This is a genomic window from Streptomyces sp. NPDC040405 (assembly GCF_055595765.1).
This window is the reverse complement of sequence record NZ_JBVIVI010000013.1, coordinates 113,979-209,629: the sequence shown is the minus strand read 5'-3', so window position 1 is coordinate 209,629 and position 95,651 is coordinate 113,979. Positions and strand designations below refer to the sequence as shown.

Genomic DNA, 95,651 nt, shown 5'->3' with positions numbered 1-95,651 from the left:
ACCGGCACCTGCACCACCTGCCACCGCCCCCTGCCCAGAACAACCCCCACCAGCCCAAACCCAAGAGCCAGACAGACCTAACGGAGTCCTACTAGCGCGGACACCAGCAGCAGCCCCACCGTGCAGCGTTCCCGGCCGCCCGCTACCTCTCGGCGTCCTCGAGCAGCCGCAGCGCAAGCTGCTGGAGCTCCGGGCCCGCCTTCTCCGGGCTACCGGTGTCGTAGGGCGGATCGGGGTCATACTCCACGGCGAGCTGCATCGCCCGGGCGACCTTCTCGTCGGACAGGCGGGCGGCGAGGTGCAGGCCCATGTCGATACCGGCGGAGACCCCCGCCGCGGTGATGATCTTCCCTGCCTCGACGAACCGCCCCGGGGTGTACTCGGCGCCCGCGTCCGCCAGATACGAGCGGGCACCCCAGAAGGTGGTGGCGGGCAGACCGCGCAGCAACCCGGCCGCGCCCAGGATCAGCGACCCCGTGCACACCGAGGTGGTCCACACCGACCGCTGGTGGATGTGGCGTATCCAGTCCAGTACGACCGTGTTCTCCATCGTTGCCTTGGTGCCGCCGCCTCCCGGCACCAGCAGCACATCGGCCCGGTCCACACTGTCGAGGGCGCACTCGGCCTCCAGGGCCAGTTCCCCGGTGTCAGTGACGACCCGACCCGCCTTCTCGGCCACCGTGGTCACCGTCACCCGCGGCACCCGGCACAGCACCTCGTACGGCCCGACCGCGTCGAGCGCGGTGAACCCGTCGTACAGCAGCACCGCCACGCGCAACGGGCCCGCACCGTCCTGGTGGCTTGCCTGGCCACCGGCCTCCGTCGCCACCGTGCGACGGCTGCCGTTGCTCTCTGCCATGAAGGACTCCCTCCCCTGTGATCACCACCGGCTGGGTGCCGGCACAACCAGTAGTCGGACCACTTCACGGTCGAGTTCCCGAGATTGCGGCTTCGGCTCGATGGCCGATCTTCCGGGCGGCGGGGCAGGGAGCGGACGGGCATTCCTAGGTAGTCGTGACGGAACCGGCGGGAGTTCCTCAATGGTGGAAGAGAAAATCTCACAACGGCCCCGCAAGCGCGGGTGTCCGTCATGACCGGCGGGTCATGCCACCATTGCCAGGCCGCGCGGATATATGTGCCGCTTTCTCTTCTCTCCCTGCGTACTGGAGCGGCGATGACCATTTCTCCGGCCGACCGGAATCGGCCGCCTCTCCTCGACATCTCCGTACGCCTTCGGTCTGCCGGGCCGGTCCTCGGATTCGTTGTCCTGCTGGGTGTCCTGTTCGCGTTGTCCTACGTGGTGGGCGGGCTCGCCGGGCCGGTGGCCCCCGGGATGCGCCCCGCCGGCGGCGGCGAGAAACGTACCGGTCCCGCGGAGCACGGCGAGATGGGCGGCATGCACGGCATGGGGGCGCCCGCTCCCGGCCCCGTCCGCCTCGGGGGCCGGTGGTGAGCCCGCAGCCGCCCCCTCCCCCGCTCCCCGATGGCGACTTCCTCACCAGCGTCCTGCTGGTCGGCGGAATGACCTGTGCCGCGTGCGTGGGCCGGGTGGAGAAGAAACTCGGCCGCATGGAGGGAGTGAGCGCCGCGGTGAATCTGGCCACCGGCCACGCGAAGATCGTGCACCCGGCCTCGGTGCCCGTCACCGATCTGGTGGCCACGGTCGAGGCCGCTGGATACACCGCGCGGCTGCCCGAGCCCCGGCCCGCGTCCGGCAGCGCGCCGGACACCGCCCGGACGGACCGGGGCGGCGCAGTGAGCGGCGGCAGCAGCGCGGCCGACGAGGGGAATGACCGGCAGGAACGCCACCGGCTCCTGACCACCGCCGTACTGTCCGTACCCGTGCTGGTGCTGTCGATGGTGCCCGCCTGGCAATTCCGCAACTGGCAGTGGCTGTGCTTCGTGCTGGCCGCACAGGTGGCCGTCTGGGGAGCCTGGCCCTTCCACAGCCGCGCCCTGCGTGGGGCGCGGCACGGTGCCGCGACGATGGACACGCTGGTCTCTCTCGGCGTGACCGCCGCCTTCGCGTGGTCCACCTACGCGCTGTTCTGGGGCGGAGCGGGTGAGCCAGGCATGACGATGCCTTTCTCGCTGCTGCCCTCCGCAAGCGGCGGTGTGGCGCACGTGTATCTCGAAGCGGCCGTCGCGGTGCCCCTGTTCGTGCTCGCAGGGCGATATCTGGAGACCCGGGCACGCCGGGGTGCGGGGTCGGCGCTGCGGTCGCTGGCCGAAGTCGCGGCGAAGGACGTGGCCGTACGGCGGGATGGCACGGAGCGGCGTATCGCGGTGTCCGATCTCAGGATCGGCGACCGGTTCCTCGCCCGGCCGGGAGAGCGGATCGCCACCGACGGCACGGTCGTCGAGGGCAATTCCGCCGTGGACTTCTCCTTGGTCACCGACGAGAGCCACCCGGTCGAGGTCGGGCCCGGATCTTCGGTGATCGGCGGCGCGGTCAACTTCGGTGGTCTGCTGGAGATCCGTGCGGACGCGATCGGTTCCGACACCCAGCTCGCCCGCATCACACAACTGGTGGTGGACGCGCAGACCGGTAAGGCCAGGATCCAGCGCCTCGCCGACGCCATCGCCGCCGTCTTCGTTCCCGCCGTCCTGTCGGTCTCCGTCACGGTGCTCGGCTTCTGGCTCGGCGCGGGGGCCGACGCGCAGGCCGCTGTCACCGCGGCGGTCGCCGTGCTCGTGGTGGCCTGCCCGTGCGCGCTGGGGCTGGCCACGCCCACCGCCCTGCTGGCCGCCACCGGCCGAGGGGCGCAGCTCGGCATTCTGGTCAGCGGGGCACGGGCGCTGGAACGGCTGCGCCGCATCGACACGGTCGTCCTGGACAAGACGGGGACCCTCACCACCGGTCGTATGAGCGTCATCGCCGTCACCGCGTCCACCGGCTGTGATCCGGACGAGGCTCTGAGCCTGGCGGCCGCCGTCGAGGACGGCTCCGAACACCCGCTGGCGCGCGCCATCAAGACCCACGCCGAGCGGCACGGCGACGGGCGCCCGCTGCCCCGGGCGGTCGGCTTCACCGCCACCCCCGGGCACGGGGTGAGCGGCCGGGTGGACGGCCAGGAGGTGTGCGTCACCCGGCCCGGCGAGCTCACGGGCCTGCCCGGCCCCCTGCACCAGGCAGTTCGCACGGCCGAAGCCGCGGGCCACACCGCCGTTCTGATCACGGTCGATGGCACGCCCCGGGCCGTTGTCTCCGTCGGTGACGCGCTGCGGCCGGACGGCTATCGCGCGGTGGACCACCTGCGGCGCCTCGGGCTGCGGCCGGTACTGGCCACCGGCGACCGGGAAGCCACAGCCCGGGCCGTCGCCGCACAGGTGGGCATCACCGAGATCCATGCGGGGGCGCTGCCGGAAGAGAAGGCCGCTCTCGTGGCCACGTTGAAAGAGCACGGCTGCCGGGTGGCGGTCGTCGGTGACGGCGTCAACGACGCCGCCGCCCTCGCCGGAGCCGACTTGGGCATCGCCATGGCCAGTGGCACCGACGCCGCCATCGGCGCCGCCGACATCACGCTCGTCCGCGAGGACATCCAGGCCATCCCCGATGCCGTACGCCTGGCCCGGCGCGCCCTGGCCACGATCCGAATCAACCTGTTCTGGGCCTTCGGCTACAACCTCATCGCGCTGCCACTGGCCGCCGTTGGCCAGCTCAATCCGATGATCGCCGCCGCCGCGATGTCCCTCAGCTCACTGCTGGTCGTCGGTAACAGCCTGCGGCTGCGCGCCTGGAGCCCGGCACTCCCCCACCGGCCGGGACACCGTTCTCGACGGGGGCGGACACACGCCACGTGGGAGGTGACGCCATGACCGCCGTACGACCCCATGGCGACGGCTTGGGCCGTGCCGTGACCGGCCCCCTGCGCGCGGCCGCCGTACCGCTGCTCGCCTGCCTCGTGACGCTGGGCACCCTCGTCGCGTGGACCGCTGCGGGCGAAGCGGGCACTCCCGCGGCCTTGCGCGTCCAGGACGGCCGGGTCCTGACCCCGCAGAATGCCGAGGCCACGGCGGCCTTCTTCACCATCCGCAACACCGGCGGCAGCGATGACCTGCTGACCGGCGTCACGGCACCCACCGGACACCGCGCCATGCTGAGTGAGACCGTCGAGACCGGCAGAGGCGCGCAGAGCATGCGGATGCGTTCCTCCGTCGCCATCCCGGCAGGTGCGTCGCTGCGCATGACGGCCGACGCTCTGGACGTCATGCTCAAGCCGCCGCCCCGCGTCAGCCCCGGTGACCGGGTCGTCTTCACGCTCCATTTCCGCGACAGCCCGCCGATCACCACCGAGGCTCTGGCGGCACGCCCCGGCCAGTGACCAGCGGCCGACTGCCGGGGCCGACGCATCGCACAACGCCCGGAATTCACTCGGTACGCGACCTACGCCGAACGACCCTCCGGGACCGCCTCGACCGTCCTCATACGAGAGCTACGAATGTCACCGCCATCCCCAGTGCCATGGCGCTGTGGCAGGCAAGGCCGAACGCGTCGCGCTCGACCGGCGCCGCGGGGTGCCGTGGGCCGGTGGCGTCGGCGAGCCGGGCGGCGTCGAAGCTGCGCGCCAGCCACCGTACGCCCAGCACGAGCAGCACCCCGGCCAGCAGCCCGGCGGTCAGTCTCGGGCCGGTGTCGGTGAGAGTCATGGTCACGGCGCTGGAGCCACCGGACATGTCCATCCCCGGCATGTCCGCCATGTCATGGGCGCCGCCGTGTCCCGCCATCGAGCCGGATGAGACCATCGCGGCCGCCATCCAGGCCATCGCCCCCATCATCACCATGTGCGGAAGGGCACCCCGCAACGCGCGTGTACGAGAGGCGGAAGCGGGCCGCGCCAGAGCCACCCCCGCGAACCACACCGCGCCCAGCGTGAACAGCGCGACCTGCGGCCCGGCGGGGAGGTCCATCCCCCAGGGCCACACCATCGCCGCCATGGCAAGGGCCATCACCGCGTGCAGCAGGTGTGCGACCCGCTCGACCGCGCCCGGGCTGCCTCCAGCCCGTCCGGGCGCGCCGGCCCGCCACACCGCGGAGAGGGCGGGCACGACGAACAGCAGGGTCAGGACCCAGCGCAGACCCGTCGCGGCGATCATCGGGCCGCCCCCGGCGTCGTCACGGGTTCAGGCCGGTCGGGCTCGGACGACTCACCGTTCCGGAGTATGTGGTCTTCGTCCTCAGGGTCGTTCGGCCGCGTCTGCGGATGTGCGGTCGCGGTCGGCGTGGTCTGCTTGTCGGGCATCGCTGAGCCTTCTCCCAGGCGGCGGCACGGACAGTGGTGAGTGAGGGCGCGCGGCCGCGACAGGGTCCGCGGAATACCGCGGCCCCACCGGGCCGTTCGCTGTGAGATCAGGCGGTTGCGAGGCCCGCGACGCCGTATCCCGCTTCGGTGATGGCGGCGCGCACCTGCGCGTCATCGAGTGTGGCGCCGCGCACCGTGACCTCGTTCGACGGAAGGTCGACGCTGACCTCGCTGACCCCGGAAACCTCGGAGACTTCCTCGGTGATGCTGGCGACGCAGTGTCCGCAGCTCATTCCGGTGACGATGTATCGGATCTCGGTCATGGTGATCGCTCCTGGTGCACGGAGGTGGGCGGGTGCTGCTTTCGATGGGGAATACGTTCGTATGGGTGCCTGTGTTCACCTCAGCCACCGGCACCTCAGGCACCGGCTGTCCGCGTCGGTTTGCCGCGCCGATCGGCCAGGCGGCCGAGGGCAAGGTCGACGAGCAGGAAGGCGGCCAAGGGGATGCCGAGGAGCGGCAGGTAGTAGCCGAGCACCGCGATGGCGACGACCAGCACGGCGAGGACGTACGGCGGCACCTGCCGCCAGGCGCCCCGCGGGATGGGACGGCCGAAGGCCCCGGCGCTGCCACGCTGCCACCACATCCGGTAGCCCCACAGGATCAGGAAGATCAGGGCGAGGGCGAGAACGGCCAGGGCGATCTGGTTGGGCAAACCGAACAGGCTTCCCATGTGGGCGTCGATGCCCCAGCGGGACAGTTTGGCCAGCAGCGGATAGTCGGCGAACCGCACCACGTCGGTCACCTGGCCGGTCGCCGGATCGACGGCCGCGGCGTCCTGCTTCTCCGGCCAGCTGCGCTGGATCTGACTGACGGTGTACGAGTCCCCGGGGCCGGTGGGCGGAACGATCTCCACGGGGTCGCCCAGGCCCTTGGCGCGGGCGGCCTTGAGGACGGTGTCGACGCCGACATCGGCGGACGTGCCGCCGTGTCCGCCCGAGCCACCCATGTCCATGCCCTGCATGGAGCCGTGTCCGGCGTGCTCTCCGCCCGCACTGGAGCTGACGGCCGGAGTGGCCTGGCCGAGGGCGGCACGGAGGTCGGTGACGCTCGCGCCCGCGTACGTGGACCACGTCAGACCGGTGGCGGAGAGGAAGAACAGCCCCAGCGCCGCCCAGACTCCGACCGCGCCGTGGAAGGACATCGCCCTCCTACGGCCCGTGGTGGCACGGTCCGGCAGGGCGACCGCGCGGACCTTCCGCTTCGCCGAGCCCTTGCGGCGTCGCACGATCCACAGCACCAGCCCGCCACCGGTGATCACCCATAGCCAGCTCGCGGCGAGTTCGCTGTAGAGGCGGCCGGTGTCGCCGAGATGCAGATTGCGGTGCAAGTCGTCGATCCACGTACGCAAGGGCAGCGCACCGCTGGTGCCGTACTGCTCCAGCGCGCCGCGCACCTTGCCCGTGTACGGGTCCACGAAGACGGCCAACTTGCGCTCGGGGTCGACACCCTTGACGCCCGAGAGCAGAACGCGCGTCGTCGCGCCCGCCTCGGACGAAGGACGTATCGCGCCGATGTCGCCGTCGGGATGGGCCTTGCGGGCTGCGGCGACCTGCTGGGAGAGGGGCAGTTCGTGCTTGCCGACCGGGACGCGCAGCTCATGGTCGTAGACGAACTTCTCGGCCTGGAGGGAGCCCGCGTAGAGCAGTCCGGTCACGGCGGCCACCAGCAGGAAGGGGGCGACGAGGAATCCCGCGTAGAAGTGCAGTCGCAGGACCAGCGGGCGCAGGGCCGACCAGCCTCGACGGCCACCTCCGGAGTCCGGCTCCGCGGACGCGTCGCCTCGCTGCGAGGTGTCCGGCGACCGCACTCCGTCCTCGGTGTCGGCGGTGACGGGTTCGGCGGACATGGGAACTCCTGGATCGCGGGCGGTGCCGGTCGGCCGGAGCCGTACCAGTCCAGTAGTCGGACCTCCGGAAGGAGAAGTTCCGGAGAGTTTCCGTGACGTGCGTCACGGCACGGGCCCCGGCCGAGGGGATGGGAGGCAGAGAGCCCACACACCGCACAGGTCGGCTGGCAGGCCCGGACAGTTCCCGGCCGGGACAGTCTTGTCCTTGCATGGCAGAGCCTCCGAACGGTGAGCCGTCGGCCGCCCCGGCCCGTAATGGTGTGCGGACCCCAGCCTTTCCGCCAAGCCAGCACAGGGAGTGCCGAAGATGCCGTTGACCGATACCGCCGCGCCGCCGCGACCGGCGCCCGACGAAGCGGAGCCACGCGGCGCCCGGGTGCGCCGCGCGCTGCCGCCTCCCGCGCTGGCCGGATTCCTCGTCCTCCTGGTGGTGTTGATGGCCGCCTCCTACGCCGTGGGGCGGGCCGCCGGGCCGGTGGCGCCCGGTATCCACCGGGGCGTACCGGAGGACGACGGAGGCGGGGGCATGGGCACCCACGGCATGGGACCGCTGAACGACGGCACGTGGGCGGGGGCGCGATGAGCGAGCGCCCGGACGCCACGTCCCCTCCGGCCGACCCCTCCGGCACACCCCCCAACACCACCAACCTGGTGATCGGCGGCATGACGTGCGCGGCCTGCGTGAACCGCGTGGAGAAGAAACTGGCCCGCGTCGAGGGCGTGTCCGCCACCGTGAACCTGGCCACCGGCACCGCACGGGTCTCCCACCCGGACACCGTGACCCTGGACGAGCTCATCGCCACCGTGGAGCGGGCCGGTTACACCGCCGAACTCCCGGCGCCGCCCGCCGGAACCGCGGACGAATCCGAGGCGCCGGATGACGAACAGGCCGGTGACCTCGAACGGCTGATCTTCACAGCGGTGCTGGCGGTCCCCGTGATCGTCATCTCGATGGTTCCCGCCTGGCAGTTCGACCGGTGGCAACAGGTGTGCTTCGCCCTCGCCACACCGGTCGCCACCTGGGGCGCGTGGCCCTTCCACCAACGTGCGCTGCGCGGGCTGCGGCATGCCACGGCCACCATGGACACCCTGGTCTCTCTCGGGGTCGTCGCGTCCTTCGCCTGGTCGGCGTACGCATTGTTCTGGGGCGGTGCGGGCCTGACGGGCATGCGTATGCCCTTCACCCTGCTGCCCTCGGCCGACGACGGTGTACCGCATATCTATCTGGAGGCGGCGGTCGCCGTACCGCTGTTCGTCCTCCTCGGGCGTCACCTGGAGGCGCGGGCCCGGCACCACAGCGGGTCGGCGTTGCGAGCGCTGGCCGAACTCGGCGCCAATGACGTGGAGTTGAGTGAGCGGGATGGCAACCGTCGCATCCCGGTGGCCGAACTCACCACGGGGCAGGAGTTCGTGGTCCGCCCCGGCGAGAAGGTGGCCACGGACGGTGTGGTCGTCGAGGGCGGGTCGGCCCTGGACCTCTCCCTGGTCACCGGCGAGAGCGTGCCCGTGGAGGTGGCGCCGGGAACCGCTGTGGTCGGTGGCGCGGTCAACTCCGGTGGGCTGCTCGTGGTGCGCGCCACGGCGGTCGGCGCCGATACGCAACTGGCTCGCATCACCCGGCTGGTGACCGAGGCGCAGGCGGGCAAGGCCCGGATGCAGCGGCTGGCCGACGCGGTGGCGGGAGTCTTCGTACCGGTGATCGTGGCGATCGCCGCCACCGTGCTCAGCTTCTGGCTGGGCGCCGGGGCGGCTGGCGAGTCGGCCGTCACCACGGCAGTGGCCGTGCTCGTCGTGGCCTGCCCGTGCGCGCTAGGGCTGGCTACTCCGACCGCGTTCCTGGTGGCCAGCGGGCGCGGAGCACAGCTCGGCGTCCTCGTCCGCGGCCCCGAGGCGCTGGAGCGGCTGCGCCGGGTGGACACCGTGGTCTTCGACAAGACCGGCACCCTCACCACCGGCCGCATGACGCTGGCCGAAGCGACCGTGGCGGAGGACGGGCCAGGGACGAAGCAGGTGCTGCGGCTGGCCGCGGCCGTGGAGCAGGGCTCCGAACACCCCATCGGCCGCGCGGTGGTGGCGGCGGCCCGCCGCGGCGACGGGGACGGTGACGGTGACGTACAACTGCCGAAGGTGGCGGAGTTCCGGGCCATCCCCGGCGAAGGGGTATCCGGTCAGGTCGAGGGCCGTGAGGTGCGCGTACGACGCCCCCGTCCGCCGGAGCCCCTGCCGGACGCATTGCGCCGGGCGTACGAGGCCGCCGAGCGCGCCGCGCACACCGCCGTGATCGTGGAGATCGACGACCGGCCCACGGCCCTGCTGGCCGTCGGTGACACCCTGCGGCCCACCAGCCGCCAGGCGGTGCGCGAAGTGCGCGCGCTGGGCATCGAGCCGGTGCTGGTGACCGGCGACGCGGCCGCTCCGGCCCAGGCGATGGCCGGGCAGGCGGGCATCGACACGGTCCACGCCGGAGTGGCTCCGGAGGGCAAGGAGCAGATCGTACGGGCGTTGCGCGCCGAAGGCCGGTGCGTCGCGGTCATCGGCGACGGGGTCAACGACGCCGCCGCGCTGGCCACCGCCGATCTGGGGATGGCCATGGGCGGTGGCACCGACGCCGCGATCGGCGCGGCCGACATCACCCTCGTACGGGACGACATGCTCGCCGTGGTCGACGCCATCCGGCTCACCCGGCGCACGCTGAGCACCATCCGCGCCAATCTGGCCTGGGCCTTCGGCTACAACCTGGTCACCGTCCCGCTGGCCGCGACCGGCTGGCTCAACCCGATGGTCGCGGCGGCGGCCATGTCGGCGAGTTCCGTCCTCGTCGTCGTCAACAGCCTGCGGCTGCGGTCCTACGACCCCGGCAAGCGGCGGACAGCCGCCCCGGCGGATCCCCCCTCGTCACCCGCCACCATCGCTGCCGAGCGCGGCACCGCACGGAAGGATCGCGATGTCCTCAGCGACCGCTGACCACCCCGCGGCGGACGCCGACCGCCCCGCCGCGGACGCCGACCGCCCCGGCCTGGGACGGCGCCTACGAGCGGCGCTGGCCCGGGGGGCACGGGCGGCCCTGATCCCGGTGGGCGCCTGCACGCTGGCGCTGACACTGCTCACGGCCTACACGGCGACCGGCGCGGCGGGGAAACCCGTGCCGAAGATCCGGGTCAGCGTCGGCTGGATCCTCCAGCCCGCCGGGCAGCCGGCCGCCGCGTTCTTCGAGATCCGCAACACCGGGAACATCGACGACACACTGCTCTACGCCGACTCCCCGGAACTCGGCGTCTCCATGCTGCGCAAGCCCGACCGGAAGCAACCGGGCACCGCTCAGCGGGCGCGGCGGGTGGCCGTGCCCGCCCGGAGCACGGTCCAGATGACCGAGGGGGGAATTCACATCGCCGTCCTCGACCCGCCCGCGCTGAGGCCCCTCACGAGGGTCCCGTTCAACTTGTGGTTCGAGGGCCGAGGCCGGGTGGAGACCGTGGCGGTGCTGATGCCCCCGGACGGGAGCTGAGCACAGGGCCGGGCACGGCGGGGTCATGAATCCCGCTGCGGCACACGGCGGAAATCGTCGGTAAATCACCGCTCCTGGACTTCCCGGCCGGGTCCCGGGTACTGGATCTGTGCTGCGGCCCGGGGGTGTACCTGGTGCCGCTGGCGCGGCGCGGTTACACCGTGACCGGAATGGACCTCAGCCCGGTCATGCTGGAGCGGGCGCGGGCCGCCTGCGCCGAGGCCGAAGCGGACGTCCAGCCGGTACGGGCGGACATGCTCGACCACATCGAGCCGGAGGCTGACCGACGTGATAGGCAAGGAGGTGCCGGCCGGCTGGATCGGGCGGCCCCAGTTCGTCGAGCTGGGGGCGGCGCGTACGTAGTGCAGCGCGACACCGTCCTGGACGACTGGTGCAGGCTGCGTACGGACTGGACCCTGGTGCGGGACGGGTCGGCGCGGCAAAGCCCCGCCCATCTCACGCTCGTGCGTACCGTCCGCTCCCACCTGGAGGAAACGGTCGCCGCGCTGACCGGAGTCCGGGGACGCGCCGCCGTACGTACCGCCGCCGTGGCAGCCGCCGAACGCGCCGAGTTCCCCGCGGATCACCTCGACCGCGTGGACCGCACGGTCGACGTGTACGCGGGCCGGATCGTCGAACTGGCCGACGCGGACACGTTCTTCGGCACCGCCGGACCACCCCACCCGTACAGCCACGGCCTCGGCTTCCGGGGCATGCCCCACGCCGCCCCCGACGACCGCCGGACTCGCCTGCCACCATCCGCTCCCCGCTACGGTGCGCCCCACGGCCTCGGCCTCGGAGGACCACCGTGCTTGAACTGCGCGCCATCACCGCCGGGTACGTCACAGGAGCTCCGGTGGTACGCAACGCCCACCTGACCGTCGCACCCCGCGAAGCCGTCGGCCTGGCCCCAGCGGCTGCGGAAAATCCGCCCTCGCCCGCGTCGCGGCGCTGCTGCACCGCTGGCTGATCTGTGCCGAGATATGCCCGCGATGCTCGATGCCTCGACCACCGCCGCGCTCATCGCGGTCGTCGAGGACTACCGCGCCACCACCGGCGCGGGCCTGCTCGCCGTCGGCCACGACCGGGTGCTCATGAACCGCTGGCGCGACCGCAGCGTCCACTGGGACCAACTGGCCGCATTCGCCGAGAAGATGGCGCGCCGCTCCCGTACATTGCCTTCGCCGCCCGACGCGCCCTCCCGAACTTCCCTACGATCCGTTGAGCACGGTTCGGTCCTCCAGCCGCTTCCATCCGGAGTGTCATGCCGCCGCAGGTCTCGAAAGCACTGGGAGGCCGGCGCTGTGCGGTCGGGCGGGAAGGCGGTGCCCGGGAGAGGAACCGGAACCGTTGGGTGCCGTCGCGGCGTGCTTGATCATATGTACGTCGAAGATGATGAGCAGGGGCCAGTGCGGAGGCGTGGCGGCAAACGCTGGTGGGTGATCGGGGGTGGTGCGGCTGTCGTCGCGGTCGTGGTCGCGGTCGGAGCCGTCCTGGCGCGGGCCGGGGCTCAGGACATCGCCGCGCCCGGCACCTGTCATACCTCCGCCCGCGGCACGGCGTCGACCGGCGTCGCGGCGAAGGGCGGCGAGGCGCCCGCCGGTACCGTGCCCGCCGCCGACTTCGACGGCGACGGTCACCCTGACCTGGCCATGGGGTCGCTGGGTGATGTGGAGAACGGCAGTGGCGGCGGCAGCATCGCGGTGGCGTACGGATCGGGCGACGGGACCGGCCTCGGCCGCTGCCAGTACCTCACGCAGAACGACGCCGGGATACCGGGGAAGGGCCGCGACGAGGCGTTCTTCGGGAGCGATGTGATGGCCCGCGACTTCGACGGGGATGGGTACACCGACCTCGCCGCTTCCGTCTTCGACTGGAAACCGGGGGTGATCATCATGTGGGGTTCCCCGGACGGACTGAAGAGTGCTTCCCGGGTGCCGGGGACGGACAGAACCGGAACCCACGTCTCCTGGATGCCCGAACCGATCCTGGAAGAACAGCTCGTCGCCGGTGACTTCGACGGTGATGGGCATGCTGATCTGGTCTTCGGGCTCGGTTCCGGCAAGGGGCTGCTCAAGGGGCCTTTCAAACGCGACGGCGCCCCGGCTGACACCGGCCCGGTTCCCGCCCCACGTCAGCCCGGGAAGGACGTCGATACCGCGCACTACCGCGATCTCGTCGCCGGGGACCTGGACGGCGACGGCGCCGACGACCTCGTGGCCTTCTCCTCCGACGGGCCTCCCGAGGCGTCCTGGTCCGAGAAGCGCTGGCCCGTCAGCTACTTCCGAGGCGGCCGCGGCGGCCTCGCCCAGCCGGACGACGTCGACCTTCCCGACGCGGCGGCCGGGGCGGTGGGTGACGTGGACGGCGACGGCTTCGGGGACCTTGTGCTCAGCCCCCAGGGCGGCGACGCGCCCCACAGCTCGGTGACGGTCGTGTACGGCTCCGAGGCCGGACCGGGGAAGGGGAAGCGGAAGCGCACGGCGGCCCTCGACCGCGACACCCCGGGCGTACCCGGCGAGGAACCCCAGGACGAGGACTCCGCCCTCACCTCCCTGGACGCCGGTGACGTCAACGGCGACGGCTACGCCGATGTGGTGGCGGGCTCGCCCCGGAGCGAGGAGTACGCGAAGCCCGGCCCGGAGCAGGTGCTGCTCCTGCTGGGTGGGCCGGACGGCCTGACTGGTGAGGGAGCCCGCGCCATCGATGCGGGCGACCTCGGCGGTGGCACAAGCGCGCGGGCCGCGTTCGGGATGTCGGTGCGCCTGGTCGACATGGATGGTGACCACCGGTGCGAGCTGGTGGTAGCCGCGCCTGGCGACGACAAGATCGAGAGCTCCGCGTGGTTGCTGCCCGGCACGGCCCGGGGACTGTCGACTGGGGGCGTCACCCGGCTGTACGGGGACAGCTTCCAGCCCGCCGGGGACCTGGACCTCTATATGGGAGGCGGCGGGATCGCCCGCTAGGCGATGGCTTCCCCATCAGTGCCTCGTTGTTCTGGCCATGCTCAGCAGGGGGAATCTCACCGACGATGAAGGGGCGCTGCTGGAGCGGTTGCTGCCCAGGAGCAGCAACCGCGGTAGTGATGAGCTGCTGGTCAGGGTCGGCCAGTGTGAACCAGTCGAGGGCGAGTTCGCCGACCATCGGGTGGCGCAGGACCCTGGCGCCGGCGGTCCGTGCGGACCGGCCCGGAAGCCGTGCGCTGGGCAGGACCCGCAGGCGCACTGGCGAGCCGGTGGGCCGGGCCTTCAGCTATTCGGCTGGGTGGGAGATGCGAGAAACCCCAGTGCCTCGGTGACGAATTCGGCGTGGTTCTGGAAGATGCCTCCGTGTCCTGCATCCGGGTACAGGGGGATGAGCTCGCTGTGGGGCAGGCGCGCGGCCAGGTCGAGGGTGTTCTGGCTCGGTACCATCCGGTCGCTTTCGCCGTTGGCGACCAAGACCGGGTGGGGAATGCGCGACAGGTCAGCCGGTGCCTGAAGGCCCCACCGGTGGATGGCCTTGAGTTGTGCGCGGAATGCGGGCAGCGAGATGGCTTTGTCGCGGTCGTCGGTGCGCTCCTTCAGCCGTTTGAGGAAGGCGCGCCCTGCTCGGCGGCCGCCCTCGGTGCCGGTGAAGAAGAGGTACTGCTTCGGGTCTTGGCGGGTCAGGGCGCCTTTGAGCATGGCGCGGAGGGTCAGTGTGGTGACCTTGTCGATGCCGTGGCCTCCGGCGGGGCCCGTACCCGCGAGGATGATCTTGCGGATCAGAAGCGGTTCTTCGGCGGCGATGACCTGGGCGATGAAGCCGCCCATCGACATGCCGAGCAGATCGACGCGGTCGAAGCCGAGGGCGCGGATGAACAACGCCGCATCGTGGGCCATGTCCTCGACGGTGCGCGGCGTGATGCCGCCTGAGGCGCCGACCCCGCGGTTGTCGAAGGCGATGACCGGGCGTTGTGCGGCGAAGCCGTCGACGACGCGGGGTCCCAGTTGTCGAGGACCGCGGCCAGGTGGTTCAGGAGGATCAGCGGCACCCCGTGCTCGGGGCCGAGCCTGCGGTAGACGAAGGGGACGCCGCGGACGGACACCGAGTGGGTCGGCGCGTCTCGGTACGACGTCAGTGGTCGGGAGAGGGGGCTGAGGGGAGTGCTCATGTCCGGGTCCTTCAGGCGGTGGGGCTGTTGTTCTTTGGTCTCGTCGGCGTGCAAGGGGGCGGGCCGCGGGGCGATGGCCTTGCCGGTGGGGAGACAGCCGCTCATGTCATCGTCACGACGACCTTGCCGGCCTTGGTGCGTCCCTTCTCGACGTACGCCATGGCCTCCCGGGTCTCCTCGAACGGGAAGACACAATCGACGACGGGGCGGATCTTCCCGGCGTCGATGAGCGGGGTGAGTTCGCGCAGCTGGTCGCCGCTGGCCTTCATGAACAGGAATGAGTACGTCACGCCTCGGCGCTTGGCGCGGCGCCGGGTGGTGAAGCTCAGCGCGCTGATCGCCAGGCGGAGGAACGCGTTCGCGCCCAGCTCACGGGCGAAGGCCGCGTCGGGAGGGCCTGCGATGCCGATGACCTTCCCACCGGGTTTGAGTACCCGCAGGGACTTCTCCAGCGTCTCGCCGCCGAGGGTGTCCAGGACGACGTCGTAGCCGTCGAGGACCGTCTCGAAGGCCTGCTCCTTGTAGTCGACGACGATGTCCGCGCCCAGCTGCTTGACCAGGTCGACCTTGGCCGTGCTCGCGGTGGTGGCCACGTGGGCGCCCAGGTGTTTGGCCAGCTGGATGGCGATGGTGCCGACGCCGCCGGAGCCCGCGTGGATGAGGATCTTCTGCCCTGGCCGTACCTGTGCCCGCTCGACCAGCGCCTGCCATGAGGTCAGGGCGGCCAAGGGAAGGGATGCTGCCTCGGTCATGGTGAGCGTGGCAGGTTTGATCGCCACGTCGTCCTGGTGGACGGCGATGAGTTCGGCGAACGTACCGATGCGGTCCTTGTCGGGCCGCGCGTAGACCTCATCGCCCACCGCGAATCCCGTGACGGCCGATCCCACCCGGACGACCACCCCGGCGAGGTCGTTGCCCAGGATGAGCGGGAGACGGTACGGCAGGATCGCCTTGAAGTCCCCGTCGCGGAGCTTGAGGTCAAGCGGGTTGACGCTCGCCGCGTGAACCCGGACCAGGACATCGTCCGCGCCCACCCGTGGGTCGGGCATCTCACCGGCGCGCACCCCGTGGCCGTACCGCTCGACCATGAATGTCCTCATCGTCGTCTCCGTCTCGTTCATGCCTTCGTGTGTCAGGCCACGGTTTGGGCTGGGGCGATGACGCGGCTGGAGTCGCCACCCTGGATGCCGCCCAGGGATGCGGCGATCGCCTCGTGAGGAACGCCGAGCGGCGCCGCGCTGACTTCCGAAAGGCGGGCGAACTGCTCGGGGTTCAGCTGGACGTCGAGGGCGCCCAGGTAGCTGTCGAGCTGGGTGAGGTTGCGCGGCCCGATGATCGGGACGAGTGAGGCCGCGGACCGGGCGGCCCGCTCCCGCACCCAGGCCACCGACACCTGGGCGGGCGTCACGCCGATCTCCTCTGCGATGGCCAGGACCGTGTCGACGACGGCGGTCTTCTGGCCGGTGCTCTCCGTGTGGATGACCGCCCCCAGGTCACTCAGCCGCCCCTCCGCGCTGAGCCGGTACTTTCCGGTGAGCAGTCCGCCGCCGAGCGGTGACCACAAGGCGGCGCCGAGTCCGAGGCTCTCGGCCATCGGCAGCAGCTCGCGGTCGGCGGTCCGCTCCACCAGGCTGTACTCGTTCTGGATGCCCACGATGGGCGACCAGTTCTTCAGGTCCGCGAGGGTCACGGCGCGCGAGACCCGCCAGGCGGGGAAGTTGGACAGGGCGGCGTGATGGATCTTGCCGGAACTCACCAGGTCGTCCAGCCCCCGCAGGATCTCTTCCATGGGGGTGAGCTGGTCGGGGAAGTGCACCCAGAGCAGGTCGATGTAGTCGGTGCCCAGGCGCTTCAGACTGGACTCCACCGAGGCGACCATATTCTTGCGGCTGTTGCCCGTGGCGGAGATGCCCGGCTGAGGAGCGGCTCCGAGAGTGAACTTGGTGGCCAGGACGAAGTGGTCGCGATCGGCAGAGATGAACTTACCCGTCAGCTCTTCCGACTCGCCGAACTGGTAGGTGTCCGCCGTGTCGACGAAAGTGCCCCCGGCTTCGGCGAACCGGTCGAAGATCCGGCGCGCCTCGTCCGGCTCGGCGCCGGCGCCCCAGCCGGTACCGAAGTTCGCCGTGCCGAGCGCGTACTCGGATACGCGCAGCCCAGTGCGGTTTCCGAAGGTCGTGTAACGCATCAGGTGTCCTTACCCAAGAATCGACAGGGGGGTCGGGGAGCGTCTCAGGCCGCGTTCGGCGGAGCGGCCAGGGTCTGCTTGACGTACCGGGTGGTCTCATCGGCGAGGATCTCGGGCAGGCCCGTCTCGATGCCGTGCAGGGCCTGCGCGGCGACCTCGGCGGGGTCGGCCTTCTGATCGGCGGGAACACCCGCGGCCATGTCGGTGTCCATGTATCCGACGTGCAGCGCCGAGACGGTGATGCCGCGAGGTGCCAGCTCCTCCCGGGCCGCGTCGGTCAGCGCCCATGCCGCGGCCTTGGCCGCCGCGTAGGACCCGAGGCCGGCCGGGTGCAGCCAGGACAGCACGGACAGGACGTTGAGCACAGCACCGCCGCCGTTGCCCTCGATGACCGGGGTGAAAGCCCGTGTCACGGCGAGCGGACCGAAGAAGTTCGTCTCCATCTCCAGGCGCACCGCGTCCAGGCCGCCCGCGACCAGCGGCGTGGCGGTGGAGATGCCCGCGTTGTTCACCAGCAGTGTCACATCGGACGCGGTGCGGGCCGCGGCCCGGATCGACTCCTCGTCCGTCACATCCAACCGCAGCGGAGTGACGCCCGGAAGATCCACGGTCTCGGGGCGGCGGGCCGCCGCGTAGACCTTCGCTCCGCGCTCCCCCAGCTGGACGGCCAAGTGACGGCCCAGCCCCCGGTTGGCGCCGGTGACCACCGCGACCGCGTTCTTCAGATCCATGTGTGCTCCCAGCGATGCGGGGCCGGTCCACCGACCCGCACTAATTAGATGATGGAGACAATCTAAAACCTCGCCTAGGATAGATGTCAACCGGCATCCAATCGGGAGGTGGCTGATGGGCCGCGTATCGAAGGCGCAAGCGGAGGAGAACCGCAGGCGGGTCGTGGAAACCGCCTCCCGGCTGTTCCGGGAACAGGGAACCCAGGTCAGCGTCACCGATCTGATGAAGGCGGCCGGCCTGACCCACGGCGGCTTCTACAAGCAGTTCGCTTCGAAAGAAGCGCTCGTGGACGAAGCCACCGCCCACGCGTTCGACGGACTCACCCGGCTCCGCGATGAGGGCCTCGAGCAGCACGGCGGGCAGCGTGACGCGGCCCAGCGGGAGCTGATCGACACCTACCTGTCCATCGAGCACCGCGACAGCACGGCAGATGGGTGTCCCGCTGCCGCGCTCGCCGCCGACATGGCACGCGAACCCGGAGATCGCGAGGCCCGCCGCGTCTACACCGAGGGAGTGGGCGAGTTCGCCGAGTGGCTCGCCACCGAGGACCAGGACGGCATCGTCCGGCTGTGCACCATGCTCGGCGCACTGGTCCTGGCCCGGGCCACCAAGGACTTCCCGCTCTCCGAGGAGATCCTCAGCGCCGCGCACGCAGCCTTGACGACAACCAGCTGATCAGGGATGCGGTGGCGGACGGCAGGCCGCAGGAAATCACCAGCCTGTCGGGGGCCAAGGTCTCATGCCATCGAGAACCTCCCCGACTTCTGCGACGTCGGCGTCCACTCCGCCCTTGCACCGCGAACAGTGCGACCGACTCTGCGGCGGTGAAGGCGATGCTGCCGAGGATGGACCTGCCCAAGGAACTGCTGGAGGTGTTCTCCTGGACCGGCGCCGAACAGGTGCTTCTTCCAGCTCCCCGATCTGCCTGGCGGCCTGCGGCCCTCCGGGACAAGCGCGCGGCCGACGGCCCGTGAGTCCCTTGACTCAGAGGGCGGTATGCGGGGCGAGGAGGCTGGTGCCGCACCAGTTCTGCCGCTGGAGGTGGTCGAGCACGGCTGCCTCCGCCGAACCTGGGTGGCGGCGTATACCGACGATGACGGGTTCGGTCAGGGAAGGCAGGAACGGGCGGGCTAGCTGTTCGAAGCTTTCGGGCACGGCCGATGCCGGAACCACAGTGACGCCCAGGCCCTGGGCTGCCAGTCGCACGGCGGTGGAGATCTGTGACGCTCGGGCCACCGTGGGCGGGCTGATGCCCGCGTCGGCGAGCAGGCGGGCGAGGTATTCGTCGAGCAGGCTGGCGCGGCGGAAGCGCACCCATCCCTGTGTCGCGAGGTCTGCCATGCACAGGGCCCCGTCGCTGGCGAGGAGCGGGTGCCCCTCGGGCAGGACGGCGACGTAGGTCTCCTCGCCCAGGGGGTGGATGTCGAATGTGCAGCCGGTGGGGATGCGGTGGACGAGGACCATGTCGAGCGTTCCCTGGCGGGCCAGCCTTTCCATATCCGCTGGGTCGGGCTCCTCGTGGAGAATGACCTGGAGTTTCGGGTGGCGGTGGCGGAGCCGGCCCAGTGCCAGAGGGAGCTGTCGTGCTCCCAGGCCCATGTGGACGGCGATGATGAGTTCACCGGCCAGTTCCCCGGAGGCGGCACGGGCAGCCAGGACGGCTCTGCGGGACGCGGTGGTCGCGATCTCTGCCTCGGCGAGGAAGGCGCGTCCGGCCATGGTCACTGTGACTCCACCCGGTGTCCGGGTGAACAGCTGCACACCGAGGTGCTTTTCCAGAGCGCCGATCTGCTGCGACAAGGACGGCTGCGTGACGCGCAGACGCTCAGCGGCCGCTGTCATGGAGCCTTCTTCGGCCACAGCCAGAGCGTATTCGTATTGCCGCAGGTTCATCCGTTTCCACTTTCCGGTGGCATAGACAACGCCAATCCCAAGTATGCGCTGACACTATTTGTCTCTATATCTCGCGGATCCTACCGTGGCGCATGTCCGGTGGATCGCCGCCGCCGAAAGCGGTGGCCATCAGGGCGGGAGCCACCCGGACGCTCACCCACATGGACGGGAGTGGCAATCATGGCAAATCAGTCAGGTGTTGGCCGCGGCGACGGAGTATCGCCCAAGAACGCCGATTCGAGACTGGCGGGAAAGGTCGCGCTCGTGACGGGTGCTTCCAAGGGCATCGGGGCGGGCATCGCGCGGGAATTCGCCGCGGCCGGAGCGTCGGTCGTGGTCAACTACGCCTCCAGTGCCGCCGGCGCCGAGCGGGTGGTGCAGGACATCCAGGCGCGAGGGGGGACCGCGATCGCCGTGCAGGGCGACGTGTCGGTGCCCGCGGATGTTGAGCGCCTCTTCGCCAGGACCGTAGACACGTACGGCCGGTTCGACATCCTCGTCAACAATGCCGGTGTCTATCACGCACAGCCGCTGGAGACCGTCACGCAGCAGGAGATCGACCGTCAGCTTTCCGTCAACGTGACCGGACCGATCCGTACGATCCAGGAAGCCCTTAAGTACTTCGGGTCCGACGGCGGGTCGGTCATCAACATCGGATCGCTGGACAGCGCCCGCGCGGTGCCGGGGATGTCGGTGTACGCCGCGACGAAGGGCGCCGTCGATGCCTTGACGCGAGTCCTGGCCGCCGAGCTCGGCCCTCGCGGAATCCGAGTGAACACCCTGGCCCCTGGCGGTGTGGAGACGGAAGGTATCCACGCGGCCGGCTTCATCGGCAGTGACGCCGAGACGGACATGATCGGGCACACCCCCCTGGGCCGTATCGGTCAGCCCAAGGATCTGGCACGGGCGGCGGTCTTCTTCGCCTCCGACGACGCCGCATGGGTCACCGGAGAGCGCCTCACCGCCTCTGGCGGCCTGCGAACCTGACACACCCCGACAACGCCGGAGTCTGCAGACCCGCTCCGCGGGAGGGGCAGTTTCCAGGTGCAGCCCGAGGTGGCCACGAAGATGAAGGCGGCCAGCACCTCGCGGCGTCCCCCGCCGACGACGCCCTCCACCCTGCGGACGAACCGGCGCCGGCGGCACCACTCGCTGAAACGTATTCCGCATCCCGCGCAACATGGACGAGCGCGGCCTGCTGTCCCCCTTCCCACCGCTGACGATGGGCCGCGCCAAGGCGTGGTCCTTCCAGCAGCCGAACAAGGCCGAGGAAAAGCGGCGTTACGTCGATGAGCAGCGCGCTTCGGTACTGCGCGCGCTGGCGGCGTACGCCCCGGACACCATGGCCGTCTTCGACGTCGACTTCGGACACACCGATCCACAGGTGGTGATGCCGTACGACGGTGTCGTGCGAGTGGACGGCCCCGCGCAGCGGACAGCGCGGCTGCCGAGCATCGTGCCGATCAGCTCGGCGGCGAGCGCCTCGGGCGTGCGCCCCAGGAGCCGTGCGGCGTTGGTCTGCCACGCCCGCGCGCGGGCGTGGCAGCGGTCTCCTCGGCGTGGCCGACGAACCCGCTGGCGGGAAAGGGCCTGCGCCACCAGGTCGCCCAGGCCGATGGCCGCGCGACGGCGGCGTCCATGAAGCACGCTCACCACTTCGCGGGGTGCCCCTTGAGCTGCTGCCAGTAGCGCCGGTGCGCGTGCCGGGCCTGGTCGCTCGTCATCCCGGCGGGCAGCTCCTCGTCCAGCGGGTCGGCGAGTTCGGCGATGTCGCGCAGGGCGGCGGCCTGGCAGGCCCGCTTGGTGAACGCGTACTGCTCGACGCAGTCCTCGGGCGTCGTCTCGGCGATGGCGACGGCCCGGTCCAGCAGTTCCCCGGCCGAGGCCAGCTCGTGCACCATGCCCAGCGCGTGGGCCTGCTCCGGGGTGAAGATCTCCCCGAGCAGGCAGGTGCGGGAGGCGACCGGATCGCCCCAGGCGTGGGCGAGCATCCGGACGTAGACGGCGGGCATCGGAATGCCGATCGGCACCTCGTTCAGCCCGAAGCGCGCCGTCCCGTCGGCGACGGCCACCCGGTAGTCGCAGACGGCGGCGGTGATCAGCCCTCCGGCGAACGCGTGGCCGTTCACCGCGGCGACGGTCGGGCGCGGATAGGTGAACAGCCGCAGGTTCGTGGCCCGGTAGTCCTGGAACCAGGACGCGACGGCCGCCGGGGCACCGGCGAAGAGCGGGAAGTGTTCACCGAGGTCGAGTCCGGCGGAGAAACGGGCGCCGGTTCCGGTCAGGACGACCGGGGAGTCGGCGTGGTCGCGTTCGAGCCGGTCGAAGGCGTCGTGGAGGTCGGCGAAGAAGGCGCGGTTCTGCGCGTTGACCGGGTTGGTCGTCATGGTCACGATGGCGACGCGACCGCGCCGCTCGATCGTCCAGCTCATGCTCGCTCCTCCAGCTGTACGGGTACGGAAGCGCCGCCGCCGGTACGGGCCTCCAGCGCGCGCAACACGGCCACCATGTCCTCGCCGCCGTGGCCCTGTTCGACGGTCTCGCCGTAGAGGGCGTGACAGACGTCGAGGAGCGGAGAGGCGAGGTCGGCCTTGCGGGCGGCCTCGGCGATCAGGCGGTTGTTCTTGAGCACGTCCGCGGCCGCCGCCTGGACGGTGAAGTCGCGGACCGGCAGTTTCGCCGCCTTCACACGGGAGACGGCGCTGGCCATCGGCCCCGCGTCCAGGATGTCCCGGAACAGGCTCTGGTCGAGGCCATGCCGGTCGGCGAAGTGGAACGCTTCGGTCAGCCCGGTGACCAGCGTGATCAGGAACAGGTTGACGGAGAACTTCATCAGCAGCGCCCCCGGGACCGCGCCACAGCCGAAGGTCTCCCGGCACAGGGGGGCGAGCAGGGGCCGGACGGCCTCCACGGCCGCGTCGTCCCCCGCCAGCATCCCCACCAGTTCGCCCTGTTCGGCCGGGATACGCGAACCGGAGACCGGGGCCTCGACGTATCTACCGCCCGCGGCCCGGATGTCGTCTCGCAGACTGCCCGAGTGTTCGGGCGAGGTCGTGCCCATGTGGACGACGGTGTGCCCGGCGATCCGCGCGGCGAACTCCGGGGTGCCACGCCCCAGCACCGCGTCGATGGCGGCCTCGTCGGCCAGCATGAGGATCACGGTCCCGGCCCGGTCGAAGACCTCAGCGGGGCTCGCCGCGACCTCGGCTCCGGCGGCGCGCAGGGGTTCACACCGGGCCGGGGTGCGGTTCCAGACGACGAGTGGCGTCCCGGCGCGGGCCAGGTTGAGGGCCATGGGCTGCCCCATGACCCCCAGGCCGACGAAACCGACGTACACGCCGCACCGCCTTCCCGGCTCACGCCGAGCCCGAGCCGTCGTCACCACATCGACTATGACAGCGGTCATAGTAGCCGCCACTATGACGGCGGTCATAGGGTGGTGGTGTCGGCAGGTTCGAGGAAGGTGGGGTCGGGGATGGCGGGGTCCGGACGGGGGCCGCGCGAGCGGATGGTCTTCAGCGCAGCCCAGCTCATCCGGCGCGACGGGGTCGCCTCCACCGGTATGCGCGAGGTCGCCGCCCATGCCGACGCGCCGCGCGGTTCGCTTCAGCACCACTTCCCCGGCGGCAAGGAACAGCTGGTCAACGAAGCGGTGGGCTGGGCGGGCCGGTACGCGGGCAACCGCGTCGCCCGCTTCCTCGCCGCGCTCCCCGAGCCGACGCCCAGCGGGCTGTTCGCCGAGATGGTGCGGCAGTGGACCGACGAGTACGAGACCACCGGCTACGCGGGCGGCTGCCCCGTGGCCGCCGCCACGGTGGACTGCGCGGAGTCCGCCGCCTCCACGCGGGAGGCGGCGGCCGCGGCGTTCGCCGCCTGGACCGGGCCGGTGGCCCGGGCCCTGACCGACATGGGCGTGCCCGAGGAGCGGTCCGGCGCGCTCGCCACGCTCATGATCAGCGCCGTGGAAGGGGCGATCCTCATCGCCCGGGCCGAGCGGGACGTCCGGGCCCTGACGACCGTGACCCGGGAACTCGGCCCCCTCCTCGACGCGGCCGTGAGCGAGGAAGTCTGACCGGACGCCCTACGGAAGCGTGGCCACGAACTTCCCGAGCCGGGCGATCCCCTCCCGGAGTTCGTCGGCCGACGCCGCGTAGGAGAGGCGGACGTGGCTGTCCGCCGTGTGGACGCCGAAGTCCCTGCCCGGAGTCAGGGCGACGTGTGCCGTTTGGAGCGCCCGCTCACAGAACTGCCACGAGGTGAGCCCCGTGCGGCTGACGTCGAAGTAGACGTAGAAGGCACCGTCGGGCGGGACGGGAACCGGCAGTCCGATCCGGGCCAGGCCGTCGAGGACGAGCGCGCGCCGCTCGGCGAACTCGACGCGGCGGCCCTCGCAGACCGCGAGGGACTCGGCGGTGAAGCAGGACAGGGCGGCATGCTGGGCGGGAGCCGACGCGCAGAGGAAGTAGTTCTGCGCCAGGCGTTCCATCGCCGGTACGAGCGTCTCGGGTACGACACACCAGCCCAGTCGCCAGCCGGTCATACCGAAGTACTTCGAGAAGCTGTTGATGACGACGGCGTCGGGGTCGTACGACAGCGCGCTGCGCGGCGACCGGCCCTGTGCGTCATGGTCGCTGAGGTTGAGGTAGATCTCGTCGACGATGCGCCACGCGCCGCGCTCGCGCGCGACGTCGCAGATGGCCGCGAGTTCGTCGGCAGGCACCGAGGTGCCCGTCGGGTTCGAGGGGGTGGCGATCATGATCCCGCGGGTGCGGTCCGTCCAGTGCGAGCGCACCGATGCCGCGTCCAGCTGGAAGCGGGTTCCGGCCGTTGTCGGTACGAGGGTGACCCGGGCGCCGAAGCTCTCGGCGATCTGCCGGTTGCAGGGGTACGACGGATCCGCGATGAGCACCTCGTCGCCGGGATCGACGAGCGCGGCGGTGGCCAGCACCAGGGCGGCCGAGGCCCCCGCCGTCACGACAACCCGGGAAGGAGCGACCTCGACACCGTGCTCGTCCCGGTAGAACCGCGCGATGGCCTGCCTCAGCGCAGGCAGCCCGAGGGCCGCGGTGTAGGGCAGGGGCCGTCCGCCCATGGCCTCGCACATCGCGTCCCGGACGGCCGGGGGCGCGCCGAAGTCCGGTTCGCCGATGCTGAGTTTGACGACGTGATGTCCCTGGGCCTCCAGCGCGGCGGCCTGCTTGCCGAACTCCATGGCGTAGAACGGGGCCACAGCCTGGGCCCGCTGCGAGATCCGTATGTTGCTCATGCCGCGACCTCCGGCTCGATGACGGTCAGAACTGCCAGGACGATGGGCTACGACGGGTTCACCAGCCAGCCAGGCGTTCCACCAGCAGAAATCCGCCGATGACGATCATCATGGCACCGGAGATCGCGACGATCACCACCAGGCCCGCCACGGCGAGCAGGGTGCAACTGGATCTGGGTCAAGATCAGTCCACTTTGTCGTGAGTGGCTCTGGCCCGACGGACCGGCACCCAGTGGGATAGGCATGCGTACGCCGACGTACGGGGCGTACGAGACCCGCTGCAACCGCTACCGAAAGGTCCTCGATGACTACGCCGCGCGCACGCGCGTTCGCACAGGTCGACGTGTTCTCCACAAGCCCCTGCCTCGGCAACCCGGTTGCCGTCGTCCTCGACGGGGCCGACCTGACCGACGAGCAGATGCAGGGCCTGGCGCGCTGGACGAACCTGTCCGAGACCACCTTCGTCCTGCCCCCGACCACCCCGGAGGCGGACTACCGGCTGCGCATCTTCACCCCCGGCAGCGAACTGCCCTTCGCCGGGCACCCCACCCTCGGCTCCGCCCGCGCGTGGCTGGACAACGGCGGCACACCGCGGCACGCCGACCGCATCGTGCAGGAGTGCGCCGCCGGTCTGGTCAGCCTGCGCCCGGGCGACGAGGGCATGCTGTCCTTCGCCGCGCCGCCACGGATCCGCGACGGCGCGATCGACGAAGCGTATCTGCACCAGATCGTCGCCGCGTTCGGCATCGAGCGTGATCGCGTCGTCGCCCACCAGTGGGCCGACAACGGCCCCGGCTGGGCGGTGGTCCAGCTGGCCACGGCCGAAGAGGTCCTCGCTCTCGAACCCGACCTTTCCCTCATCCCGAACGCGATGGTCGGGGCGGTCGGCGCGTACCCCGAGGGGTCCGAGCACGACTTCGAGATGCGTACCTTCGCGCCCCGGACCGGGGTGCCCGAGGACCCCGTATGCGGCAGCATGAACGCCGCGGTCGGCCAATGGTTCACCTCCACCGGCACCGCGGGCCCCGCCTACCGGGTCTCCCAGGGCGCGCGCCTGGGCCGGGCCGGAACGATCGAGATCACCGCCGATCCGGACGGCACCGTCTGGGTCGGCGGCGCCGCCACCGGCTGCATCCGCGGCACCATCACCCTCTGACCTCGATCACCTCTTCGCGTCCCCGCTCCGGTCGCCCCGCTCCCACCGATGGGTCGCTGCGGCGGGTCCGCCCACACGGCGTGGATGCAACCACTCCGGGTCCCCCAGGCGGTGCAGGGCCCTCGCTTCGGATGTCCTCCGGAACAGGGCTTTCACGAGGTAGACGTGGTTGCCTGTGTACGGGCGCTCGTGGTGGGTGTAGTTCACCGACCAGGGTTCGTACGGATGGCGTAGGAGTTCGCCCACTGAGCAGCCGCTGGGGCCGGTATCCATGTGGTGGCTGCCGCCGAGCACGCCCATGGTGCGGGTGGCGTGCCATGCCTTATAGGTGGCTCGGATACGCAGCTCCATGAACTTTGACCACGGGATGGTGAGGGGTGGTTCCGGCGCTCGGGGCTCGTGGTGCTCCATACCCTCGGGGGTGAGGACCAGGCACGAGCCGCCCTCCCGCTTCGGGTCGCCGATGATCCAGCGGTCCCCGACCAGTTCCAGTGGGCCCAGGTGCTCCGTCATGATCCCCCGTTGGTCGTGTGTTCGTCCGAGCGGCGCCGGTCCGCGGGTGTTCCCGCGGGGGCCCCGCACCGCGGGAAGGCGGTCCGAGAGCGACGGCCCGGAAGAAGGCGCCCTCGGCGTCGTGACCGACGACGAGGGCATGGCTGCCCCGGACCAGGCCGGTGTCGTGTGTCCGTACCTCGACGGTGACGGTCGAACCGTCCTCAAGGGCCACGTCCGCCCGCCCGGAGTCGGCACTCACCCGCGGCGTGCGGATGACGCAGGGACGGCCCACGACCTGTGCGCGGACGGGCCCGGCGGGCTGGAGGCGGTGGTTCAGCCGCCGCTGGAGCCTGACCCCCGCCCAGCCCGCCCCCGCCACGGCCGGCAGTACGGCGACGCGCAGCCAGTGCCGGTCGGACAGCGCCTCCCCGGCGAGCGCGACGACCCAGGCCAGCGTGATCCCCGTCACGGCCATGGCGGTGAGTGGAGTGCCGACAGTGCCGGCGCGGACTCCTTTTCCCCCGGGAGTCCCGCCGCCGACGCCGTCTGTGTGCCGCACCAGCCGGTATCCGGCAACGACGAGGAGCGCGACGCCGAACAGGACGGCGAGCAGCCCAGGCGCGATTCGCAACAACTCAGCCACCGCGCCTCCCCCGATTCCCCGTCTCGGTGCGGGCTCATCGTGGCACTGCGGCTCCGAGCCGCGCATTGCCGGAACCCGGCAATCTTTACGCGTTGCTGACGGCCTGGAAACGCCGGAACCGAACGGGCCCGGCGGCACCTACAACGGGCTTCCCGGCCACCCCAGCAGCCGGGCCCCCATGGCCGCCGTCTCCAGGGTGAAGCGCTGCAGCGCATCGCCCGGGTCGTAGCCGGTCAGGTCCTTGATGCGCGCCAGCCGGTAGGAGAGCGTACGGACGCCGATGTTCAGCCGCCGGGCCGCCTCGGCGTTGACATACCCCGCCGCCGCGCACGCGGTGAGCGTCTCCAGAAGCGGCCCGGCCCCGCCCCGGGCCCGTGTGAGCGGACCGAGCACCGTGCGCACCAGGTCGGACATGGCGGCGCGGTCCCGCAGGAGCACCGGAAACACCAAGAGGTCGGCGGCGCGCAGAACAGGGCCGGGCAGCTCCAGACGGTCGGCGAGCTCCAGAGCACTCAGGGCCTCCTCGTAGCTGCGCACCACCCCACCCGCCCCGGGGTGTTCACGGCCGACAGCCACCCGCCGCGCCCCCGCTTGCCCGCTGCCGGGACTCTGCACCCGGCTCACGAAGGCATCCAGGATGGCGCGCTCACGCTCACCGCCGGCCGCGACGCACACCAGTCGCCCGTCCTTCGTGGTCAGCAGCACATCGTGTTCACCGAACCGGGTGATCACTTCCCGCTCGACGCGCCGCACGACCGGATGCACGACGTCATACGGCTCCTCCCCCTCGGCGACGGCCACCGCGTGACTGCGCGCCAGCCGCAGTCCGAACCGCTCCGCCCGCTCGGCCAGCCGCCCCAGGTCGGAGCGCCCGTACAGCAGGTCGTCGACGAACTCCCGGCGCACCGCCTCCTCCTGCCGCACCGCCAGGCGCTGTGCCCGCTCATGCCCCTCGCCGAGGGCGGCGACGGCGGTGTCCACGGCGCCGAGCAACGCGTCGGCCGTGCGGGCCGCCACCGCCGCGTCCGGCGCCCTGACCGCACCGGGCAGCGAACCCCACAGCCTGCGGGTCTCGCCCAGGTACAGCGTGATCAGTTGCCGGAGTGCGTATCCGGCCTCGGCCGCCCGCTCCCCCAGCTCGCGCAGCTCGTCCAGCTCGGGTCGGCGCAGCAGCCGGCCGGTCGCGGATACGTCGGTGAGCATCCGCTCGTAGCCACCGAGGAATTCGGCGGGTATCCGGCTCTGTCTCATCCGTCAGCTCCCCCTGCGGCCCCAGGGCCGCGTGATGTCGGCGTCGCCCGCCAGGGCCTGGGCGACCGCCTCGCCGGTCACTCACCCACCGGAACCCACGGACCACAGGGCGGGTTCCGGGGCGGTGGACTCGCTCATCATTGGAAGGCGATTTCTTCGCATCGGGTGACGCTTCGGCGGATCGAAGCGCGGTCGAGGCCGAGTAGGGCGGTGAGCCACATGCCGTTCTGGACGATGTCGATGTCTGCGGCCCGCTTGTTCGCCTCGGCCCTGGACAATTCCGGCCGGGCGGTACGGATCACATGTGCCAGGGCCTTTCGATAGCGCTTCTGGGCCGCTGTGTTGATCTCTCCGAACACCGGGTGGACCTGGGCGAGCGACCACAGTTGCAGGCGCAGGGAGAGATACTCCGTCGTCAGGAATTCGGCGCGGGCAACACGGTGGAGGACCGCTCGGAGGTTCTCCTCCGGGCTTTTGGCAGGATCCGAGGCGACCATGGCCATGTCCTGTCTCTCAATACGGCGCAAGGCCGCGCAGATGAGCGTGTCCTTGTCGCCGTAGTAGTAGTTGACCAGCCCCAGGGAGACACCGGCTTGCCGCGACACCGCACGCATGCTGACGCCCGAGATTCCCTGCCGCGACAAAAGGGTGAGAACGGCGTCCAGGATCTGCTCCTCCCGGTCGGCCTTCTTCTCATGCTCCGCGGTCGTGTCGCTCGCCCGCACGAGACTAGTCGCTACTGGACCAGACCACGCATGGACCACCCCATGCAGACCCCGCGCGCTTGGCCGACAGTCACAGGACGAACCTGGTTCGAGCACACATTGAACGAGTGTTCAACCTCAGGGGCGGCATGGCGGGGGGCTTCGCCAGACTTTCGACGTAGGTGAACCGGCGTACATGCGGCAACTATTATGCCTGGTCAGAGGGGTCGCTGACCCACGTCAGACACGGCACGACCTCCGACGATCGCCAGCAGAGGTATTGAACGATCAACGTGGTCAGAACCGGCCAAGTGGTCTCGACCGCCTGTCGCACCCTGGTCTCGGCGAGCGGGTCCGGATCGAAGACGGCGACGGCCTTGCCCGCGACCAGGAAGAGCGCGGTCCAGCTCCGGCCGATCACACCACCGCCGAGGCTGGCTACGCGCGTGACCTTGGCCGGACTCGCCGACCGGCTTCACCTGGAGCGGTTCACCGCTACCGAGGACAAACCTGACACGAGCGGTGATTCCGGCTTCCAGGTGGAGCTGCGGGAGTCCGGGGTGACGCTGGCCGTCGCCGCGGACCAGAGCCCCTCGAGGCAGTCCGGACCGTGCGGCCGGACATCGGCTGACCTGTGACTCCGGTGCGCCTCACCCACCTGTGAGGAGTGACCGGCACGCGCACCACGCCACGTGTCGTCGTCATCAGAACATCATCGGAGGCGGGATACATCACACAGCGATCACCTTCTGCGATTTAATAGGACGTCCTAGTATCTCGGGTGTCACCGCTCCACTGCTCCGTCCGGGAAGGCTCCCCCATGCCCGATCTGCATCGCCCCGTGCACCCGGTTCGACTGGTCACCGCCTCCGCTCTCTTCGATGGACACGATGCGTCGATCAACATCATGCGCCGAATCTTCCAGTCCCAGGGCGCGGAGGTCATCCATCTCGGTCACAACCGGTCGGTGCGGGAGGTCGTGGACGCGGCGCTGGAGGAGGACGCGCACGGTGTCGCGGTCTCGTCCTACCAGGGCGGTCACGTGGAGTACTTCGAGTACCTGGTGGAGTCGCTGCGCGCGCAGGGAGCCGAGCACGTCCATGTGGTGGGCGGCGGTGGCGGCGTCATCGTGCCCGAAGAGATCGACCGGCTGCGCGGCAGCGGAGTGACCATCTTCACCCCGGAGGACGGGCAGCGGATGGGCCTCGCCGGGATGATCAACTCCGTGATACGGGACTGCGACTTCAACCTCTGGGACGACAAGCCTGCCGATGTCACCGCCGTACTCGCCGGCGACCGGTTCGCGATCTCCCGCGCCATCACCGGCGCCGAGCTCGGCAAGCTGCCCGCCGACTCCCTCGGACAGCTGCGTGCCGCCGCGGCGGCACGGGTCACGCCGGTGCTCGGTATCACCGGAACCGGCGGCTCGGGCAAATCGTCGCTCACCGACGAGCTGGTGCGCCGGTTCCGCGTCGACCAGCAGGACAAGCTACGGATCGCGCTGATCGCGGTCGACCCGACCCGCCGTCGTGGTGGCGGTGCGCTGCTCGGCGACCGGATCCGGATGAATTCCCTGGACGGCAACCGGATCTTCTTCCGGAGCCTGGCCACCCGCGGCAGCCGTGAGCTGCCGGAGCACCTCGAGGACGTGATCGGTGTGGTGAAGGCCGCCGGTTTCGACCTGGTGATCGTGGAGACACCGGGCATCGGCCAGGGCGACGCGGCGATCGTGCCGTTCGTCGACGCCTCGCTGTATGTGATGACGCCGGAGTTCGGCGCCGCCTCGCAGCTGGAGAAGATCGACATGCTCGACTTCGCCGACGTCGTGTCGATCAACAAGTTCGAGCGGCGCGGCGCCAAGGACGCACTGCGCGACGTGGCTCGCCAACTGGTCCGCAACCGCGAGGCGTTCACCATGCGGCCCGAGGACATGCCGGTATACGGCTCGTCGGCGGCCACGTTCAACGACGACGGTGTCACCGCGCTCTACCAGCACCTGAAGGGCGTCCTGGCCGAGAAGGGACTGCCGCTGTCCGAGGGCACGCTGGCGCCGGTCGACGTGCGGCACTCTTCCCACATCCGGCAGGTGGTTCCCGCGGAGCGGGCGCGCTACCTCGCCGAGATCAGCGAGACGGTCCGCGCCTACCACACCGCGACCGGGGACCTGGCCGAAGCGGCAAGGCGCGTGCAGAGCCTGGAGGCGGTCATGGCCGACCTCGTCGAGGCGGGCTTCGACGCCGGGAACGTGCGGTCGCTGCTCGCGGACGCCCGCGGGAAACTCCCGCACGACGTCACGGAACAGATCGAGAACTGGCCCGCCGTGGTGGCCTCCTACTCCGGCGACGAGCAGGTGGTGAAGGTACGTGACAGGGAGATCCGTACCAAACTCACCCGCGAGTCCCTGTCCGGCAACAAGATCCCCCGGGTCGCCCTGCCCCGCTTCACCGACCATGGAGAGCTGGTGCGGTTCTGGCGCGGGGAGAACCTGCCCGGCCACTTCCCGTTCACCGCCGGGGTGTTCCCCTTCAGGCGCGACAGCGAGGACCCGGCGCGGATGTTCGCCGGAGAGGGCGACCCGTTCCGCACCAACCGGCGCTTCAAGCTGCTGTCCGAGGGCCAGCCGGCCACCCGGCTGTCCACCGCCTTCGACTCCGTCACTCTCTACGGCCGTGACCCGGACGAACGCCCCGACAACTACGGCAAGGTCGGCACATCCGGCGTCTCCGTCGCCACCCTCGACGACATGAAGACCCTCTACCAAGGCTTTGACCTGGTCGACCCCACTACCTCGGTCTCCATGACGATCAACGGACCCGCGCCGACGATCCTCGCGTTCTTCCTCAACACCGCCGTCGACCAGCAGATCGAGCGGTTCCGCGCCGACGAGGGCCGCGACCCCTCGCCCGAGGAGACGGCCGAACTGCGCGCCAGGGCGCTGGCGAACGTCCGGGGCACCGTGCAGGCCGACATCCTCAAGGAGGACCAGGGCCAGAACACCTGCCTGTTCTCCACCGAGTTCTCCCTGCGGATGATGGCCGACATCCAGGAGTGGTTCATCGCGAACAACGTCCGCAACTTCTACTCGGTGTCCATCTCCGGCTATCACATCGCCGAAGCCGGTGCGAACCCCATCAGCCAGCTCGCCTTCACCCTGGCCAACGGCTTCACCTACGTCGAGTCCTACCTCGCCCGGGGGATGCACATCGACAGCTTCTCCCCCAACCTGTCGTTCTTCTTCTCCAACGGCATGGACCCCGAGTACTCCGTCCTCGGCCGGGTCGCCCGCCGCGTCTGGGCCGTGGCGATGAAGGAGAAGTACGGCGCGAACGACCGCAGCCAGAAGCTGAAGTACCACGTCCAGACCTCCGGACGCTCCCTGCACGCCCAGGAGATGGACTTCAACGACATCCGCACCACCCTGCAAGCGCTCATCGCGATCTACGACAACTGCAACAGCCTGCACACCAACGCCTACGACGAGGCCGTCACCACCCCCACCGAGGACTCGGTCCGCCGGGCTCTGGCCATCCAGCTGATCATCAACCGGGAGTGGGGCCTGGCGATGAACGAGAACCCCCTGCAGGGGTCGTTCATCATCGACGAACTCACCGACCTGGTGGAGGAGGCCGTACTGACGGAGTTCGAGCGCATCAGCGAGCGCGGCGGCGTGCTCGGCGCCATGGAGACCGGCTACCAGCGCGGCCGTATCCAGGACGAGTCCATGCTCTACGAGCAGCGCAAGCACGACGGCACCCTGCCCATCATCGGCGTCAACACCTTCCGCGCCCCGCACGCGGACACCGCCGAGCCCGATGCCATCGAACTGGCGCGCGCCACCGAGGAGGAGAAGGAATCCCAGCTGAGGCGAGTACGGGACTTCCAGGCCCGCCACCACGAGACGGCCCATGCCGCCCTGGCCGCCCTCAAGGACGCGGCAGTGAATGACCGCAACGTCTTCGCCGTCCTCATGGACGCTGCCCGAGTCTGCTCCCTGCAGCAGATCACCGACGCCTTCTTCGAGGTCGGCGGCCAGTACCGCCGCAACGTCTGACCCCACCAGCGGCAGTCACGCCACATCCCCTTCGGAGAGGACCTCAGATGGACCCCCTTACCCGTCTCGGTGTCGTGGGCTGCGGCCTCATGGGCTCCGGCATCGCCGAAGTCGCCGCCCGCAGCGGCCTCGACGTCCGCGTGGCCGAAGCCACGTCCGGCGCCATCGAGGCCGGCCGCCGCCGCATCACCGCCTCCCTCGACCGCGGTGTGAAGCGCGGCAAGATCACCGAGGAGCAGCGGGACCAAGCCCTGGCCGGGCTCTCCTTCACCCACGACCTGAACGATATGGCGGACCGTCAGTTCGTCGTCGAGGCCGTGGCCGAGAACCACGACATCAAGACCCAGGTTCTGCGCGCCCTGGACAAGGCGGTCGAGGACTCGGCCGCCGTCCTGGCGACCAACACCTCCTCCATCCCCATCGTCGACCTCGCCGTCGCCACCGAGCGCCCCGGTCAGGTCATCGGCATGCACTTCTTCAACCCCGTCCCCGTGCAGCGTCTCGTCGAGATCATCCCTGCCCTCACCACCAGTCAGGAGACCGTGCGGCGCACCCGCGACTTCGCCGAGCGGCTGGGCAAACAGGCCATCCAGGCAGTCGACCGCTCCGGCTTCGTCGTCAACGCGCTGCTCGTGCCCTACCTGCTCAGCGCGGTCCGTATGGTGGAATCCGGCGCCGCCCGTCCCGATGACATCGACCAGGGCATGGAACTCGGCTGCGCCCATCCCATGGGCCCGCTCCGTCTGCTCGACCTCATCGGCCTCGACACCGCCCAGGCCATCGCGGAATCGATGTACACGGAGTTCAAGGAACCCCTGTACGCGCCCCCCAGCTTGCTGCGCCGCATGGTCACGGCCGGCCACCTCGGCCGCAAGAGCGGGCGCGGCTTCTACACCTACGACGGCTGAGCCCAGCCCTGAGGTGCGCTCCTCCGGTCGATCAGCTCTGCTCGAAGTGACTGGGCCTGCCGCCCTGCTGGATCAGGCGGCCCAGTCGGGCGGCCTCGTTCCGGGGCATGAGGGTCCAGGTGCCGTCGGTACGGTGCAGGGCCGCCGAGTGCCAGGGGGTGGTCCAGGCGTCGGGGGCGTCGAGGAGGCGGATGCCGAATTTGGGGGCGCCGATGGGCTGGGGGTGGATGGACAGGCGGACGGCGCGGGGGTGGTGCCGGGCGATCAGGTCGCCCCAGGCGCGGCTGCGCTGGATGACTCCGTACGCGCGGTCGCGGCAGTCGCGTTGCAGGGCGGAGCGGGTGCCCGCGTGGTCGGCGGTGTCCTCGAAGAGGAAGCGGGTGACGCCCCGGTAGAGGGCGAGTGCGTGGTCGTCGGCGCGGATCTCGGCGCGCAGGGCCTCCAGCGTGGGGGCATGGCGCGCGTGGACATGAGCGCGTTTCGTGTCGTACGGGAGGTCGCCGAGGACGTCGCGCAGGTCGAAGACGGACAGTCTGCTGAGGCTCCGTTGCTCTATGACGACGCGTAGTTCGTCGGCGTAGGCATCGATGTGCTCGTCGAGGACGTGGATGAGGTCGCCGAACACGTGGCCGTCGGAGCAGATGATCAGGCGGGCACCGGGCGGGTAGATCCGTTCGATCTCGGTACACAAGGTGTTCAGGAAGGTGAGGGAGAGACGTTCCCCCTGGTCGGGGAGGTGGCCGAGAACCTTGGACGGGTTGGGGGACTTGCAGGGGAAGCCAGGCAGGGTGAAGACGACGGGATTGCCCTCACGCACATGTTCGGCGATGCGTCGCATCTGGTGAGGGAACATCTCCGCGGCGGTGGGGGCCCGGTCGGTCGTGCGGTGATGGGGCAGGAGCAGGTTGAGGACCGCCGTGCTGATGTCGGTGGCGGGGGCGGTGGTCGGCATGGTCGTCGATGACATGTCGTTCTCCTGAGGTACGGGGGCATGGCGACATGGCGTCATGGCGAGGGAGAGCCAGGCGCCGCCTGTGAGCGGCGTTCGTCAGCCGGAAGCCGGTGTCAGAGGCGTCGGTCGTAGCCGACGGGGAGGTGGTTGGTGCCCCGGCCGAGGACCGCGGGGATCCATTCGATGTCCTCGTCCGCGAGGGCCAGGTGCAGTCCTGGCAGACGGGCGAGAAGAGCGCCCAGGGCGATCTGGAGTCCGGCGCGGGCGAGGGCGGCACCGGGGCAGAAGTGGATGCCGTGGCCGAAGGCGAGGTGGGGATTGGGGCTTCGGTCCAGATCGAGGGTGTCGGGGTCGGGAAAGCGCCGGGGGTCGCGGTTGGCGGCGCACAGGGAGACGATCACCGAGTCGCCGGCCGGGACGCGCGTGCCGTGGAGGTCGTCGTCCTCGGCGAGGAAGCGCCAGGTGGTGAGTTCGAAGGCGCTGTCGTAGCGGAGGAGTTCCTCGACGGCGCGCGGCAGGAGCGCGGGGTCCGCGCGCAGCCGGGCCAGCTGTCCCGGGTGGCGGAACAGGGCGATCAGAGCGGTGGTGATCTGGTTGGTGACCGGTTCCTGGCCCGCCACGAGGAGCTGGAAGATCATGGAGTCCAGCTCTTCCCGCGACAGTTCGCGGCGGTCGTGTGCGGCCACCAGACGGCTGAGCAGGTCGTCGTCCCCGTGTTGTCGCTGGTGGGCGACGACGTCGGCGATGTAGCCCTGCAGGCCGTGCAGGCGAGCCTCGTACACCGGCCGTCCGGGGTCGGTGGGGCCGACCGGCTGCACGACCTTGCCCCAGTCGCGGTCGAAGCGGGCCGCCAGCTCCGGTGGGAGGCCGATGGCTTCGGCGAGGACCTGGAACGGGAAGTGGGCCGCGAAGCCGGTGACGAGGTCGGCGGGACCGGTCTCGGGCAGGGCGTCGATGAGCGCGTCGGCCAGTTCCCCGAAACGGGGGCGGAGCTGTTCGACGCGGCGCGGGGTGAAGGCGTCGGTGACGAAGCTCCGCATGCGGGTGTGTTTCGGCGGGTCCTGATGGAGGAGGTGGACCTGGAGCTGGGAGTGCTGCGGCTCCGGCATGATCGAGGCTCGGGCACGCCAGCGGTCGTTGCCCCGGTCGTGGTGCTTGCCCAGGCGGTCGTCGTTCAGCGCGGAGTGGGCGGCGTCGTAGCCGGTGACCAGCCAGGCGTGCACGCCGCTGGGGAAGAGCACGCGGTGGACGGGACCGGCTTCGCGCATCCGCTCGTACAGGGGGTAGGGGTCGCTCTTGTAGGGACAGCCCATGAGCGGGACCGGGTCGGGAACGGAGTCCGGCCGGGCCTTCGGTCCGACGGCTCCGACATCCGGGAGAGGTTCCTGAAGGGTCATGCGATGCCTCCTCAGAGGGCGAGTTCGGGCTGGTAGTGGTCCAGCCACAGGGCGAGGTCGACGACCCGTTCCAGGCGAAGGCGGTGGCCCCACTCCAGGTGGTCGGGCGGGGTGTCGAGGCAGGGTTTGACGCGGGTCTCGTCGGCGAGGGCACGGACCTGTGCGGTGGCCAGGGCGTCGCGGGCCATGTTCTGCAGGCCACGGTTGTAGTCGGGGTGGTGGGTGGCCGGGTAGTGGTTCTTGGGGCGGCACAGCACCGATTCGGGGGCCAGTCCGCTGCCCGTCGCGCGCAGCAGGCTCTTCTCCCGGCCGTCGAAGCTCTTCAGCTCCCAGGGGGTGGCGAAGGCGTACTCGACGAGGCGGTGGTCGCAGTACGGGACGCGCACCTCCAGGCCCTGCGCCATGCTCAACCGGTCCTTCCGGTGCAGGAGCTGTCGCAGCCAGCGGGTCAGGGACAGGTGCTGCATCTCGCGCTGCCGGTGCTCGGTGGGCGTCTCGCCGTCCAGGTGCGGTACGGCGGCCAGCGCACCGCGGTACGTATCGTCGCGGAACTCGCCGATGCGCAGGTCCAGTTCCGGGTTCAGGGGCATGGCCGCCTCGTCCCCCGTGACCAGCAGCCAGGGGAAGGTGTCCGCCGCCAGGGCCTTGGGGTTGTGGAACCAGGGGTAGCCGCCGAAGACCTCGTCGGCGGCCTCGCCGGACAGCGCGACGGTGGAGTGTTTCCGGATCTCGCCGAAGAGCAGGTACAGCGAGGTGTCCATGTCGCCGACGCCGATCGGCGAGTCGCGGGCCACGACGACGGCCTTGCGGTGTTCGGGATCGAGCAGGGTACGCGGGTCGAGGACGACGAGGCTGTGGTCGGTGCCGATGAAGGCCCCCGCCTCGGCGGCGTAGGGGGTGTCGTGGCCGGTGCGCAGGACGTCTCCGGTGAAAAGCTCGGCCTGGTCGCTGTAGTCGACGGCGTACGAGCGGATGCGGGCGTGCGGTCCCTCCCGCTCACGGAGTTCGTCGGCGAGCAGAGCGGTCAGGACGGTGGAGTCGAGCCCGCCCGAGAGCAGACCGCACAGCGGGACGTCGGCCTCCAGCTGGCTCCGGCCCGCTGCGCCGACCAGTTCACGGATCCGCTCCACCGTCGCTTCCCGGTCGTCGGTGTGGGGCACTGCCTCCAGCTGCCAGTAACGGCGCTCCCTGATGCCGTCGCGGTCCAGGACGAGCAGCCCGCCGGGCTCGACCTCCCGGACGCCGGACCACACCGTCGGGCCGGTGTTGAACAGCAGGCTGTACTCCTCCCGTAGCCCGTCCGCGTCCACCCGGGGCCGTATCTCCGGGTGGGCGAACAGCGCCTTGGGCTCGGAGGCGAAGGCCAATCCGCCGTCGACGCGCGCCCAGTACAGGGGCTTGACGCCGAGGCGGTCCCGCACCAGCACCAGCCGCTGGGCGCGTTCGTCCCAGATGGCGAAGGCGAACATGCCGGCCAGGTGCTCGGCCACGTCCTCGCCCCATTCGGCGTAGGCGCGCAGCACCACCTCGGTGTCGCTGCGAGTGCGGAAGGCATGCCCTCGGCCGCGCAGCTCGGCCCGCAACTCGTGGTGGTTGTAGACCTCGCCGCTGTAGCTGAGCACGACGGTCGGGTCCTTCGGCCGGTCGGTCATCGGCTGAGCGCCTCCGGCCAGGTCGATGACGGCCAGACGGCGGTGGCCGATGGCGGCGCGCTCACCGAGCCAGACACCGCCCGCGTCGGGACCGCGTGGGGTGAGGGTGCCGGTCATGGCCTCGATGACCGGGGCCTGGGTGCGGGCATCGCCATGGAAGGACGCCCAGCCGGTGATTCCGCACATGGGGAGAGCTCCTGGGTTCAGGGACGGGCGGCGGGGGCCGCGCCGGTGGTTTCGTCGGGCACGGCGGCCGGCCGTGGGCCGGGCAGGGCGAGCAGGGGGATGGCGAGACAGGCGGCGACGGCGGCCAGGGCGAGCCCGGCGTGTACGCCACCGCCGGGCCCGGCAAGACCCCGGACCGCGGTCGCCAGGGCGGGCCCGAGGGCGAAGCCGAGGCTCCGGGCGAATTGCACCGTGGATCCGACGGTGGCGGTCCGGTCCGCCGGAGCGGCGCCCATGACCAGGGCTTGCGTGGGACCGCCGCCCAGCCCCATGCCGACTCCGGCCAGTGCCAGCCGCCAGGCCACCTCCCACGGTGACCAGCCGCTGCCCAGCGGGACGAGCAGGAGCAGGCCGACCGCGGTGAGCACGGCACCGGTGACCGCGACCCGCCGGGCACCGGCGGGGGTCCCTCCTGCGCGAGCGGAACCGCGAGCTCGGGGGAGGTCGGCGAGGCGTCCGCCGAGTGGTCCGGCAACGCCCATGCCGAGTGGGAAAGCCAGGACGGTCAGGCCGGTCGTGGTGGCGCTGACGCCGTCGTCACGCTGGAGGTGCAGGGCGACGACGTAGTGCATGGCGGCGAATCCGCTCGCCAGTGCCAGCACCGCCCCATGCGCCCGCAGCAGTCCCGGGACCCGCAGCACATCCGCCACCGGATGGCCGCCCGGACCGCGCAACCACCACCACAGCGGCGGAACAGCGGCGACGACGAGCACCAGCCACCCGGAATCGTCCGACGCCAGGGTCAGCGTCAGCAGCAGCGCCGCCACGCCCGTGGCCACCAGCAGCGCGTCCAGCATTGACCGGCCGTCGGGCGGACGCGGACGGCCGTCCCGCGGCATCGCCCGCCACACCACGGCCATCGCGAGCAGGCAGAAAGGGATCTTGACGAGGAAGACGTAGCGCCAGCCCAAGTGGTCCAGCAGCAGACCGCCCACGGCCGGCCCCGTCACCGCCCCCAACGGGCCCAGGGTCGCGGGCACGCTCATCGCCCGCCCCCGCAGCTCCGGCCGTACCGAACGCATCGCGAGCACCGGCATCAGCACGAACAGCACGGCACCGAAGGCGCCCTGGGCGAGGCGGGCGGCGATCAGCCAGGCCGCCCATGGCCCTACGGCCGCCAGCGCGCTGAACAGGCCGAAACCCGCGGTCGCGGCCAGCACGACGGAGCGCGTCCCCCCGCCGTCCAGCCACCGCCCGACAGGCAGCAGGAAGGCCACGAGGGACAGTTGGTACCCCAGCACCGCCCACTGGGCGGTCGCGGCGGAAACGTTCAGCCCGTCGGCGATGTCCGCGAGGGCCACGTTGACGATGTTCATGTCGAGCATCGCCACGAATGCCAGCACGCCCGCCGCGGCCACCAGCATCCAGCGGTCATTCCCCACGGATATATGACCGTGGCGTGCCGAGTCGGAACCGTCGTGTGTCACTCTTCTATCCCTCACTGTCGGCCTGTCCCCGAGGCCACGACCGCCTCGGCGTCGGCCGGGGCCCGGTGGTCGAAGGCGATCAGCGGATCCCCGGTCAGCGGGTGGTCGATCACGGTCGCCCGTACGCCGAACACCTCGGCCATCAGCTCGGGCGTGAGGACGTCGCGCGGTCGGCCGGAGGCCACGACGGCCCCGGCGTGCAGGATGTGCAGCCGGTCGCACACGGACGCGGCCGCGTTCAGGTCGTGCAGCGACACCAGTGTCGTGCGGCGATGGGCGCGCAGCAGGGTGAGCAGCTCGACCTGGTGGCGGATGTCGAGGTGGTTGGTCGGCTCGTCCAGCACCAGGACGTCCGGGTCCTGGGCGAACGCCCTTGCCAGCAGGACACGTTGGCGCTCGCCACCGGACAGGGCCGTGAACCGGCGCCCGGCATGTCCGTCCATGCCGACGTCGGAAAGGGTCTTCGCGACGATGTCCCGGTCGGTGGCGTCCTCCCCGGCGAAGGCTCGTTTGTAGGGCGTGCGCCCCATGGCGACGACCTCGCGTACGGTCAGCTCGAAGTCGCTCCCCCGCTCCTGGGGCAGGGCCGCCACGTGCCGGGCCGACTGGGCCGGAGACACCTCACTCAGGTCTCTGCCGTCCAGCAGGACCTGCCCGGCGGTGGGCTTGAGGTGCCGGTAGACGGTGCGCAGGAGGGTGGACTTGCCACTTCCGTTCGGGCCGACCAGGCCCGTGATCTCGCCTTCGGCCGCCACCAGGTGCGCACCGGCCACGACCGTACGGCCCGCGTAGGCGACGTGCAGGTTCTTGATGTCGATCCTCAACTGCCGCTCCCCAGGCGCCGGTCCAGTAGGTACAGCAGGGCCGGGGCCCCGATGAGGGAGGTGACCACGCCGACCGGCAGCTCCTGGTTGTCCATGGCCGTACGGCAGACGATGTCGACCACGACCAGCAGCAGGGCGCCGAACAGCGCGGAGACGGGCAGGAGCCGTCGGTGGTCACCGCCGAGGACCAGGCGGCAGACGTGCGGCACCATCAGCGCGACGAAGGCGATCGCGCCGGACACCGCGACGAGGACGCCGGTCAGCACGCTGGTCACGGTGAACAGTTCACGGCGCAGCCGGGTGACGTCGACGCCGAGTCCGGCCGCTGTCTCATCGCCCATCAGCAGCGCGTTCAGGCCCCGGGCCCGCGCCTGAAGCCACAGCAGGGCCACCGGAACCGCCACCGCGGGTACCGCGAGCAGTTCCCAGTTCGCCCCGCTGAGGCTGCCCATGAGCCAGAACAGCACGCTGTGGGTCTGCTGCTCGTCCCCGGCCTGCAGCACGAGATAGCTGGTGAAGCCGGACAGGAACTGACCGATCGCGACCCCGGCCAGCACCAGCCCCAGCGGGGCGAAGCCCCCGCCGCGCCGGGCCACCGCCCATACGAGCGCGAAAGTGGCCAGGGCTCCGGCGAAGGCCGCGCCGGACAGGCCCAGGCCCAGCGCCCCGCCCGCACCGAGGCCGAGCACGATCGCGGCCACCGCCCCGAGGGAGGCGCCGTTGGAGATGCCCAGCAGGTAGGGGTCGGCGAGCGGGTTGCGCACCAGGGCCTGCACGGCCGTACCGACGAGGCCGAGCCCGGCGCCGACGAGTGCGGCCAGCAGGGCGCGTGGCACACGTAGTTGCCACACGATCAGGTCGTTCGTACCCGGGCGCGGCGCCTCTCCGGACAACCGCCGTCCCACCACACCCCACACCTCGCCGGGCGGGATGGATGTCGATCCCCAGGCGACGGCCGCCGTCAGCGCCGCCAGCAGTGTCACACCGAGGGCGAGCGCCACCGGTCCGGCGGGCAGACTGCGCGTGCCCGGAGCGGTGTTCGTGGCTTTGCCGTCCAGCAGGGTAGAAGCCACCGCTAGCCGACCTTGCCGGGGTAGAGGGTCTTGGCGATCTCCTCGACCGTGTTGGCGTTCTCGACCCCGGCGATGGTGGTCTGCTCGGAGCCGATGCGTACGAAGTGGCCTTCCTCGACGGCCTTCAGCCCCTTGGTGGCCGAGTTGGACCTGAGCCACTTCTCCGCCTCGCCGAACGCCTTCTCGTTCGCCGCCTCGCTGCCCCGGTTGCGGACGCCGAGCTGGATCCAGTCCGGGTTTTTGGCGATCACGTCCTCCCAGCCGACCTGCTTGTAGTCCCCGTCGCAGTCGGCGAAGGCGTTGCGGGCCCCGGCCAAGGTGATCACGGCATGGGCGACCTGGCGATTGCAGACGACGGTGGGCTGCTTGGTGCCCGCGTCGTAGTCGAAGAAGAAGTACGTCGGCCGCTTGCTCTCCGCCGCACCACCGACCGCCTTCTGGACGGCGTCCACCTTCGCCCTCATCCCATCGACGAGCTTCTTCGCCTTCGCACCCGTGCCGGTGACCGCCCCGAGGGAGGTGATGTCGGCCTCGACCGCGGACAGATTGCCGAGCGGCTTCTTGCGCGTGGAGGCGCAAGCGGTGGACTTCAGGTAGGTGTGCTCGATACCGGCCGCCTTGAACTCCTCCTCGGTCGGCGCGTCGCCCATGCCTCCGCCGCCCATGCTTCCCATGGAGGCGAAGGTGTCGATGTACAGGTCGGCGCCGGAGCCGAGCAGTTTCTCCTTGGGAATGACGGCCTGGCCGAGCACCTTGACCTGCTGCGCCTCCGTGTCGAGCGCGCCGGGCAGAGTGCCCTTGCCGGGCGGGAATCCGGTGCCGATCACCTTGTCGCCGACGCCGAGACGGAGCAGCAGTTCCAGGCTGGAGGCGTTGCTGGTGACGATCTTCTTCGGGGCGGCCGAGAACGTGGTCTTGGCACCCATGCAGTCGGTGACCGTCACCGGGTAGCCACCGGAGTCGGAGTTTCCGGCCTTCCCCGCGCTCTCGTCCGCCGTGTCCTCGCCACCGCCGCACCCCGCCACCAGCAGGCCGCCCAACACCACGGCCGCCGTACCGCCCCACACACGAGAACGCATCGCACAACTCCTCGAATTCACTCGGCACGCGGGCGAGCATCCGTCACCCGTCCCAGTAGTCGCGGCGAACCCCGCTTAAGTTCCCGGCCAGTTGCCAGGTGAGCCCCCTGCCGACCCGAGCCGTTTCCGCTAAGCCAGCAGAGGAGGGGGTGTCCGGCCACGTCGAGGGTCACCGCGTGCGCCGCCCGCGTCCGTCGGAGCGTCTGCCGGACGCGCTGCGCGAGGCGCGGGATACGGCCGAGCGTGCCGCGCACACCGCCGTGTGTGGCCTTAACGGAAGGAAGAACGATGTCCTCAGCGACCGATGACCGCACCCCACGGCGGCGCCGTCCGGTCCGGGGCTGCTGACGGCGATGACCGGCCTGGGCTCAGCGGAGGACCGCCATCAGATCGATCTCGAGCAGGACGTTCGCCAGATCGGCGCCGACCGTGGTGCGGGCCGGGTACGGCGGGGTGAGGTGACGTTCGTAGACGGAGTTGAAGTCGTCGAAGTCCCGGTTGAGGTGCTGAAGATGGACGGTCGCACGCACCACGTCCGAGAAGTCCAGCCCATGCGCGTTCAGCACCGAGGCCAGGTTGCGCATCGTCTGCTCGGTCTGCTCCTTGATCGTTCGGCCTGCGACGCGGCCGGTGACGGGATCGTGGGGCCCCAGGCCGGACGTGTGCAGAAAGCCGCCCGCCACGATGGCCTGCGAGTAGGCGGCTACCGGCTGAGGAGCGGCTTGAGTATTGATGACCTGACGTCTGTCCACGTGGGTGGCCTCCTTCGCCGGGTGCTGCGGGGTCGGTTGGGGGCTTCTGCGGCTTGAGCGGCCGGAGCCGTTGGGGACGGCGACGCTCGCCGTGCCCGCCCTGGCGCCGAGCGCGCGTGATACTTCGCGAGCGGCATCACGGACGAGTGCGCCCAGCGACGAGGCCGACATGCTCCGCGCGCCGCCCGCCACCGGGCCGGACAGACCGATGGCCGCGACGGGGGCATGGTCGTGGTTGGAGAGGGCGGCGTCCACGCTGAGCATGCCCGATCCGGCACTTCCGTCCTCGACGGCGAAACCGTGGCGCCTTGCCGCGTCGACCGCCGCGCGCAGTTCCTCGGCCGCCGCCTCGTTCGCCGGATCACTCGCCACCGCCAGCCGCGCCGCCTTTTCGGCCCGTGCCACCTCGGCGTCGTCGAGTCGGGCCAGCAGCGCCCACCCGGCCGTGCCGGTGTGCAGGGGATGACGCGCGCCCAATCGGGGCCGTACGAGCATGGGGCCGCTGCCCTCCACCGCGTCGACCAGGACGATCTCGTCGGCTTCGCGGATGCTCAGCCGCGCGGTATGGCCGGTTTGCGCGGCCAGGTTCACCAGCGCGCCCCGGGCGACTTCCCGCAGGTCCAGCCGTTCCAGATAGGCGCCTCCGAGATAGGCGGCGTGGGAACCGAGCCGGTAGCGGGATCGCTCCGCGTCGCGCAGCACCAGCCCGTTGTCGGTCAGCGGGGCCAGCAGGCGCAGCAAGGTGCTCTTGTGCAGACCCAGGCCCTGCGCGATGTCCTTGAGGGACACGCCCGCCGGATCGGGGTGGTCAGCGATGTAGTCCAGCACCGTCAGCGCGCGCCGCAGCGACGAAGAGCGGTTGCGCGCCGCCGTCCCCTGAGGGTCGTTCCCCCCTGTGTCCGTCACCCCGCACGGTCTCCCTTCTCCGTTTCGTGGCTTCCGCGCTGCCGGTTGCTTCCCGTGCAACGACTCTTGACCATGCCGATCCTGCCTCCTAGCGTCAGCCAAATGCAACGCCATCTTTTGCAATGCAGTACCGATGAGACATTGCTGGCCGAACTGATCGCCATCCCCAGCGTCAACCCCCGCGAGCAGGCCGTGGCGGCGGAGACTCCGCTCGCGGAATTCGTCGCGGATTACTGTCGCCGCCTGGGCATGACCGCCCGGCTGGACGAGGTCGCCGACGGCCGCTGCAACGTCGTCGCCACCATGCCGGGGCGCCGCACCGACGAGTGGCTTCTGCTGGAGACGCATCTGGATACCGTCGAGACCGAAGGGATGGCCCTCGACCCCTTCACCGCGCATGTCCACGACGGCCGCCTGTACGGGCGCGGCGCCTGCGACGCGAAGGGGCCACTGGCCGCCTTCCTCTCGGCGCTCGCCCGTATCGCCGCCTCCGGGCGCCCGCCCGAGCGCACGGTCGTGCTGGCGGGTGTCATCGACGAGGAGCACCGCTACCGAGGCGTGACCCACCTCCTCGGCCCGGAAGGAGGGACGGACACCACGGACGACGGCGGCGAGCGATCCGCCGCACGCTGCGCCGGTGCCGTCGTCGGCGAACCGACCAGCCTCGCCCTCGTGGTGGCACACAAGGGAGTCATGCGCTGCCGCATCGTCGCCACCGGCCCCGGCGGGCACAGTTCCCTCCCGGAAGGGCGGGTCAACCCGGTCGAGACGGTCGCCGAGGTGGTCCGCCATCTGCGGGAGGAGGTCGCCCCTCGACTGGCCCGACAGCAGCGGCCGCTGGTCGGCCCGCCCACTCTGGTCACCACGCAGATTTCCGGCGGCTCAGGACCCAACGTCCTGCCCGAGCGCTGCGAGATCACCATCGACCGTCGCACCGTGGGCGGCGAGGAGCCCACGCAGGTGTGGCGGGAGCTGAAGGACGAGCTGGAGAACCGCTTCCCCGGCCTTGTGGAGGTGGCACCGCCGCACGTCGTCGACTACGCGCTCCCCGCGCAGGACGAGGGAGTCGGCGCCGCTTTCTCCGCGGAGGTCGGCCGTGCCCTGGCCGCGCATGGCCTCGACCCGACGGGCATCGGAGTCGGACACGGCACCGACGCCAGCAAGATCTGCCGGGCCGGAATACCCTCCGTCGTCTTCGGCCCCGGCTCCATGACGGAAGCCCACACTCCCCGGGAGTTCATCGAACTCCGCCAACTGGCCACGGCGACCGACGTACTGGTCACGCTGCTCACCACCGGCTCGGGCCGCGCCCCGGGCAGCGACGGTGGCTGACGCACCCCGCGGCGCCCCCGGTCCGGCCCACCCAGTGAAAACCACGCCGGATGCGCCCGCCGGACCCCAGGAAGGATCGCCACCAGTGTCCACCTCCCCCTCCCCCACCCTGTCCAAGGGAGCCGCCCGGCGCCCCGACGGCGACCGGCCCCCCACACTGCGTACCCGCTGGGCCGTTCTCGCCGCCGACTTCATGGTGCTCGGCCTCAACTACGCCGACCGGGCAGCCATCGGCGTCGCCGCGCCGTACATCATCAAGGAATACGGCTTCTCCGAGACGGCGTTCGGCTGGATCCTCAGCATCTTCGCCGTTTCGTACGCACCCTTCGGGCTCATAGGCGGCTGGGCCGCCGACCGTTTCGGCCCCCGCAAGGCCATGGGCTGGGCGGCTCTCGCCTGGTCCGCCTTCACCGCCGCCACGGCGGCGGGTGCCGGATTCATCAGCTTCATGATCATCCGGATTCTCTTCGGCGCCGCCGAAGGCCCCCAGGCGACCGTCACCGCCAAGCTGATGAACACCTGGTTCCCACGGCGGGAGCTCGGCACGGCCATCGGCGTCGCCAATGCCGCCACTCCCCTCGGCGGAGCCGTCGGAACCCCCATCGTGGTCGCCATCATCGAGGCGACGAACGGCAACTGGCGTGCGCCCTTCATCATCTTCGGCATCGTCGGCGTGCTCTGCGCAGTCGGCTGGTTCGGCGTCGTACGGGACACCCCTGAGCAGCACCCCTGGATGAAACCCGCGGAACTGCGCGAGATCCGCGGCCCGGAGCGCGAAGCAGCGGCGACGGGCAAGGGCAGCACCGGTACCGAAGCGGCAGGGAACGAGGAAGAGCCGTCGGCCCTGCCGGGTGTGTGGACTTACGTCGCCCGGCCCGTCATCTGGGCCACGGCCCTGGCCTACTTCGGCTACGCGTGGATTCTCAACGTCTTCCTGACCTGGTTTCCCACCTATATGGTCAGCGAGCGCGGCATCGATCTGGACCACCTGGCCATCGCCGGTGCCATCCCATGGGTCGGCGGCTGCATCGGCATGATCGCGGGCGGCATCACCACGGACTGGCTCGTACGCCGCCTGGGCGCCGCCGCCACCGTACGCCGCTGGACGATCGTGATCTGCCTGATCCTCGCGGCGGCGCTCTTCGGTGGCATCTCGTTCGTCGGAAGCGCCGTCGAGGCCGTGGCGCTCATGACGGTCATCATCTTCCTGCTCTATTTCACGGGTGCGCAGTACTGGACGGTGGTCGCCGAGGAGGTCCCCGGGCCGCGCTACGGGACCGTCGCGGGCGTCGTGCAGTTCATCGCCGGGTGCGCCGGATTCCTCGCCCCACTCATCACCGGAGCCGTGGTCGACCACGCACACTCGTGGACGACAGCGTTCACGACCGCGGTCGTCATCGCCATCGCCGGGGCACTGCTGCTGGCCATGGCCGGACGCAGCAGGACGGCACACGGCTCCGCGGGGGCCGGGGGGTCATGACCCGACGGCGGAGCGTTCGCGGGCGGTGGGGTGGGGCTGTCACAGGTTGACCATGTGTCCCGCGAGGCCGTGCACGGCCTCCTTGACCGCCTCGCTGAGCGTGGGGTGGGCGTGGATGTTGCGGGCGACCTCGTGGACCGTCAGGTCCCATTGCTGGGCGAGGGTGAGTTCCGGGAGCAGTTCGGTGACCTCGGGGCCGATGAGGTGGCCGCCGAGGAGTTCGCCGTGGCGTCCGTCGCTGATGAGCTTCACGAAGCCGCTGGGGTCGCCCAGTCCGTGGGCCTTGCCGTTGGCGGTGAACGGGAAGGTGGCGACCTTGACGTCGAAGCCGCGCTCGCGGGCCTGGGCCTCGGTCCAGCCGAAGCTGGCGATCTGCGGCTGGCAGAAGGTGGCCCGCGGGATCATCACATAGTCGAGTTCCATGGTCTCCGCGTCGGCGATGGTCTCCGCCGCGACGATGCCCATCGCCTCGGCGGCGTGGGCGAGCATCAGCTTGGCGGTCACGTCGCCGACCGCGAAGATGTGCGGCACGCTGGTGCGGCACCGGCTGTCGACGTCGATGGCGCCCCGGTCGGTCAGCCGGACCCCGGCGCGGTCCAGCCCGTAGCCCTGCACCCGCGGCCGGAAGCCGATCGCCTGGAGCACCCGCCCGGCCTGCAGGGTCTGGCGCTGGCCGCCGGTGGTCACCATGACCTTGGCGGCGGGGCCCGCGTCGTTGATCGCCTCGACCCGGGTGGAGGTGAGGATGTTGATGCCGAGCCTGCGGTAGCGGCGGGTCAGTTCGGCGGAGACGTCCTCGTCCTCCAGGGGGACGATCCGGTCCAGGAACTCCACGAGCGTCACCTGCACCCCGTAGCTGTGCAGGATGTACGCGAACTCGACGCCGATGGCGCCCGCACCCGCGATCAGGACGCTGCCGGGCAGGTCCGGCGCGAGAATCTGCTCCTCGTAGGTGACCACCCGCTCGCTGAGCGAGGTGCCGGGCAGCAGATTGGCGGTGGCGCCGGTCGCGATGACGCAGTGGTCGAAGGAGACGGCCTCCACCCGGCCGTCGGCGAGCGTGACCCGCAGCGTGTGGGGGTCGGTGAAGGTCCCCCGCCCGTCGTACTGCGTGATCTGGTTCTTCTTCATCAGGTAGTGGATGCCTTTGACCCGGCCGTCCGCCACCTTCCGGCTGCGCTCGTAGGCCACCCGGTAGTCCAGGCTCAGCTCGCCGTTCACCCGGATGCCGAAGGTCTCCGCCTCATGGGTGAGCAGATGGGCCAGCTCGGCGTTGCGCAGCAGGGCCTTGGACGGGATGCAGCCGACGTTCAGGCAGACGCCGCCCCAGAACCGCTCCTCGACGACGGCCGTGCGCAGGCCCAGCTGCGCGGCGCGGATCGCCGCCACATAGCCGCCCGACCCCGCCCCCAGGACCACGACGTCAAAATGTGCGCTCATGCGTCGCACCTTAGACATTAGAGTCGGGGTATGGCTTCAGACGAGGGGTCCGTTCGGGTCGACAGCTGGATCTGGTCCGTGCGGCTGACAAAGACGCGTTCAGCCGCCGCCTCGGCCTGCCGGGCCGGGCACGTGCGCGTCAACGGGGAACGCGTCAAGCCCGCCCATGCGGTGCGGGCGGGTGACGAGGTGCGGCTGCGCCACGCGGGGCGGGACCGGGTCGTGGTGGTGTCGCGGATCGTGCGCAAGCGGGTCGGGGCGCCCGTGGCGGTCGAGTGCTACGTGGACAACAGCCCTCCGCCGCCACCGCGGGAGCAGGCCGTGCCCATCGCGCTGCGCGACCGCGGCGCGGGCCGCCCGACCAAGCGCGACCGGCGGGACATGGAGCGGCTGCGCGGACTGTGACACCGGGGGCTGTCACTCCACGCCGATCCGTACCGGGCCGCCGTGCGCGTCGGCCCGGGCGATCCAGTCGGCGGACAGATGGAGCGGGCGGCCCGGGGCCACCGTGCGCCGGACGCGCTGCCGGTGCAGCGTACGGCCGTCCTGGCGGACCACGAGCACCGGCCGGGTGAGGAACGCGGCGCTGCGCAGGAGGAAGCGGCCGTACGGCGGGGGCGGGCCGTACGGGGCGATCCGGCCGGGCGCCACCCAGTGCAGGGGCGCGTCGGTCCGGACCGGCAGCGGGGCCTGTGGCCACGGCTCACCGGCCAGATGGCGCAGGACCGGACCGGCGGCGAACCGGCCGTCCAGCGCGGCGGTGGCGGCCGTTTCGACGGGGTGCAGCAGGTTGCCCACGGCGAAGACCCCGGGTTCGCGGGTGCGGAACCCGGCGTCGGTCTCCGGCCCCCGGGTGCCGGGGTCGAGGGGGATTCCGGCGCTGCGGGCCAGTTCGTGGTCCGGGATCCAGTCGCCGGTGAACACCACCGTGTCGCAGTCGATGGTCGCGGTCCGGCCGTCCCGGTGCCCCACGCGCACACCCGTCAGCCGGCCGCGGCCGGTCAGCCCGGTCACGGTGGTCTCGGTGAGCAGCGGAACGCTGTGGCGCAGCCGGGCGCCGATGCGGCTGGCCGGGTGGGCCTGGTGGCGGGGCAGGCCGGTGACCATGGCGGCGACCTCGACCCCGGCGCGGCGGAGGGTGTCGACGGCGGAGTAGCCGACGCGTTCGGCGCCCACGACGACCGCCCGGCGGCCGACGCTCTGGTGGTGCACATGGACGGCCTGCTGCAGCTGCCCGGTGGTGTAGACGCCCGCGGGCCGGGTGCCGGGCACCAGTCGCGCGCTGCGCGGGCGTTCGCGGGCGCCGGTGGCGAGGACCACGGCCCGGGCGGTGACGCGCTCCAGCCCGGTCGGCGCGGTGAGGTCCACGGTGCGCGGTCCGGCCCATCCGGTGGCGGTGACGCCGGTGCGCAGGCTGACCCCGGCGCTCAGCGCGGCGGCGATGTGGCGGCGGGCGTACTTCGGGCCGCTGAGCATCCGGTGCAGATCGCGCAGGCCGAATCCGGTGTGGTGGCAGTGGCGGGGGATGCCACCGGCGTGCTGCTCGCGGTCGATGACCTCGACGCTGTCCACTCCGGCCTCGGCCAGCCGGGTGGCGGCGTCGAGTCCGGCGGGTCCGGCGCCGATGACCAGGACGTCCACCGTGCGAGGGGTGCGGTCGGCGGTGGTCATCGGCGGGCCTCCGTAGGTGCGGCCGCTGGGGTGGCGCGGGCCTCGTCGAACTGGGCGCGTACGGCGGCTCCGCAGAAGAAGCCCTGGCAGCGGCCGCTCAGCGCGCGGGTGCGGCGCCGCAGTCCGTCGAGGGAACCCGGTGGCACGGTGGCCCGCAGGGCGTCGCGGATCTCGCCGCGGGTGACGCGCTCGCAGTGGCACACGACGGTGCCGTAGGCGGGGTCGTCGGCGATGAGGTCGGCGCGCTGGTAGGGGCGCGGGAACGCCTCGCCGATGTTCGGCATCCGGGGTGGTTCGAGTTCCCGCACGGGGCCCGGGTCGAGGCCGCAGCGGGTGAGCAGGTCCCGGACGTGTGCGGCGATGGCCATCGAGGCGGTCAGCCCGGTGGAGCGGATGCCGCCCACGGCCACGTAAGCCTGCTCGGGGTGGGCGCGGATCTGGAAGTCGGCGTGTTCGGTGGCGGCGCGCAGCCCCGCGTAGACCGCGGTGACCTCCTCGTCCAGCAGCTCGGGCATGATGCGGACGCCCTTGTCGCGGAGCAGGGACAGCCCGGCGGCCGAGGAGCCGGTGGCCTGCTTGTCGTCGAGATCCTCGGCGGTGGGGCCGAGCATGACGTTGCCGTAGACGGTCGGCGACACCAGCACGCCCTTGCCGAGTGCCGTGGGGACCGGCAGCAGGATGTGGCCGACGAGGTCGCGGGCGAACTTGTCGAAGACGATGAGCTGGCCGCGCCGCGGGGTGACGCTGAACTCGGTGTGGCCGAGCCGCCGGTCGATCTCGTCCGAGTGCAGTCCGGCGGCGTTGACCAGATAGCGGGCGCGCAGCGGGCCGCGGCTGGTGGCGATTTCGTGGTGGCCGCCGGTGGTGATGGCTCCGGCGGTGCAGTTGAGGTGCAGGTCGACTCCGGCGCGTACCGCCTGGGTGGCGTAGGCGAGGGTGGTCGTCCAGGGGCAGATGATGGACTCGCCGGGGACTTCGAGGGCGCCGAGGGCACCGGGCCCCAGATGCGGTTCGCGCGCGTACACCTCGTCCGCGGTGAGGATCCGGGTGTCGTGGCAGTCGTTGCGTCCGGCCTTCTCCGCGAGGGCGGGCAGCGCGGCGAGCTGTTCGGAGTCCCAGGCGACGAGGAGGGCGCCGAGCGGTTCCACCGGGATGCCCGCCTCGGCAGCGTAGGTGTTCAGCCGCCGGTAGCCCTCGCGCACCAGTTGGGCTTCCAGGGTGCCGGGGGTGGCGTCGAAACCGGTGTGCAGGATCGCGGTGTTGGCCTTGGAGGTGCCGTCGCCGACGTCGTCGGCGGCCTCCACGAGGGCGATGCGCGGCCGGTACGCGGCGAGTTCGCGGGCGATGGCGGTGCCGACCACCCCGGCGCCGATGATCGCCACGTCGTAGACCTCGCCGGGAAGGTCACCCGTGGTCGTTACGGTCATGCTGGGTTCCTCGGCTCCTGGTGCGGTTGCTCAGTGGCGGATGCTCAGTGGCGGTTCAGCAGCGCGGCCACGGCCGACCGGAAACCGGCCCGGCGCTCGGCGGCCTCGTCCGCGCCGATCCGCGGTGTGTAGACGGCGGCCGGTTTCCACTCCGGGACGGCGCCGGCGAGCGGCAGGCCGGGGTCGAGGCCCAGCCGGGCGACGGCGCCCACGCCGAGGGCGGTGACATCGGGCAGGGCGGACACTTCGACGGGCAGTTGCAGCAGGTCGGCCTGGGCCTGCATGAGCAGCGCGGAGCGGGTGAGGCCGCCGTCGGCCCGGAGGACGGTGAGCGGTGCGCCCAGGTCGTCGGCGGCGGCGTCGGCGATCTCGGCCACCTGGGCGGCGATGCCCTCGCACAGGGCGCGCACCAGATGGCCGGGGGTGGTGTCGAGGCCGAGGCCGGTCACCGAACCGCGGAGGTCGCCGCGCCACCACGGGGCGGCGAGTCCGGCGAGCGCCGGTACGAAGGTCACTCCCCCGGTGTCCGGCACGGAGCCGCCCACCGGGTCGAGGTCCTGGGGCCCGCCGATCACGCCCATGCCGGTGAGCCAGCGCACGGCGGAGGCGGCGGTGTACACCTGACCGTCGAGGCAGTAGCTGGTGTTCCCGCCGAGCCGCCAGGCCACGCAGCTCACCAGGCCGCTGGTGCCGCGGCGGGGCCGGGCTCCGGTCTGGGCGAGCAGGAACGCGCCGGTGCCGTAGGTGCATTTGGCGGTGCCGGGCTCGGTGACGCTCTGGGCCAGCAGGGCGGCCTGCTGGTCGACGAGGAGGCCGGTGAGCGGGATCTCGCCGCCGAAGGCGGTGGTGGTGCCCACCATGGTGTCCGCGTCGACGACCCGGGGCAGCTGTTCGGCCGTCAGGCCGTAGATGTCCAGGGCCTCCGGGGACCATACGACGCCGTCGAGGTCGAGCAGCCCGGTGCGCCCGGCGGTGGCCGCGTCGGTGACGAACGCTCCGGTGAGCTGGTGGATCAGCCAGACGTCGCTGGTGGTGACGACGCCCTCGCGGGTCCGGTGGCGGCGCAGCCAGGCCATCTTGGGCGCCGCGAAGTACGGGTCGAGGGGCAGCCCGGTGAGTTCGCGCAGGGTGTCGGCGTGTTCCGCGAGGTCCGCGCACACCGTCTCCGCCCGCCGGTCCTGCCACACCAGGGCGTCGGTCAGCGGGGCGCCGGTCGCGGGGTCCCACACCAGCACCGTCTCGCCCTGGTTGGCGAGGCCGACCGCCACGACCGGCTCACCGGCCCGCGCGAGGGCCTGGCGTCCGGCGTCGAGGACCGACGCGAGGAGTTCGGCGGGATCGGCCTCGACCAGCCCGCCGGCGAGGTGGCGCGGGTGTACGGCCACTTCAGCGGAGCCGAGCACACCGCGCTCCGGGCAGAGGACCAGCGCCTTGGTGCCCGAGGTGCCTTGGTCGACGGCGAGCACCGCTCCGGTAGCGGGAACGGCCGGTGTGCGGTGGGGGCGCTCTGCTGGCAGCATGTCCGGTTCTTCGGTGGGATCGTTCGGTGGCGGCGGGAGATCTTGGCTGAAAGCGTGGTGCAGCGACGAGGCCGCGTCAAGAGCGCATGTCCGGTGTCCGCTTGGTGGACACCGCCCCTGGTCCCGGCGCCGGATCTCGCGGTTCCCGGGCCGGATGCGGCCCCTGGCCCCCTTGAGTCATGACGGGTTGCCTATAGGATCCCGGCATCCACTCGTCATGCCCTGGAATCCGTCGCGCCCGGTACATCACGCTCCGTCCGAAAGTCATCCGATGCCCGAGGAAGTGTTCCGCCCCGTCTACCACCCGGCGGGTTACGACAGCGGACTGCGCATCGCGCTGCAGGACGTGCGCACGGGCCGTTGGATATCGATGCGCGAGCTGCTGGCCGGGACACCGACGTGGGCCCAGTGGACGCAGCGCACCCAGGTGCTGGCCGCGGTGGCGGCCGGGTCCAACGTGGTGGAGGCGTGGCGGGCCGAGGAGCCGCACAGCGTCGCCGCGCTGGTGATGTACACCCGGGTGCTGGTGGAGCGGGCGGTGCGGGCCCATCGCGAGGGGCACCAGCGCACCCGCGAGCTGTGGCGGGAGGCGTGGGAGTCCTGCCAGCTGGCCGCGCACAACTCCCCGGCGGACCCGGTCCCCTGGGTGTGTCTGCTGGCGCTCGCTCAGCTCGACAAGGAGCAGCGGCTGCCGGAGCACCGGGCGGAACCGCCGGGGCCGTTGCTGTTCCCCGGACCGTGGGGCCTGCTGGCGGAGGCCGACCGGCGCGATCCGTACAACCGCGAGGCGTACCACCGGATGCTGCAGTTCGTGTACGCGCGGCGGGCGGGCGGTTCGCTGGCCGAGGCGGTCAACTTCGTGCAGTGGGTGGTCTCGGGGCCGCCCGAGGGATCCCCGCTGCATGTGCTGCCGCTGTTCGTCCACGTCGAGCGGTACCGCGAGGAGCGGGGCTACGAGAAGGCCCTGGACCTGCATTGGGCCACCGAGGACGCGGCGCGGGACGCCGACAGGGCACTGCGCCTCTGGTTCGACCACACGGACCGGGAATCCAGCTCGCTGCTGGACCTCAATCATCTGGCGCACGCCCTGTGGGGCGCGCTGCAATTCCCCGAAGCAGCCCGGGTATTCGAGGCGCTCGGGCCGTATTTCACTCCACTCCCCTGGGCCTATCGCACGCCCGACGCGAATGACCGTCATCAGGCCGAGGACATGTTTCTGCGCGCCAGGGTCCGCTGTCTCTCGGGCGCGCGCGGAAACAGACCCGGCTCCGGCGGCTGAGCCGTCCGTTCACCCCCGCGTTTCCCGCCTGTTTTCCCTGACCTCTGCTGACCGTCCCCGTTCCCCTCCCGGAGGTACGTTCATGTCCACGCCCTGGTCGCGTTCCGTTCCCACACCCCAGCAGGACGAAGAACAGAGACTGCGCGAGCTGGGATATCAGCCGGTACTGGCCCGCCGCATGGGGAGCTTCGGCAATTTCGCCATCAGCTTCTCGGTCATCTCCATTCTGTCCGGCTGCATGACCCTGTACGGGTTCGGGCTGGACACCGGCGGCCCCTCGGTGATGCTGTGGGGCTGGGCCGGTGTCGGTCTGTTCGTACTGTGCGTGGGTCTGGCGCTGGCGGAGGTCACCAGCGCGTACCCGACCTCCGGTGCCCTCTACTACATGGCCGACCGGCTCGGCGGCCGCGCCTGGGGCTGGTACACCGGCTGGCTCAATCTGCTGGGCCTGCTGGGCGCGATCGCCGGTATCGATTACGGCGCGGCCCAGTTCACCGGCGCGCTCCTCAATCTCCAGTGGGGTTTTGAACCCACCCCGCGCTCGACCATGGTCATCTTCGTCTGCATTCTTTTGCTGCATGCCACACTGAACTTGTTCGGAGTGCGTCTGGTCAGTCTGCTCAACTCGATCAGCGTGTGGTGGCACTTGGTGGGAGTCGGGATCATCGTCGGGGCGCTGGCGATCATTCCGTCCCATCATCAGTCGCCCGAATTCGTCTTCACCGAGTTCGTCAACAACACCGGCTGGTCGAATCCCCTCTATGTCACCGCCATCGGTCTGCTGCTGGCCCAGTACACATTTTCCGGGTACGACGCCTCGGCGCATCTCTCCGAGGAGACGTCCAACGCCTCCGTGTCCGCCGCCCGTGGCATCGTGCGCGCCATCTGGGTGTCCTGGGTGGCCGGGTTCGTGCTGCTGGCGGGGCTGACGTTCGCCATCCAGGACTACGCCGGTACGCAGAAGAGCGCCACCGGGGTGCCGCCCGCGCAGATCCTCATCGACGCCCTCGGCACCGGCGGCGCCACGGCCATGCTGCTCATCGTCATCGCCGCGCAGCTGTTCTGCGGGAACGCCGAGGTGGCGGCGGCCAGCCGGATGGTGTTCGCGTTCAGCCGGGACGGCGCGCTGCCGGGCTCCCGGCTCTGGCGGCGGGTCAGCACCCGCACCCAGACCCCGGTGCTCGCGGTGTGGCTGTCGGTCACGGTGGCGTGTCTGCTGGCCCTGCCGTCCCTGTACTCGGAGACCGCGTACGGCGCGGTGACAGCCATCAACGTCATCGGCATCACCCCGGCCTACGCGATCCCCATCTTCCTGCGGCTGCGCGCCGGGGACCGATTCCAACGAGGGCCGTGGCATCTCGGCCGCTGGAGCAAGCCGATCGGCTGGATCGCGGTGGTGTGGGTGGCAGTGGTGACGGTGCTGTTCTGCCTGCCGCAGTCCAACCCGGTGACGGTCGATTCGATGAACTACGCGTCGATCGCGCTGGCCGCGGTGCTCATCCTGGCCACCATCTGGTGGTTCGTCGCCCGCCGTTCGTACAACACGCCCTCCGCCTACGGTTCCGCCCGCGAGGAGGCGGAGATCGCCGAGGGCATCGTCTGAACCGCGGGGCTGCGGGGCCGGGTACGCAGATACGTTTCTGCGCACCCGGCCCCGCAGTCGTGCCCGGCCCTGCAGTCGTGCGCGTTCACTAGTCCCCGCGCAGCAGCGACGAGACGGGGGGACGCTCGCGCTTCGCGCCGTACGCGAGGAAGTACGCCGGGGCCCGCTTGAGCCACGGCGCCTTCGTCAGCACCTCCGCCAGCCGCAGCGGCTTCCGGCCGTCGCCGAGCGGTGACCGCCCCGCGAGCAGCGGCGCGATGACCCGTGCGTGGGCGATCCGCTGGAGCGCCTGGGTGCCCGCGGCGGTGGGCCAGCGGCGGCGCTGAACGGCGCGCACGTCGTGGAGGCCCACGGTGCCCTCGCGCAGCGGTCCGGCCAGATGCCGGGCGGCGGCGACGGCGTCCTCGACGGCCAGGTTGATGCCGATGCCGAAGACGGGCGACATGGCGTGCGCCGCGTCGCCGATGCACAGCAGCCCGGGCAGGTGCCAGCGGTGCAGCCGGTCCAGCCGTACGTCCAGCAGCTTCACCTCGTCCCAGGAGCGCAGCTCCGGCTCGCGGTCGCCCATCCACGGGGTGGCGTCCGCGAACGCGGCCAGAAAGCGGTCCAGACCGTCGGCGCGCCGGGTGGCGTCGGCGCCCTTGGGGATCAGCACGGCGCACTGCCAGTAGTCGCCGCGGTCGATCATGGCGGTCAGGAAGCGGTCGCCGACGTTGCCCACCAGCCCCCTCGGGTCGTCCTCGTGCCGCGGCAGCCGGAACCACCAGGCGTCCATCGGGCAGGAGAACTCCCGCAGTCCCAGCTCCGGCAGCCGACGGGCCAGCGAGCCACGGCCGTCGCAGGCCACGGTGAGGGTGGCCCGCAGCTCACCGCTGTCGCCGTCGGCGGTGCGGTAGCGCACCCCGGTGATCCGGCCGCCCTCCTGGAGGAAGGAGGTGGCCTCGGTGTTCATCCGCAGCCGGAACGACGGCTCCTTACCCGCCTCGTCCGCCAGCAGGTTCAGCAGATCCCACTGCGGCACCATCGCGACGTAGTTGTACGGGCCCGGCAGCGCGCTCAGATCGCCGACGGTGAACAGTTCGCCGTCCACGCCGATCGGCAGCTGGACGGAGTGGACATGACGCTGCGGCAGCGCGGCGAACCGCTCGGCCAGGCCCAGCTCCTCCAGCAGGGCCAGGGTGCTGGGGTGCACGGTGTCCCCGCGGAAGTCGCGCAGGAAGTCGCCGTGTTTCTCCAGGACGGTGACGTCCACGCCCGCCCGGGCCAGCAGCAGCCCGAGGACCATCCCGGCGGGACCCCCGCCCACCACGCAACATGTGGTCCGCTCCATCGATGTGCTCCCTTCGGGGTGCTTCCGGGGCCGTTCCGTATCGATTCCCTCCGGACGCCCGGTGCCGGGCGCGGCAGTCGGGTGAACGTCACGGCCCCGCGATCGCCGGATGGCGAACGGCTTGAGTCTTCCCGGACTTCCGTCCGTATTCCCCGCTGAATGGCGTGGGGCACAAGGAGGTCTGTATGGCAGCCGAAACCGATCCCGACCGGACGGGCGGGCGTCACGTGATCGAGCCGACCGCGATCTTCCGTCCGGGAGCGGAGTCCGGCGAGGATCTGGACGGGCCGGTGGAGGAATGGATGGAGGACCTGCATCTGTTCCGGCCCCCGGGCGAGACGGACGAAGCGCTCCCTCCGGAGGCGCACCGGCTCGCCGAGGACGAAACACAGGAGATCCATGACCGCGTCCCGGCGTCCGACTCCTGGGCCTCGGTGGACCCGCCGCCCGAACCCGCCGCCCCGACGCCCGCGACGGTACGGCGCCACCCCCGCACCGCCGTACTGATCGTCGCCGGGGTCGGGCTGGGCGTCGCCCTCGCGCTCGTTCTGCTCCTCCCGGGCGGCGCTGCCATCAGCGTCGCCTCACCGGGCGGCGGCCCCACGGCCTCGGACGCCGGCCGCTCGCCGACCGCGTCCGCCGCCCCCACCACGGCGGTCCCGGCGCCGCCGGGGAGCGGGGCCGGGGTGCTGAGCCCGGGAGACAGCGGTCCGCAGGTCTCCGAGCTCCAGACGCGGCTGCTGAAGATTCCCGACGTCTATCGGGACGGACAGGTCAACGGCCGGTACGACCAGAGCCTCACCGAGGCCGTGGCCCGCTTCCAGCTGTGGTACGGGATCCGCGGGGACGAGGACGGGGTGTACGGCGACGACACGCGGCGCGATCTGGAGTCCCGCACCGGCACCCTCACCTGACGGGCGGGCGGCGCGATGGGGCGGCGCACGGGGTGGCTAGCGGCTCGCGCCGAAGACCTGCGTCCAGTAGGTCCCGGCGCGGCTGCCCGTGGCGTAGCCGACGCCTATGTGCGTGAAGTCGGGCTTGAGGATGTTGGCTCGGTGGCCGGGGCTGTTCATCCAGCCCTGGACCACCTCCGCCGGGCCGCGCTGCCCGCACGCGATGTTCTCGCCGATGCCGGGGTGGGTGGCCCCGGCGGTGGCGGCCCGGTCCCAGGGCTGACGGCCCTCCGGGCTGGTGTGGTCGTAGAAGTCGCGGGCGACCATGTCGTCGCTGTGCGCCTGCGCGGCCACCGTCAGCCGCGGGTCGGGGGCCAGCGGCGCCAGCCGGGCGGCGGCACGCTCGGCGTTGGTCAGCGCGATCACCTCGGACGCGAGGCGGCGCAGCCCGTCCGCGGTGAAGGGCCGCGCCCACACCGCCGTCCAGAACACGCCCCCGGCGCCGGATGCCCGGCCGATGCCCACATGGGCGACCGCCGGGTCCCGGAACGGGCCGCGGCGCTCCTCGCCGGACAGGCAGTAGTCCACGAACGCGTCCGGGGTGCGCGGCCCGGAGACGAGGTGCTCGGCGACCGTGAGCGGGGCGTAGCCGCTGGCCGCGATGCGGTGGAAGAGCGACGTCCCGTCAGGGCTCTCCGCGCCGAGCGCACCGTGGGCGGCCATGGCCGCCGCGTGGGCCTCGGCGGCCCGGGTGAGCCGCGGGTCGAGGGTCACGGGCGGTACGCCGTGCCGTGACCGGGCGGCGTTGACGATGCCGAGGACCCCGTCGCCGCCGTCGCCGCTGGGCGCTGGCATGGGCGGCGGGGGCTCGACCGAATGGCTCGCGGTGCCGTCGTCCGCGACATCGACGCCGAAGTCACGCGCGACCCCGGCCAGCCCGTCCGCGTACCCCTGACCGATCGCCCGCACCTTCCACCCGGTGCCGCGCCGGTAGATCTCGGCGAGCAGCAGCACCGTCTCGGCCCCGGGGCGCGGCGGGGCGAACCGGGCCAGCGGAGCGGCGCCGCTTCCTGCGACGGTGACGCTCATGACGGGCGCGGGCAACCGGCCGAGCGGGATGCCGGGGTCGGCGGGGCTGACGACGACGGTGACCCGGCTGGCGCCGGGGCGCAGCCGCTCGGGCCGCACGGTGACGGTGTCTCCGTCGACCCGGGTGCCGGGGGCGGTGGGCTGGTTGAAGAAGACGAAGTCGCCGTCGCCCGTGACCTTTCCGTCGTCGCCGGTGATCAGCACGGACAGGTCGAAGGGGCCCGGGACGCGGATGGTCAGCGTGCCGTCCGGCAGCGGCTGGTTGCCGCCGGGCACCAACTCGGCCATGAGTCCCCTCCTCGCGCACCGCGGGTCCACCAGGCCAACGGCCCACCCCCGGCCGGGGTTCCCGGCCACGGCTCTTCCGGACGGGCTGAAGGCAGGGAGCGTTCAGCGAGTTGATGGGCATGGAGACCTACGAACGTGTCCAGGACGCCACCGCGGCCGAGTCACTTGTGTTCGTGGACGGATCCGCCGCGATGTCGGGGCGGCGTAGGCGTCACTGGCACTCCTCGGCGTAGCGGGCCAGCCCTTGCGCCATGCCCTGCATGAACTTCTGGAGGTAGCGCGGCATGACCCAGCCCAACAGCCAGCTCGTCTCGTACTCGCCGTACCAGTGGATGACCGTGCCTGAGCTCGCTGTCGGCTTCAGCTCGATGCGCGCGTGATAGTTGTGCATCGACGAGTTGAACGCGTCTTCGTAGGCCAAAAGGCGCTGCTCGACCTTCTGGGTCAGCCTCTCCCCGGTCACGGTGCGTCCCGTTCGGAAAGCCCGGACGGCACCGACGCCGTCGTCGCCGCCGGGGTCGAGGTCGACCGACCGTGTCGTATCCAGGCTGTCCACCTTGGACCACAGCGGCCAGCTTGCGGCATCGACCAGCAGCTTCCAGACGATCTCCGGCGAGGCGGAGGTGGTCACTGTGACATCGTATGTGTGCATGTAGAGGGCTCCTGTGAGTGGATGCGGTCGGTCAAGCACCTGGAGAAGGTGGATCAGCGGCCGGTCGTGCCGTCGATGAGTTCGCGGAGGATGTCCGCGTGGCCCGCGTGTCGGCCGGTCTCCTCGATCATGTGCGTGAGTGCCCAGCGGATGCTGGGAGCGGGGCGGCCCGACCGCGGTCGAGGAACCGGTGCGCCCAGATCGGTGCACCCATCGAGAACGGCGTTGGCGCGCTCGACCGCACCTCGGTAGCGGGCGACGACATCGGCCTTGCTGTCCGCCGGTGCGGCCTGGAACGTCGCCTGCCAGTCGGTGACCTCGTCCCCGAGGAACATCGAGCGCTCGACGAAGGTCAGATGGTTGAGCAGGCCGAGCAGGTTCGTACCCGACGGCACCGCGGCTGTTCGCACCTGCGGCTCGGGGGCGCCGTCGGCCTTCGCGGCGATCGAGGTCCGTAGGTAGTCGAGGAATCCACGCAGAACCTCGATCTCGCTGCCTCCGGTCCTGGGCGGTGGAGTGTCGCCGTGGCGGTTGCGGCGCGTGGTGCTGGGCAACAGTGGTCGCCTTCCTTCGTCAGGGGCGGCGTCGTGGTCCGAGGGCCAACGCGTCACCGGGCGGCAGTTGTGCCGTCATGAAGCTCAGTCTTGCCAGGCACTCCACGACCTGGCACGGAATCTTGCGGTTACGGCAAGATGATCTGATGGATCGCAAGACGGACGACGACGTGCTCGACGCGGTGGGACCGCGGCTTCGTGCGCTGCGCCGTGACCGCGGCCTCACCCTCGCCGACCTCGCGGCGACGACCGGCGTGTCGGAGAGCACTCTGTCCCGGCTGGAGAGCGGGCAGCGCCGGCCGAGCCTGGAACTGCTGCTGCCGCTGGCCCGTACCTATGACGTTCCGTTGGACGACCTTGTCGGTGCCCCACGCACTGGCGACCCCCGGATACACCTCAAGCCGATCAGGCGGTTCGGGATGACGTTCGTGCCCCTGTCCCGGCAACCGGGCGGGGTGCACGCGTTCAAGATGATCATCCCCGCCTCGCCGGAACCACTCGAACCGACCCCGCAGACCCACGAAGGCTTCGAATGGCTCTACGTGCTCAGCGGACGCCTGCGGCTCGTGATCGGCGAGCGCGACCTGACACTGCCGCCCGGTGAGGCAGCCGAGTTCGACACGTCCCTGCCCCACTGGCTGGGCAGCGCCGACGGCGGCGTGGTCGAGCTGCTCATCCTGTTCGGCCTGCAAGGGGTGCGTGCGCACATCACGCTGGCGCAGGGCAGTGTCCGTAGCCGCTGTTAGCGTGCCACCCACGTGAGGACGATCATGAGGAGATGGCGTTCGATGCAGGAAGTGGCGCGCCACACAGTCGGCGACGGGCGCATAGCCCAGGCGCTCGACGACATCGTTGGACGGACCGTTGGGCGGTGGCACGGGTTGCGCTACGACGATCCGTCCCCGGAGCGGCTGAAGGAGATGCGGGACGAACTGCTCGACCACGTCGCCGCCCGTACCGTCGAGGACCCCGCTCTCGGCGACGAGTTGTCGCGCACGGCACTGCGGACCGCGGCGGAGTGCTCCCTGGGAGTGTTGAGCGTGGGCTGCTTCCCCAATGGCGACCAGGAGGTCGACTTCCCGCTCATCGGCAAGCAGCTCACCAGCGAGAACGTCACCTTCGGCGACGCCGTCGAGCAGGCGCCCACGGCCGAGACATGGCTCGACACCTTCGCGATGTGCCTGGTCAGCGGCCTGGTGTGGGAATGGCGACGGGTGGTCGGGCTGCTGCTGCGGGGCGACTACGCGCCCACGATCCGCAAGGGTGTGCCGTACTCGAAGCTGACCTCTGTGTCGGATCCGGCGGACCTCGCCGCGATGGACGCCCTGTGCCGCTATCTGACCGAGGAGAGCGGCCATCTGCCCCGCGACTGGCCTACCGTGACGCTGCGCAAGCCGGACGCGGACGAGCGCGCCGAGGCAGCCCGGCGACTGGACGAGGTCGGCCGCCTGACACCGGACCACCTTCTGCTGCGCGCGCTCCTCGACGATGACCAGCGAGCCTTCGAGCAGGCTCTGGTGGACCGGCTCGTCGAGCACCGGGACGGCGCGGGCCCCGATCCCTCGCCCAGGACTCTGCTGCCGGTCGGTGCCGTCGCCGTCGCCGCTCTCGCGGTCCAGGTGCACGGGTGGGAGCTGAACGTCCGGTCCGGCTATCTGCCGCATGCCCTGCTGGGCTCTACGGACGCACTTCGGCAGGCGGCGGACGCCGGGCCGAACGACCTGGGCGTCTGGTACGCGAAGTAGGGCTTGCTCATGATGGGAACGGCTGGGGCCTGGTCAGAACATGGTGTTGCCGTTCTTGGAGGTGGCCGGGATGACCTGGAGGACGTCCCAGTGTTCGACGATCTTGCCATGGGTGTCGAAGCGGAAGATGTCGATGCCCGCGTACTCCTCGTCGGGCCAGGTCTGGTGGCAGTGCAGGACGACGTGGTCGCCTTCGGCGAAGGCACGTGGGAATTCGACATGTTTGCCGGGGTACTCGGCGGCCATGCGGTCGAAGTAGTCGATGAATGCCTGCTTGCCGTCGGCGACGTGCGGGTTGTGCTGGATGTAGGTGTCGCCGACGTAGCGTTCGATCGCCTCGGCGGGTCGGCACTGGTTGAACATCAGGTCGTAAAACGCTTTGGCCGTGGCCTTGTTCTGCTGCAGGTCGCTCATGGGGTCACCGTAGGGTCGGGCGCCGGGTACGGCGCGTCGAGTGCGTTGAGTGCGTCGAGCAGGCGCTCGGCGTCGAAGGGGATGGACAGGGCCCGGTCGGCGAGGTCGGCCGGAGTCTCCGGATGGGTGGGGTTGACGCGTATGAGGCGCGCGCCGGGGCAGCGGCGGGTGAGGTGCTCGCCGGGCCACCGGACGACGCCGGGTGTGTTGAAGCCCGCGCCGAGTTCCAAGACGAGCAGGCGGGTGTCGGCGGGGGGCGTGCTCAGCCAGTCCTGGAGACGGCCGCCGGCGGGGCGGTAGGGGGCGTCGATGAACTCGGGGCCGATACGGACGTTGATCTCGACCTCGCCGCCGCAGTTCGGGCAGCGGGGCAGGGCCTGGGGGTCGGTGACGGCGCCGGTGGCCGGATCGTATGCGGCGAGGAGGCGTTCGACGAGTGGTCCGCTGTCCCAGGTGGCCGGGGTACAGGGGGTGCTGCACTGGTAGCGGCCGTAGTCACCCTGCGGGGTGAAGACGCGGTCCGGGGCGAAGCCGTTGCGCGCGAACAGGGCGTCCACGTTGGAGGTCATCACCCAGTGGTCCGTGTCGCCCACGAGCGCGCGCAGCCTCTGGTAAAGGGGGTTGGCGGCGGGGTTGTAGCGGATGTCGTTGATGTGGACGGCCCAGTAGCCCCACAGCAGGGCCGGGGGCAGTGGCACGCCGACCAGGTAGCGGGAGCGCAGGCCGAGCCGGTGCAGGGCCGGGAAGAGTTCCCGGAAGCGGTCGGCGTCGCCGTAGTCGTATCCAGCGGCGGCACTCAGTCCGGCCCCGGCGGTGACCAGAATCCGGTCGGCGCGGTCGAGCCAGGCGCGGACCGTGTCGGCGGCGGCCTCCAGGTCGGATTCCGGTTGGTTCATCGGGGCCTTCCCTCGGTCAGGGCGTGGAGGTAGGCAGCGCGGTCGTCGTCCGCGTACACGTTGAAGATCACGCGGTCGAGCCGCCCGGGGTGCTCTTCGAGCCAGTCGGCCACGGTGTCCAGGGCGGTACGCGCGGCGGACGCCTTGGGATAGCCGAAGACCCCGGTGCTGATGCCGCAGAACGCGATCGTGCGGAGATGGTCCACCTCGGCCGCGAGGTCGAGACCGGCGCGATAGGAGGCCGCCAGCGCCCGTTCGTGCTCCGGGTGCAGCGGGCCGTCGACGACGGGTCCGACGGTGTGCAGGACGTAGCGGGCGGGCAAGTGGTAGCCGCGGGTGATCTTGGCGGTGCCGGTCGGCTCCGGACAGCCCTGCAGGGACATGATCGTGTGGCAGTCCTCGCGCAGGCGGGGCCCGGCCGCGGAGTGGATGGCGTTGTCGATGCAGGCGTGCAGGGGTTGGAAACAGCCCAGGAGTGCGTGGTTGGCGGCGTTGACGACGGCGTCCGCGGCCAGCGTGGTGATGTCGCCCTGCCAGAGCACGGTGTGGCCGGCCGCCGCGTAGGCGGTACCGGCGTCGGTCTCGGCGATGGTGGGCAACTGGTAGGGGTCGGTGGTGGGGCGTTGCTGCCGTTCGCCGGTCAGCAGGGTGTCCAGCAGGCTCATCGTGTCCGTCGGCAGAGGGCCGGGCTCGCGCACGGTGAGCACCGCGCGCAGCAGCCGCCGGGCCGCATCGTCGTCCATCCGGTCGAGGTCCGGCCCGTGTACGGGGAAGCGGGCGGCCGCGGGTTCCCGTAGCAGCCGGTCGAGCGCCGCCCGGGTCGAGGCGGGCAGAGGGTGGGGGCCAGGTGCGACCGCGGCGGGGCGAAACGGCTCGTCCAGGCGTACGCCGGCGCGGTAGGCGGCCAGGGGCAGGGCGGACGGAACGGGGCTGGTCACGGTGTTCCTTCGTCGGCACGGCCCCGGGGGCGGCGCGTGGGCTGCGGCGCCCCTCGGGCGGTCGTGCGGAGGGGTCAGTAGGCGACGGAGATGCGGGCCTGAGGGTGCGCGGCCTTCTCGAGCTCTTCGACGAAGGCGATCGCGTAGTCCTCGGCGCTGATGCCGCTGTTGCCCTCGACGTCGGTGAGCAGGCTGTCACCGCCGATACGGAAGGTGCCGGTGCGCTCGCCCGGGGCGATGAGCGCGGCCGGGGATACGTACGTCCACTGCAGGTCGTCGGCCTCGCGCAGCGTCGCCAGCAGCGCCGCGTGGGCGGCGGCCTCGGGCTTGAACGCGTCCGGGAAGTCAGGGGTGTCGCTCAGGGCCGTGCCCGGGGCGACCTCCAGGGAACCGGCGCCGCCGACGATGACCACCCGTCGTACACCAGCGGAGCGCACCCCCTTGAGGACGGCGTCGAGCAGGGCGGTGAAGGGTGCGCGGGGGTCGGATCCGTCCCGCGGCGGGACCAGTGCGGAGGCCACCGCATCGGCGCCCTTGGCAAGGTCGGCGACCGTGGTGGCCGAGCCCGCGTCACCGGCGACCGCGGTCAGCTGCGGGCTGTCGAGGGGCGCGGCGCCGGAGCGGGAGACGGCCACCACTTCGTGGCCCCGGGCGACGGCCTCGGTGGTGATACGGCTGCCGACCATGCCGGTGGCACCGAACAGAACGATCTTCATGGGTGTCCTCTTTTCCGTGTGGTGTGCTCGACGGCAAGGAATCTGATCCGCTGCTTCACCGTTTCCGTCACCGCCAGGCCGTGCCCGGCGGCCGATATGCCTACGCTAAGGCCGCTTCCTGCACACTTCTGGATACGCTTGCGACTGATGATGGCCAAAAAGCGACACACTGGTCCCGGGAACATTCCCGAGGTCCCCTTCGCCGCCCCGGTCGGCACCCCGGCCGGGGTCGAAGTTCTGTCTCTGAGCGATCTGCGCCGACGCCTTCCGGCGGGCAGCCTCGCCATGCCCCAGCGCCCCGCCTTCCACCACCTGCTCCACGTCACCACCGGGACGTTGCGGCACACGGTGGACTTCGCCGCCTACGTCCTGCGGCCCGGTTCCTGGATGTGGATCCGCCCCGGCCAGGTGCAGCAGTGGGGCGACCTCACCGGCACCGAGGGCACCCTCGTGCTGTTCGAAAGGGACTTCCTCGATTCCGCCACCGGCGCCACCGTCCGTCTGGACGACATCCACGCCCCCGTCCTGCGCACGCCGACCGGCGACGCGGCCCAGGCACTGGACCTGGCCACCGCGCACCTCGCGCACGAGTTCCACGCTCTCGGACAGCTCCCCCTGGCCACCCACACCGCGGCACTGCGCCACCTGCTGGCCGTCCTCGTCCTGCGTCTGGCCCAGCCCGGCGGCTCGGCGGGCAGCCCGGCCCCGGAACCGGACGAGACGTATGTGCGCTTCCGGGACGCCGTCGAGCAGCGCTTCGCCCGCGCCCGCCGAGTGGAGGACTACGCCCGCCTGCTCGGTTACTCCCCGCGCACCCTCTCCCGCGCCACCCTGACCGCCGTCGGCCTCGGCGCCAAGGAATTCATCGACCGCCGCGTCGTCCTGGAGGCCAAGCGGCTACTCGCCCACAGCGATCACACCGCCAGCCAGATCGCCGACCAGCTGGCCTTCCCCAGCCCCACCCACTTCAGCAAGTACTTCAACCATCGCGTTGGCCAAACGCCCATCGCCTTCCGGACGGCCGTCCGCGGACACGTACATCTCGCCCGGTGAGGGCGAGAACCACAGCCTGGGGGCTTTCCCCTACCCGCCCCTTCCCGTAACCGGGGCTCCGCCCCGGACCCCGGTCCTCAAACGCCGGACGGGCTGGAGTCTCCGGCTCGGTCCCGGACCGAAGCCTCGGACACCGGACGGGGGTGACGGACAAGCTGGCGTGCCCGCCTCCGCCCCGGCCCGAAGGGCCGGACACCGGACCGGGGTGGCGGACGGGCTGGAGTGGTCGGCTCGGTTCCGGACCGAAGTCTCGGGCTCTGGTTCTCAAGCGGCGGACGGGCTGGAGTGCCCGCCCCTCAGGTCGCCGTGCGAGGGCTCCGCTCCCGGACCCGGCCCCGTAGGGCATCGGGGGTGATGCCCTACGGGGGCGGGGTCAGGCCGGGGTGGCGATGTACTTGTACTCGAGGAACTCGTCGATGCCGACGCGGCCGCCCTCGCGGCCGAGGCCGGACTGTTTGACGCCGCCGAAGGGGGCGGCCGGGTTGGAGACCAGGCCGGTGTTGAGGCCGACCATGCCGACCTCCAGCCGTTCGCTCACCCGCAGCGAGCGGTTGAGGTCGCGGGTGAAGACGTAACCCACCAGGCCCCATTCGGTGCTGTTGGCGGTGGCGACGACCTCGTCCTCGTCCTCGAAGGTGAGGACGGCGGCGACCGGGCCGAAGATCTCGGTCTCCATCAGCCGGCTGGCGGCCGATACTCCGGTGAGCACGGTCGGGGGGTAGAAGCAGCCGGGGCCCTCGGGGGTGCTGCCGCCGACCAGGACCTCGGCGCCGCGCGCGACGGCGTCGGCGACCAGTTCCTCGACCTTGGCGCGGCCCGTCCGGTCGATCAGCGGGCCCACGTCGACGCCGGGGCGGCTGCCGGGGCCGACCTCGAGGGCGCCCATGCGACGGGCGAGGCGGTCGGCGAACTCGGCGGCGACGGAGGAGTGGACGAAGAAGCGGTTGGCGGCGGTGCACGCCTCGCCCATGTTGCGCATCTTGGCGGTCATGGCGCCCTCGACCGCGACGTCGAGGTCCGCGTCGTCGAAGACGATGAAGGGCGCGTTGCCGCCGAGTTCCATGGAGGTGCGGACCACGGCGGGCGCGCACTGGCCGAGCAGGACACGGCCGACCTGGGTGGAGCCGGTGAAGGACAGCTTGCGGATGTGGCCGCCGGTCAGCAGCGGCTCCACGACCTCCCCGGCCCGGGAGGTGGTGACGACGTTGAGCACCCCGGCGGGCAGCCCGGCCTCCTCCAGGATGCCCGCGAGGGCGAGCGAGGACAGCGGTGTCTGCGGGGCGGGCTTGAGCACCATGGTGCAGCCCGCGGCGATCGCCGGGCCGATCTTGCGGGTGCCCATGGCCAGGGGGAAGTTCCACGGGGTGACGAGGAGACAGGGGCCGACGGGGCGGCGCATGAGCAGCATGCGGTTCTTGCCGTCGGGCATGGTGGCGTATCCGCCGTCGATGCGGACGGCCTCTTCGGAGAACCAGCGGAAGAACTCGGCGGCGTACGCGGCCTCGCCGCGCGCCTCGGCCAGCGGCTTGCCCATCTCGGCCGTCATCAGGGCGGCGAGGGAGTCGGCGCGCTCCATGATGAGTTCGTAGGCGCGGCGCAGGATCTCGCTGCGGGCGCGGGGCGCGGTGGCGGCCCACTTCTCCTGGGCGTCGAGGGCGGCGTCGAGCGCGCGCTGCCCGTCGGCGGGGCTGGCGTCGGCGACCTCGCACAGCACCTCGCCGGTGGCCGGGTCGTCGACCGGCATGGTCACGCCGCCGGCCGCGTCGGACCAGGACCCGGCGATGTACAGCTTCTTGGACACCGTCGCGAGGACGTCGCCCGCTGCGGGGAACGAAGGGGTGGGCAGGGCAGACATAGCGGCAATCTCCTTCTGTGGCCGCCGCCCGCGTGAGCGGCGGGCGGCGGCCGGGGTTCCCGAGGGTGACAGGGCGAGGGGCGTCAGGACGCCGTACGGTCAGGAGGTGCCGGAGGTTCCGGCGCTCACGGCGGCGGACCAGGCGCGCAGCCCCTCGTCGATCGCCGCTTCGTCGACGACCAGCGCGGGGATCATCCGGACCACATGGTTCCAGGCGCCGCACAGGAGCAGCAACAGCCCCTCGTCCACGGCGGCGCGCTGCACCCGGCCCGCGGTTGCCGGGTCGGGTTCGCCGTCCTCGGTGACGAACTCGCTGGCCAGCATGAGGCCGAGGCCGCGGACGTCGCCGATGGCGGGGGTCTTCGCGGCGACGTCCTCGAGACCGGAGCGCAGCCGGGCGCCCATGGCGTCGGCGTTGGCGACGAGGTTCTCCTCGCGTACGACGTCGAGGGTGGCCACGGCCGCGGCGCAGGCCACCGCGTTGGCGCCGTAGGTGCCGCCCTGGGAGCCGGGCCATGCCTTGGCCATCAGTTCCTCGGAGGCGGCGATGCCGGACAGCGGGAAGCCGCTGGCCAGGCCCTTGGCGGTGATCAGGATGTCGGGGCGGACCCCGAAGTGGTCATGGCCCCAGAACCGCCCGGTGCGGCCGACGCCGGTCTGCACCTCGTCGAGGATGAGCAGGAAACCGTGGCGGTCGGCCCGCTCGCGCAGCCCCTGGAGGAAGCCCTCGGTGGCGGGTACGTAGCCGCCCTCGCCCAGCACCGGTTCGACGATGATCGCCGCGGTGTCGTCGGGCGAGGAGATGGTCTGGAGGACGTAGTCCAGTTCCTTGAGCGCGAACCGGGTCGCGGTCTCCTCGTCCCAGCCGTACCGGTAGGCGGTGGGGAACGGGGTCACCACGGCGCCGCTCATCAGGGGCGAGAAGCCGGAGCGGAAGCGGGTCCCGGAGGTGGTCATGGACGCGGCGGCGACGGTGCGGCCGTGGAAGCCGCCGTGGCAGACCAGAATGTTCGGCCGGCCGGTGGCCTGGCGGGCGAGGCGCAGCGCGGACTCGACGGCCTCGCTGCCGGAGTTGTTGAAGAACAGGCTGTCGAGGCCCTCGGGCAGCACCTCGCCGAGCTTGGCGGTCAACCGCTGGAGCGGCTTGTGCATGACGGTCGTGTACTGACCGTGGATGAGGGTGCCGACCTGCTCCTGGGCGGCGGCGACGACCCGCGGGTGGCAGTGCCCGGTGCTGGTGACGCCGATGCCCGCGGTGAAGTCCAGATAGCGCCGTCCGTCCTCGCCGTGGAGGTAGGCCCCCTCTCCACGGACGGCGACCACCGGAGTGGCTTGGCGGAGCTGCGGCGACAGATTGGTCATGATCTCTCCCAACACCCACGGAACGCGGTGGACCGGACAGCTTCGGGACTTCTTCAGGACTTCTTCGAGCCTGCGGGAGCGGACCCGGGAAAGACAATGATCATTGTGTCGCGGGCAGGTGATCGGGTTGGACGTTGTGTCAACCGGAACCGGGTGGACACTTTGTCAAGGAGAGCCCCGATCGACGGTTGCGCCCGGTCGGCCGACTTGCCAGAGTGGCCTGCATGAACGGCTCCGCTCCGCTCACCCTCGGCGACGCGCTGCGGCTGCCGGTACTGGCCGCCGGGCGGCCGGAGGTGGTATCCGGCCATGATCAGCTGTCCCGTCCGGTCCGCTGGGTCCACATCACCGAGCTGCTAGACCCGGCGTCCTTCCTCAAGGGCGGGGAGCTGGTCCTCACCACCGGGATGCCGCTGCCGGAGGACCCGGCGCAGGTGCGCCGGTATGTGGAGGAGCTGGCGGACATCGGCGCCGCGGGCCTGGTCATCGAGCTGGTCCGGCGCTATCACGAGCCGCCGTCGGAGCTGGTGGAGACCTGCCGGGCCCGGGATTTCCCGCTCGTTCTGCTGTCCCGGAACGTGAACTTCGTGGAGGTCACCCAGATCGTCCACTCGATGATCATCGGCAGCCAGATCGAGACCCTGCGCCGGGCCCAGGACGTCCATGACACCTTCACCGCGCTGACCCTGCGCGGCGCCGAGCCGGACGAGGTGGTGGCGATGGCCGCCGAGCTGAGCGGCCATCCGGTGGTGCTGGAGAACCTGGTCCACCGGGCCGTGATCTGCGGGGCCCCGGGCCATGGCGTCGAGGGGGTGCTGACGGGCTGGGAGCGGCGGTCGCGCGGTACGCCCTCGCCCGACCGCACCGAGCTGCGCGGCCCGGAGAACTGGCTGGTGACGGCCGTGGAGTACCGGGGAGAGCGCTGGGGGCGGCTGGTGATGCTGCCGGATGCGGCGGGCGCTCCGGCGGTGGGTCCCGAGCACGCCATGGTCCTGGAGCGTACGGCCACCGCCCTGACCATCGCCCGGCTGACCCAGCACACCCGGTGGGAACGGCGCGCGCAGCGCACGCTGCTGCTGGATCTGGTCGAGCAGCGCTGCCGCTCGGCCGGGGAGGCGCGGGCCCGGGCCGAGGCGCTGGGCATGCGGGTCATGGGACGGCGGCTGATCGTCGTGCTCGTCACCCTGGCCCGGGGGCTGGGCGGCGAGGAGCCCGGGGAGCTGGAGGACCGGCTGACCGAGGAGATGGCCGCGGCCGGTGCCGCGGTGCTGATCGGCGCGGTGCCCGGCGATCACTTGGGGGTGCTGCTCGCGTTCCATCCGGCCACGCCCTGGCGTCCGTTGGTGGAGCGGCTGGGCCGTTCCGTACGGGAGTCCCATCCGGACGCGGTCGTGAGCGTGGGCTGCGAGGTGTCGGACCTGTCGCAGACCGCGCGCTCCTTCCAGCAGGCGGCGCGGGTCGCGGACGCCGCCGTCCCGGGCACGCCGGACAAGCCGTTCCATGAGCTGAGCGATATCGGGCTACGGCAGTTGCTGTACGCGCTGCGCGACGACATGCGGGTGCAGGAGTACGTGGAACGGCAGCTCGGCAGGCTGGTGCAGCACGACGAGCGGCATGGCACCGATCTGGTGACGACCCTGCACGCCTATCTGGACGCGGCGGGCAACAAGACGGTGGCCGCCAAGCGGGCGAGCCTGTCACGGCAGGCGTTCTACCAGCGGCTGCACGCGATCGAGCGGGTGCTCGGCTGCGATCTGGAGTCGGGCGAGCAGCGCACCCAACTGCATGTGGCGCTCACCGCGTTCAGCGTGCTGCGGCTCGCCCACGGCTCCGGTCCCTCGTGACGCGGCGGCGTGCGGGCCGCCTGCCGCCGCGTCACGAGGGACCGGCGGATCACTTCACGAAATCATCGACGACCTTCGGGGGCCAGGAGCCCACGTTGAGAACTCCCACGGAATAGGCGCGGGATACCAGGGCCGCCCGGTTGGGGACGCGCAGCTTACGGAGCAGACGCGTCACGTGGTATTCGACGCCCTGTCGGCTGAGATAGAGCCGGGAGGCCAGCGGAATGGTGGAGAGTCCGGCCGCTATGCCCTCCAGAATGCGTGCCTCGATTTCGCTGAGGATCTTCTTGCGGCTGGTCACCATGTCCAGCTCCTGGCCGCCCGCCACGGGCCGCAGCACCACCAGCAGCGAGGCGACGTGGGAGGTGCCCTCGCGTACGGCGACGGCGGTGAGCGCGCTGGTGAAGGCGGTGCCCTGGGAGCCGACGACGACCACCTGGGCGGCGAACCGGTGGCGGGTGCCGTCGACCAGCCGGGAGAGCTGCTGGCGCAGCGCCTGTCGCGCGCTGGGATGCGCCAGATCGATGAAGTCGCGCCCGCAGACGCTCATGGCGGAGTCACCGTCGAACTGCCGGAAGAACTCCTGATTCGCCTGCTGGACCGTCAGGGACGGGTCGAGACAGACGACACACGCCCCGGGCTGGTCGAACTGGCGCAGAAGATCCGCGTACTCGATCTGGTCGTATTCGAGCTCGTGGGGGGTTGGCCGAGCCGAATCTACTACTGCGGAAACTGCCAAGGGACTGCCATCCCTTCCTGTTTATCAATGACCCATAAATGACCGGGGACGAATGACCGGGGATGAATCCGCGGCTATTGCATTCGAATGTTTTTACTGATTCGAGACTAGGGAGATCCTCACCTATGAGTCAACGTCAGATGGGGTGGTGTCGCCCAATCCTGTGGTACCGCACCCCGGAGGTTCGGTCCGCACCGAAGGGTTTCGGTGGTCGGTTCGGTGGGTTCGCCGACCTGGGAAACTCGCCCGGATCCACCCCCACCCGGCCGGTGTCCGGGCATGCCGGGGAAGCCCACCCGAGGCCGGTTGGACACCCGTTGAATTAGCGCCGTTAACGCAGGATTTCCGAATCCAGGCGGGGCAGGATCTCCATCAGCTGGCGACGGCCGGATATGTCCAGCTTGCGGTAGGCGTGGGTGAGGTGCTTCTCGACCGCGCGGGAGGTGACACCGAGCCGACCGGCGATCTCGGTGTTGGTGAGACCGCCACCGGCCAGGGACACCACGGTGCGTTCGGTACGGGTCAGCGCGGCCTCGGGCCGCGGGGCGGGCGTACCGCGGCCCTGCTCGGCCTGCTCGACCAGCCAGGGCATGCCGCAGGCCGCGGCGAGGGCCCCGGCCTCCCGCAGGAGGGCCGCCGCCTCGGCACCGCCGTCCAGCCGCCGGGCCAGCAGGGCGAGCGAGCGGGCGAGTTCGAGTTCATTGGCCGAGGCGCGCAGCACGTCGGCCGATTCCCGCAGCAGATTGGTGCCCCGCGCGCCCTCGTGCAGCCGTCCCTTGAGCCGCAGGGCGCGGCCCAGCGCGACGGGGGCGCCCCAGACCTCGGCCCGGGCGTGCTCCTCCTCGGCGAGCGCCAGCGCCGTACGGGAGTCTCCGACGCGCTGCTGAAGGACGGCCGCCCAGGGCCGCCAACGGAAGAGGACGGGATTGTGCCAGCCCGCCCCCTCCAGCTGCCGGCCGCAGGCCATCAGGGTGTCCAGCGCGCTGGTCCAGCGGCCGTGCCGGGCGTCCTGGGACGCCTTGAGGAGCTGGAGCGAGGCGGTGAGCGCCAGGTTGGCGGACCGGCGCCGCCCGGCCTCGTCCAGCAGCCCTTCGACCAGTTCGGGGGCGTCGAGCTCCAGAGCGACGTCGGTGAGGGCGACGGTGGCGAGGATCCCGGCCTCCGACCAGTGCGCCCCGGCCAGCCGCATCGCGCGCTCGGCGGGCTCCCGGGCCCGGGCCACCCGGCCGCGCGCCACCAGCATCAGCGCCTGCTCGGCGTGGACGAGCGCGTCGACGGCCGTGACGTCCTGCCGCGGGGAGCGCCGCTCGGGCGCGGGCCAGGAGTTGATGAGACGTACCGAGTCGGTGGCGATCAGCGCGACCGCCACCAGCGGCAGCGGTGAGTGGCCCCGGTCCGCGGTGGCCGGTTCCCGCTCCAGGACGCGGCCCGCGAGCCGGGCGACCTCGGCCGCGGGCCGCCGGGTCGTGAGCATCGCGGCGTTGAGCAGCACGGCGGCCAGCTCGCGTTCGGCGGTCGAGCCCAGCGGCGGCTCCTCCCCCAGCGCCGACAGCCGCTCCACGGCCGCGGCCAGCTCCGCCGGGTCCTCGTACCCGGCGTACCACAGCCGTGCCTCCAGCCGCAGGGCCACATCGCGCGCCGAGCCGTCCAGCGCGGCCGCGGGGCCCAGGTCCTCGGCGACCTGGTGGAACAGATCGAGGACCGCGGGCGGCGCCACGCCCACGACGGTCGGGGAGATCCGCAGGGCGGCGGCGGCCCGGTGCCGTGGCGTGGTCAGCAGGGGTATCGCCTGGGAGATGTGGCGTTCGCACGCGGCCGGGTCGAATCCGCGCTCCGCGGTGGCCAGGTCGATCAGCAGCCGCCCGCGGCTCTCGCCGGACAGCGAGGCGTCCAGCAGCGCGCGCCGCAGATAGCGGGTGGCGATGTCCGGCGCGCCCCGGCGCAGCGCGGTGTCGCTCGCGGCCCGCAGCACCTCGACCGACCACGGGTGCTGTGAGGCGGTGACGGCCATCAGCTGGGCGGCGACCAGTTCGGCGGAGGAGCCGTTGCGGTAGAGGAGGGCGGCGGCGGTGTCGTGCAGCCGCTCGCGCTCGGCGACCGTCAGCGAGGACTCGACGGCGTCCTGCACCACGCGGTGGAGGAAGCGCGGCTCCTGCTCGGCTGCCAGCAGGCCGAGTTGGCCGAGGGCGCGCCGCGCGGCGGCGAAGCCGATCGGGTCGAGGCCCGCCAGCCGGGCCATGAGGTCGGGTTCGCCCTGGTCGCCGAGGACGGCGATGGCGGCGGCCAGGTCCCGTACCGGCTGCGGCTGGGTGCGCATGCACCCGGCCAGCCACTCGCGCAGCTGGGCGGGGCGCTGCCGACGGGCCGCCTCGATGTGCCCGGCGGTGGGGCGGTGGCCGGCCGCGGCGAGGGCCACCAGGACCGACCGCAGGAAGAGGGGGTTCCCGGCGGAGATCTCGTGGCAGGCGCGGGTGAACTCCTCGTCGCCCGGCTCCCCGAACTGGTCGAGGACCATTTCCCCGGCGGCCCCGAGGGACAGCGGCGCGGGGCGCAGCACCCGCTGTGCGCAGTCGGTGATCTCGCGCAGTGTCAGCTGCCGGGCCCCCGGGTCGCCGTCGCGAAGGGCGCAGACGAGTACGGCGCGCAGCCCGCGCAATCGTTTGACCAGGTAGGCGAGCCAGCGCAGCGAGGGGGCGTCCACCCACTGGAGGTCGTCCACCAGGATCAGCAGCGGGTTGTCGGCGCCGACGTCGGCCAGCAGGTCGCGCAGTCCGTTCAGCACCGTCTCGGAGAGGGTGACGGAGCCGCACTCGCCCAGCGGGAGGGCGTCGTCGGCGAGGACCATGCGGGCGAAGTCGCCGTGCTCGCGCAGCCATCGTTCGCTCTGCTCGGGCGGGGCGCCGGTCAGCAGGCTGTCGAAGAGCTGACGGACCACGCCGAAGGCGAAGTCCTGCTCCATCGGCGCGGCGTTGGCGCGCAGGACGCGGACGTCCTCGCCCGCCAGCAGGGGCAGCCGCCGCAGCAGCGCGCTCCGGCCGATCCCGAGTGGGCCGGTGAGCAGCAGCAGCGACGAGGTGCCCGCGGCGGCGGCGCCCAGGGCGTCCTGGACCTGTGCCGCCTCGGCGTCCCGCTCAAGCAACATCCGTGCCGTATCCCTCCGTCGCCCGCACCAGCGCATGGAGTTCCGTGCGCCCCTCGATCCGCAGCTTCCGGTACGCGCCGCTGAGCCGCAGCTCCACCGTGCGCCGGGTGACCGACAGCATCTCGGCGATCTCCCGGTTGCCGTGGCCGAGTCCGGCGAGGGTGGCGGTGCGGCGCTCGGGTTCGGTCAGCGTCGCCCAGGAGGGGTGCGGGCCGCGTCCGGGCGCGGCGGGCTGTCCCAGCCGTTCGGCGAGCGAGCGCACCCTCGCGCCCAGCCTGCTGGCGGGCCGGTGGGTGGTGGTGAACGTGAACAGCTCGGCCACCAGGGGGGCGGCGGCCTGCCGGTCCCCCGCGTCCAGTTCGGTGGTGGCCAGTTCGATCAGCGCCCCGGCGTAGGCGAGCCGGGCACCGGTGGGGCGCAGGGTGTGCACGGCCTCGCGGAGCAGGTGGGCCCGGGCCTCGCGGGCCACCCGCCCGGCGCCCAGCCGGGCCACGCCGAGGGCGCTGGCCGCGCCCCACCGCCGGGCGAGCTCCAGCTCCTCCCGGCTCAGCCGCTCGGCCTCCTCGTGGTCGCCGAGCGCGTGGCACACTTCGGCGGCCATCGAACGCCAGGGCAGGAGGGCGGGGTTGGCCCGGCCGTGGTACAGCATCCGCCTGCCGCAGCCGCGGAACAGCTCCAGCGCCTCGGGCAGTCGGCCGTCCCGGGAGGCCACCAGCGCCCTGGCGAACAGCAGATGGCCGAAGGACACGCTGTCCTGTGCCTCGGCCGGGGCGGGCGCGTCGGCCAGCTCCCTGGCCTGGTCGACGTGGCCGTTGTCCAGGGCGACGCTGATCCGCAGCGCCGTCAGATAGGAGAGGTGGTACGGATGCCAGTGGGCGTGGGGCAGTGCGCGCCCGGCGGCGGCGACGTCCCGTTCGGCCGCGTCGAGCCGTCCGCGCCGCAGGTTCAGTTCGCCCCGGACGGCCAGTGCGAGCCCGGCGGCGGCCCGGGCGCTGCGCCGCCGCAAGTCGACGTGCAGGGCATCCAGCCGCGCCTCGGCCTCGTCGAAGTCGTCGGTCATGAGCAGGACCCGCCCGGCCGTGAGCCGGGGCAGGATCAGCACGTCGCTGCCGGGCTCGCCGGGGAAGGCGCGCCGGGCCAGCTCCCTGGCGGTGGGCAGGTCCTCGCCGTGCAGGGCGAGCTGCCGGGCGCGGGCGGCGGCCTGCGCCGGGTCGAGGGGGCGGGCGGGCAACGGGGGGATCTCGGGCAGCAGCAGGTCGGCATCGTTGCCGCGGACGGGTTCGACGAGCCGGAACAGCCCGGCCAGGGCCTCCCGTTCGCCGTCGCGGGCCGTGGGCAGCGCGCTCACCACGGCGGCCCGCAGGGCTTCCACGGCGCCGCGGGCGAGGCCCAGGTCGGCGGCGCGCACCCGGGCTCCGGCGGGTGCGTCACCGCCGGGCCGGATGATGTCCACCAGCCGCCGGTCGCTCGCCTCGGGCGCGGCGAGCACCTCGATGGCGGCCAGCTCCAGGCCCAGTTGGGCGCGCCCCTCGGAATCCAGCGGCTCTTCCAGTGCGCGGGACAGGCAGGCGATGGCGTGAGCGGGGCGGGCGGCGCGCAGGGCGGCGGTGCCGGTGCGGCGCAGCACATGGATCACCCAGGGTTCGCCGAGCGGGCGGGCGGCGAGCAGCAGCCGGGCGATGTCCTCGTCGGGAACGGCCGCCCGGTGGGCGAGTTCGGCGGCCAGGGCGTGCAGTTCGGCCCGTTCGGCGGCGGTCATCTCCTCCAGGATCCAGTTCCGCACCTCCGGGCAGCACAGCCGCAGCCCGCTGCCGGAGGGGGTGGCGAGCCCGCTGGCCTCCAGCGCCGCGACCACTCCGGGTTCGCCCGCCGCGTGGGGTCCGGCGAGTGCGTACAGCAGGGGCAGGGGCAGGAGTTCGCCGCAGACGGCCAGGGCGCGGACGACGGCGACGGCGGTGTCGGACAGTCCGCCGAGCGCGCGGGCGGCGTACTCGCCGCAGATGGCCTCGATGAGCGCGCGCAGCTCCGGGCCGCGCGCGGCGACCGGTTCGAGTCCGCGGGCGGTGAACTGGCGCAGCCCCTCGTGCAGCACCATGGGGTTGCCCGCGCTGACCTCGCACGCCACTGCGGTGAACGCTTCGTCGCCGGGGCGTCCGCAGACCGCGGCGATCATGGTGGCGGCCTCCCGCGCGGTGAACGCGGACAGGGCGAGCTGCCGGGTGGGGACCGGGCCGGGGCAGGGGGAACCGTCGCACCATCCGGGGTGGCTGACGCCTCTGCCGCTCACCAGCAGCGCGACCGACTTCCCCGGCAGCCGCCGTACCAGGGCGTCGAACCAGCGCCGTGAGGCCGGGTCCAGCCATTGCACCTCGTCGACGACGAGCAGCGTCGGCCGGTCGTAGGCGCTGCGCAGCAGTTCGGCCAGGCCGGGCAGTCCGCCGTCCCGGCCCGGTTCGGCCAGGGCCGCCAGCGTGCGGTCGCTGAGCCCGTCCAGCGTCGTCAGCAGCTGCTGCACCACGCCGTACCGCAGTGCGCTCTCGCCCGGGGTGGCCCGCGCGGTCAGGGTGCGCAGCCCGCGCTCCTCGGCGAGCCGGGCCGCCCAGCGCAGCAGCGGGCCGCGGCCGAAGCCGGGTCTGCCGGACACCGTGACGACTGCCGGGCGGCCCGCCGCCAGGTCGGTGATGAACGAGTCCAGCGCCGCCTGCTCTCGTTCCCGCCCCGGGAACGGAACCCCGTTGAGCTGCATGGAGCGACTATATGTCGAGCACATATTCGGAGTGCGGAGAAGCGCCGGGGCGTCGCACTCAGCGACGGCCACGTGCCGCGGACACCCACGCCGGAGCCTGCGGGTGCGGGTGCGGGATGCTCGGCGTACGCAGCACCGAGGCCAGCTCGGCCCGCTGACCCAGCCCCAGTTTCCGGTAGACGCTGGTGAGATGCGTCTCGACGGTGCGTACCGTGACGAAGAGCGACTGGGCGATCTCGCGGTTGCCCGCCCCGGCCGCGGCGAGGGTGGCGACCTTGCGCTCGGTGCCGGTGAGCAGGTCCACCGGGGATGCGGTGATCTCGCGCATCCGGCCGCCCGCGGCGACCAGCCGCCGCCGGGCGCTCTTGGCCAGCGCCAGCGCACCGCAGCTCTGGGCGAGGTCGGCGGCGGTCCGCAGGTGTTCGCGGGCGCCGCGGGAGTCCCCGGCGTCCAGCAGGGCGGCGCCGAGCATGAATTCGGCCCGGGCGTGCTCGGCGCGGGCGGGCGAGGCGGAAAGATGGGCGACGGATTCGGTGAGCAGGCCGATGCCGGTCTCGCCGCGGGTGGTCATGCCGCGGGCGAGCGCGGCGAGGCCGAGGGCGCGCGGGGTGCCCCACCGGCGGGCGAGTTCGGTGCCGTGGTCGACGACGTCCCGGGCCTCGTCGACGCGCTTCTCCGCGGAGTACACCCAGGCCGCCTCGGCCCACCAGGGGATGAAGCACGGGTTGGCGAATCCGGTCTCCTCCAGGGAGGAGCCGCAGTCGAGCAGCAGCCGCAGCGCGGTCCGGCCGTCGCCGAGCGCCCAGCGGGCCCGGGCGCGGGCCATCAGATACCAGTGGTATTCCATGACGAACCCGTCCAGGTTCGGCCGGGTGACCTGGCCGAGCAGTTCCTCGGCGCGTTCGGGCTCACCGCGGTCGATCAGGATGGTCGCCAGGGCGATCTGGGGCATCGTCATATGGCTGCCCCACCGCTCATGGCCGACGATCTCGACGGCGGTCTGGGCGTCGGCCAGCGCGTCCGGTATCGCGCCGAGGCCGTGCAGCATCAGGGCCCGGGTGGAGAGGGTGAGGACGTAACTCCACACCGCGGCGTTCTCCTGGCCGTACCGCAGCGAGCGGTCCAGCGCCTCCATCGCGTCCTCGACCTCGTCGGCCAGGCTGAGGGTGAACGCGGAGAAGAGCAGCGACCAGTTGCCGAGCGCCACTCCCGAAGGGTGCAGGGCGCGGCGGGCCTGACGCACCGTACGCTCCGCGGAGGTGCCCTCCATCGCGCTGAGCACGGTCATCATGGCCAGCAGCTGCCGCTGCGCGGGCGTGTCCCCGGCCGGTTCGGCAAGCTGCCCGAACCGCTCCCGGACGGTGGTGATGGTCGCCTTCTCGTCGCATCCGCTGATCAGCAGCGCGGACCGGACGAGGGTGAGCAGTTCGCGGTCGCGGGGTTCGGGGTCGGGCCCCAGCTCGGCTTCCAGCGCGTCCAGTACGCCGCCGAGCGTCCGTACGGCGGCCGGTGACTGCTGCACCGTCAGACAGGTCATCCCCAGCTGGACGGCGATGGGCGCCTTGGCCCGTACGTCGGCGGTGAGGTCGAGGGCGTCCTTCAGGAGCCCGATCGCCTCCACCGGGTGGGTCTCGGCGAGCGCCCCGGCCAGCTGGACATGGGCGGACACGCTGTCCGGCTCGGCCGCCAGGACCCGGCGCAGATAGCGGGCGGCGGCCTCGGGCGCGCCACGGGTCCCGGCCTGGGCGGCCGCCTCCCGCAGCACCCAGCGCATCCACGGCTCGGGGACGCCGGGCATGAGCAGCACCTGACCCGCGACCTCTTCGGCGGGGCGGCCGATGTCGCTGAGCAGCTGGGCTGCCCGGGCGCGGAGACTGGCCAGCGCGTCGGCCCCGGCGGCGTCGAGCACGGCCGAGCGCACCACGTCGTGGGCGAGGTCGAGGCGGTCGGGCGCCACCACCTCGGCGCCGCGCAGCAGCGTGACGGCCTCCTCGACGCGGGCGGCGGGCACCGCGGCGAGGGCGCCGATGTGCTCCGGGCCCTCCGCGCCGAGCACGGCGATCGCGGTGGCCACGTCCCGGACCCAGCCGGGCTGGTGCGCGAACAGGGCGTGCACCGACTGGGCGACCACGTACTGGCCGACCTCGGCGAGCTCGCGGATCCCGGTGTCGTCCGGCCGCGCGCCCTTGGCCCGCAGCTCGTGCAGCAGCCGGGTGAGGGTGAGGGGGTTGCCGCCGCAGACGGCGGCGGCGCGCTCGGCGAAGGACGGGGCGACGGGGGCCGGGAAGATCTGCCGGGCCAGCTCGGCCACGTCGGCGTCGGTGAGCGGGCCGAGGCGGATCGCCGAGGAGCGGGGCTGGGCGACGATGTCGGCCAGCGCGGCGGGCGCGACGGGCTCCGCCTCGGTGCGCTGGGCGAGCACCACGAGCAGCGGCAGGTGGTCGGCGCGTCGCAGCAGGAAGTCGATCCAGCGCAGGGAGCGTTCGTCGCACCAGTGCGCGTCGTCGAGGACGAGGACGAGCGGGCCCTGCGTCATGAGGTTCACCGCGAGCCAGTAGAGCCCGTGGAGCACCGGGTAGACGGTCGCGAGCGAGGACGGGTCCTCCTCGCCCGGGCGGGGGGCGAGCGCGGGCAGGGCGCGGCGGGCGCTGCCCTGGAGCAGCGGGGAGTCGTGTGCGTCGTCGGCGGTCAGCCCGAGCGGGCCGAAGAGGGCGCGTACGCCGCCGTAGCCGGAACCGGCCACGACCTGGCCGCAGCTGCCGTGCAGGACGGTCATCTTCCGGCAGGTGTCGCTGTCGAGGAAGGCACGCAACAGGCTGGTCTTGCCGATTCCGGCGGGCCCGGAGAGCACCACCAGGCCCGAACGCCCGGCGCAGGCGGCCTCGGCGTGGCTGGCCAGCACGGTCAGCTCACCGGTGCGGCCGACCAGCATGCTGGGTAAACCGGAATCGGTGGTCCGGTCCAGCACTGTGGTCCCCCTCGCACCCCCGTATGGTGTGGAAATCCGCACAAATAAGCTACTCGAAGCGATCATCAGATTACACGAACAGCGTCGCGGCGATCAACGTCAAGAGGCAGACGCACGCGAAGAGGAAGCGCAGCGGCCCGGAGGCGGAAGGTGTGGTGAGGGCGTTCACCGTTCCGTCCCCGGGCCATGTCGAATCACTGTGTGGGTACGAGGCGTGGGGTCGTCTATGGCATCTCCCTTCGTCGTACGTCATCCCGCCTGGTCGGGGCAGGTGCGGGGCGCCGGAATGACGCGCCCGTCAGGGAGCAGTTCACCCGTGTCCGCGAAGATCACCACTCCATTGCAGAGCAGACTCCACCCCTGCTCGGGGTGGAAGGCCACCAGACGCGCCGAATCATGATCGGGTGCGTCGGCGGGCGGACACGGGGGCTGATGGAGGCACATGGCGAACCTTCGTTCTTCCGCCGGGGTACGGCGGACTTCCGCCGGGGTTCGGCGGAACTCTCACGAGGTCACCAGGATGGAACGGCGGACCGGACCGGGAGGAGGGGAGATCTCCCCGGATGGCTACCTGATCCGCCCGCCCGACCTCCCGGTCACTCCGGGCGACCACCCCTCACCCCCGGTGACCCCGCGCACGGCCTGCGAGGGCCGCCCGTCAGGCATAGCCTGGACAGTAACCATCCGGGCCGAGCGGGGGACTCCCGCCCGCCCGAGGCTGGTGCGAGGCATCGATGGGTGCGGTGGCGACGGGCACCCCGACCGGGCGGCAGACAGTCAGGCTGCCGGCCGAGGTGACGACTTTCGTGGGGCGTCGGCACGAGGCGGCCGAGGCCCGGCGCATGCTGTCCGCGTCCCGGCTGGTGACCCTCACCGGAGTGGGCGGGGTCGGCAAGACCCGGCTGGCCCTGCGGGTCGCCGAGGAGGCGTGCCGGGCCTTCGCGGACGGGGTCTGGCTGGTCGAACTGGCCGCCCTGGAGACCCCGGATCTGCTCGCCCAGAGCGTGGCCGAGGCGCTGGAGGTACGGGACCAGTCCGCCCGGCCGCCGCTGGACGTCCTCGTCGACCATCTGCGCGACAAGCAGGCACTGATCGTCCTGGACAACTGCGAGCATCTGATCCAGGGCTGTGCGCTGCTCGCCGACCGGCTGCTGCGGGCGGCCCCCCGGCTGCGCATCCTGGCCACCAGCAGGCAGGCGCTGGGCACCGCCGGTGAACAGACCCTGGCCGTTCCGGCGCTGGCGCTGCCCGATACCACCGGGCCGCGGCTGTCCATCGCGGCGCTGGCCCAGTGCGACGGGGTGCGGCTGTTCGTCGAGCGGGCCGGGGCGATCCTGCCGGGCTTCACCGTCACCGAGACCAACCGGGACGCCGTGGAGCGGGTGTGCCGCAGGCTGGACGGCATTCCGCTCGGGATCGAGCTGGCGGCCGTACGGCTGCGCGCCCTGTCCGTCCAGCAGCTGCTGGACCGCCTCGACGACCGCTTCCGGCTGCTGACCACCGGCTCCCGGTCGGTGCTCCCCCGCCACCAGACGCTGCGGGCGCTGATCGACTGGAGCCATGACCTGTGCACCGAGCGGGAGCGGCTGCTGTGGGCCCGGGTCTCGGTCTTCGCCGGGACTCTGGATCTGGAGGCGGCCGAGGCGGTCTGCTCGGGCGACGGCATCGCCCGCGAGGACGTCCTCGACCTGGTGACCGAGCTGGTGGACAAGTCGGTGCTGCTCCGCGAGGAACACGACACCACGGTGCGCTACCGGATGCTGGACACGCTGCGCCAGTACGGCCGGGAACGGCTCGCCGCCGCCGGGGAGGAGCCCGACCGGCTGCGGCGGCACCGCGACTACTACAAACAGCTGGCGGCCGACGCGCGCGCCGCGCTGTTCGGCCCGGCCCAGGTGCAGTGGTTCACCCGGCTCCAGCTGGAGCACGCCAATCTGCGCACCGCGCTGGAGTCCTCCTTCGCCGAACCGGAGGAGACCACCTGCGGCCTGGGCGTCGCCGCCGACCTCCTCTACCACTGGATCACCAGCTACTACCTCGGCGAGGGGCGGCGCTGGCTGGACCAGGGGCTTGCCGCCTGCCCCGAGCCGACCGAGGTGCGGGCCCGCGCGCTGTGGACCAACAGCTGGCTGGCCATCATCCAGTCCGACACCAAGGCGGCCGCGGCCATGCTGGCGGAGAGCCGGGCCATCGGCGAACGGCTCGGCCTGGCCCCGGTCCTGGCCTACACGGCGCTCTACTCCGGCATGGTCGCCATGTACCGGGGCGACGCGCCGTCCGCGATCACGCTCTACGAGGAGGCGGTGAGCCGCCACCGGGCCACCGGCGATCCGGTCGGGCTCGCGCTGGCCCTCATCCGGCTCTCCCTGGCCCACTCGTTCATCGGCGACTCGCCGCGCGCCGTCGCGCTGGGCGAGGAGTCGCTGGAGGTGTGCGACGCCTACGGCGAGGGCTGGCACCGGGCGTACACGATGATGGCGCTCGGCGTCGAGGTCTGGCGCCAGGGCGACACCGCCCGCGCGACCGCCCTGGAGAAGGACGGCCTGACCTTCAACCGCTCGCTCGACGACCCGCTGGGCGTGGGGGTCAACCTGGAGGTGCTGGCCTGGATCGCCGCCACCGACCGGGACTTCCGGCGGTCGGCCCGGCTGCTGGGCATCGTACGGACCGTCTGGCAGTCGATCGGCGCCTCGCTCTCCGGCTACGGGCACTTGGTCCACTACCACGACGAGTGCGAGGCGGACGTGGCCCGGGCGCTGGGCAGACCGGCGTACAACGCGGCCGTCAAGCAGGGCGCCCGGCTCCGCTACGACCAGGCGCTGGTCTACGCGTTGGAGAACGAACTGCCCACCGGGGAGGCGGCAGTACCCGAGCGGCCGTCGCCGCTGACGCCCCGGGAGTCCGAGATCGCCCAGCTGGTGGCGCAGGGGCTCAGCAACAAGGACATCGCCGCGGCGCTGGTGATAGCACAGCGCACCGCCGAGGGCCATATTGAGCACATTTTGAGCAAACTTGGTTTCACCTCGCGTGCTCAGGTAGCTGTGTGGGTAGCGCACCAGGACCGAGCCGCCCTCACCGACGGCGAGCGCCCGCCGGACGATCCCGCCTGACGCTCCGACCGCCACCGCCCCTCCGTACGAGCGGGCGACAGGGTGAGCGAGAGGCGGAATTTTATTCGATCAGGACACACCTGTCCCTCGGTTTCGCGCACACCCCACGAAAATCCTCAGGTCCCCCACGTTTTTGGGATCATGCGTCAGGCTCGAGGGACGAGCCGCAACGGTCGTGATTGCACGACCCACGCGACCGAGGAGGTCCCGCCGTGACTGTTGCCGCAGTCGGCAATTCCGGTGATGCCATGGAACTCTTCCGTGGCACCGCCCACAGCCCGTCTTTCTTCGCGCTCAACCGCGCGGGGCTCACGGGTGGCGGACAGGAGCTTGTGGACTTCTGCATCCCCTGCAATCCGTACTTCCCCACCCCCGCCATGTTCGCCGTGATGGCGGTCAGGCTGCGCGAGATCCTCACGTACTACCCGAGTTCCGCGGACACCATCACGGCCGAACTGGCCGATGTGCTGGGCCTGCAGCCGCAGACCATGGCGATGGGCAACGGCTCGACCGAGCTGATCACCTGGATCGACCATCTGCTGGTGAAGGAAAGCCTCGCGGTGCCGATTCCCACCTTCGGCCGGTGGACGGACCAGCCGATGGAGACCGGCAAGCGGGTCGACATGTTCCAGCTCCCCGAGATGAACGGATTCGCGCTCGACCCGCAGGCCTTCGTCCAATTCGTCCGGTCCCGGGGCTCGCGGGTCGCCGTCATCTGCAATCCCAACAACCCCGACGGCGGGCTGGTGTCCCGCCAGGCCGTCATCGCCATGATGGACGCGCTGTCCGATCTCGATCTGGTGGTGATCGACGAATCCTTCCTGGAATTCGCCGACGCCGAGGCGTATCCGAGCGTGGTGGACGAGGCGATCCTGCGGCCCAACGTCATCGTCCTGCGCAGCCTCGGCAAGAGCTTCGGACTGCACGGCGTCCGCTTCGGCTATCTCGTCGCCAATCCGGCGCTGGCCGTGCAGATCCGCTCCCGGCTGCCGAAGTGGAACCTGAACTCCTTCGCCGAGGTCATCGTCTTCATGCTCAAGCGGTACCGGCAGGAGTACGTGCAGAGCCTGCGCATGCTCAGCCGCGACCGGCAGGAGATGACCAGCCAGCTGGCCGGGCTGCCCGGGATGACGGTCTTCCCCTCCCAGGGCAACTTCGTCTTCGTCAAACTGCCCGGCGGCACGGACGGCTCCTGGGTCCGGGACCAACTGCTCGCCCAGCACGGTGTCCTGGTGCGCGAATGCGGCAACAAGCTGGGCAGCAGCAGCCAGTTCATGCGGCTGGTGGTGCGCTCCCAGCCGGATGTGCAGCGGCTGCTGACCGGGCTGAGCACCGTGCTCTACGGGACCTCCTTCTACGCCCCCCAGGTCTCCTACGAGCAGCAGCGCGGCTGGGACCTTCAGGCGCCGCTCTACTCCGCCCCGGCCCAGCAGCTGGACTACCAGTACCAGCAGATGCCGCAGCTGCCCGCGGCCCCCGCCGCTCCCCTCGCCCCCGAACCCCAGCCGCCGATCCAGCAGACGCCGCAGCAGATGCAGCAGATCCTGCAAATGCAGCAGATGCAGCAGGCACCGCCGCAGCAGCAGCTGTACGCGGCGAACGCCCTGCCCGCGCCGCAGGGCGTGGCCCTCGACGGGTACGGGCAGTCCGACCCGTACGGGCAGTCCGACCTGTACGGGCAGTCGGTGTCGTCCGCGCAGTCGCAGTCCACGTCGCAGCCGCCCGCCGAGCTGGCACCCGCGTACGTCGCCACTCCCCCGGTCCAGACTCCCCTGTACCAGGCACCGGCACAGCAGCAGATACCCCAGCAGCCGATGATGCCCCAACAGCCGATGCAGCAGATGCAGCAGGCCCCTCAGATGGCTCAGCAGCAGATGCAGCAGGCGGCGATGCAGCAGCCCCAGATGGCACAGATGGGACAGATGCAGCAGGTCCCGGCGCCGCAGCCCCAGGCGGCGCAGGCCCAGCCCTCGTATATGCAGATGGCCCAGGCGCAGGTTCCGCAGGCGCAGAGCGCGCAGATGCAGAACCCGCAGATGATGCAGAACACCCCGCTGCAGAACCCGCAGATGCAGAACGCGCAGATGCAGATGGCCCAGGCCGAGACCGGCCAGATCCCGGTCGTCCAGCCGCAGGCCCCGGCGCAGGGCGCGACCGCCGCCTACGCCCAGATGCCCGCGCCCTCGGAGCAGACCGCGCTCGACCAGATCCCGCTGTTCCGCCCCGAGCCGACCCCCGTGCCGGAGCCGACCCCGGCGGAGCAGACTCAGGTCATCGACTACGACCCGGCCGAGCTGAGGGCCGCCGCCCCGGCCCGGCCCTCCCGGCCCGCCGATGCCGACAAGGACCCGGACGGCTCCGGCCCGGCGCTGATGCGCTACCCGCGCCCGGCCGCGTATCTGCAGACGGACGACGGCGCGTCATGACCCGGAACACTGGTCCTCGCACGGCCAGGCCGGAGAGACCCCGGCCACCGCGCAGACGGCGATGTGCAGCAGCAGCGGGTGGGTGTACGGCACGCCGTCGTCCGGTGAGTACACCACCTGCGGTCCCCCGGCCGCCCGGCCGGTCAGCGGTGCGGGCGGCTCGGCGCCGACCGCGTAGACGGCCGCCGAGGGCCAGTTGACGCCGATGTCCGACTGAGACGGCACGATCCACCACCAGCGGCCGTCGGCGGCCAGGACGCGGCCCACCCGGGGCAGCCGTTCCATGACCGCGGGCCCGTACCGCTCGGCCACGCCCACCGCGTCGTACTCCCGTCCCACGGACCCCGTCATGAAGCGCCGCTTCGTGCTGCCGCCGGAGATATCAGTCCGGATGACGGCCTCGCCGACGGCCGCCTCAGTAACGGGATCATGAAGCAACTATCCCGATGGCCGCGCACACATGGCAAGTAACACTCTGAATTGTGCAGAGTTGCTTGTGCAGTGTGTCTGGGCCGCACTGGACATGGCAGACTTCGGGCATCAGCCACGGGGGCAGGGGAGGTTGCAAGGTGAGCGAACCGCGGTCGGCCCCGACCGTCGGCCAGGTCGTCCTCGGGAAGCGCCTGCAGGAGCTGCGCGAGAAGGCGGGGTTCAAGCGCGAACAGGCCGCACAGGTGTTACGAGTCGCCCCGGCCACCGTCCGCCGCATGGAGACCGCCGAGGTCGCCCTCAAGGTGCCCTACGTGCGGATGCTGCTGGACTCCTACGGGGTCGTCGGCGCGGAGCTGGAAGCGTTCATCGCTCTCACCGAAGAGGCCAACCGACCCGGCTGGTGGCAGCGGTTCCACGACATCCTGCCGGACTGGTTCAGCGTGCACGTCAGCCTGGAGGGCGCGGCCGAGATGATCCGGGCGTACGAGCCGCACTTCGTCCCCGGTCTGCTCCAGACCGAGGAGTACGCGCGCGCCGTCATGCAGACCGGCGCCATCGGCAAGGCCGGGGCCAAGGAGGCGGACCGGCATGTGGCGCTGCGCATGGAGCGCCAGTCGCTGCTGAGCCGCCCGGAGGCGCCACGGCTGTGGGTGGTGATGGACGAGACCGTGCTGCGCAGACCCGTCGGCGAGCCCGCGGTGATGCGCAGACAGGTGGACCGGCTGCTGGAGAGCACCGAGATGCCACAGGTGACGCTGCAGATCTCGGAGTTCGCCTCGGGCCATCATCCGGGCACCTACGGGCCCTTCGTCCTCTTCCGCTTCGCTGTTCCCGAACTGCCGGACATGGTCTACGTCGAGTACCTCACCGGCGCCGTCTACCTCGATGAACGCATCGAGGTGGCCTCGCATCTGGAGGCCATGGACCGCATGGCGGCCCAGGCGGCAACCGCACGACGCACAAAGGAAATCCTCCACGATTTCCGCAAGGAGCTCTGATCTGCATGGATCGCATCTACAACGGCATGCGCGCCACCGACCTCGGCACCGAAGGCTGGCGCAAGCCGTGGAGCGGTGGCAACGGCGGCAACTGCGTCGAGGTCATGAAGCTGGACGACGGCCGGGTCGCGATCCGTCAGTCCAAGGATCCGGACGGTCCGGCGCTCATCTACACCCGCAGCGAGATCACCGCGTTCATTCAGGGCGCCAAGGAGGGCAAGGCCGACTTCCTGGTGTCCTGACCGTACGATGCCGCGCCGCCCGCCGCCGTGAGTGACCGTCACGGCGGCGGGCGGCGTCGTGTGCGCGGCCTTCCGGCCTAGGCGCCGGACGCCAGGGCGGTCAGCAGCCCGACGGCGAGCGCGGTGCGCGCCGGAACCGCGTCGAGCAGGGTGTGCTCATGGCGGGCATGGGCGCCGGAGCCGAGGGCACCGAGGCCGTCGAGGACCGGTCGGCCGAGCGCGGAGACGAAGTTGCCGTCGCTCGCCCCGCCGACGGCGGTCTCCTCCAGCTCCCAGCCCAGTTCGGCGGCAACGGCGTGGGCCTGCTTGAACAGCTGGCGCGAGGGCTCGTTCGGAACCATCGGCGGCCGGTTCCATCCGCCGCTGACGGCCAGCCGCACCCGCGGGTCGGAGGGGGCGAGGGCGTCGAACGCGGCGTCGATGCGCGCCATCTCGGCCGGTTCGGTGACCCGGATGTCGATGCCGCAGCGCGCCTGGGCGGCGACCACGTTACGGCCGGTGCCGCCGCTGATCAGCCCCACGTTCACGGTGGTGCCCCGCTCCGGGGCGCCGAGGGCGGTGATGCGCGGGACGGCCTCGGCCAGGGAGTGGATCGCGCTGGCTCCGGCCAGCGGGTCGAGCCCGGCGTGCGACTCCACGCCGTGCGCGGTCACGTCGAACAGCCCGACACCCTTGCGCGAGGTCTTGAGCGCCCCGTTCTGCGCCGCCTCGAACACCAGGGTCGCGAGGACGCCGTCGCTCAGCCGCTCGATGTGCGGCCGGGAGGCCGGGCTGCCGATCTCCTCGTCCCCGTTGAGCAGCAGCCGGACGGTCGGGTGCGGCAGCTTCAGCTCGCGCAGCAGCCGCAGCGCCCATACGGCCTGCACCAGGCCGGTCTTCATGTCGAAGACGCCCGGTCCGCCCGCCTTGCCGTCGGTCACCTCGAAGGGCCACTCGGCGAGGGTTCCGGCCGGCCAGACCGTGTCGTAGTGGCACAGCAGCAGCGCGGTGCCGGGCGCGGTGCCGCGGTAGGTGACGGCCAGTACATCGCCGTGCGGGCCGCAGTCCTGGCGCTCCGTCTCCTCCGGCTCGCCGAGGCGTGCCACCAGCCATCCGTGGATCGCGGCCAGCCCGGCGTTGAGCAGCTGCTTGTCGTCGCTCGGCGTCTCCAGTTCCACCAGCGTCCGCAGGTCTTCGGTCATCTCGGGCAGCGCCCGCTCCGTCGCGGCGGCGATGTCGGAGAGCGTCATCAAGGGGTCCTTTCGGGAGGGGATCTCGGTCAGCGGACGGGGGCGCCGGGGCCGAGCGGGATGCCCAGCGCCCACCAGGCGTAGAACAGCAGGGTCCAGCTCACCAGCATGGCCACGGACAGCGGCAGGGTCAGCGAGGCGAGGGTGCCGATGCCCGCGGAGCGCCGGTAGCGCTGGAGGAAGCCGAGCGCCATCACGAAGTAGGCGCTCATCGGGGTGATGGCGTTGGTGCAGGAGTCGGCGATGCGGTAGATCGCCTGGGTGGCCTCCGGTGGCACGTCCAGCAGCATCAGCATGGGGACGAACACCGGGGAGACCAGCGCCCACATGGCCGATCCACTGGTCATCGCCAGGTTGATGACCGTGCACACCAGCACGATGCCCAGGAACGCGACCGGCCCCGTCACCCCGAGGTCCTTGAGGAGATCCGCGCCCCGGATGGCGAGCACCTGGCCCACGCCCGTCCACTTGAAGTAGGCGAGGAACTGGGAGATGGCGAAGAACAGCACCAGGATCGGGGCCATCTCCCGCATGCCCTGCGCCATGAAGTCGGGGATGTCGCGGCTGCCGCGCACGGTGCCCGCCGCTCGCCCGTACACCGTGCCGAGGAGTGCGAAGAGCACTCCGAGCACCACGGCGATGCCGGAGAGGACGGGCGACTCGACGATGCTGCCGCCCTCGCCGCGCAGCGGCGAACCGGCCGGGATCATGGCCACCACGATCGCCGCGAGGAAGAGCAGGAAGACCAGCCCGCTGCGGCGCAGCCCGCGCCGCTCCTCGGGGCGCAGGTCGAGCGCGACCGCGCCGGTGTCGTCCCCCGCGGCTTCCCCGTCGTCGGGCGGCAGCGCCGCCACCTGCCTGGCCAGCACCTTTTCGGTGACGAGGGTGATGACGGCGGCCAGGATCACGGACGAGGCGATCGAGAAGAAGTAGTTGGACAGCGGGGTGACGGTGTATCCGGGGTCGACCGTGTGCGCGGCGGCCGTGGTCAGCCCGGAGAGCACGGCGTCCATCGGTGTGATCAGCGGGCTCGCGTCATATCCGGCGGACACGCCCACGAAGGCCACCACGATGCCGAGGACGGGGCTGCGTCCGACCGCGCGGAAGGCCAGGCCGCCGAGGGGGACGAGCACCACGTAGGCGGCGTCGGAGGCGATGTGGGCGACCATCGCGGTGAAGGCCAGCGCGAACGTCATCCAGCGCGCCGGGACCCGGGAGACACCGGCCCGCAGCATCGCCGTGAGCATCCCCGACTTGTCGGCGACGGCGACCCCGAGCATCACCACGAGGATGGTGCCCAGCGGCGGGAAGGTGGCGTAGTTGGTGATCGCGTCCGTGATCATCGAGCGCACGCCGTCGACCGAGATCAGGCTGCGTACGGCCACGGTCTTGCCGTCGGCCGGGTTGTCCGCGGACACGCTCGCGGCGGCCAGCCCCCAGCTCACCACCGCGAGCAGCGCGCTGAGGATGGCGAACAGCCAGAAGGGATGGGGCAGTTTGTTGCCCGCGCGTTCGATGGCGCCGAGCACCCGGAGCAGACGGGACAGTGCCGCGGAGCCCTCCGCGGGCGCCCCGGGCGGCGTCCCCGGTGGCGGGCTGTCGGGCGTGGTCGTGGTGTCGTTCGAGCTCACCGGCCGCACTTCCTTCGTCTGATGACGCAAGCGTGGTCGTCCATTAGAGAAGGCATTGGTGGAATGAGGCAAGTAAAAGCCTTGTAACGCAAGAATGATTCACCGATAGCGCACCAATCGCACGATAGATTCGGTCCATGCCGGAGACCTCCCCGCTGGACGATGCCGACCTCGACCTGGTGGCCGCCCTACAGATGGCCCCGCGCGCCCCGCTCAGCGCGCTCGCCGATGTGCTCGGCAGCTCGGCCAGCACGGTCGGCCGCCGACTGGCCCGGCTCGCGGACGAGCGGCTGCTGCGGGTGATCGGGCAGGTGGAGTGGCCGATGCTGGCCGAGGGCAACCCCATGCACATCTGGGTGGCCACCGTTCCCGGGCAGGCCCGTCAGGTGGCGGGCCGACTCGCCGAACTGCCCGAGATCCCGTTCGTGGCGACGACCACGGGACGTACCGACGTCTACTGCTCGCTGCACGCCACGCGCCGCGCCGGGGCGCGGGAGCTGCTGATGAACCGGATCCCGTCCGTCCCCGGCGTCCGGTCGGCCCACTCCGAGCTGGTGCTGCGGGCCTCGGCCAAGTCCGACTCCTGGCGGCTGCGGAGGCTCGGCGACGACCAGCTGCGGGCGCTGCGGGAGGTGGCCGATCCGCTGGACGAACCCGCCACCGTGGCCGACTTCGGCGCCGAGGAGCTGGGCGCGGTGGAACTGCTGCGCCACGACGGGCGGGCCAGCACGGCCGAAGTGGCCCGCGCGCTCGGCATCAACCGCTCCACCGCCTACCGGCTCACCCAGTCGCTCCTGCGGCGCGGTCTGGTGCGGCCCCGAGTGGAAATCGAGCCCGCGCTGCTGGGGTACGCGCTGGAGGTGGTGGTCGAACTGCACGCGGCACCCGGAGCCATCCAGCAGGTGGCGGACGCCCTCGCCCGGCACCCCTCCGCCCGCTACGTCTCGATCGTCGCGGGCACCTCATCGGTGATCCACCACGGGGTGTTCCGGGACGAGGAGGGGCTGGCCACGTTCCTCACCCACGACCTGGCCGCCCTCCCCGGCATCACGGCGTGCGAGGTGTCGGTGATGCTCGATGTGCTGCGCCGCTACTGGATCGGCCGCGAGGACGGACGGCTCGTCACCACGGGCTGACGCTCGGGGACCGGGGCCTGGACCGAGGGCCGAGGGGTCCGACCGGCGTCCGAGGGCACGCCCCGGAGCGGCGTGCGCCCCCGGCCGGTCGTCCAGCGGCGCGGCGCACCGCGGGGTACGCCAGAAGGCCGACGGCGCACGGCCGGTGACGACCGGCACGCGCCGTAGCCGCGCCGCGCACCCTGAGTTACGGACCGTCGCGACGCCGATTCCCTCGATGCGGCAGGCGATGCCGTACGGAAATGACGGCACCGGCGGCGCGGAGGCTCCCGGCGATCCGGGGTCAGGAGGCGATTATTCGGAACCGCTGCTGCGAGCGATCTACCGTGATGAAGTCGATGTGAGGCAATGATATGCGCGTCCGCACGCCTCCGGCTATACGGAAGCCGCGTGATTCTCCGCCAGTTCCCGGCCGCTGCGGGGCAGCCGCCTTTTCGGAGAACTGGCGCGGTACGTGAGCGGTCCAGTAGGCGAAGCGCGGCGGGAGATGCGGCGGCAGATGCGGGTAAACAGCACGTCAAGTCCGCATGTCCACGGTCGAGTTGTCGGGCCCGGCCCCATCCGCGTGGTGCCGGGCCAAAGCCGGGTGGGGGGCCCGGGAGTTGTGGCCGGGTTCTTCGGTCGCCGCGTACCGTATCCCGCGCCGTTGGGCGGCGCTGGGCAGCGGTGGTGCCTTGCCGCACCGGGTCGCGGGGTCCGCCGGGCCCGACACCGGGCCCGACGGCCGGGGCGGGCGCCCACAACGACGCCCAGGACGACGTCGAGGCCGACCTCGATGGGCCCCCGCACCCCTCCCCCGCGCCCCCTTCCCGCGTGCCGCGGCGGCGGCCGGGTCCTCGTTGCCCGGCCGCGGCCGCTGTTCTCCGCCCGTATTGCCGCCCCCGTCTCCACCGGCCTTCCCCTATTCCCCTTCTCCCGCCCGCCTCTTGGGCTTCCCGGCTTTCGCCGGGCCCGTTGGCGAGGCGGGACCCGTACGCACTGATCCCCGCGCGGTCTCCCCGCACCGCCAAGAGACCGATCTTGGCCGGGCGGCGGACGCAATAGCACCCCGCAAGATCCGCCCAACGCGACCCGCGACCGCACTCCCCCGCATAGGACCGCCCACAGACCGGTCCAGCCCGAACCGCCGTTCCCCGGCGCGGAATTCGGCCGCGGCCGTGAAGGTGATCGGCCGCTGGTACAACAGGAAACCAATCCGCCGGAATACCGGCCCCCAACCGGGCCCGGCCGGAGATTCATTTTCCGCCGCCGCGGTCCGCGCACGGCACGCGACGGAGAGTGATCCCGGGCTCGGCGCCCCGACCGCCCCGTCAGCCCCGGGTCTGTCCGTGCGCCCCCCGGCCCTCCACGCGCCTTCCCTCGCACAGCTGATGGAGCGTCACCCGATCAGGGGGCGGGTTCCGGGAGCGCGCGGCGCCCCGTGACCACCCCTGCGCCTTGTGACCTGCCGCCCCCGGCTGCGGTACTCGTACAGCCGCCGGGACTTCCGGGGGCGACGTCGAGAGCCGTTGTGGAGAGGAACCAGCCTCATGGCCGTACGAGGAACTCACCGCCGCCCCGCATCGCCCAGCCGGGTCTCCCCGCTGTGCGTGGCCCTGACCGCGGGCAGCGTCGGTATCGTCCTGCCGTTCCTCAACACCGGGGCCGCCCAGGCGGCCCCGGTCGACACCTGGGACAAGGTCGCCGCCTGCGAGAGCGGCAGCAACTGGCGCATCAACACGGGCAACGGCTACTACGGCGGGCTGCAGTTCTCGCAGCACACCTGGGCCGCGTACGGCGGCACCAGGTACGCCCCGCGGGCCGACCTCGCCACCAAGGGCCAGCAGATCGCCGTGGCCGAGGCGGTGCTCCGCGCCCAGGGCCCGGGCGCCTGGCCGGTCTGCTCGGTCCGTAGTCGGCTGTCCCGGTCCGGTCCGCCCGCCGCCGAGGCGGCGAACCGCGGCGCCGCGCGCAGCGCCAAGCCGCCCGCCGAGCAGCACCATCCGAAGCGCACCGCCAAGCCATCCGGTAAACACAGTCCCGGGCGGGCGACCGGGACCGGTTCCGGGTCGTACGCGGTACGCAGCGGCGACACGTTGTCCCGCATCGCCACCCGCAGCTCCGTCAGCGGCGGCTGGAAGGCGCTGTACCACGCCAACCGCAGGACCATCGGCGGCAATCCGCACCTGATCCACCCGGGACAGCGGCTCGCCCTGCCCTCGGGCAAGGCCCGCCCGGTCAGGTCCGCCGCCAAGCGCACCGCCACCGCTCCCGGCCACACCGCCCGGAAGTCCGCTGCGCGGCGGTCCACCGCACAGCGGCTCGCGGCGCCGGTCGACGGCCCGATCACCGCGGCATACGGGGTGCGCGGCCCGCGCTGGGCGAGCGGCCACCACACCGGCGTGGACTACGCGGTGCCCATCGGGACGTCGGTGCACGCGGTGGCCCCGGGCACCGTGGTGGCCGCGGGGTGGGCCGGTGCGTTCGGCTACCAGGTGGTCATCCGCCACGCCGAAGGGCTGTACACCCATTACGCGCATCTGTCGGCGCTGACGGTACGCAGCGGGCAGACCGTCGACGCGGGGCGCCGGATCGCCCGGTCCGGCAACACCGGCAACACCACCGGTCCGCATCTGCACTTCGAGGTGCGCACCACCTCGCGCTACGGGTCGGACGTCGACCCGCTCACCCGTCTGCGCCCGTACGGCATCGGCGCCTGAGGACCATTTCCGGGGGTGGGGGGAAAGGGAGGTCGCCCGAGGCACGGCTCGTGCGGCCTCCCGCCGTCTGCTGCCGGAGTCAGTACCAGATGGCGACGGGGAGCCCGGTGTCGGACACCTCGGGCGGAGCGGGCAGGCTCACGGCCGTGCCGAGCGCGATGCGGTGCGCGCTCCAGGCGGCCGCCGCGGCGTCCAGGACGTCGTCGGACGGCACCCGCCCGGCCGGGCCGAGGTCATCGGGCAGGACGATGCCCTGGTCTTCGAGCAGATGGCGGCGTACGGCCTGGCCGTTCCAGCCCTTCTTGCTCCAGGCGACCGGCGCGCCGTCCCGCATGGCCGCGAAGGAGATCTCGGGATGGACCTCGTGGAGCCGGTGGTCGCCGCCGTCCCGGCGGGCGTTGGCCTC

At 71.6% G+C, this 95,651-nt stretch carries 77 protein-coding genes and 5 pseudogenes (1 of these 82 only partly in view); 34 read left to right on the top strand and 48 right to left on the bottom strand.

Features of this window, described 5'->3' with window-relative positions; translation table 11 throughout:
- Positions 1 to 142: 142 nt before the first annotated feature.
- Entirely contained in the window at positions 143 to 859 is a 717-nt protein-coding gene (locus tag ACZ59A_RS37880; protein ID WP_470968491.1) for a DJ-1/PfpI family protein, read from the bottom strand.
- Positions 860 to 1,174: 315 nt separating this feature from the next.
- On the opposite strand from ACZ59A_RS37880, the gene ACZ59A_RS37875 reads away from it, so the two are divergent.
- The 3 genes from ACZ59A_RS37875 to ACZ59A_RS37865 are packed head-to-tail and all read left to right on the top strand — an operon-like array spanning position 1,175 to position 4,325.
- The gene (locus tag ACZ59A_RS37875) at positions 1,175 to 1,453 is read left to right on the top strand and encodes a hypothetical protein (protein WP_470968489.1); all 279 of its coding nucleotides are present in this window, start codon (positions 1,175 to 1,177) and stop codon (positions 1,451 to 1,453) included.
- The gene (locus ACZ59A_RS37870) at positions 1,450 to 3,819 is read left to right on the top strand and encodes a heavy metal translocating P-type ATPase (RefSeq protein ID WP_470968486.1); all 2,370 of its coding nucleotides are present in this window, start codon (positions 1,450 to 1,452) and stop codon (positions 3,817 to 3,819) included. Before ACZ59A_RS37875 ends, ACZ59A_RS37870 begins: the two co-directional genes overlap by 4 nt.
- Positions 3,816 to 4,325: a copper chaperone PCu(A)C gene (locus ACZ59A_RS37865; RefSeq protein ID WP_470968483.1), complete on the top strand. Its 510-nt coding sequence runs from the start codon at positions 3,816 to 3,818 to the stop codon at positions 4,323 to 4,325. The genes ACZ59A_RS37870 and ACZ59A_RS37865 overlap by 4 nt, the downstream gene beginning before the upstream one ends.
- A 100-nt stretch (positions 4,326 to 4,425) precedes the next feature.
- Here the strand turns inward: ACZ59A_RS37865 and ACZ59A_RS37860 are convergent, their stop codons facing one another.
- The 3 genes from ACZ59A_RS37860 to ACZ59A_RS37850 form a co-directional block, all read right to left on the bottom strand.
- Complete coding sequence (locus tag ACZ59A_RS37860) at positions 4,426 to 5,097, bottom strand: DUF5134 domain-containing protein (RefSeq protein WP_470968481.1); 672 nt, start codon at positions 5,095 to 5,097, stop codon at positions 4,426 to 4,428.
- 253 nt (positions 5,098 to 5,350) lie between these two features.
- Positions 5,351 to 5,566 carry a heavy-metal-associated domain-containing protein gene (locus tag ACZ59A_RS37855; protein ID WP_468055349.1) on the bottom strand — a complete coding sequence of 72 codons (216 nt, stop codon included), beginning with the start codon at positions 5,564 to 5,566 and terminating at the stop codon, positions 5,351 to 5,353.
- 95 nt (positions 5,567 to 5,661) lie between these two features.
- A complete protein-coding gene (locus ACZ59A_RS37850) occupies positions 5,662 to 7,152 on the bottom strand; it encodes a PepSY-associated TM helix domain-containing protein (RefSeq protein WP_470968478.1) in 1,491 nt (496 codons plus the stop codon).
- A 307-nt stretch (positions 7,153 to 7,459) separates the two neighbouring features.
- Between ACZ59A_RS37850 and ACZ59A_RS37845 the strand changes: the two genes are divergently transcribed.
- The 6 genes and pseudogenes from ACZ59A_RS37845 (at position 7,460) to ACZ59A_RS37820 (ending at position 13,623) form a co-directional block, all read left to right on the top strand.
- On the top strand, positions 7,460 to 7,735 hold the full coding sequence (locus ACZ59A_RS37845) for a hypothetical protein (RefSeq protein ID WP_468055347.1): 276 nt from the start codon (positions 7,460 to 7,462) through the stop codon (positions 7,733 to 7,735).
- Positions 7,732 to 10,116 (top strand): heavy metal translocating P-type ATPase, encoded by a 2,385-nt coding sequence (locus ACZ59A_RS37840; RefSeq protein WP_470968476.1) that lies wholly within the window; start codon positions 7,732 to 7,734, stop codon positions 10,114 to 10,116. The genes ACZ59A_RS37845 and ACZ59A_RS37840 overlap by 4 nt, the downstream gene beginning before the upstream one ends.
- Positions 10,097 to 10,657 carry a copper chaperone PCu(A)C gene (locus tag ACZ59A_RS37835; RefSeq protein ID WP_470968474.1) on the top strand — a complete coding sequence of 187 codons (561 nt, stop codon included), beginning with the start codon at positions 10,097 to 10,099 and terminating at the stop codon, positions 10,655 to 10,657. Before ACZ59A_RS37840 ends, ACZ59A_RS37835 begins: the two co-directional genes overlap by 20 nt.
- Positions 10,658 to 10,704: 47 nt before the next feature.
- Positions 10,705 to 11,098: pseudogene (locus ACZ59A_RS37830) on the top strand (class I SAM-dependent methyltransferase); the annotation flags it as partial.
- Between the two features lie 367 nt (positions 11,099 to 11,465).
- Positions 11,466 to 11,799 (top strand): annotated as a pseudogene (locus tag ACZ59A_RS37825) (hypothetical protein); the annotation flags it as partial.
- A 330-nt stretch (positions 11,800 to 12,129) separates the two neighbouring features.
- Entirely contained in the window at positions 12,130 to 13,623 is a 1,494-nt protein-coding gene (locus ACZ59A_RS37820; RefSeq protein ID WP_470968511.1) for an FG-GAP and VCBS repeat-containing protein, read from the top strand.
- Between the two features lie 282 nt (positions 13,624 to 13,905).
- On the opposite strand, the gene ACZ59A_RS37815 is transcribed toward ACZ59A_RS37820, so the two are convergent.
- The 4 genes from ACZ59A_RS37815 to ACZ59A_RS37800 all read right to left on the bottom strand — a co-directional run bounded on the left by ACZ59A_RS37815 (position 13,906) and on the right by ACZ59A_RS37800 (position 17,711).
- Positions 13,906 to 14,583 (bottom strand): alpha/beta fold hydrolase, encoded by a 678-nt coding sequence (locus ACZ59A_RS37815; RefSeq protein WP_470968508.1) that lies wholly within the window; start codon positions 14,581 to 14,583, stop codon positions 13,906 to 13,908.
- Between the two features lie 310 nt (positions 14,584 to 14,893).
- The gene (locus ACZ59A_RS37810; protein WP_470968505.1) at positions 14,894 to 15,892 is read right to left on the bottom strand and encodes an NADP-dependent oxidoreductase; all 999 of its coding nucleotides are present in this window, start codon (positions 15,890 to 15,892) and stop codon (positions 14,894 to 14,896) included.
- Positions 15,893 to 15,924: 32 nt separating this feature from the next.
- Positions 15,925 to 16,980 carry an aldo/keto reductase gene (locus ACZ59A_RS37805; protein WP_470968471.1) on the bottom strand — a complete coding sequence of 352 codons (1,056 nt, stop codon included), beginning with the start codon at positions 16,978 to 16,980 and terminating at the stop codon, positions 15,925 to 15,927.
- Positions 16,981 to 17,024: 44 nt separating this feature from the next.
- Positions 17,025 to 17,711: an SDR family oxidoreductase gene (locus ACZ59A_RS37800; protein WP_470968469.1), complete on the bottom strand. Its 687-nt coding sequence runs from the start codon at positions 17,709 to 17,711 to the stop codon at positions 17,025 to 17,027.
- A 115-nt stretch (positions 17,712 to 17,826) separates the two neighbouring features.
- Here ACZ59A_RS37800 and ACZ59A_RS37795 point away from each other — a divergent pair, with 115 nt between their 5' ends.
- Both ACZ59A_RS37795 and ACZ59A_RS37790 read left to right on the top strand, forming a co-directional pair.
- Complete coding sequence (locus ACZ59A_RS37795) at positions 17,827 to 18,387, top strand: TetR/AcrR family transcriptional regulator (protein WP_470968466.1); 561 nt, start codon at positions 17,827 to 17,829, stop codon at positions 18,385 to 18,387.
- Positions 18,388 to 18,557: 170 nt separating this feature from the next.
- Positions 18,558 to 18,686, top strand: coding sequence for a hypothetical protein (locus ACZ59A_RS37790; protein ID WP_470968517.1), 129 nt, complete (start codon positions 18,558 to 18,560; stop codon positions 18,684 to 18,686).
- Between the two features lie 10 nt (positions 18,687 to 18,696).
- Here ACZ59A_RS37790 and ACZ59A_RS37785 read toward each other — a convergent pair whose 3' ends face one another.
- Positions 18,697 to 19,605, bottom strand: a complete 909-nt coding sequence (locus ACZ59A_RS37785; protein ID WP_470968463.1) for a LysR family transcriptional regulator — start codon at positions 19,603 to 19,605, stop codon at positions 18,697 to 18,699.
- Positions 19,606 to 19,785: 180 nt separating this feature from the next.
- Between ACZ59A_RS37785 and ACZ59A_RS37780 the strand changes: the two genes are divergently transcribed.
- Positions 19,786 to 20,592: an SDR family NAD(P)-dependent oxidoreductase gene (locus ACZ59A_RS37780; RefSeq protein WP_470968460.1), complete on the top strand. Its 807-nt coding sequence runs from the start codon at positions 19,786 to 19,788 to the stop codon at positions 20,590 to 20,592.
- Here the strand turns inward: ACZ59A_RS37780 and ACZ59A_RS37775 are convergent.
- A pseudogene (locus ACZ59A_RS37775) lies at positions 20,580 to 20,787 on the bottom strand (hypothetical protein); the annotation flags it as partial. The gene ACZ59A_RS37780 and the pseudogene ACZ59A_RS37775 sit on opposite strands and share 13 nt — an antisense overlap.
- Between ACZ59A_RS37775 and ACZ59A_RS37770 the strand changes: the two are divergent.
- A pseudogene (locus tag ACZ59A_RS37770) lies at positions 20,765 to 21,040 on the top strand (LD-carboxypeptidase); the annotation flags it as partial. The pseudogenes ACZ59A_RS37775 and ACZ59A_RS37770 overlap by 23 nt on opposite strands.
- A 214-nt stretch (positions 21,041 to 21,254) precedes the next feature.
- On the opposite strand, the gene ACZ59A_RS37765 reads toward ACZ59A_RS37770, so the two are convergent.
- Both ACZ59A_RS37765 and ACZ59A_RS37760 read right to left on the bottom strand, forming a co-directional pair.
- Entirely contained in the window at positions 21,255 to 22,037 is a 783-nt protein-coding gene (locus ACZ59A_RS37765; protein WP_470968457.1) for an enoyl-CoA hydratase/isomerase family protein, read from the bottom strand.
- On the bottom strand, positions 22,034 to 22,942 hold the full coding sequence (locus ACZ59A_RS37760; RefSeq protein WP_470968454.1) for an NAD(P)-dependent oxidoreductase: 909 nt from the start codon (positions 22,940 to 22,942) through the stop codon (positions 22,034 to 22,036). The genes ACZ59A_RS37765 and ACZ59A_RS37760 overlap by 4 nt, the downstream gene beginning before the upstream one ends.
- A 138-nt stretch (positions 22,943 to 23,080) precedes the next feature.
- Between ACZ59A_RS37760 and ACZ59A_RS37755 the strand changes: the two genes are divergently transcribed.
- The gene (locus ACZ59A_RS37755) at positions 23,081 to 23,677 is read left to right on the top strand and encodes a TetR/AcrR family transcriptional regulator (RefSeq protein ID WP_470968452.1); all 597 of its coding nucleotides are present in this window, start codon (positions 23,081 to 23,083) and stop codon (positions 23,675 to 23,677) included.
- Positions 23,678 to 23,686: 9 nt separating this feature from the next.
- On the opposite strand, the gene ACZ59A_RS37750 is transcribed toward ACZ59A_RS37755, so the two are convergent.
- Positions 23,687 to 24,862, bottom strand: a complete 1,176-nt coding sequence (locus tag ACZ59A_RS37750) for a pyridoxal phosphate-dependent aminotransferase (RefSeq protein WP_470968502.1) — start codon at positions 24,860 to 24,862, stop codon at positions 23,687 to 23,689.
- 313 nt (positions 24,863 to 25,175) lie between these two features.
- Between ACZ59A_RS37750 and ACZ59A_RS37745 the strand changes: the two genes are divergently transcribed.
- Positions 25,176 to 26,027, top strand: coding sequence for a PhzF family phenazine biosynthesis protein (locus ACZ59A_RS37745; protein ID WP_470968448.1), 852 nt, complete (start codon positions 25,176 to 25,178; stop codon positions 26,025 to 26,027).
- Positions 26,028 to 26,033: 6 nt separating this feature from the next.
- Here ACZ59A_RS37745 and ACZ59A_RS37740 read toward each other — a convergent pair whose 3' ends face one another.
- The 4 genes and pseudogenes from ACZ59A_RS37740 to ACZ59A_RS37725 all read right to left on the bottom strand — a co-directional run.
- A complete protein-coding gene (locus tag ACZ59A_RS37740) occupies positions 26,034 to 26,540 on the bottom strand; it encodes a hypothetical protein (RefSeq protein ID WP_470968445.1) in 507 nt (168 codons plus the stop codon).
- Positions 26,541 to 27,303: 763 nt separating this feature from the next.
- Positions 27,304 to 28,416: a PucR family transcriptional regulator gene (locus ACZ59A_RS37735; protein ID WP_470968442.1), complete on the bottom strand. Its 1,113-nt coding sequence runs from the start codon at positions 28,414 to 28,416 to the stop codon at positions 27,304 to 27,306.
- Positions 28,417 to 28,553: 137 nt separating this feature from the next.
- Positions 28,554 to 29,141, bottom strand: a complete 588-nt coding sequence (locus ACZ59A_RS37730; protein ID WP_470968440.1) for a TetR/AcrR family transcriptional regulator — start codon at positions 29,139 to 29,141, stop codon at positions 28,554 to 28,556.
- 187 nt (positions 29,142 to 29,328) lie between these two features.
- Positions 29,329 to 29,550, bottom strand: a pseudogene (locus ACZ59A_RS37725) (hypothetical protein); the annotation flags it as partial.
- 16 nt (positions 29,551 to 29,566) lie between these two features.
- Here ACZ59A_RS37725 and ACZ59A_RS37720 point away from each other — a divergent pair.
- The 3 genes from ACZ59A_RS37720 (at position 29,567) to ACZ59A_RS37710 (ending at position 34,079) form a co-directional block, all read left to right on the top strand.
- The gene (locus ACZ59A_RS37720; protein ID WP_470968437.1) at positions 29,567 to 29,758 is read left to right on the top strand and encodes a hypothetical protein; all 192 of its coding nucleotides are present in this window, start codon (positions 29,567 to 29,569) and stop codon (positions 29,756 to 29,758) included.
- A 182-nt stretch (positions 29,759 to 29,940) separates the two neighbouring features.
- Positions 29,941 to 33,171 carry a fused isobutyryl-CoA mutase/GTPase IcmF gene (icmF, locus tag ACZ59A_RS37715; RefSeq protein ID WP_470968434.1) on the top strand — a complete coding sequence of 1,077 codons (3,231 nt, stop codon included), beginning with the start codon at positions 29,941 to 29,943 and terminating at the stop codon, positions 33,169 to 33,171.
- Positions 33,172 to 33,218: 47 nt separating this feature from the next.
- Complete coding sequence (locus ACZ59A_RS37710) at positions 33,219 to 34,079, top strand: 3-hydroxybutyryl-CoA dehydrogenase (protein ID WP_470968431.1); 861 nt, start codon at positions 33,219 to 33,221, stop codon at positions 34,077 to 34,079.
- A gap of 31 nt (positions 34,080 to 34,110) precedes the next feature.
- Here the strand turns inward: ACZ59A_RS37710 and ACZ59A_RS37705 are convergent, their stop codons facing one another.
- The 8 genes from ACZ59A_RS37705 to ACZ59A_RS37670 form a co-directional block, all read right to left on the bottom strand.
- Positions 34,111 to 35,046: an L-tyrosine/L-tryptophan isonitrile synthase family protein gene (locus ACZ59A_RS37705; protein WP_470968429.1), complete on the bottom strand. Its 936-nt coding sequence runs from the start codon at positions 35,044 to 35,046 to the stop codon at positions 34,111 to 34,113.
- 98 nt (positions 35,047 to 35,144) lie between these two features.
- Positions 35,145 to 36,428, bottom strand: coding sequence for a cytochrome P450 family protein (locus tag ACZ59A_RS37700; RefSeq protein WP_470968426.1), 1,284 nt, complete (start codon positions 36,426 to 36,428; stop codon positions 35,145 to 35,147).
- A gap of 11 nt (positions 36,429 to 36,439) precedes the next feature.
- Positions 36,440 to 38,266: an asparagine synthase (glutamine-hydrolyzing) gene (asnB, locus tag ACZ59A_RS37695; RefSeq protein ID WP_470968423.1), complete on the bottom strand. Its 1,827-nt coding sequence runs from the start codon at positions 38,264 to 38,266 to the stop codon at positions 36,440 to 36,442.
- A 17-nt stretch (positions 38,267 to 38,283) separates the two neighbouring features.
- Entirely contained in the window at positions 38,284 to 39,687 is a 1,404-nt protein-coding gene (locus ACZ59A_RS37690) for an MFS transporter (RefSeq protein ID WP_470968420.1), read from the bottom strand.
- Between the two features lie 56 nt (positions 39,688 to 39,743).
- Positions 39,744 to 40,556 carry an ABC transporter ATP-binding protein gene (locus ACZ59A_RS37685; protein ID WP_470968417.1) on the bottom strand — a complete coding sequence of 271 codons (813 nt, stop codon included), beginning with the start codon at positions 40,554 to 40,556 and terminating at the stop codon, positions 39,744 to 39,746.
- Positions 40,553 to 41,629, bottom strand: coding sequence for a FecCD family ABC transporter permease (locus ACZ59A_RS37680; protein ID WP_470968415.1), 1,077 nt, complete (start codon positions 41,627 to 41,629; stop codon positions 40,553 to 40,555). Before ACZ59A_RS37680 ends, ACZ59A_RS37685 begins: the two co-directional genes overlap by 4 nt.
- A gap of 2 nt (positions 41,630 to 41,631) precedes the next feature.
- A complete protein-coding gene (locus ACZ59A_RS37675; RefSeq protein WP_470968412.1) occupies positions 41,632 to 42,708 on the bottom strand; it encodes an ABC transporter substrate-binding protein in 1,077 nt (358 codons plus the stop codon).
- A gap of 368 nt (positions 42,709 to 43,076) precedes the next feature.
- A complete protein-coding gene (locus ACZ59A_RS37670) occupies positions 43,077 to 44,366 on the bottom strand; it encodes a Rid family hydrolase (protein ID WP_470968409.1) in 1,290 nt (429 codons plus the stop codon).
- Positions 44,367 to 44,468: 102 nt separating this feature from the next.
- On the opposite strand from ACZ59A_RS37670, the gene ACZ59A_RS37665 reads away from it, so the two are divergent.
- Positions 44,469 to 45,698: a M20 family metallopeptidase gene (locus ACZ59A_RS37665; RefSeq protein ID WP_470968407.1), complete on the top strand. Its 1,230-nt coding sequence runs from the start codon at positions 44,469 to 44,471 to the stop codon at positions 45,696 to 45,698.
- An 85-nt stretch (positions 45,699 to 45,783) separates the two neighbouring features.
- Positions 45,784 to 47,178 (top strand): MFS transporter, encoded by a 1,395-nt coding sequence (locus ACZ59A_RS37660; RefSeq protein WP_470968405.1) that lies wholly within the window; start codon positions 45,784 to 45,786, stop codon positions 47,176 to 47,178.
- 39 nt (positions 47,179 to 47,217) lie between these two features.
- On the opposite strand, the gene lpdA is transcribed toward ACZ59A_RS37660, so the two are convergent.
- The gene (gene lpdA, locus ACZ59A_RS37655) at positions 47,218 to 48,618 is read right to left on the bottom strand and encodes a dihydrolipoyl dehydrogenase (protein WP_470968402.1); all 1,401 of its coding nucleotides are present in this window, start codon (positions 48,616 to 48,618) and stop codon (positions 47,218 to 47,220) included.
- A gap of 30 nt (positions 48,619 to 48,648) precedes the next feature.
- Between lpdA and ACZ59A_RS37650 the strand changes: the two genes are divergently transcribed.
- Positions 48,649 to 49,023, top strand: coding sequence for an RNA-binding S4 domain-containing protein (locus tag ACZ59A_RS37650; RefSeq protein WP_470968400.1), 375 nt, complete (start codon positions 48,649 to 48,651; stop codon positions 49,021 to 49,023).
- 12 nt (positions 49,024 to 49,035) lie between these two features.
- On the opposite strand, the gene ACZ59A_RS37645 is transcribed toward ACZ59A_RS37650, so the two are convergent.
- The 3 genes from ACZ59A_RS37645 to ACZ59A_RS37635 are packed head-to-tail and all read right to left on the bottom strand — an operon-like array spanning position 49,036 to position 53,236.
- Positions 49,036 to 50,289 carry an NAD(P)/FAD-dependent oxidoreductase gene (locus ACZ59A_RS37645; RefSeq protein ID WP_470968397.1) on the bottom strand — a complete coding sequence of 418 codons (1,254 nt, stop codon included), beginning with the start codon at positions 50,287 to 50,289 and terminating at the stop codon, positions 49,036 to 49,038.
- Positions 50,286 to 51,716: an FAD-dependent oxidoreductase gene (locus tag ACZ59A_RS37640; RefSeq protein ID WP_470968395.1), complete on the bottom strand. Its 1,431-nt coding sequence runs from the start codon at positions 51,714 to 51,716 to the stop codon at positions 50,286 to 50,288. The genes ACZ59A_RS37645 and ACZ59A_RS37640 overlap by 4 nt, the downstream gene beginning before the upstream one ends.
- Before the next feature lie 44 nt (positions 51,717 to 51,760).
- A complete protein-coding gene (locus ACZ59A_RS37635) occupies positions 51,761 to 53,236 on the bottom strand; it encodes an FGGY family carbohydrate kinase (protein ID WP_470968392.1) in 1,476 nt (491 codons plus the stop codon).
- A 271-nt stretch (positions 53,237 to 53,507) separates the two neighbouring features.
- Between ACZ59A_RS37635 and ACZ59A_RS37630 the strand changes: the two genes are divergently transcribed.
- Positions 53,508 to 54,515, top strand: a complete 1,008-nt coding sequence (locus ACZ59A_RS37630; protein ID WP_470968390.1) for a hypothetical protein — start codon at positions 53,508 to 53,510, stop codon at positions 54,513 to 54,515.
- A gap of 82 nt (positions 54,516 to 54,597) precedes the next feature.
- Complete coding sequence (locus ACZ59A_RS37625; RefSeq protein WP_470968388.1) at positions 54,598 to 56,118, top strand: amino acid permease; 1,521 nt, start codon at positions 54,598 to 54,600, stop codon at positions 56,116 to 56,118.
- A gap of 88 nt (positions 56,119 to 56,206) precedes the next feature.
- On the opposite strand, the gene ACZ59A_RS37620 is transcribed toward ACZ59A_RS37625, so the two are convergent.
- Positions 56,207 to 57,448 carry an FAD-dependent oxidoreductase gene (locus ACZ59A_RS37620; RefSeq protein ID WP_470968385.1) on the bottom strand — a complete coding sequence of 414 codons (1,242 nt, stop codon included), beginning with the start codon at positions 57,446 to 57,448 and terminating at the stop codon, positions 56,207 to 56,209.
- A 185-nt stretch (positions 57,449 to 57,633) separates the two neighbouring features.
- Here ACZ59A_RS37620 and ACZ59A_RS37615 point away from each other — a divergent pair, with 185 nt between their 5' ends.
- Positions 57,634 to 58,362, top strand: coding sequence for a peptidoglycan-binding domain-containing protein (locus ACZ59A_RS37615; protein ID WP_470968382.1), 729 nt, complete (start codon positions 57,634 to 57,636; stop codon positions 58,360 to 58,362).
- A gap of 36 nt (positions 58,363 to 58,398) precedes the next feature.
- On the opposite strand, the gene ACZ59A_RS37610 is transcribed toward ACZ59A_RS37615, so the two are convergent.
- The 3 genes from ACZ59A_RS37610 to ACZ59A_RS37600 form a co-directional block, all read right to left on the bottom strand.
- Positions 58,399 to 59,718, bottom strand: a complete 1,320-nt coding sequence (locus ACZ59A_RS37610; RefSeq protein WP_470968379.1) for a CAP domain-containing protein — start codon at positions 59,716 to 59,718, stop codon at positions 58,399 to 58,401.
- A 211-nt stretch (positions 59,719 to 59,929) separates the two neighbouring features.
- On the bottom strand, positions 59,930 to 60,349 hold the full coding sequence (locus tag ACZ59A_RS37605) for an SRPBCC family protein (protein WP_470968376.1): 420 nt from the start codon (positions 60,347 to 60,349) through the stop codon (positions 59,930 to 59,932).
- A 74-nt stretch (positions 60,350 to 60,423) separates the two neighbouring features.
- Positions 60,424 to 60,924: a DinB family protein gene (locus ACZ59A_RS37600; protein ID WP_470968373.1), complete on the bottom strand. Its 501-nt coding sequence runs from the start codon at positions 60,922 to 60,924 to the stop codon at positions 60,424 to 60,426.
- A 146-nt stretch (positions 60,925 to 61,070) separates the two neighbouring features.
- Between ACZ59A_RS37600 and ACZ59A_RS37595 the strand changes: the two genes are divergently transcribed.
- The gene (locus tag ACZ59A_RS37595) at positions 61,071 to 61,670 is read left to right on the top strand and encodes a helix-turn-helix domain-containing protein (protein ID WP_470968371.1); all 600 of its coding nucleotides are present in this window, start codon (positions 61,071 to 61,073) and stop codon (positions 61,668 to 61,670) included.
- A gap of 42 nt (positions 61,671 to 61,712) precedes the next feature.
- Positions 61,713 to 62,669 (top strand): Imm49 family immunity protein, encoded by a 957-nt coding sequence (locus ACZ59A_RS37590; protein WP_470968368.1) that lies wholly within the window; start codon positions 61,713 to 61,715, stop codon positions 62,667 to 62,669.
- A gap of 33 nt (positions 62,670 to 62,702) precedes the next feature.
- On the opposite strand, the gene ACZ59A_RS37585 is transcribed toward ACZ59A_RS37590, so the two are convergent.
- The 4 genes from ACZ59A_RS37585 to ACZ59A_RS37570 form a co-directional block, all read right to left on the bottom strand.
- Positions 62,703 to 63,083, bottom strand: coding sequence for a nuclear transport factor 2 family protein (locus ACZ59A_RS37585; protein WP_470968366.1), 381 nt, complete (start codon positions 63,081 to 63,083; stop codon positions 62,703 to 62,705).
- Positions 63,080 to 63,979 (bottom strand): SIR2 family NAD-dependent protein deacylase, encoded by a 900-nt coding sequence (locus tag ACZ59A_RS37580; protein WP_470968363.1) that lies wholly within the window; start codon positions 63,977 to 63,979, stop codon positions 63,080 to 63,082. Before ACZ59A_RS37580 ends, ACZ59A_RS37585 begins: the two co-directional genes overlap by 4 nt.
- Entirely contained in the window at positions 63,976 to 64,917 is a 942-nt protein-coding gene (locus ACZ59A_RS37575; RefSeq protein WP_470968361.1) for a protein-ADP-ribose hydrolase, read from the bottom strand. The genes ACZ59A_RS37580 and ACZ59A_RS37575 overlap by 4 nt, the downstream gene beginning before the upstream one ends.
- 74 nt (positions 64,918 to 64,991) lie before the next feature.
- The gene (locus tag ACZ59A_RS37570) at positions 64,992 to 65,633 is read right to left on the bottom strand and encodes an NAD(P)-dependent oxidoreductase (protein WP_470968359.1); all 642 of its coding nucleotides are present in this window, start codon (positions 65,631 to 65,633) and stop codon (positions 64,992 to 64,994) included.
- A 147-nt stretch (positions 65,634 to 65,780) separates the two neighbouring features.
- Here ACZ59A_RS37570 and ACZ59A_RS37565 point away from each other — a divergent pair, with 147 nt between their 5' ends.
- On the top strand, positions 65,781 to 66,686 hold the full coding sequence (locus ACZ59A_RS37565; RefSeq protein WP_470968356.1) for a helix-turn-helix domain-containing protein: 906 nt from the start codon (positions 65,781 to 65,783) through the stop codon (positions 66,684 to 66,686).
- A 373-nt stretch (positions 66,687 to 67,059) separates the two neighbouring features.
- Here ACZ59A_RS37565 and ACZ59A_RS37560 read toward each other — a convergent pair whose 3' ends face one another.
- Together ACZ59A_RS37560 and ACZ59A_RS37555 are read right to left on the bottom strand one after the other, a co-directional pair.
- On the bottom strand, positions 67,060 to 68,541 hold the full coding sequence (locus ACZ59A_RS37560) for an NAD-dependent succinate-semialdehyde dehydrogenase (RefSeq protein WP_470968354.1): 1,482 nt from the start codon (positions 68,539 to 68,541) through the stop codon (positions 67,060 to 67,062).
- A gap of 99 nt (positions 68,542 to 68,640) precedes the next feature.
- Complete coding sequence (locus tag ACZ59A_RS37555; protein ID WP_468050266.1) at positions 68,641 to 69,903, bottom strand: aspartate aminotransferase family protein; 1,263 nt, start codon at positions 69,901 to 69,903, stop codon at positions 68,641 to 68,643.
- A gap of 224 nt (positions 69,904 to 70,127) precedes the next feature.
- Between ACZ59A_RS37555 and ACZ59A_RS37550 the strand changes: the two genes are divergently transcribed.
- On the top strand, positions 70,128 to 71,747 hold the full coding sequence (locus ACZ59A_RS37550; protein WP_470968350.1) for a PucR family transcriptional regulator: 1,620 nt from the start codon (positions 70,128 to 70,130) through the stop codon (positions 71,745 to 71,747).
- A gap of 49 nt (positions 71,748 to 71,796) precedes the next feature.
- Here the strand turns inward: ACZ59A_RS37550 and ACZ59A_RS37545 are convergent, their stop codons facing one another.
- The 5 genes from ACZ59A_RS37545 to ACZ59A_RS37525 all read right to left on the bottom strand — a co-directional run bounded on the left by ACZ59A_RS37545 (position 71,797) and on the right by ACZ59A_RS37525 (position 81,786).
- Positions 71,797 to 72,405: a LuxR C-terminal-related transcriptional regulator gene (locus tag ACZ59A_RS37545; RefSeq protein WP_470968499.1), complete on the bottom strand. Its 609-nt coding sequence runs from the start codon at positions 72,403 to 72,405 to the stop codon at positions 71,797 to 71,799.
- A 412-nt stretch (positions 72,406 to 72,817) separates the two neighbouring features.
- A complete protein-coding gene (locus ACZ59A_RS37540) occupies positions 72,818 to 75,628 on the bottom strand; it encodes an ATP-binding protein (protein ID WP_470968348.1) in 2,811 nt (936 codons plus the stop codon).
- Positions 75,618 to 78,374: an AAA family ATPase gene (locus ACZ59A_RS37535; RefSeq protein ID WP_470968346.1), complete on the bottom strand. Its 2,757-nt coding sequence runs from the start codon at positions 78,372 to 78,374 to the stop codon at positions 75,618 to 75,620. Before ACZ59A_RS37535 ends, ACZ59A_RS37540 begins: the two co-directional genes overlap by 11 nt.
- 58 nt (positions 78,375 to 78,432) lie before the next feature.
- A complete protein-coding gene (locus ACZ59A_RS37530; RefSeq protein WP_470968343.1) occupies positions 78,433 to 81,342 on the bottom strand; it encodes a helix-turn-helix transcriptional regulator in 2,910 nt (969 codons plus the stop codon).
- A gap of 249 nt (positions 81,343 to 81,591) precedes the next feature.
- The gene (locus ACZ59A_RS37525; RefSeq protein WP_398320991.1) at positions 81,592 to 81,786 is read right to left on the bottom strand and encodes a DUF5999 family protein; all 195 of its coding nucleotides are present in this window, start codon (positions 81,784 to 81,786) and stop codon (positions 81,592 to 81,594) included.
- Between the two features lie 350 nt (positions 81,787 to 82,136).
- Here ACZ59A_RS37525 and ACZ59A_RS37520 point away from each other — a divergent pair, with 350 nt between their 5' ends.
- Both ACZ59A_RS37520 and ACZ59A_RS37515 read left to right on the top strand, forming a co-directional pair.
- Positions 82,137 to 84,452, top strand: a complete 2,316-nt coding sequence (locus ACZ59A_RS37520; RefSeq protein WP_470968340.1) for an ATP-binding protein — start codon at positions 82,137 to 82,139, stop codon at positions 84,450 to 84,452.
- 212 nt (positions 84,453 to 84,664) lie between these two features.
- Positions 84,665 to 86,878, top strand: coding sequence for a pyridoxal phosphate-dependent aminotransferase (locus ACZ59A_RS37515; RefSeq protein ID WP_470968337.1), 2,214 nt, complete (start codon positions 84,665 to 84,667; stop codon positions 86,876 to 86,878).
- Here ACZ59A_RS37515 and ACZ59A_RS37510 read toward each other — a convergent pair.
- The gene (locus tag ACZ59A_RS37510; protein WP_470968335.1) at positions 86,873 to 87,229 is read right to left on the bottom strand and encodes a hypothetical protein; all 357 of its coding nucleotides are present in this window, start codon (positions 87,227 to 87,229) and stop codon (positions 86,873 to 86,875) included. The genes ACZ59A_RS37515 and ACZ59A_RS37510 overlap by 6 nt on opposite strands.
- A gap of 218 nt (positions 87,230 to 87,447) precedes the next feature.
- Between ACZ59A_RS37510 and ACZ59A_RS37505 the strand changes: the two genes are divergently transcribed.
- Together ACZ59A_RS37505 and ACZ59A_RS37500 are read left to right on the top strand one after the other, a co-directional pair.
- A complete protein-coding gene (locus ACZ59A_RS37505; protein WP_470968331.1) occupies positions 87,448 to 88,308 on the top strand; it encodes a helix-turn-helix domain-containing protein in 861 nt (286 codons plus the stop codon).
- 5 nt (positions 88,309 to 88,313) lie between these two features.
- A complete protein-coding gene (locus ACZ59A_RS37500; protein WP_009720660.1) occupies positions 88,314 to 88,550 on the top strand; it encodes a DUF397 domain-containing protein in 237 nt (78 codons plus the stop codon).
- A gap of 77 nt (positions 88,551 to 88,627) precedes the next feature.
- Here the strand turns inward: ACZ59A_RS37500 and ACZ59A_RS37495 are convergent, their stop codons facing one another.
- Together ACZ59A_RS37495 and ACZ59A_RS37490 are read right to left on the bottom strand one after the other, a co-directional pair.
- Entirely contained in the window at positions 88,628 to 89,779 is a 1,152-nt protein-coding gene (locus ACZ59A_RS37495; RefSeq protein ID WP_470968329.1) for a M20 family metallopeptidase, read from the bottom strand.
- Positions 89,780 to 89,808: 29 nt separating this feature from the next.
- Positions 89,809 to 91,410, bottom strand: a complete 1,602-nt coding sequence (locus ACZ59A_RS37490; RefSeq protein WP_470968326.1) for an AbgT family transporter — start codon at positions 91,408 to 91,410, stop codon at positions 89,809 to 89,811.
- 137 nt (positions 91,411 to 91,547) lie between these two features.
- Between ACZ59A_RS37490 and ACZ59A_RS37485 the strand changes: the two genes are divergently transcribed.
- A complete protein-coding gene (locus tag ACZ59A_RS37485) occupies positions 91,548 to 92,546 on the top strand; it encodes an Lrp/AsnC ligand binding domain-containing protein (RefSeq protein WP_470968324.1) in 999 nt (332 codons plus the stop codon).
- A gap of 1,529 nt (positions 92,547 to 94,075) precedes the next feature.
- Positions 94,076 to 95,245 carry a transglycosylase family protein gene (locus ACZ59A_RS37480; protein ID WP_470968322.1) on the top strand — a complete coding sequence of 390 codons (1,170 nt, stop codon included), beginning with the start codon at positions 94,076 to 94,078 and terminating at the stop codon, positions 95,243 to 95,245.
- Positions 95,246 to 95,324: 79 nt separating this feature from the next.
- Here the strand turns inward: ACZ59A_RS37480 and ACZ59A_RS37475 are convergent, their stop codons facing one another.
- Positions 95,325 to 95,651, bottom strand: the 3' portion of a protein-coding gene (locus ACZ59A_RS37475; RefSeq protein WP_470968319.1) for a DUF429 domain-containing protein. The gene runs 336 nt beyond the window's last position; only the last 327 of its 663 coding nucleotides appear in the window; its start codon lies off the right edge, out of view; the stop codon is at positions 95,325 to 95,327.

Coding starts and splice junctions, on each gene's coding strand:
- ACZ59A_RS37880 (WP_470968491.1), bottom strand. CDS start 859: ATGGCAGAGAGCAACGGCAGCCGTCGCACGGTGGCGACGGAGGCCGGT.
- ACZ59A_RS37875 (WP_470968489.1), top strand. CDS start 1,175: ATGACCATTTCTCCGGCCGACCGGAATCGGCCGCCTCTCCTCGACATC.
- ACZ59A_RS37865 (WP_470968483.1), top strand. CDS start 3,816: ATGACCGCCGTACGACCCCATGGCGACGGCTTGGGCCGTGCCGTGACC.
- ACZ59A_RS37860 (WP_470968481.1), bottom strand. CDS start 5,097: ATGATCGCCGCGACGGGTCTGCGCTGGGTCCTGACCCTGCTGTTCGTC.
- ACZ59A_RS37855 (WP_468055349.1), bottom strand. CDS start 5,566: ATGACCGAGATCCGATACATCGTCACCGGAATGAGCTGCGGACACTGC.
- ACZ59A_RS37850 (WP_470968478.1), bottom strand. CDS start 7,152: ATGTCCGCCGAACCCGTCACCGCCGACACCGAGGACGGAGTGCGGTCG.
- ACZ59A_RS37845 (WP_468055347.1), top strand. CDS start 7,460: ATGCCGTTGACCGATACCGCCGCGCCGCCGCGACCGGCGCCCGACGAA.
- ACZ59A_RS37840 (WP_470968476.1), top strand. CDS start 7,732: ATGAGCGAGCGCCCGGACGCCACGTCCCCTCCGGCCGACCCCTCCGGC.
- ACZ59A_RS37835 (WP_470968474.1), top strand. CDS start 10,097: ATGTCCTCAGCGACCGCTGACCACCCCGCGGCGGACGCCGACCGCCCC.
- ACZ59A_RS37810 (WP_470968505.1), bottom strand. CDS start 15,892: ATGAGGACATTCATGGTCGAGCGGTACGGCCACGGGGTGCGCGCCGGT.
- ACZ59A_RS37805 (WP_470968471.1), bottom strand. CDS start 16,980: ATGCGTTACACGACCTTCGGAAACCGCACTGGGCTGCGCGTATCCGAG.
- ACZ59A_RS37800 (WP_470968469.1), bottom strand. CDS start 17,711: ATGGATCTGAAGAACGCGGTCGCGGTGGTCACCGGCGCCAACCGGGGG.
- ACZ59A_RS37795 (WP_470968466.1), top strand. CDS start 17,827: ATGGGCCGCGTATCGAAGGCGCAAGCGGAGGAGAACCGCAGGCGGGTC.
- ACZ59A_RS37790 (WP_470968517.1), top strand. CDS start 18,558: ATGGACCTGCCCAAGGAACTGCTGGAGGTGTTCTCCTGGACCGGCGCC.
- ACZ59A_RS37785 (WP_470968463.1), bottom strand. CDS start 19,605: ATGAACCTGCGGCAATACGAATACGCTCTGGCTGTGGCCGAAGAAGGC.
- ACZ59A_RS37780 (WP_470968460.1), top strand. CDS start 19,786: ATGGCAAATCAGTCAGGTGTTGGCCGCGGCGACGGAGTATCGCCCAAG.
- ACZ59A_RS37765 (WP_470968457.1), bottom strand. CDS start 22,037: ATGAGCTGGACGATCGAGCGGCGCGGTCGCGTCGCCATCGTGACCATG.
- ACZ59A_RS37755 (WP_470968452.1), top strand. CDS start 23,081: ATGGCGGGGTCCGGACGGGGGCCGCGCGAGCGGATGGTCTTCAGCGCA.
- ACZ59A_RS37745 (WP_470968448.1), top strand. CDS start 25,176: ATGACTACGCCGCGCGCACGCGCGTTCGCACAGGTCGACGTGTTCTCC.
- ACZ59A_RS37740 (WP_470968445.1), bottom strand. CDS start 26,540: ATGACGGAGCACCTGGGCCCACTGGAACTGGTCGGGGACCGCTGGATC.
- ACZ59A_RS37735 (WP_470968442.1), bottom strand. CDS start 28,416: ATGAGACAGAGCCGGATACCCGCCGAATTCCTCGGTGGCTACGAGCGG.
- icmF (WP_470968434.1), top strand. CDS start 29,941: ATGCCCGATCTGCATCGCCCCGTGCACCCGGTTCGACTGGTCACCGCC.
- ACZ59A_RS37710 (WP_470968431.1), top strand. CDS start 33,219: ATGGACCCCCTTACCCGTCTCGGTGTCGTGGGCTGCGGCCTCATGGGC.
- ACZ59A_RS37705 (WP_470968429.1), bottom strand. CDS start 35,046: ATGTCATCGACGACCATGCCGACCACCGCCCCCGCCACCGACATCAGC.
- ACZ59A_RS37700 (WP_470968426.1), bottom strand. CDS start 36,428: ATGACCCTTCAGGAACCTCTCCCGGATGTCGGAGCCGTCGGACCGAAG.
- asnB (WP_470968423.1), bottom strand. CDS start 38,266: ATGTGCGGAATCACCGGCTGGGCGTCCTTCCATGGCGATGCCCGCACC.
- ACZ59A_RS37675 (WP_470968412.1), bottom strand. CDS start 42,708: ATGCGTTCTCGTGTGTGGGGCGGTACGGCGGCCGTGGTGTTGGGCGGC.
- ACZ59A_RS37665 (WP_470968407.1), top strand. CDS start 44,469: ATGCAACGCCATCTTTTGCAATGCAGTACCGATGAGACATTGCTGGCC.
- lpdA (WP_470968402.1), bottom strand. CDS start 48,618: ATGAGCGCACATTTTGACGTCGTGGTCCTGGGGGCGGGGTCGGGCGGC.
- ACZ59A_RS37650 (WP_470968400.1), top strand. CDS start 48,649: ATGGCTTCAGACGAGGGGTCCGTTCGGGTCGACAGCTGGATCTGGTCC.
- ACZ59A_RS37645 (WP_470968397.1), bottom strand. CDS start 50,289: ATGACCACCGCCGACCGCACCCCTCGCACGGTGGACGTCCTGGTCATC.
- ACZ59A_RS37640 (WP_470968395.1), bottom strand. CDS start 51,716: ATGACCGTAACGACCACGGGTGACCTTCCCGGCGAGGTCTACGACGTG.
- ACZ59A_RS37635 (WP_470968392.1), bottom strand. CDS start 53,236: ATGCTGCCAGCAGAGCGCCCCCACCGCACACCGGCCGTTCCCGCTACC.
- ACZ59A_RS37630 (WP_470968390.1), top strand. CDS start 53,508: ATGCCCGAGGAAGTGTTCCGCCCCGTCTACCACCCGGCGGGTTACGAC.
- ACZ59A_RS37625 (WP_470968388.1), top strand. CDS start 54,598: ATGTCCACGCCCTGGTCGCGTTCCGTTCCCACACCCCAGCAGGACGAA.
- ACZ59A_RS37620 (WP_470968385.1), bottom strand. CDS start 57,448: ATGGAGCGGACCACATGTTGCGTGGTGGGCGGGGGTCCCGCCGGGATG.
- ACZ59A_RS37615 (WP_470968382.1), top strand. CDS start 57,634: ATGGCAGCCGAAACCGATCCCGACCGGACGGGCGGGCGTCACGTGATC.
- ACZ59A_RS37610 (WP_470968379.1), bottom strand. CDS start 59,718: ATGGCCGAGTTGGTGCCCGGCGGCAACCAGCCGCTGCCGGACGGCACG.
- ACZ59A_RS37595 (WP_470968371.1), top strand. CDS start 61,071: ATGGATCGCAAGACGGACGACGACGTGCTCGACGCGGTGGGACCGCGG.
- ACZ59A_RS37590 (WP_470968368.1), top strand. CDS start 61,713: ATGCAGGAAGTGGCGCGCCACACAGTCGGCGACGGGCGCATAGCCCAG.
- ACZ59A_RS37585 (WP_470968366.1), bottom strand. CDS start 63,083: ATGAGCGACCTGCAGCAGAACAAGGCCACGGCCAAAGCGTTTTACGAC.
- ACZ59A_RS37580 (WP_470968363.1), bottom strand. CDS start 63,979: ATGAACCAACCGGAATCCGACCTGGAGGCCGCCGCCGACACGGTCCGC.
- ACZ59A_RS37570 (WP_470968359.1), bottom strand. CDS start 65,633: ATGAAGATCGTTCTGTTCGGTGCCACCGGCATGGTCGGCAGCCGTATC.
- ACZ59A_RS37565 (WP_470968356.1), top strand. CDS start 65,781: ATGATGGCCAAAAAGCGACACACTGGTCCCGGGAACATTCCCGAGGTC.
- ACZ59A_RS37560 (WP_470968354.1), bottom strand. CDS start 68,541: ATGTCTGCCCTGCCCACCCCTTCGTTCCCCGCAGCGGGCGACGTCCTC.
- ACZ59A_RS37555 (WP_468050266.1), bottom strand. CDS start 69,903: ATGACCAATCTGTCGCCGCAGCTCCGCCAAGCCACTCCGGTGGTCGCC.
- ACZ59A_RS37550 (WP_470968350.1), top strand. CDS start 70,128: ATGAACGGCTCCGCTCCGCTCACCCTCGGCGACGCGCTGCGGCTGCCG.
- ACZ59A_RS37540 (WP_470968348.1), bottom strand. CDS start 75,628: ATGTTGCTTGAGCGGGACGCCGAGGCGGCACAGGTCCAGGACGCCCTG.
- ACZ59A_RS37535 (WP_470968346.1), bottom strand. CDS start 78,374: ATGCAGCTCAACGGGGTTCCGTTCCCGGGGCGGGAACGAGAGCAGGCG.
- ACZ59A_RS37525 (WP_398320991.1), bottom strand. CDS start 81,786: ATGTGCCTCCATCAGCCCCCGTGTCCGCCCGCCGACGCACCCGATCAT.
- ACZ59A_RS37510 (WP_470968335.1), bottom strand. CDS start 87,229: ATGACGGGGTCCGTGGGACGGGAGTACGACGCGGTGGGCGTGGCCGAG.
- ACZ59A_RS37500 (WP_009720660.1), top strand. CDS start 88,314: ATGGATCGCATCTACAACGGCATGCGCGCCACCGACCTCGGCACCGAA.
- ACZ59A_RS37495 (WP_470968329.1), bottom strand. CDS start 89,779: ATGACGCTCTCCGACATCGCCGCCGCGACGGAGCGGGCGCTGCCCGAG.
- ACZ59A_RS37485 (WP_470968324.1), top strand. CDS start 91,548: ATGCCGGAGACCTCCCCGCTGGACGATGCCGACCTCGACCTGGTGGCC.
- ACZ59A_RS37480 (WP_470968322.1), top strand. CDS start 94,076: ATGGCCGTACGAGGAACTCACCGCCGCCCCGCATCGCCCAGCCGGGTC.